Consider the following 115,343-nt stretch of genomic DNA (forward strand, 5'->3'; position numbering starts at 1 on the left):
GCCGAGTGCTCAGTTCAGTGCGATCGCTCAGGGCCAGCCGCAAGCTGCGGTTATCCAGCACCAGACGGCGCAGGGCCAGCGCGCGGCGGACGCTGTCTAGCAATGAGTCGCTGGCAAAGGGTTTTTCCAGAAAGTCATACGCCCCTGCGCGCATCGCCTGGACGGCCAGCGGCACATCGCCATGACCGGTAATCAACAGCACCGGCAGTTCCGGGTCTTGCGCATGCAGTTCGCTCAGCAGCTCAAGGCCATCCATGCCCGGCATGCGGATATCGCTAACCACCACCCCGGGCCAGTCGCGCTCGAGCTGCGCCGCCAGGCCCTTGGCCTCGGCGAGCGGCAGGATCTTCAACCCGGCCAGATCCAGCGTCTGGCTCAACGCCTGGCGCAGATGCGGATCATCGTCGATCAAAACGACCTGAATGCGGTTATCGATGGTCATGCACTTCGGTCCTCGGACGGTTGCAGGCTGACGCCCGGCGCGCCTGCGCGCAATTTCAGAGTGATCAGGGCGCCGCCGTCTTTATGATTGGCGAACGACAGTTCCCCGCCGAACGCGCGCATCAGGGTTTCGCAGATTGCCAACCCCAGGCCCAGGCCTTGCGTGCGGGTTTTAGTGGTGTAAAACGGCTCGCTGGCACGCCCCAACGCCTCCATGCAAAAGCCCGGGCCATTGTCGCGAATGTACAGCGTCACGCCGTCAACAGTGGACTGCGCGCTTAGCCAGAGTTTGCGGGGCGGGCCTTTTTCCGTCAGGGCGTCCAGCGCGTTCGCAAGCAAATTGCCAAGCACCTGCCGCAAACGGGTCTCTCCCGCTTCGACCCACAACGCTGCGGCCGGCAGGTCGCGGATCAGCTCGACTTCCATGCTCCGTCGGCGTTTGGCCAGCAACGCCAGGGCGTCGTCGAGCGCCGGTTGCAGGGCGACGCTTTCCGGAGCGTGACGATCGCGTCGGGCGAAGGCCCGCAGGTGCGCAATGATCGATGCCATGCGACCGGTCAGCTCGCTGATAAGTTTGAGGTTGCCCCGTGCATCGTCCGTGCGCTGGTGATCAAGCAGCACCTCGGCATTTTCCGCATAACTGCGAATCGCTGCCAGCGGCTGATTGAGTTCGTGGCTGATGCTCGCCGACATCGTGCCCAGCGCCGACAACTTGCCCGCCTGAACCAGGTCATCCTGAGCTCGGACGAGTTCCTGCTGGGCCTGTTCGCGCTCAAGCACTTCTTCCTTGAGGCGACGGTTGAGGCCTTCCAGGTCGCTGGTCCGCTCGGCGACCCTGCCTTCCAGTTCACGTCGGGCCTTGGCTTCGAAGGCGATACGTTCGAGGTAATGCCGGCGCCGCTGCATCATCAGGCCGAGCAAAAGCATCAGCACCAGCAAAGTCGCTCCGCCGATTGCCACGACCGTACGTACCGGCCGGTCGATCAAGGTGCGGGGCGCAAGGATGCTGACGCTCCAGCCTGTTTCGTCAATCTGCTGGGTCTGGGTCAGCCAGGCGTTTGAGTTGAGATCCAACGGTTTCGGGTCGCGGGTCGGATAAGGCTGGATGGCAATGATCGCTTTGCGCTCTGCATCGCTCAGCAGACGGGTTGCCCGGAATCGCCATTCCGGCCGGGAAGTGAGGATCACCACGCCGTTGTGGTCGGTCACCAGTAATTGTTCCGGGGTTTTGCCCCAGAGGCTTTCGGTGTGGTCGAGGTCAACCTTGACCACCAGCACGCCGACAATTTTTTCGCGGTCACGTACTGCCGCGGCAAAGAAGTAGCCGCGTTTGGCGGAGGTCGTTCCCAAGCCGAAGAAGCGCCCCAGGCGCCCGGCCATCGCTTCACTGAAATACGGGCGGAAAGCAAAGTTGCGCCCGACAAAACTGTCATGTTTGTCCCAGTTGGAAGCGGCCAGCGTCTTGCCCGTGGTGTCCATCAGGTACATGACTTCGGCGCCGGTCTGCGTACTGATGTTCTTCAGGAAACGGTTGGCGTTGCCTTGTGTCACGCCGTCGTCCGGCGCGGCCAGTGCAGCGCGCAGGGCGGGCAGATCGCCAACGATCTGCGGCAATACTTCATAACGGTGCAGGGTGCCCAACAGGTTGGCCACGTACAAGTCGAGCGTCTGGCGATTTTGCCCGGCCAGTTCGCTGCGATAATAACGCTCGGCCAAATGCTCCAGAGGCCACAGCAAAGGCGCCAGACACAGCGCGAGCAGGGCCAGGCTGCGCCAACGGGGTCTGCGGGGAAGGGTTGGAGTCATGAGCATCGAGCGCCTTTGGGTACAGGCGCATTATGCCTAGGCTTGCGAGCGCAGTCTGCGCATCGTGGCCCAGGCATGGGTCGAGGTGAACATTCGCACAACGGTTCAGGAAAAGACGTCTGCGTCCTTGAAGAGCGTAGCCACTTGATCCTTGCCCGAGAGTTGCGGCGCTGCATCCAGTTGCCAATCGATCGCCAGATCGGGATCGTCCCAGCGAATGCTTCGCTCGGCGGAAGGCGTGTAGTAATCGGTGGTCTTGTAGAGAAACTCGGCGAAATCGCTCAGCACCACAAACCCATGGGCGAAACCTTCCGGTACCCACATCTGCCGATGGTTCTCGGCGGACAACCGCACCGCGACCCACTGGCCGAAATGCGGCGAGCTGCGGCGAATATCCACCGCCACATCAAGTACTTCGCCAGCCGTCACTCGCACCAGCTTGCCTTGGGTGTTTTCCAATTGGTAATGCAGGCCGCGCAGCACGCCTTTCTGCGAGCGGGAATGGTTGTCCTGAACAAACTGCACGTCCAGTCCTGTCGCCTCTTTGAAAGACCGGGCATTGAAGCTTTCATAAAAGAAGCCGCGCTCGTCGCCAAATACCTTGGGTTCAATGATCAGAACGCCGGGCAGGTCGGTCGGGACAACATTCATTTGGTTCTCCAGCAATAGACGTCAATGGGCGACATTCTTGCGCAAGGCGGCGGCCGAAGCGAGTACCGATGTTCAAGGCGAAGCTGGCTGGCGTGACTCGCGCCTGAAAATCGCCAGTTCGTTTGAGGAAGGCAATCCGAGATTCATGTAGGAAAGTTCGGACGGTGCGCAGTTGACCGCACGCAATACTCCTGGGCTTGTCCGCAAACGGTATAAGGTACTTGCGCATCGTCCATAGCAGTGGCGATATAGGCGCCTAACAAAATTCAGGGGTCGTTGTATGCCGCTTGCCACGTTGATTCATCGCGCCAGTTTGCCCGCCCCTCAAGTCTCGGAGGATCAGGCTTCTGCGCTGCTTGTCGAGCATTACGGGTTGCGCGCAGGGTTGCAGGCGCTTGGCAGTCAGCAGGACCTCAACTTCCGGGTCGACAGTGAGCAAGGCCGGTTCGTCCTGAAAATTTGCCGCGGTGATTATTCGGCACTGGAGCTGCAGGCCCAGCATGCCGGGCTCAAGCATCTGGCGGAGCACTCCGGTGTGCCGGTGCCCAAGGTAATCCCCAGCAAAACCGGTGAGGATTTACTGACGCTGGTGGTCGCAGGCCAGGCCCTGCATGTGCGCCTGCTCGAATACATCGAGGGACAGTCACTGACGCATCTTGATCATCTACCCGCGTCGGTGGTGTCCGGTTTTGGACGGCTCTGCGGCGAGATGGATCTGGCGCTGGCCGATTTCGATCACGCCGGACTCGAACGCACTCTTCAGTGGGATGCTCGTCATGCCAATGCGTTGATCGCTCACCTGTTGCCGGTGATTGCTGATGACGAGCAGCGCGCAAAGATCGCCAACGTGGCGGATGAGACCAAGCGACACCTGCAACCGTTGATCGACAAGTTACCGGTGCAGGCCATTCACATGGACATCACTGATGACAACGTGGTTTGGCAGCGAGATGCGCAGCGCCATTGGCAACTGCAAGGTGTCATCGATTTTGGCGATCTGATCCGCACCTGGCGTATTACCGATTTGTCGGTGACCTGCGCGGCATTGCTGCATCACGCGGCGGGGGATCCTTTTTATATCCTGCCGGCTGTTCGGGCGTATCACTCGGTCAATCCTTTGCAACGTGAAGAGTTGCTCGCATTGTGGCCGTTGATTATTGCGCGGGCGGCGGTGCTGGTACTCAGTGGCGAACAGCAGGTCAGTATTGATCCGGGCAATGACTACAGCCGCGACAATCTGATTCACGAGTTGGAAATCTTCCGCGTTGCCACTTCGGTGCCGCTGGAGCTGATGCAGGCGGCTATTCTCAGCTCGGTTGGCCAGAGCCGGTCGAGCATTGATCTAGACGGTTTCGCGCCGATGCTGCCAAGCCTGGTGGGGCGCGAATTTGCCCTGATCGATCTTGGTGTCCTCAGCGCGCATTTTGAGGCAGGTAATTGGGAGGAGCCGGGGATCGATCAGCGTCTGCTGAGCGAGGCGGCGGCAGCTCATGGCTTGGCAGCGAGTCGTTACGGTCAATACCGGTTGTCGCGCACTCGCCCGGACAGTGCCGGGGAGCCGGACACCTTTGCATTGCATGTCGAGTTGCGGGTGCCCCTTGGCACCGAAGTAGCCTCGCCGTTCGCCGGCGAGCTTCATCAACCGGCGCCAGGTGTGCTGCAACTGGATGGCCCTCAACTGAGTGTGCGGATGTCGGGCGTGACGCCGTCGCTGCATGTGAACGCAACATTGGCTGCCGGCCAGGTATTGGGGACCGTCAGCGGACCTTTGACAGTGCAGCTGTGCCGCAGCCAGGTGCTGGATTCGCCGTTGTTCTGCACGCCATCGCGCGCGGCGGCGTGGCAAGTGTTGTGTCCATCGCCCGCGATGTTGCTTGGGCTGGCCTGCGATGCCGAGCCGGAGCTCGATTCACAGACATTGCTGGCGCGTCGCGACGCCAGTTTTGCGCGTACCCAGAAGCATTATTACGTCGACCCGCCGCGCATCGAACGCGGCTGGCGCAATCACCTGATCGACATGCACGGCCGTTCTTACCTCGACATGCTCAACAATGTCGCGGTGCTCGGTCATGGCCATCCGCGCATGGCCGCCGTGGCCAGCCGGCAGTGGTCGCTACTCAACACAAATTCGCGGTTCAACTATGCAGCCGTCGCCGAATTTTCCGAGCGCTTGTTGAAGTTGTCGCCGGACTCCATGGACCGGGTGTTTCTGGTCAACAGCGGCAGCGAAGCCAATGACCTGGCGATCCGCCTGGCCTGGGCTTACAGCGGCGGACGCGACGTGGTCAGTGTGCTGGAGGCCTATCACGGCTGGACCGTGGGTGCGGATGCTGTTTCGACTTCGATTGCCGACAATCCCAAGGCCTTGAGCAGCCGCCCCGACTGGGTGCATCCGGTGCCCGCGCCGAATACCTATCGCGGTGAGTTTCGAGGCGCCGACTGCGCTGCGGACTACGTGCGAAGTGTCGAACACAACCTGGAAAAAATCACATCGCAAGGGCGGCGGCTCGCGGGGTTCATCTGCGAGCCGGTGTACGGCAATGCTGGCGGTATCTCGCTGCCGCCGGGCTATCTGAAGCAGGCTTATGCGCTGGTTCGCGCACACGGTGGCGTGTGCATTGCCGACGAAGTCCAGGTCGGCTATGGCCGCATGGGCAATTTCTTCTGGGGATTTGAAGAGCAGGGGGTAGTGCCTGACATCATCACGATGGCCAAGGGCATGGGCAATGGCCAGCCCTTGGGCGCGGTGATCACTCGCCGGGAAATCGCCGAAGCGCTGGAGGCCGAGGGTTACTTTTTCTCTTCGGCAGGGGGTAGCCCGGTCAGTTGCCAGATCGGCATGGCGGTGCTCGATGTAATGGAGGAGGAAAAACTTTGGGAAAACGCCCAAGTGGTCGGCGGTTATTTCAAAGAGCGTCTTGAAGCGCTGATCGATATTCATCCGCTGGTGGGCGCAGTGCACGGCTCCGGTTTCTATCTGGGCGTCGAGTTGATCCGCAACCGCGAGACGCTGGAGCCGGCGACAGAAGAGACCACGGCGTTGTGTGACCGGCTTCGGGATCTGGGGATTTTCATGCAGCCGACGGGGGATTACCTGAACGTCCTGAAGATCAAGCCACCGATGGTGACCTCGCGTAGAAGTGTGGATTTCTTTGTCGATATGTTGGCGAAAGTGTTGGCCGAAGGTCTGTAGCACCAGTCAAAGGGCAATATTCGCAGATTTATATCGGCAAATATTGCCGCTGATTTGGTCTTAAAGTGGAGTAATCTCTTTTAAAGCCGATTTTTATCGGTTATAAAGTCGCCATTGCTCACTGGCGATTGACTGCTGGTGCGCCCTTCACCGGTCGACGACTATCGACCCATCAGCACTGCCCGGAGATGATTCATGAGCCGTATCGTAACCGTCGCCGCCACCCAGATGGCCTGTTCCTGGGACCTCGAAGCGAATATTGAAACTGCCGAGAGGCTGGTTCGCGAAGCCGCATCCAAAGGCGCGCAGATCATCCTGATTCAGGAGCTGTTCGAGGCGCCCTATTTCTGCCAGAAGCCCAATCCGGACTACTTGCAGCTGGCGACGACAGTGGACGACAACGTCGCCATCAAGCATTTCCAGAAGGTCGCGAAGGAACTGCAAGTGGTTCTGCCGATCAGCTTTTACGAGCTGGCGGGCCGCGCACGTTTCAACAGCATCGCGATCATTGATGCCGACGGTTCCAACCTCGGGATTTATCGTAAAAGCCACATTCCGGACGGTCCTGGCTATCACGAGAAGTACTACTTCAATCCAGGGGATACCGGCTTCAAAGTGTGGAACACCCGTTATGCAAAAATCGGCGTGGGCATCTGCTGGGATCAGTGGTTTCCGGAGTGCGCGCGGAGCATGGCGTTACTGGGCGCGGAGATTCTGTTGTACCCGACCGCCATCGGCAGCGAGCCCCACGACAAGACCATTTCTTCCCGTGACCATTGGCAACGTGTGCAACAGGGCCATGCCGGTGCCAACCTGATGCCATTGATCGCCAGCAATCGCATCGGTAACGAAGAGCAGGACGGCTACGACATCACGTTTTATGGCTCCTCGTTCATCGCCAATCAGTTCGGCGAGAAGGTTCAAGAGTTGAATGAGACCGAAGAAGGCGTATTGATTCACCGTTTTGATCTTGATGAATTGGAGCACATCCGCAGTGCATGGGGCTCGTTCCGTGACCGTCGCCCCAACCTGTATGGCACACTGAAGACCCTCGACGGTTCCCTGGAGTCCTGATCGCATGACCACTTTGAACAGCACCCCTCGCGCTGATGGCTTTTACATGCCGGCCGAGTGGGCGCCGCAAACCCAGACCTGGATGATCTGGCCGGAGCGCCCGGACAACTGGCGCCTGGGCGGCAAACCGGCGCAAGCCGCACATGTTGCGGTGGCAAAAGCCATCGCGCGTTTCGAACCTGTGACCGTGGCGGTGTCCGCCAGCCAGTACGAAAACGCCCGCGCTCGTCTCGACGTGCCGAATATCCGGGTGGTCGAAATGTCCAGCGACGACGCCTGGGTCCGCGACACGGGGCCGACGTTTGTGATCAACCACAATGGCGAAGTCCGCGGCGTGAACTGGGATTTCAACTCGTGGGGTGGTTTTGACGGCGGCCTGTATTCGCCCTGGAATCGAGATTCGCAAGTCGGCGGCAAGATCCTCGAGATCGAACGCAGCCAGCGCTATCGCACCGAGGGCTTCGTGCTCGAAGGCGGATCGATTCACGTCGATGGCGAAGGAACGCTGATTACCACCGAGGAATGCCTGCTTAATCGCAATCGTAATCCGCACATGAACCGCGCGGAAATCGAAGCAGTGCTCAGCGCGAATCTGGCTGTGGATAAAATCATCTGGCTGCCGGACGGTCTGTTCAACGACGAAACTGATGGTCATGTGGATAACTTCTGCTGCTACGTGCGTCCGGGCGAAGTGTTGCTGGCCTGGACCGATGATCCGCAAGATCCCAACTACCCGCGTTGCCAGGCGGCAATGAAAGTGCTGGAAGGCAGCACTGACGCCAAGGGTCGCCCATTCATAGTGCACAAGATGCCGATTCCGGGGCCGCTCTACGCGACCGAAGAGGAGTGCGCCGGTGTCGATCCGGTAGACGGCACGCAAGAGCGCAATCCAAGTGTGCGTCTGGCCGGGTCATACGTGAACTTCCTGATCGTCAACGGCGGAGTCATCGCGCCGAGTTTCAACGATCCATTAGACGCCTCGGCCAAGGAAATCCTGCAGAACCTGTTTCCACAGCATGAAGTAGTAATGGTGCCAGGGCGTGAGCTGTTACTGGGCGGCGGCAATATTCACTGTCTTACCCAACAACAACCTGCTCCGCACAAGGAATGAGTGCCGTCGTAACAGCTTGAGCGGATTAAGAAAATTCGCGATGCAGCAGGTTTCCTACGAAAGATGAATGAAACCCGCAGCCCGTCAGGACTGCGGGTTTTTTTGTACTCGCCAGCTGTCGCTGGCGCTGCTTTGGCACAGCTCTTGTATCGGTCATACCGTGAAACAGGTAAGGCAGAGAACTACGTTGTACTGTCATAAACCTTGGATAAGTTAGCCGCTCACAACCCAGGAGAGCGCGAAATGAACGCCGAAGTAAATGTGATGGGCGAGCGGGCGTTGCATCCCCTGGCAGTGAACAACGAATCGCTCCAGGTACTGGCGCACTGGTTGAAGTCCAATGGAACGCGACAGATCAGGAAACCTGATCCGCGCCGGATGATCATCGAGCGCTATCCCGCTGGTTTATTCAGCGAAGCTGAACTGGATGCGTTGCGGGATGTGATGGAAGGATAAGAACCACCAACGGATTGATAAAAGCGCTGCCTGGATGGCGGCGTTTTTTTTTGCGAAGTGGATATGCACGCAACATTCAGGCGAACCGGCAGCAGCATTTCTTAGACGATTTCGACCTATTCTCAGACGATTCATGAAATTGACATAGAGCAAAAGCCACAGCTACGATTCGCCCCAACGCCTGTGGCGAACCGCCATGTCTCAAAAAATAATAAAAAGGCCCGCCACGATTGCTCGTGCGCGGGCCTTTATTATTTCTGAATGAAAAAAGAGTGCGATAGCGCCGTTTCAGCCGTTCACCGCAGCGCGTATCAACCCGTAATAAGGAAAAGAATAAATGTTGACTAAGCGGATCAGCTTGATCGCTCTGGGGATGTTGAGCGCTACACAGGTCATGGCAAACGACCAGGCCGAATCCAAGGGATTCAAAGAAGACAGCAGTCTGAAAGTGCTGCTGCGCAATGCATACATGAATCGTGACTATAAAGACACGCGCGAAGACAAAGCCGAGTGGGGCCAAGCGGCTATTGGTACGTTCTCGTCCGGGTTCACCCAGGGCACCATTGGTGTTGGCGTCGACGCTTTTGGTCTTTACGCACTGCGTCTGGACGGCGGCAAAGGTCGCACCGGCGCTCAGGGCATCGACTTTTTCAAGAAGGGTGAAAGCGGCAACGCGGCCGACGATCTGTCCAAGGCAGGCGCGGCGGTCAAGTTCCGTTTTTCCAGCACGACGCTGACTTACGGCGACCAGATGCCGGCGCTGCCAGTGCTGAGCTACGACAACGTGCGCCTGCTGCCGGAAAGCTACACCGGTACTTTGATCACCTCCAAAGAGATCAAAGGCCTGGAACTGAACGCTGGTCGTTTTACTGCCGAGTCGCGTAAAAGCGCCGAAGGCCGTGACAGCGGTGGCTTGAAGTCGATCAACGTGTTGGGCGGCAGCTACCAGTTCACCGATCAGTTCAAGGCAGCCGTTTACGCCTCCGATGTTGAAGACGTGTTGAAGAAGCAATACGTAAACGCCAACTACATCTTCCCGATCGACAAGGATCAGTCGCTGACCCTGGACTTCAACGGCTACCGCACCAAGCTGGACAATTCCTACGTTCGGGAAAGCGGCGCCACCGGCGACGACAACAAGATCTGGAGCCTGGCCGCCGTCTTCGCCACCGGTCCGCACTCGTTCACGCTGGCGCACCAGCGCAGCACCGGCGACAGCAACCTCGGTTATGCCTACGGCGGTTATCAGCGGGATCAGGGCCGCGTGGGCGACGGCGGCAACACCATCTACCTGGCAAACTCCTACTGGTCCGACTTCAACGCCGAAGACGAACGCAGCTGGCAGTTGGGCTACGGCCTCGACTTCACCAACTTCGGTGTGCCAGGCCTGACCTACAACTTCGCTTACGTGCGTGGCGACAACATCACCACGTCCACCAGCGAAGGCGGCACCGAGCGCGAAATCTTCAACCAGTTCAAATACGTCGTACAAAACGGCCCGGCCAAAGACCTCAGTGTCCGCCTGCGCAGCTCGGTCCTGCGCGTGTCGCAGAAATCGAGTGAGTACAACGTCAGCGGTAACGAAGTGCGCGTGTTTGTGGATTACCCGATCAACGTTTTTTGATGAAGGGGTGAGTTTGTAAACTCGATAAAAACCCCGACTGGTTCGGGGTTTTTTCATGCGTGCGGTTTTTTGATGTACGTGACAGCGTTACTGATTGAGATTATTCATCGGCGCGTCCAGTACTTTCACCACATCATCAATGATCGCCTTACACATATCCTGCAAATAATGCGATGCCCAGGCGTGCCGGTCGGTGTCGCGGACTAAGGCTGCATCTGATGCGAGGAGTTTGGCGAGGTGGAGCAAGTCGGATGCGTGAGAGAGGGCTGCGATGACCGGGACGCCAGCGTTGATGCGAAAGAGCGGCTGGTTGGCGTGGTAGGAGAAAGGGGTAAGGCCAATGGTTTTCAGGTCTTGGGGGTTGGTCATTGGGCACCTCCGGTTCTTGGGCGGGGGTGGGTGGTGACCAGTGGAGCAGATACAGAAGTTGTGAACGGATCAATAGCGTGCATTTGCAATACTCCAAAATCAAAGTAGAGCTGCCGCGTTCGTTCTCAGGCGAATGGGTGGCAGCTGTGCGCAGGCTGAGAAACCGGTATGCACGACCCGGCAGACCCGGAGGTCTCCCACGCACAGCCGCCATTGCACGAAAATGCAGGCATAAAAAAACGCCGGCAATCGTGATATAGGGCGCTAGTGCGCGCGCATAGTACTCGGGTTCTCAGGCCCAGTCGCTGAATTGACAGCGACGGTTCGAAGGTATCTTGAGGGTAGCTAATGCGCAATCGTGGCTAGGTGGTGGCGGTGGCTGAAAGTTTTAGTGATTTTCATGCCTGGGCAATAATTGTTGCCCAGCATAAATCTGACAATCCATGCCGAGGCTCCGAACCCTGCGCCGCAGCTGAATTGAACGTCGCTCGATGATGGAGCGGTTTCGCGCAGCAACGAGCGTCGGGTACGATCAGACAAACGAACGTTGTCCACCTGTACGGCAAAGCCGTATAGTCATGGCCATGTTTACGATTATCGAAACCGAAATTTTCAAGCGTTATGCTGAATCCATCTGGGACGATGGCGAACGTCATGAATTCATTACTTGGCTGGCAGCTAACCCGCTGGGCGGCGATGTAGTTCCTGGTAGCGGCGGTCTGCGCAAGGTTCGTTGGTCCCGGAGCGGAATGGGCAAACGAGGTGGTACACGTATCATTTACTACAACACGCTTTCAGAAGGCTCTATTTGGTTGTTGATCGCCTACACCAAGGCGAAATTCGACAATTTACCCGCAGCCTTCCTCAAGCAACTGAAGGAGGAAATCAGCAATGGTCAATGAACTGGAGCAATTCCAGCAGGACTTGCTGGACTCTGTGCGGCAAATGAAAGCCCGGAAAGCCGCTCGCGTTACTGACGTGCCGCTGTCTGCGGCTGCCGAAGCGCGAGCCAAAGTGGGCGTATCTCAAAGTGCGTTTGCCAAGCTGATTGGTGTCAGTTTGCGAACGTTGCAGGATTGGGAGCAAGGGCGCCGACAGCCAACGGGTGCAGCGCAAACATTGCTGCGAGTTGCGAGTCAACACCCTGAAGCTTTGCGAGATCTGCACATCGCGTAACGCAACTGAAGCTCCGACCGGTCGGAGCTTTTCTCAATATGGAACTTGGATCGTGGCTTGGCGGCGTTTGGCTCACCCCCTGACCCATTACACGGCGTAACTAATGATGTTCCCGCCCCCATCTTTTTCCCGTCCCTCCAAACTCCTACATTGAGCTCCAACGCCTACCCATCATCTCGATGAGCAGGTCACTGGAGATCTTCCTCATGCCTTTCGTAAGCGTACGCATTACCCGCGATGGCGTTACCCGTGAGCAGAAAGCTCAGGTGATCGCTGAAATCACTGAAACCCTGCAACGGGTGCTCAAAAAGGATCCGCACCTGACCCACATCGTGATCGAAGAAGTCGACACCGATAACTGGGGCTACGCCGGCATCTCCACCACGCAGTACCGACAGCAGCTCGCTGAAGAGGGGGACAAGTCGTGACGACTTCGATCTCCATCGATTTCATCTCCGACGTGGTGTGCCCGTGGTGTGCGCTGGGCGCGACGGCGCTGGAGCAAGCGATCGAGAACGTGGCCGGGGACATTTCGGTCGAGCTGACTTACAAGCCTTTCGAGTTGAACCCGGACATGCCGGCGGAAGGTGAGAAAGCAGTCGAGCATTTGATGCGCAAGTATGGACGCACCGCTGAAGACGTAGCCGCCGGCAAAGCCATGCAGATCGCTCGAGGCGAAGCCATCGGTTTCAAGTTCGACCTGGAAAAGCGCAGCCACTTTTACAACACCTTTGACGCGCACCGGTTGCTGTTATGGGCGTTGCAGGAAGGACGGCAAGTAGCACTGAAAAAGATCCTGCTGCGCGCTTACTTCGCCGAAGGTCAGAACCCGAGTGATCGCAAGACGCTGGTTCGACTGGCTGCCGAAGCGGGATTGAATGCAGAGGCTGCGCAAGAAGTATTGGCCTCAGGAGCATTCGCCGAAGAAGTCCGTGAACTTGAAACGTTTTATCGGCAGCGCGGCATCAATTCGGTCCCGGCCCTGGTGTTAAACGGTCGTCACCTGGTGTCCGGCTCGCAGTCGATCGAGTACTACGAACAAATGTTGAGACAAATGGCCACGGCCTCCGCCGACGCCTGATTACTTATCTTTTTAAATCATCATTAATGAGTAGAGGTTCATCATGAGCAATTCGAAAAAAGTCATCGTTATCACTGGCGCTTCCCAAGGGCTCGGCGCAGGTATGGTCAAAGCATTCCGCGATCTGGACTACAAAGTGGTCGCCACTTCGCGCTCGATCAAACCGTCCACCGATCCGGACATTCACACCTTAGCCGGCGACATCGGTGACCCTGCAGTCGCACAGCGTGTGATTCATGAAGCCGTCGAACGTTTTGGTCGCATCGACACTTTGGTCAACAACGCCGGGATCTTCCTCGCCAAGCCATTCACCGATTACACCCCGGAAGATTACGCCGCCGTGCTGTCGGTGAACCTGAACGGGTTCTTCTACATCACGCAACTTGCGATCACCGAGATGGAAAAACAGGGCAGCGGCCATGTTGTGAGCATCACCACCAGTCTGGTCGACCACGCCATCGACGGAGTGCCTTCGGTACTGGCTTCGCTGACTAAAGGTGGCCTGAATTCCGCAACTAAGTCACTGGCCATCGAATACGCCAAGCGCGGAATTCGGGTGAACGCGGTGTCCCCTGGCATCATCAAAACGCCGATGCACGGCGAGGAAACGCACGCAGCGCTGGGCAGCTTGCACCCGGTCGGGCATATGGGTGAGATCAGTGATATTTCGCAGGCTGTTGTGTATCTGGACAGCGCGAACTTTGTAACTGGTGAGATTCTGCACGTGGATGGGGGGCAGAGCGCGGGGCACTAAAAACGTTTTTCCAAACGCCAGAAATAACAAAGCCCTCGTATGAGGGCTTTGTTTAGATCAACCCGATACCTTAATGCTCTTCAAAGCAAATTGTGTTCGATCCATTGCGCGACGTTGATGGTTTCGATCTTCCTTTTTGCGTAGTAAGTATCGGCTTTCACCCAAGCGACGCCTTTGCCTTCGGCGAACACTGCGCGGTACTTGCGCATCGAGTCATCGGGGGCTGCTGCCAGATCTGCCATTAGCGCCGGCACGGTCCATTCCATGCGTTCAACCTTGCGCTTGAGCACCCGCTCGACCGTGTCAGCCAGTTGTCGGTAAGTAAGGGTGTCGCCCGCAATGAAGACGACTTGGTCTTTCAGGTCGGGTTCGCACAAGATAGAAGCCGTCAGGCGGCCAATATCTTCCGGCGTGGTTACGGTTACCGCAGTGTCCCAGCTACCCAGCGCGCGTACGATATTATCGCTTAGGTCCACAACGCCGAACGCCGGTTCAAACAGGAAGCTGGTGAACATGCCAGTGGAGATGATCAGCCATTGCACCCGTGACTGAGCGCGCAGTGCTTGACGCACATCCAGCTGTTCATCAAACAGGTTTTGCGGGCTGCCGCGGCCAATCACGTCATAGTCCACGCCAAACTGCCATGGCACAAATCGCTTCACATCCGACCGCAGTGCCGCACGGGCCAGCTTAAGTTGTATTCCAGCCCCCGCGGCGAATCCAAGGCAACTGACCAGCGTGTCGTAACGGCTGAACAAGGCGGCGAGCTTTTCTTCGGAGTCGTTCGCAGCATCGGCGAAGACCACTTCAACGTCCAGGCTGCCCAGTTCGTCGAGCATCAGGCGTTTGCTTTCAGACGCGGCGTGGACAGGTAAGGGCCGTATCATTACGGTTACGCGGACTGTCGGCCGGGCTGCCAGTTCGCGGAGCACGGCCATGCCGAGTTCGCCAGCGCCCAGAACGAGAACGTTGTCGATTGGCTGCATCAGTTTCTCCCAATGAGTGTTAATGATGATCAGGTTTTATCCTGACACCCTTAACGAACATTCAGAAGAAGGCACACGAGTGATACCGCATGCACACAATGACTGAAGAAGAGGTGATCCGCTTCTCACAAGCCACCTGCGATGCACTCAGTGAAGAGGACGACGGCCTCAAGCGTGAAGTCCTGACTCATGCGGGCAATCGCTGGTCTCTGGGAGTGGTTCACACACTGGGGGTGGAGGGGAACCTGAGGCACGCTGAAATCGGTCGTCGACTGCAGGGTATTACCCAGCGAATGCTCACCCGGAGCTTGCGACAGCTTGAAAGGGACGGGTTGATCGCACGTTGCGATCACGGCGAGGTGCCACCGCGCGTGGATTACGAGCTGACACCTTTAGGTCGGAGTTTTCTGGCGCACATGGTGCCGCTATGGACCTGGTTGTTGGAACACGCCAAAGATTTTCGCGCAGCTCGCGCTAAATTTGATGAAGTCTGAGTGGATGGTCATTAGCCAGACGTGGATCTTAAGCAAATCGGCCTCAAACCCCAGAAACAAAAAAGGCCCACCTTTCGGTGAGCCTAAGTTGTTGATCTATATGGTGCGGCACCAGGAGTCGAATCAGAACATTTGTTATTGAAATTAAAGGTAAATTTTTAGTTAAGAAACTATCTCTACCTCCATTTGTATCCTCAGATACTCCCGAAGCTGACGGTTTTGGCCTGGTTGTCACGCTTTTATTCCGACTTTTCGCTAACAGAGTTTCGGCATTCTCCGCTAGATGAGCCTCGTTCGATAAGAAATGGTGCTATAAAGCCACTAGTACAGCTGCACTGCCGGATAGCGATGCGTCGAGGTATCACCATAGGAAGTGGGAAATGGAAGAAATAAATGTACTGAAAGAAATTCGCGAGCTTAAAAGCCAGCTGTCATACGCTAAAAACCTCGGATTTTTTATGGGGGCAGGTACTTCCTGTGCATTAGGACTGCCAAATATCTCGCAATTAACTGTTCAGGTCGAAAAATCTTTAAACGTCGAACTGTTAGAGTTTTTTAATATTATAAAAGCTGATTTGTCTAAACCTGCGGAGACAATCATTATTGAAGATATTCTTAATCAAATAAGACGTATACGTGAAATTACTGAAGAGCGAGCCGATAGAGATTTTCTTGGAGTTACAGGCGTAAATGCTCGCGATTTAGACGTGGAAATATGTAAGAGCATTTATAATCTAATTACAGAAAAAGAGGTGGGCGCGGACCTCACAATTACAAAGAAATTTTTTGCATGGATGAACATGCAAAGTCGAGACTTTTCAAAAGAGGTTTTTACTACAAATTACGACTTGGTTATAGAGAAATCGCTTGAAGCTATTAGAGCACCATATTTCGATGGTTTTGTTGGTTCTTATGAGCCATTTTTTTGGCAGGAAAGTGTTGAAAAACTCGTTCGAAGAAGCGATCTAACTCAAAATTGGATCCGTCTATGGAAAATTCATGGTTCTCTTAGTTGGTTTTGGAAAAAAACTGCAAATCTGAAGTCACACAAAATTGTGCGTCTCGGAAAAGTTGAAAAAATAGAAGAAGAAAAAAATGAGATAGTTATTTATCCTTCAAAAGAAAAATATGATTCATCTCGTAGACAGCCCTTTCTGGTTTATTTTGATCGGCTTAAAAATTATCTGTTGAGTGGTGAGCTTCTTTTTGTTTTTAGCGGGTACTCATTTTTAGATCAGCATATTAATGAGATTATTTTCAATTGTTTGCGCCAAAATAATCGGCTCAGTGTGGTGGTGTTTTTTTATGCTGATAGCGAAGTTGAAAAGCTACACGCTCTTTCAGCGGGGTATTTAAATCTATCGGTGTTTGGTCCGACCACCGCAATCATTAATGGAACGTTAGGGGTATGGCATTTCGATAAGGCAGAGCTCAAAAACAAAGAGAGTAGCGATAGTTTTTGGCACGAAGGTAATAAGAAGTTATTGCTAGGTGATTTCAATCACTTGGTGGAGTTTCTGGTAGGCAACTCAGGACGCCGTAGCGAAATTGAGGTGTCTATAGATGAAAACTGATTCGACATTTTTGGGTAAGGTCATTCGTGTTGACTCAAGCACTGTAGAAGTAGAGGTGTCATCCGAAATTCCCTCGGCTGCTCCAATAATAAACGGACGTTTGTATAAAATCGGGCAGATTGGTACGTTCATAAAAATGCCGATGGGGAATATCACTATTTACGCTATCGTTGCAGCAGTAAGTGATAGACCATTTGCAGACGATGGTGACGGCGAAAATCGTAATAGCTCGAAATTTCTTTCTGTTCAACTTATCGGCGAAAAAATTGGCGACGGAGAATTTGAGAAAGGGGTTGGTACCTACCCGACAATAGGGGATGAAGTACACCTAGTGATTGAGCAAGATTTGTTTGAGATTTACGGAGAAAAAGATGCTGGCTCCATTGAAATAGGAAAACACTCCTCGTCCGACAACTTAGGTGTCTACGTAGATGCGCATAATTTGGTTCTACGGCATTGCGGCATTTTGGGGTCCACAGGAAGCGGGAAATCAAACGCAACTGTAAGTATTCTAAAATCTATTTTGGATGGCTATGTTGGCTCAAGGGTCATGTTGGTAGATCCGCATGGAGAGTACGCTTCAGCTTTTCCTAACTCCAAAGTACTTAGAATTAATGAAGTCGTTGAGCCATTGGTTATCCCGTTTTGGCTCATGACATTTGAAGAGCTCGCTTATTTTTTGGTGGGGGCGGATTATCGTGATGAGCAAAAAATTGAATATCGTTTGCTTCGCGATCTCGTAACTGAGTTAAAACGGGAGAATGTTAATTTAAAAGCAGGTGTAGTCAATCGTGATCTTATAACTGCGGACTCCCCCATTCCCTTCAGTGCCCGACGTCTATGGTACGAAATGAATTGGAGTATAAATGCTTCTTTTTCGACGAGTGTAAAAGATGAACAGTTGAAAAATACTGCTCAACAACTTGCACCTGGTGATGCGGAACAATTGATTCCGGCATCATTCGAAGCGTATGCAATGAATAATGCGGCGCCTTATAAGTCGAAACATATGGAGTACTATTCATATGAGAAGAAACTACTTTCTCGCCTGAAAGACTCCCGATACGATTTTTTGTTTGATCCCGGGGATTATAAGACTGCTGACTCACCGAAAGACTTGCATGACTTACTAGCAGATTGGATAGGCTGCCCGCAGCGCTTAACAATTTTGGATCTCAGCGGTGTACCGTTTGAAGTTTTAGATATAACGATTGGGTTGATCACAAGATTTGTTTACGACAGCATGTTTTGGGGGCGTCGAGAGCCATATACGGGTAAGCAAAGACCCCTTCTATTAGCGTTTGAAGAGGCCCATACGTATTTAGGAAAAAATGACAAAAGTAGTTATTCGAAAGCGGCCGTTGAAAAAGTTTTCAAAGAAGGGAGGAAGTTTGGTGTAGGGGCACTTGTGATTTCACAGCGGCCATCTGAGTTATCTGAAACAATTCTTTCTCAGATCGGAACTTTGATAGCTCTTAGGCTCACCAACTCAAGTGATCAGTCCATAGTGAAATCGGCGGCCCCTGATAATCTTAATAGTTTAATGGATCTCCTGGCATCATTGCGCGTTGGCGAGGCTGTGATATCTGGAGAAGCTATAAAAATCCCATCCAGAGTTCGACTAAAACTAAATTACCCGCGTCCGACTAGTGAAGACCCAAAACTGATTGAATGCTGGACTCAAGAATTTCCTCCTGATGGAGAAAACTACAAGGCGGTAGTGACAAAAATACGTGAGCAAAAACTTTAAACAATGGAGATTCACATGGAACGTAGAAGCGTATCATCCAGCATGATTAGAAGTATTGGCTACGAGGATTCGATCTCTACTTTAGAGATTGAATTCAATAGCGGTGTGATTTGGAACTATTATGACTTTCCGCTTTCAAGTTGGTACGAGTTTGATGCAGCAGAGTCACATGGAAAATTTTTTCACAGCTCTATAAAAGGCCATTATCGAGAAGCTCAAGTTGGATGATTTGGCATTTCTATAAACATCTGCTAGGCATAAATTTTACCGAGAGCTGCCAGCTGTAATTGGCAGCTTTTCGCTGTTATTTACGGACATCTCATCACGATTAGTTATAGATGCTAAGTTCACGCTGGACTGCCAGGGTTTGTCTATTCGAAAAGCGAGCAAACGTACAGTTAATAGTTAGTAATAACGCATTGACGCAGCGTGTCGGTTCACATGTTGTTTGAAAAACCAGACGAGGTGCTTTTGCTGCCATCAGCAGTAATGGCAAACCAAAAAACTTCCTCATAAGCACACCTGTTTCTCTAATGAAAATTGAAATCTACAACTACAAACATGGGAATGCCACTCAACACCCCCCTTAAAAATTATCGAGAATCGATAAAAAGAGGTGATCTATTGGATAACAGGGACGCTCATTAGCTGGTCCTACGTCAAGATTCAAAGTCCTTTTTGAGACCGTAAGCATTGGTCAGTAAAAGCACCTCAGACCTTTCTGGCTTCTCGGCTCCCAGTGGAATTCAAATGATGGCTGATCGATGTCGCGCCGGTGTACATTCGACGTCAGTACATCACTAATCACAAAGGGACTTGTATGAAAAACGATGCCTTTGGAGCACGCGACTTGTCGCTGACATCATTCACCCAGCCGGGAGGTGCGTGCTTTGGATCGCATTGATTCGGAAATGAATGATGCGTTTGATTTCCAGGTGTTTCATGCGCTTATGGGAGAGCAACAACGCTGGGCCCAGCTGCGTATAAACCTTCAAGAAGCTTCCAAGGAAGCTGCGGTGCTTTGCCGCGATCTGGCTCGGTTCGACCCCGCGTCTGCTGTGCCGATGATATCGGGGTTGTTGACTATCCCGGAATACCAATCCAACTGCATCCGCCTTGAGCTTTTGGTTGCTTTGGCGCTGATTCATTGCAATGGACGCAAGACACCGAGCATTACCGATTTGCAGCGATGGTTTGCCGAGTTGGGGAAAACGCGCTGTGTCTTGGGTGAAGACCCTGCGGAAGACGTATTTGTCTCTCTGGTGCAGACAGATCTCGGCGATTACCGGCTGCTGGAGGGTGTATGGGAGTCGGCCGGATTCTATACGCAACGCGTGATCAACGTGGTGGCCACGATGCCAGATCGGGGATCTTTCAGTCGGTTGAAGCGGGCAGTGCGATCGCTTCTGGTCATATCTGATCTCGTATGCTCAGCAGGCAGACTGAGTCGCTACCAGTTGGGATCGGACGTTCGGCACGCGTCTCTATCGCCCAAGGGTATTGGGTCACGTACCTCCTTGATGTCGCGGGTCACGATTCCGTTTACTCAACTGACGGAGCATGGCGTAGCACTTGATGACCTTGAGCCATTTTTTCTGTCACCGAAGATGCGTTCCAGTTTGCTGTCGCAAGAAGTGGGGTTAAGTGTACTCGATCGAATGCCGTTGCTAGTTCAACGCGACATGTTGGTTGTCGCTCTACCTACGGCACTATCGACCGCACTACGCAGTTTTGTGATCGAATTCCTCCAAGATTCTGGACATGTCGATGTCTTCGATAAAGTAATTGCCGATGAGTTCGCGTTGCTGTTAGGCAACACACCGTTGTTTGGTGGCCCCTTACGCGCACCGGTCTCATGGCGTTCCATAGGTACCCATCGATGGGCAACGTTCGTTCACGAAGTTGATCTCGGACACATCCTGGCGTTCCATCTGTTCTTTCCTTCTGTACGAGGGCATGACGCAGGTGGCTTAAAGCACGATGGTGCACTGGATGTGGAACTCGTTGAGGTCCTACATCAATCGATGCGAGGCGCCGAACAGCATTTCGGAGCCAAGGAAAACTTCCGCAGAGGTCTGCACGTGGTCGTTGGATGCGGCTGGGGCAAAGGCTACTCGGCGGCTATTGTTCCACCGGAAAATGGGAAGTGGGCCTTTGAATCTATATCCGCGGCTGACTTGGTGCGCTTGAGCGCCATGAGCGATATGACACCGGCTCATTTCTGGCGCTTAGAGGAGGGGCTCAGCGCCATCAAGCGTGCAGGCGTCGAATTGGTTAATCTCAATGGTGTACTCAACCTTCTTGGATGGATGCGGCGGAACCACGGTCATTTGGTGCCGCACGATGAGCTTCCGCCAGGCCGCATTTCCCCCGAGCGTCCGGTGCTCCTCAACCCACCACTAAACCTCTTGCGCGATGTCCGAGCAGAGGCGGACCTCGCCTACGACCATCATAGTGTGCGTGATACCCTCGGAACGTGGCACGACGTGTGCCATATCAATCCAAACCCGCTATTTCAGAGTACGGCCGAGCGGCGACTTTACAGCTGCTTGGACTGCGCGGGGAAAGGCCTACTGATCGCGCTCTATGAAGGCCGCCTGCATTTGTGGGTAGAGTTAGATACGCCCGAAATGGGAGTTCGGGATATTCCGTATCGGCTGTGGGATATGGTATGCGCCTGGCTGCCCCGTATCGGGGCCGCACTCGATGTGCGGTTGTCAGAACAATTAGCGCAAGTATTAAAAGTCAAAGTTGTCTTTGAAGATGATCAAACATCTTTGGAAACACAGGTTGTAGATGACCTTCTGACACTGTGTTCTACAAGGTCGACCGAAGAGCCGCAGGCGCGCATGGTGGTGTTCGCTAAAGGGTTCATGAGTGGATTCAGGATTCCCACCAACGTCGCCGAACGAGCGGTTGTGCGTACGTTGACGCGGGCCTATTTGGAGTTAGTAGGTGAGCCGCAGGCCGACTCCGTCGCTCGTGAGCTAGAGTCCGCCATTGTTGAAAACGATGAGGCCCGGAGTTTTCATGTGCACCATGCGCATAGATTTTTGGACTACGTTCAGGATCAGCTACCTGAGGAGTTGATCGAAATCGACGACCTCGACATCGCAACAGTGCGGCTAGGCCTAGGCTGGCGGGTCGAACGAAATGATGACTCAGATACCATTAAGGGTAAGCACGCTTGCAACGCCTACCTCAATGGACTTGTTATGGTGCTCGTTGGCGACATCGTGGCAGGCCTAGGCCGCTTTAATCGAGGCGAGACTCTTCATAGGCTCCTGCTCAACTGCGAGAAAGCAGGATCAAAGGAGCGTCATTGGAAGCGTACGTCGGCGGCGGTAATAGGACTGCACGGTACGGCTCCTGATGCGATCCAGACTGTTGTAAGAGAGATGTCTAGATTCGCCGGAACGAATATCTCAAGTCGTGTTCTTGCAGAAATTGCGTTGTGCGCCTGCCCACTCGAAGGTGGCATCCTACCGGCTGATCTGGAGCTGAGTACCTTATTGGCTCGCGTATCATTGTTGATGCGGTTAGGGGGGTTGTCGGATGCAATCCACTACAACGCGCTGACGCCACAGTTGGTGATCTCGCCGCTTGGCGACATCTTATTCAAGGATGATTTTGGCAACAATGTTGTCGAGCCGATGCTTGCCCAAGCGATCGGGGACAACTATGTCGAAAGTGCTCCTCAACAGCGTAAGCATTACTTGCCACCGGAGATTATCCAGTCTACTCGTGGGCGATTAAGTGAGGAGTTCTGGAGCTCATGGACAGTGGAGATGGGCTTCGACTGCGATGAGGCGCGTACTATCATCGGCGCACTTGAAGATATGGCAATACGGGAAAATGTCCCGGTCCTGAAAATCCGTCGAAGTGCATATTACGCCCTCGCCGAGGAGCATGTTGGCGAGGGACAGGTACGTAGGTTTCTAGAGCAGTTCAGTCTGGTGTCCCGGCCTCGTTGGGACAAGCCGCCCAAAAAATTTGCTGGTAAGGACATCTATCCATGGCGCTTCGGACGGCGCCTATCTCTGGTCTCACGTCCGATTCTTCAAGTGGATACTAGCGACGATCCACTTTTGCTAATTGCTCCCGACCTGCTCAGGAGGGGCTTCGCTTACGTCGTTGATGGTGCCTTTCGTGGTGAGCTTGACCAGTCATTTTTCCAGAGCAATGAGATGAGGAACATCTGGTGGGGCAAGGCTAGTGAGGGGCACACGTTTAATCGAAAAGTCACACAAACCCTCATCGAGGCCGGCTGGGTGGCTCGAGAGGGTGTAGTGCTGCCTGAGCTTCTGCAACGCAAGCTAGAGCGCGATTTTGGTGACATCGATGTCCTCGCCTGGCGGCCCAATGATGGTGTCGTGCTTGTTATTGAATGTAAGGACCTGTCATTCGCCCGCAATTACTCGGAAGTTGCCGCTCTTCTGTCGGAATACCAGGGAAGTGTCGTCGATGGGATTCCTGACAAGTTGCGCCGCCATCTAGACCGCTTCGAATTTTTGGAGGCTAACCTGGAGTCGGTGCGACGTTTCACCAACCTGCCGTCTCCGAGGTTAGTATCGTGCCTCGTGGTCAGCGGCATCGTTCCTATGCAGTACGCCAGAATCGATGCATTGACACACACTTTTGTCGGGAGCGTCGAAGCATTGTTGGAGGTTCATTGATGCAGATTGATCAGGTGGAAGAGCGAGAGTAAATACAGATAGTCACTCTGTTTATTGGGTGATGTTCAGGCGGTGGCGCTTTGTTTTTTAGGGGCGCTTGGTCCCTGTTGGGCCAAAGTGTGTTTCTTGGATTCAGGATGTTGCGCAAGTTAGGTGGTCATCAGGCGGTGGCCGTCCATAATGAGCAAAGGTTGCTGGCGCCGCGCAGCATAGCGCAAAGCCTTGCGCAGGTTTGCGACGCTGGCCAGGTCGATTTCTGCCGGTCGCGGACCTACGCTTAACGGTTGAAATACCAGGATTCTCCTAAGCGAAGAGTGATCAAGCGTATGGTTAGTACATAGTAATAGCGCGTCGATTCAGCGTGCGGGTTCATGCGGTGAGTTAGAAACCAGACGAGATGCTTTTGCTGCCAGGTCCATGGATTGTCGCGTTGCCAGCGATCAGCTATTGCTGTTTGGATAGCTTTCGCCTGACGCAGGTGGCGTTGGCGTGTTGTATGAGATCCAGTCAGGACGCTCGCCAGGAACAGCTCCATATCGAATGCCTTACTCATGCTCGGCCCCCGATGTAAGCCGAAACTACGTCGATACGACCGTGCCCCAGCTCATAGCTGATTTGCACCCGGGCCTCCTGATCGAGGTGTCGGTCGAGCTGGTAGCAACGGCCACCGTTGATGGGCGCAGGATGCTGGGTGATTTGCTCATATCGTTCGCACGCATAGGCTGCCCGCAACTCGTGGAAGCCTTTGAGGTTGTGCTTATGGATGATGTCCCGTGCGGGTCGGACGATTCCCTGCAAAAAATCGAGGTAGCGTTCGTTCGGTGCAAGCAGGTTGCGGCTACCGTCGGGTGAGACCTTTTCGGCAAACCTCAATGCGTCACGAATATGATCATCTACCGTAATCCAACGAGGTGCTGACGCGCCTGAACGGCCACCTTTGGTACCGTCCTGGATGTTGATCTTGCCGAATTGCTTGGCTTCACGTTTTAGACGGGGAAGGTCGGCCAAGATCGTCTCGCGTAAGCGCATACCGGTGGCTCGGGCCAACAATGTGATAGCGGCTGCGCGCGACTGCTGATGTCCACAGAGCGCTTCTACGACCCGCTTCACGTGTTCGCGGTCTTGGCCTTGCGGCACCGAGCTGCGAACACTAGTGCGCTGCATGCCCAACGCCTCGCTCGGACTCGGGACGTTCGCGTATTGATCGCCGCGAAGTGCGGCCATGGTCCGATTCACGCTGGACAACCGGTTTTGCGCGGTGGCGATGGCGAGCTCACCTTGTTCAACTTGCTGGCGCAGATGTCCGGCGTAGTCGAGCAGCGTTTTCTGATCTATTTGACGCGCATCGTTGAGGCCTGGCCCATCCTCTGAGTGACACCACCGCACGAATGCCCGCCACCGATCACTATGCGCCTTGACCGTGCCGTAATGCCCGCCGCCAAACATGTCCCGCAACGCCCGTGGCCCGGCATAACTCAATTGCCGGCCATAGCCAAAATTTCGCCCGTTTCGTCTACCTACCAATGCCATGATCAAACTCCTCTCGAACCCAAAACCTTTGAAGCTTTCCCCACGTCATCCCGCCAAGGATGTTGAGTGTTATCAGGGATCAAGGCCCCTGCGACCTGTGAGGGTTGTCCACTAACGCGGGACTGGCGGCTCCTTACAACCGGGAGCTTGGGCATCTCATGATCTGGCCTCCTGAACACTTCCGAAGACGTGGGCGGGTGGAGGCTGCGCTGGCTGACGAGACCGACGCCGCGAGATCCTGAGTCGGGTGAAGGCAGCTATGCAATGACCGGGGCATGCCTGACTGTCAGTCAGGTGCAGTCCATTCCGTGGGCTGCGGCACCATCATCTGCATCGCTGTTGCTGGTGACTTTTCGGTGTTTGTCACGCCGATTGTCACGAAGGGGAATGCCGCAAAGCCTTGTACGAGTTGGGCTGCAGCAGCGGTAGGAGCGCCCGTCTTTCCGGAAGAAAGAGACGGGCGCAGGTTGGCGCAGTGAAATGGCCAAGCGGATAGGTTGCTGCAGAGCAGCTATGAAAGGGGATGAGTTGCCGCAGTGGGCACTGGTAAAAGTAGGCATCCATCACATTGCTGTGACCGTGCGAGCCGCCGGACGCTAATCGCACTTTGGGAGAACCACCACAGATGTGGCGTAGCCTTAAAGGTTCTGGCTACCTGGGTTGCTGTCAACGACAGCGCTTTGCCCAATCTTTTCTACGCCTGTGGATAATTCGGGTCAAGGCTCGAATTTTCGGGAGTTTTGCGGCTGTGGATGAAATTATCCACCGGTGGAAATCAGTGGTTTTCCACAGATAGTTGCGTGGGCTTTAGATTTTTTAAGTGAGGTCCATCCAAGCAGGGCGGCTTTGCAGCCCTGCTTGGATGGACCCGCGTGGACAAGCGGATCACTGAGATATGAAGACCGAGCGCTTACTCGGTTGCGCCACGTTTTGCTTTTAGGCGAGTGACGTTTGCTCCGGTCTGGTTCGCGAATTCGTGTGGAGTGACATGCTCCTGCTGGTTGGCCTCCAGATACCGGCTCCACCAGTTCATGATCAGCCTGCGCTCCTCGATGAACTCGGCCTTGTGGATGTAAGCGGCGCGGACGTTGTTGCGCTCCTTGTGGCTCATCTGCCGTTCAATAGCTGTCTCCGACCACAATCCCGACTCGATCAGTGCGCTGCAGGCCATCGAACGAAACCCATGCCCGCAGATATCGGTTTGGGTGTCGTATCCCATGGTCCGTAGCGCGTTGTTCACGGTATTTTCGGACATGGGCTTCCAGGGTTTGGCATCACCTGCGAAGACCAATGCGAATTTGCCTGTGAGTGCATGGATTTTTTCGAGTAGCGCCACTGCTTGCGGCGATAAGGGTACTAAATGGATATCCCCTGCCATCTTCGTACCCCTTGTGGAAAAGGGTACTCCCTCCAACGCGGGTCGAGTGTCCGGTATCTCCCAGGTGCCGCGCTTGAGGTCGAACTCGCTCCAGCGGGCGAAACGCAGTTCGCTGGATCGTACAAACACATGCAGCGATAGCATCACCGTCAGGCGGGTAAGTGCGCGGCCTTTATAGGTGTCGATCCGCTCCTGTAGTTCCGGCAGTCGCGATAAGGGTAAAGCGGGGCGATGTACCACCCGCGGGGCTTTGATCAAGCCTTCGAGGTCGTAAGCAGGGTTTGCGGTGATAAGCCGGAGGCGTTTTGCCTCGCGCATGATGCTCTGCAGGTAGTTTTGTACCCTTAAAGCTACGTCTATCGTTCCGCGCTTCTTGATCGCTTCCAAGGGCTGCATGAGGTCATGGGTGTCGAGGTCGACAATGGCGCGGGCGCCGATCAGCGGGAACACGTGGGTTTTGAGGCGGCTCATCACAGTCTTGGAATGGCCTGGTGCCCACTTGGCCGACATTTCCGTATGCCAGTCGAGCGCAACGCTTTCAAAGGTTCTGCCTTTGATTACGGCTTCCGCCTTGGCTTGGTGCTTGGTCTCTATAGGATCAACGCCATCCGCCAGCATTCGCTTAACTTCCAAGCGCTTGCGGCGCGCATCGGCGAGGCCAATGACGGGGTAGTTGCCGAACGAGGTCAGTCCTTCGCGTCCGTCAGGTTTGACGTAACGGAGCCGCCAGCCTTTGCGGCCATTGGGCTGGACTAGGAGGTAGAGGCCATCGCCGTCGAAAAGCTTGTAGGCGCGGTCTGTAGGTTTTGCCAAGCGGCAAGCTGCGTCGGAGAGCGGAGCTGTGGTGCGCGACATAAGGGTACTCCCTTTTATCGAAGTGACCTGTATCCCAAACTCTACCCTTAAAACGGTTGGAATCCACCAGTTTCTGACGGAAACCGATGGAACGCCAAAACGAAAAAACCCGCCAGAAGGCGGGTTTTTCGGGGGTTCCAGAGATTTTGAAAGCCTTCTCTGGAACCTTGTATGGTGCCGGCACCAGGAGTCGAACCCGGGACCTACTGATTACAAGCGGCTTGTCCCGGTGTTTTTTCAAGATTCAGTAAGTAACGAAAATCCATAATACCCTTATGTATAAAGGGATTTTGCCTTGTTTCGTTGTTTCGTCTCGTTGCACGTTGTAGTCTTCAGTTACCTGAGAAGCTGTGACCAAAGCTGTGACCAAGACTGAGGCGCGACCAATGGCGAGTAATGCATCGAAGACTGTGAATGACCAGAAAGTGCGGGGTATGACTCCCGGCTGCTCACCTTTGGTCGAAAGCCTGCCGGGACGTGGCACCGGGGCACTGGTATTCAAGCGTGCGAACGAAAGCTCGCCCGCTTGCTACTACCGCTATCACCTGGCGGGCAAGCAAGTGCTGATCAAGCTAGGAGTGTATCGACGCACTGCTCGGGAGGTCGGCTTTACCTTGCCGGAACTGCGCGACCACGCCGCGGCAATGGCGCAGATAGCTAAAGCTCACGGCGACGTTAAGGCGTACTTGGCACAGCAGGAAGAAAGCGCTGAAGCGGCACGTATCCAAAATGAGCGCGCTGTCGAGTCTGCTCGCCTGAAGGCGGAGGAGGAAGCCCGAGAGCGCCATCACCTAGCCGAAGTCGAAGCGTCACGCGGCACCTTCGGAGAGCTATTCCTCGACTACATCGAATCGCGCCGGGAGAAGGCCACTGCCGGCGTCGTCAAGGAGCTGGAGCGGTTGTATCAGACCAATATGCTGGCCCCTCACGCCAGCATCATGGCAATGAAGGCGCGAGACATTCGCCCCGACCACATTCTCGCCATACTTAATCCGATCTGGGATCGCGGTGCGAAGGTACAGGCCGACCGGATGCGTTCGTTCTTGGCTGCGGCATTCAATCATGGTCTGCGGGCCGAGAACGCGGTCGGCAGGTCGAGCGCCAAGAGCTACAAACTAGAGAACAATCCGGCCATGTTGGTAGCAGTCGAGAAGGTATCGGCCCCCGCAACCCGTGCGCTTTCTGATGCGGAGTTGAGAAAGTTCTGGGGAACAGTCGAAACCACCGAAGGCGTCGGGCCGGTCATGGCGCTGTTGTTCCAGTTCGTCATTGCCACAGGAGGGCAACGCATTCTCAACATCTGCCAGACCACTTGGGATGATTACGATCTGGAGGCCCAAACCGTAAGCTTGATCCATCGCAAGGGGCGCGGAGGACAAACGATGAGCAGGCCGCACCTAGTCCCGTTGACTGGACGGGCTATCGCCATTCTGAAGCATGTGAGGGAGATCAACGGCTGTCACCCCTGGCCGTGGACCACCACCGGAAAGCAGCACATCGTCGTCAGCAGCCCGCGCCATGCCGTTGCTGATTGGCTGAAGTCAGAGCACGCGGTTATAGGTGGGAAGCAGACCTCCAGCTTCTCGCCGCGCGACTTGCGCCGCACCTGCGCCCAACTGATGCAGAGACACGGAATCAGCGATCAACTGTCCGACCTGCTGCAAGCGCATGGTCAGACTGGCGTAGCGAATATTCACTATCGAAATAACCCCGAGGCGGCATTACCGGAAAAGCGGCGTGCCATCGAGCTTTTCGAGCGTGCGCTTGCGAAGGTATTGGGGGAGCAGCAGACCGCTAATGTGGTGCCGCTGTCGAGAAAAAGGAATAAAACTGAAAAAAACAAAAATAATTTCTAGCGCATTTGGTGAGATATGGCGAGATATGGTCAGATATGGTGCTTTAATACATTATTACAAATGATTATCATTCGCTAAAGTGTACTTGAACGTTCCGCAGGCCTCGCTACTATGCGGCTACTGGCTAGACGTACAAGACCCAGATGAAACGCCCTGCACGCTGTTGCCGGGGGTTGCTGGTAACGTAGTTGCTGCTGGAATGCAGACAAAGAAAAGCCCTCGACACCTTAAATGCCGAGGGCTGATCTGGGGGGACGCGTCAACGTCCCTCTGCATACCGGCAAGGCCAGTACACCCCCAAGGTAGAAGCTTTTGATCCGGCTTCAATATCTACAGGCGATGCTTGTAGACGCTAGGAGTTTAAGTCACCTGAATTTGGCGTCAATGCAAATTCGTACCGTCCGACCGACGTAGATCCTACGACCCGTCGTGCGGACTAGTGACTTTCTATCCTGCACTGAGGGGAATCCCATTCAGTTCGAAATGGATGCCCAAAATGAGTCAACAAACCAATCGCGCCAGTCCTTACACTGCAACACCCAATCTGCCGATTCCCGGCACCTTCGGCACCACCGCACAGCTCTGCACTCGCTACCAAGTCAGCCGCACGACCTGGTGGCGCTGGTCGCAGATGCCTGGCTTCCCACGTGCCGTACGCTTCGGTCGTTCGGTTCGCTGGCCGGTTGAGTCCATTGAAGCCTTCCTGACTCCGCAGGAGGCGTAACCCATGCGTATCCAACAACCCGCAAATAGTCGCGGGCCGGCAGCGTTCGGCTTGAAGAAACTCGGAGCTGGTGAGCTTGCACCGACGCCGATCCATCTTGAGATTCAGCGCATTGCCGATGCGGCTCTGTCCGTCGCGGACAATCTGCTGGCCGACTGGCTGCCGGACGGCAATCGCAAGGGCAAAGAGTACTGGGCGATCAATCCGGTGCGCGGTGACCGTAAGCAAGGGTCGTTCAGCATTAACCTCCACACCGGCAAGTGGCACGACTTCGCCAGCGGCGACAAAGGTGGAGACCTTGTGTCGTTGCTCGCCTATCTGCGCGGCTGCCGACAGGTCGATGCCACTCGCATCATCGCCAAGCAACTGGGGCTGCCGTTCGGAGGTGACCTCAAGCGTGACCTGCTCGCCGAGGAAATCGAGCGCCAGCGTATCGTCCGCCAGCGCGAACAGCGCCAGCAGCAAGACGATGAAGCAACGCGGGCCAAGTGGGAGAATGCCGCCGTTCGTGCTCGTCGCGTCTGGGCGCTTGCTGGCCCGGCTAACCCCAACCATCGGTACATGGTCCGCAAGCGCATTAAACCCCATCATCTACTTCAGCTCGGCAGCGAGTTGCTGGTTCCCATCTACTGGCGCGGCGAATTGGTGAGCCTCCAACGCATCAAGTCCGATGGCACCAAGCTTTTCCTTTCGGGTGGCCGGATCAGCGGTTGCTACTGCCTGTTCGGGCGTATCGAGCCCGGCATCGAGCTGTTCATCGTCGAGGGCATTGCAACGGCTGCCACCCTTCACGAGCAGACGGGCAAGCCGATCGCCGCTGCAATGAGCGCCGCTAACTTGCTGCCGGCTGGTTTAGAGTTGAAGCGCCTCCATCCCAATCTCGTGCTGGTCGTCGGCGGCGATGATGACCGTGCCAAGGAAGCTGAGGGCAAGCCCAACTCCGGCAAGCTGGCTGCCATCCATGCGGCTGCGATGCTCGACCAGAAGTACGTGCTGCCGGCCTGGCCGGAGGATGCGCCGCTGCATCTGTCCGACTTCAATGATTTGGCTGTATTGCTGGAGGACCGGGAATGAACGCGCTCCTGATGACCGAAATTCAGACCCCGACAGGGCTGGCACCTAAGCCGCTGCTACCGGATACCGCGCCGCCGACGCCTTATCCCTTGGACGCGCTGCCCTACGTGATGCGCGGCGCAGTCGAAGCCATTGTCGAGCATGCAATGGTGCCTGCCGCTATCGCCGGGCAATGCGTTATCGGTGCGGCCACCCATCTGGCGCAGACCCGGGTCAACGCTTGGCACCCCAAGGGCAAACCTGAAGGGGCGCCCTGCTCGCTGTTCATGCTGTCGCTGTTCGATTCGGGGGAGGGCAAGTCGAGCGCGCGTGATTTGGCCTTCAAGACGATTGACGAAGCGGAAAAGGATGCGCGCGCTCGCCACCGCCAAGCCTGCGCCGAGATTGAGACAATGGCTGCTGGCCTGAAGGGCAAGGCGCGTGAAGAGTTCTTGGCTGCACACCCGTTGCCGCCCGATCCGAAAACCCAATACAGCGATGCGACTTTCGAGCCGCTGGTTGGTGATTTCATCCGGGGCAAGGCGGCTGCAAGCTGGGACACGGACGAAGGCGGACAAATGCTCGGCGGTCACTCGATCAAGGCTGACACTGTGGCTTCGACCCTTGGCGGCCTGACTACAGCCTTCAGTTCGGGGAAGTTCGAGCGCACCCGCTCGCGCGGCAACGTGGAAGGCTCCGGCGTAGCCTATAACCGCCGCCTGAGCATTCACTTGATGGCGCAAGCGGTAACCGTGGCGGAGGCATTGAGCAATCCGTTGTTGGTCGGGCAGGGCTTCCTTGCTCGCTTCCTGCTCGCGGCGCCGAATAGTCTGGCCGGCACCTGCTTCATCACTATTGAGTCACTGCAGCGCAAGGCCTACGCAGACCCGCGTCTGCAAGCGTACTGGTCGCGCTGCGATGAGATCGCCGCCAGCCCGGAACATATTGACCCGGAAACCGGTGAGGTCGCCCCACCCGTTCTGGAGCCTGACGCAGAGGCTAAACAGGTATGGGTGGACTTTCGCAACGAGATCGAAAGCGAGCGCGGGCCACTCGGGAAGTTCGCTGGCCTGAAGCCGTTCGCCGCCCGAGGCGCCGAGCATGCGTTGCGTTTGGCTGCCGTGCTCGGCTTTGTTGAGGGTGTCGAGCTGATTGATGCCGACTGCATGCGTCGCGCGTGCATGCTAGCGCGCTATTCCCTAGATGAGTGGCTGCGCTACATCGCCGCAGGCGCAGTTGATCCAGAGCTGAAACTCGCCGCCGAATTGATGTGCTGGTTTCGCGACCACAAGAATCCGGCAAAGTGGCAAGAGTTTCATGTCAATGAACTGGGCAAGTCGGGACCGTTTGCGGTTCGTTCGGCCCAGAAGCGTGACAAGGTGCTGGCCGTTTTGCTGAGGCATCACCACCTGCTGAGCAGCGACGGCAAGCAGTTCAGGATCAACCTCCTTGCGGAAGTTGCGGATTCTGCGGAAACCCACCAGCCATGTAGCTATGCGATTGCGGAAGAGCTGCGGAAGGTTGCGGAAGTTGCACCGTTTCCCCGCGCGTCACGTTCAGCATCCGCAGGGCTTCCGCAAAATTCCGCAAAGCTTCCGCACGAAGAAGCCCCGCAATATCACGGCCTTCCGCAGAATCCGCAGAATCCGCAGCACCCTGCATTCGTAAGCGCGAAAAGCGAACAGATGTGGGAGTTGAAGCTTTGAGTGCCGCCGAGCTGATCCACCGCGCAAGCGTGGCCGGCCTTGAGATGACGGTCAGTCAGGATGGCTGCCTGCAACTGCGTGCTGACCATCCGCCGTCTGACAACCTGCTCGTCGAATTGGCCGCGCACAAGATCGAGATCATCCACGCTCTGAATGCTGCCAACGACCCGATGCTTTCGAGCGCCTGGCTCTCCCGTGTCGCGCGCCTGCTTGAAACCTGTCCTGACGTACTGCTGGAAGAAGGGCATTTGGAGCCGCACGACCTTGCCGAGTTGGGCAGGGCGGACGTCGTGCTGGTAGCTGACATCATCCGTGCTAGCCCGGCGTGGAACCACCGGCCGCAGCGGATCGAGCAAGCGGCCGAGATCCACGCCGTGGTGGAAGTTAAGCCGAAACACATCATCCTCACCGCGGCTTCGGCGTCACAGGCTTGGCGAGTGGCTGATGCGGCACAGACCAACCACGTGATGAGCTGCGACGAATGTCATGCGGCAACGCGCCGTTACTGCGCGGCCGGCATTGACTTGCGCCAGCGTTATAACAACACCCCGATGGAGGCAAGTGAATGAACGATGCTCCAGCAGTTGAGTTTGTCATCGAGGAGAATGAGGAAAAGGCCAATGCCCGCAATTACCTGACTCCGGAGTGCGTGAACGCCGCATTGCTTGTCAGTAGTAACCTGCTCGGCAAGACGCCGTTCCCCGAGGCTGTCCTCGAACTGGCTCGGCAGACGACTGCAATTAACCGCGGTGACATGACCCGAGCAGAAGACATGTTGGTATCCCAAGCGCATTCTCTAGATGCTCTATTCGTGCATCTTGCGGGTCGGGCACTGTCGTCTAAAAACATGGACGGGCTGGAGTCCTACATGCGTCTCGCACTTAAGGCCCAGAACCAGGCCAGGGCCACCTTGCAGACCTTGGGCGAACTCAAAACTCCCAAGCAGGTCGCTTTCGTGAAGCAGGCGAACATCGGCAATCAGGTCCAAGTCAACAACGGTATCCATGAGAAGCCCGCGCGCACGCGGAAATCCAAAAAAGCGCAGAACGAACTATTGGAGGTTGAGCATGGCGAACGGCTGGACACCCGAGCGACGGGCGCGGCAGGCGGAGCTGATCCGGCAATGGCGACCATGGGACCGAAGCACCGGACCACGCAGCACCGAGGGTAAAGCGGCTTCATCGCGCAATGCCTGGACGGGCGGGATGAGGCCGCTGCTGCGAGAACTGGCCGAAGAGCTGCGCGAGCAGGATAAGATTCGTCGCGAGATCCTGGATTGAGCGAAACGCCACGGATGGCGAATTACTAAGTGATTACCCGCCCGAATTTATTGGCACGTATCACTTTGAGTTATCCCGAGAAAGTGCAACGAAAATCACCTTTCCTAGGCCTAGAAATAAAGACTCGTCAGCTCCGTTTTTGTCCGATTATTTGTTTCACTTGAGGTGCACCTTAAAAATACGGTCTGGACTCGATTGGGCGACAACCTGCAGCGGGTGAGTAGGCTGAGGCGTGCGCCGCTCCGCGATAGGTTCAACCTTTTCGTCAGGCGTCTGGATTCCTCACTTGGTGCCGCTCATACTGCCATCCCACAAAAATGCGCAGGCGCAGCCAACGAAAACAGTTCCAGGGATGGCACTGATAGTAGTTGGGCGCGGCGATCTTTACGGCGCTCGGCCTCGCCAAAAAAACTAAATGCCGGGCTTTTGCACCAATTCGAGGACAGGTACCCAGTGAAACGCTAGGTCAACTACTGGCCGTTTTCTGCATTTCACGAAGGGCAGTGATCGGCCAATAGCTGCAGCTGGTCACCGGCTGAAAACGGTCAGAAGCTGTCCCTCAGTAAAGTGACTCCGAACGCAGGTTGCTTACAATGCTTCCGTTCTAGTTGCTACTGATCAACGTCAGGATATGGCCAGATCTGAATCGCAGACTTCGCCAGCGCCGCTCCCCTGGCGAGAATCTCCTGCTCCGACCATTCTTCATGGTCATGCAAGTCACGGCTGAGATTCAGCTTGCTCCATTTCAAGAGTTCCGGTTTCTTGGCTGCCCAAGCGGAGTTGGACAATGCAGGGTTCAGGCTTCTGGTCACCAGTGTCAGATTGCCTAGCGTGTGCTTCATTCGATCACGACGCTGGCTGAACTCCACCTTAGTCTGGGGATCATTCTGCACCTCCGCGGGCAGCGGCCAGTGCTCCTGCCACTTCACAGGCAGAATATGCTCTATGGTCAACCCCGTCGGCAGGCTGACAGCCTCGCTTTTAGCATGCGCCAGCGCCCGCTCCAGGGCCTCGAGCACCGCCCGCACACGGTACTGCGGCCACCACTGGTACAGCGGGTAGTCGAGTAGCGCATTGCTCAGCTCGCCGTCTTTCGGGAAGCGCACACTTTCCCCTTCGCTGGAGAGCAGGAATGCACCGACAACCTGGGCCGTAATCTGCTTTTCCCGCTCGAGATGACGAATCAGATCGAGGAATAGTCGGTTGTAGTTCTTGGTGGTCAGGCCACAGATCATCCGACGGAACAGATAGGACTCAAGCACCGTTAGGATCGCCTCGAACTCGGTTTGCTGCTGCGGACGCAGTCGCTGGCTGCATAACAGCAGCAACGGATAAACCGTCGAAGTATCGATCACCACGAGGCGCGCCAGAAAACGCGACAGACGAGATCCTGCCGTGGGCGAAGAGAACTGGCGAAAATGCTCGGCGTAGGTCTTGAGCAGCGCCATATGGTCACTGGCAGATTTGGCCGGTTCGACGAAACAAGAGCCCCAGTCGGCGGTGTGCTGCACGTAGTTCTTGTATTCGTTAAAGATGTGGCCGACACGAATATCGCGGCGCATCGCCAGGGTCAGAAAATGGCGGATGAAGATGTCAATGCGTGGACGGTTTTCCCGCCCCTGCTTCACCTCTTTACGCCAGAACTCGCCATCGAACTCCGCCCAATGCTCTTCGTACAGCGTATCGATATCACCGCCTTCGCTTTGAGCGCGCCGGAACAGAAAGTTCTTGATTAGGTCCGCCGGCAGCAACTGCGTACCACGTGCATTGAGCGTCTCAAAGATCACTTGCGATTCGTCGTCTTCGCCGAGATCAATCACCACTAATTGCAAGCCATTGCGAACCACGGCCCAAAGCGCATCCAGCTGTTTCTCGGGCGACTCTTCGGCTTCTACAGCCTCCGGCCGCAACCACTCCTCGAACTGCCCATAAAAGTACAGGTAGGCGCCGACGATGCCCTGATCGTAGCTGAAGTCCACGCCCTTTTTGCTCGCCTGCTGCAACAACGCATCCGGGCTGCCCGCGCCATGTACCAAGGCAAATGCAAGGCGGTCGGCATTGGTTGGCAACAATTTGGGCACCTCTGACGGGTCATCGACCATCGTGTCACTGTTGGAGACCATCGACTCGAAGCGCCCGGCGAAGCGCTCGCTACCCCGGCTGCGGCACAGGTCGCGGGCGGCGATCAGCAGCAGTTGCAAGGTGGTGAAGCGCTGCTGGCCATCAATGACCTGACGGCCCTGCACCGAACCCGTGTCATTTCGCAGTTGCTCAAGCACCACGGCACCGAGGAAATGCGGGCGCAGCTTCTCACCAGCCAGCATCACATCGAGCAGGCGCTCGAAGTCCTCCCAGAGCGGCTGCCAATTATCCTCACGCTTCCATACATAAGGCCGCTGGAACAGCGGAATCTGGTAGCACACCGTGGGTTCGAAGATTCGCAGCAGAGGACGGCTGTTGGCTTCCATCGTTCATTCAATCCTTAGTTATCTACTAGCGCAGCCGACTCATCAGCAACTGCTGTCTCGCTCGCGTACAACCTACATACAACCGGTTGCGGAATACCGGCTGACCAAGGTCGTAAAGGTCGATCATTGGCAACATCACGACATCGAACTCCAGCCCCTTCACATGCAGCACCGACGTGAAGTGCACAAGGTACTTTTTCGACAGATCGATTTGTTCCGATACGCTCATCTTGCGGAAGCTGCCCTCCAGCTCCTGCGCACATAAAGCATGCAGAGACCGGGCGGTTTCCTGGTCAGGCAAGACCACAGCAACCGACTGATTTTCAGGGATAGCGGCGATCGTCTCGCATAGATACCTGAACTCTTCTTCACGCCGAGCAAAGCCATGCAGCGTGTAAGCGCCTTGCTCGCTGACCTGATCATGCAGAAGGGCAGCGTCCAGCTGCTGTACATCCGTATCGGCTCCGCGCTCGAACAACTGCCGCAGTACCGCACTTAGCGCAGCGAGATCCGGCTGCCCTTTCTGCCGCAGGTTCTCATCCAGCGCCACAAACTCTGGACGCTTGCCAATAGGGAAGCAATCCGCGATGTGAATTTCCTCGTTGCGGAGCAACTGCTGCGAACGGTCTCCGACCACAGTGATTGCGCTGTAACGCGGGTCAGCCTGGGAGGTCATCAAGTAGATCTGCTGCTCGCTGAAGTCCTGCACTTCATCGACAAACACGCTCTGATAGAAAGGGGCCTCGCGCAGGCTAGCGGGGAGCTTGGCTGTTACTCCGGCACTGAGGTCGTGAGCCAGGCACAGCAGCAAGTCGATATCCGAATCGCACAGGCGTTGCTCTTCAAGACGCTCCAGTACCTGCCATGCAATGGCCGCATCAGGGAAGCTGTCGGCGTATTCATACAGCGCCTTTGCATACAGCCCGGCGAAGTTCTTCAGCGGCTTGGCCAGATGATCCAACGCTGTCTGCAGGAATATCTTACGTACCGAAGGTCGCGCCTGTTCGTCCTCGCCAGGTAGCACCTGACTACCGATCCCACTGCTGACCTTCAACCACTTCAGCCCCTCACCATCCAGATAGAGCAAGGACCTGGGCGTACCAAGCACAATGAACAGCTCATTGACTGGCATAAATTTGGTCTCATACCCGTCACCACTCACTAACGATGGCAGCAGAGCGCGGACGCTAGTGCCCGAGAGTGAGGCCTGCACAGCATCATTGAAGGACAAGGGCTGGTTATCCGCCGAGAGGAACTGGTAACGACTGCTCGATACACAGGGCAATGCCTCGACCCCCTCAGCAACACTCGCCCTGTACAGCACCAATACCTGATTGGGTTGCTGGAACAAATCGACAGGTAACTCTGCCAGCCTTTGCGCCAACTCCGGAATGCCCTCGCCATAGGCCATGTATTCCCCTACATGAATACTCAGGGTTGCCGGGCCCAGGATTCGCTGAGCCAGCGCCTGAATCCTCTCCAACAATTTGGCCCCCAACCGATACAAGGTTCGCTCCGCAGCCAAAGGCGAGAGCAGCTCTTGCACCAGTTCATTAACGCTGGCTGCAAGCGCTTGGCGGGCAGCGGCAAACTGACTGCGCTGCTGGGCCGTAAACCGTTGCAGCTGCTCACTTTCGACCTCAACCAGCAGCTTCTGCAAATCGGCGGCAATCACCCGCGCCAGCGCAAGCCGGGCGGCATTGAGCCAAGCCAGCGTGGTGATCAGAGAATGCCCCTCGTCGCTGCTGTGTTTGAAGCGTTTGCCAAAGCCGCCCGAAGACTCCAGATGGCGATAGCTGCGCAGCTTGGAGCGCAACTCGTGATACTCAAGCACCGGCAAACCGGGCATACCTAGACGGCTGCAGGTTTGCTTGAGGTACTGGATCAGCTCGGCAGTGCGCACAAAGCCGACGCTGCCGTCCTGGGAGAATTTGCCGGCAAACTCCCCTTCCCAGTAGTCGAAGTCGTCGCCGAGAATGGACCGGAACGTCTCACGATCCGTAACTTCATTCGAGTTGAAGTCACAGAGCATCTTGGTTCGCCCGAGCGCCGCCGAGGTCTTGCCTGAGCCCGCAACGCCCTCGACCCACATCGGCCCAACCGGCTCCCGGGAAATGATCTTGTCCTGATTCGGGGTTCGATTCAGAAAAAAGTGCTCATCCAGGCTCATCCGCTCAATTAGCTCGCCGCCAACTTCATCGTCCACATCATCGAGATCGGCAATCGCCAGTACCGAATCTTCTTCCTCGTCATCGAGAATCTGCAGCCGCGGTGCGGCAGGCACGGACAGTGTCAGCTCTAATGGCACGCCTGCCGGCTGCCCATCTTCTGGTGGGTGTGTAACAACAAGAACCTCTGTCACCGGTGTGTTTGTCAGCCCGGCTTCGTTGGTTGTTCGCTTGGCAGGTTCGAGCAGCTCCTTGCCAATGGGGAGCACAACGGCGACAGGCTTCTCCACACTTTTGGTCTTTGCAGGCTTTTTACTCGGCACGGTCGTTTGCTTGCCTGCTAAATTAGCCGTTGTCAAAAAGGCTCGCAGATCCATGACCTTTCCCTGGCCGTTAGCATTCTCCACGCCCACCGCCAGAAAGTTGCGTGCATGACGCTCCAGTTCTTCCAAATCATGGCGACGAAACTGGCGGGCCTCAGTGACCCGGTAATCACCCCAGGCTTTGGAAAAGCTCTCAAAACCGACTCCTGCCACGGCGCATAGACGGCCCACCGGTGAGTGCGGAGTGGCATAGCCCGAGCTGACTTTGGGGTACACCAGCGAGTCCATAGCCAGCCGGAATGTAGCAACCCCCTCGTTCTCACGCTCGATCACCAGTGCCTTGCCGTAGGCGTTGCGCTTAAGATTCCAGTAAGCCAAATCGCCTTCACGGATCATATGCTCGGCGTAATCAATAATCCCCTCAAGCACCTCCAGCTCTTCACGGGCAACCTTGCGCAGGGATGCTTCACTAAGCTGCTTTGCCATACCTGTCACTCCTCATCCTTGGCAGAAAACGCCCACGCTCCGACGTAACCCGTTAATCAGGGTAAATCATTTATCTCAGCATTGGCATTAGGCCAGTACGGCTGCGTCGAAAATATCTTGAGCCTATAGCGGTAACCCACGCACGGCATCTAACGGGCAGTAGCGGTCAATTGCTAGTCTACAAAGGTTGGAGCTATTCCCTCCTCATATTTCATCTGACGTTGATCAATCTGCTTCAAAGATTTGGTTCAGGCTGAACGCTACTTCATACTCAAAAAGCGAGACATTAGGCACTGCCACAATAGCGTGACGTAGGTTTGAGCTGATGGATTTCGCAACGATGACGCCCTTCACCATCTTCCCGTGCGCAAGGTTCTTCTTGATCCAGCCCATGTAGCGGCTGATCTGACCAATGGCACGATCTGCCACACGTCCACGTTTCAGTTCAAAAATCACGAACGCGTCATCTGAATCAAGTGCGAGTATGTCGATTGGCCCAACATCGGTAGGGTATTCAACTCCATCACGACCTACAGGGTCGACATAGAGGCGAAGGGATTTATCTTCCAGTTTCAGTGATTCGATGTTGTGAGATATGAAGTCGCGTAGCTGCCATTCCAGTTCAAAAACTGTCTCTCGATCTGAATCTGGCGTGTCTTCGTTTCCAAGAGTCAGGTCTTCGTCTTCGATGGCTTGAATAGCTGTTTTAGGTGTGCCGGGATGCAGAACCAGAACCTGTGTTTCAGTGTCTTCAGTGACCCATCCCATTCGAGTGAATGCACGACGAAGCTGCTGAGAATTCGTGTTTGGATCGATAGGTGGTGCTTCATTAGGATTCTGACGGCACCATTCCTTCATCGGATATAGCGTGTGCCCCCCATCTAATTCGACCAAAACAACAAAGTATTTCTTGGGTGGCTGCATCTGGGGGCGTCCATGACTGATGTCCTAAGGCTGGCAGGTTAGCTGGTGGGTAGTAGGAATACTACTTTGGCAACATTGCTCGCCTATCGCCACCGGTGGCAACGCGCAGCTGTCAGCTGATTATGGTTACTACTCATGCTGTTCTAGGGACAGAAGTCGGTCGGCTAAGCGTCCGCTTTTGGCGGATTTCTGCCTGTCGCGACAGGCCGAAATCGACCCAAAGCAGACTGTGGCGACTGGCAGAAATCGGCCAAAACCGGCCTGAGGGGTTGGGTGTGGCACCGACGTTCGATGACGTACGGATGTGGCTAAGATGATGAAGTCGATTAAGGCTGTAAGGGGCAGTTCGCAGACTTGGTCTTCGGTGTCTGTACTGGGGCGTTAGCCAGCCGCTACCCGAGCACACTCGCTGTATTGCTTGTCCAGGTTGCTGACGCGGTAGTTAGGAGAGGTGAAATATAGCAGTACGCGGTCGTCCTTCCCCGCGAATTGCTCCTTTCCAGGGAGGCGATCGAAGCGCCTGGAGGCAACGCTGCCGGTGATGTCGTACTTACCGGAATTGTAGGCTTCGCGGCTTTCCATCACGAAACGATTTGTATCCCCATAAATCTCGGTCCAGTGCTTCTGACCACCGTAGTCTTGGCAATCCCATTTTCCGGGCAACAGTTTTTTTGGACTTTCTCCTATGTATTTCGGAGCATTCCCAAGGGCGATATTCCCATCCTGATCGAGCGACGGGGAGCCGTCAGCAATCGGCTGGGGCGGTTTAGGTGGCGATTTAGGAATCAAAACGACGTTATTGTCGGTCAGGCATTGACGATAGGCCATAACCGAAATCTGGTTCGAGTTATACGCTGAATACACCTCATACGCGGCCACGACAGCAGCCTTCATGGGGTTCCTGTCGTCGACATTTTTGAGCCGTTCCATGTATAAAAAGGCATCGGTCTCAGTCACCCCTTCTTCACGTAACATCGCTGCAGCTTGGTACTGCTTAGAGATTTTCATGCAATGGGCCTGTATTTCGGGGGATGCCCCATCAGCCAGCACAGCCCCCGAGGCAGCAAAAAAGAGGGTTCCAAGCAATCCTGCTGTCTTTGAAGCCATAGGCCGTCTCCTTGAGCCAAATAGTGGCAAATTGATTTCTCAAAATACTTCAAGGCCCACGGCCAGGCAAGCTCACACAGCCTGACCGTTATATGCCTGTCGCCTCTTTAGACTGCATTGGCCAGCCGGATTCCAACATGCTTCTTGGCTCTGGACGGCAGAGAATGCCCCATAACATCTGGTGGCGAATGGAAAACAAAGCACCATATGCGCTTCTTGCTGAAGCAGTCATCTACTGCATCTTGGAAGGAGGGGCGACTCACACAATGACTAAGTCTTGATTGAATCGCCTAGAATTTCATGATGGAGACTACTAGCTCTTCTCAAGAAACAATTTTTGAAGTGCAGATATTTGCGATGCAAAAGCTTCATCGCGAGAGCGTATGACTTCATTTAGAGAAATTATATCCTCGCGATACTGCTTGCGGAGATCGTCAGAATAGCTCCTTGTTAGGTTTTTCGACGCATCACTCAATGCGCTTTGTAGAGGCTCCATATCTTTTATATGCATCTCTTGCAATGACTTTACCTGTTCCATGACGGTCGCAATCGTACTTTTCTTAGCATTCGCGGCCTCAAGCTCCTTTGATGCCCACAAGTAACCTACGCCCCCGCCACCAACGGAAATGATGACAAATATCAATATAAGAATAATCACCTGCGAAAATGGTCGCGCACTATCCTTTACGACAATTCGATAACCAAGATAAATAACAAGCCCTAAGAGGCCAAGATAACCAAACTGTAGAAAGCTAGACATCCAATTAATTCCTTTTTGAGCGGTGTTAGAAAGCAGAGATAGACTTGGCTCGCGGGACCGAGATTTTAAGCCGCGCAACATTAGCAGAGAAACCATGGTGGCGTCTTAATATCATGCAGGATTAAAAACGACGGTGTATTCGTTCTATAGGCTTGGGGCTCCGACTGGCAGTTCTCTGCCCTTAGTGATAGGCAGAAATCGACCCATACCGGCCGGTCATAGCCGGCAGATTTCATCCAGCGAACAGCTAAGGGATTTATATCCCATCGATTCGATCTCTCAGTCGGCAGCTATCTAGCTGCGAAGCCGAGTCAAGGTAGGCGAACGAGGCTGCGCATAACGACATCTTCTTTAAATTGCGCACAAAAAGCCACTGGGAAGGGCTTTTTTGTAGTCGAGAGTTTTTGGGGCTATTAAAAGGTCGAGCGGGGCTTTATCAAAGCATCCAAGAATGAGCCGTCCTCTAACGACGCGGTAGTCAGAGGTTGAAACACCTTAGTGCTTATTTCTATTTTGTTCTTTGTTCCATTCCTAGGCGAATACACAACAAAGACGCTAATGGTGTTGGTGTGCATAGGGTGCTTAACCATGCCCGAAAAAAATGTGAGCCTATGGCTGGTTTCTTCTTCGTATTTTGCGGAAAGCATAGTGAATGCTCTCCTGATGGCTGCTTTGTTGATGTGGTAAAGCTCTTGGCTCTCCTGGGTTTTGACGCTTCTGGAAATCACGTTGAGAATGTGATTTGCCGCTTTAGTATCGAACCAGTTTTTTACTAGAAAAAAAACTAAGAGCGATGCGCCATATGTAGGGATAGCAAGAGCGATCGCCGCGAATACCGACAGAAGAAAATACATAAGAATCCTTGCCTTTCTTTAATGAGCAGTCAAAATCAATGCCAGATTTTTAGCCGTGAGTGTGCGCAAAGCAATGCCAAAAAGTCGCTGCGTCTACGAATAATAGCCGCTTTGTTAAAACGGCTCATCCGTTTCCAGGAGATTGCTGTAAAAATCCAACCCCTTACGCTGAGCAACCGTTGCAGCACCGCGCATCATTAGGGTAAAACGAGGATCGTTGGTAAACCTGGCTTGATCAACGTCATAAACGCAAAAACCTGCTGCCGAGAGCAGTACAGCCGCATATTTCCTGTCTGTGTCCACCAACGCTACCGCCCAAAATACCAAGGCGTTAGCAGCCAAAGCCTTTTCATCGTGCTCCATGATCCAGCCGGGGAATGAAGGAAAAAACTGTTCGGCATGGGCCCACATTGCGTCGATTTCGCCAATTATTTTGGGGGGAATTGGCGCCTGCATGGCTGCAAAGGCACTGATCAGACCACCATGCATTTGTCCTTTGGCCAGCTTGATTGTGGCTTTGTAAGGCCATGAACTTAAAACCTTGATTAAAGCCCCGAGCATGTCGCGCGTCCTTACTATCGTGAAAACCTGAGTATGCCAGCCGCATGGCCAAAAGCCATCGAAGAACGAACCAAGAAATCACTTTGGAGCTCGCGAGGGGTGCATGATCTGCGAATAACGACATATGGTGACTCCGGTCACGACTGAGCCCCGGCCCTAGCTCGAACGCATTGGGAGTCCCACCTAAAATCGTTACGGAGCCCTCTTCAGATCAGTCAAAGTTTAGTTTGTCACGACTGACCGAAAATGGCTGATCGCTGCCGGTCATGTTTGCGAAGGGGGCGGGGCAAATCCGGCACACACAGCGGGTTAGGTCAAATGTAAATGGGTGGTCAATCACGAGGTGTCAGCGGTTCCGGAGAAGTGGCTCGAGCGAGCGTAGCGTTCAGCTAGTGTTCCCGCACCAGTTACTCAAAGACGATACCCATGTCAGATAACTTTGAAGCCAACAGTTACAGCAGATGCACTCACACTGTTCTTCACAACCAGCACGCCATATCCGCGGCCATCGAGGAGGTAACCAAGTGTCTTTCTAAGAATGGAGTGCGCAGCGTTGCCGCTAACGCAATTGTTGCTATGGAAACGCTGGACCGGAATGCTGAAGACATCACAGGCGCTATCATGCGGCTACGGCAGCTATAGGTATGCCTGAGCTGATACGCGCTAATTCGAATTTATTTGTGCTTTCTGCTTGATAAGTAACACCCATAGTGCAACAGTGTTAGTAGGACACCCTAACTGATACAGGCACTCATCATGTTCATCCGCGCATACCTCCGAGCATCCACCGAAGAACAAGACGCCAGCCGCGCCCAAGCCTCGCTTGAACAGTTCGCCAGCGACCATAACAAGGTCATCGCGAGCGTGTATCTGGAGAATGCCAGCGGCGCCTCCGCAGACCGGCCGGAGTTGCTGCGTCTGCTCAAAGATGCGCGCAAGGGTGATGTGCTGCTGGTGGAATCGATAGACCGGCTCTCCCGCTTGCCGGTGGAGGACTGGCAGAAGCTCAAGGCCACGATTGATTCCAAGGGGCTGCGCATCGTCGCGCTCGATCTGCCGACCAGTCACCAGGGAATGCAGGACACGAAGGGCGACGAGTTCACCGGTCGAATGTTGAGCGCTATCAACTCGATGCTGGTGGAAATGATGGCCGCCATCGCGCGCAAGGATTACGAGCAACGCCGCGAGCGTCAGGCCCAGGGTATCGAGAAGGCGAAAGCTGCCGGTAAGTATCAGGGCCGGCCGGTCGATGAAGATCTGCACAAGCGCGTTACGGAGCTGCTCGGCGCCGGCCTTGGCATCCGCGCAACAGCCAGGCACGCCAACTGCTCAACCACCACAGTCCTCAGGATCAGGGACTTGGCCAGCGTCTGAAAGCACCAATAAAAAGGCTTTGTGGCCAAGGTCATACCTGCGCCATGACCACACTGTCTGCATTGCAGTTTCTCGGAAACATGCACGGCGAAGGCCGCCTGGTCGGTGGCAGAGGCATCAAGTTATCGGGGGGGGGGCGGCATCCGGCATATGAAGCGCTGTTCCAGCTAGGTTGTTGTCGGTGAGTTCGACGTCGACCAGTTGTTCGATACTCTCTACGCTTGGCTCAAAGACCCTCAACCTCGATTCCATGCTCAGCCAGCCAGTCCTTGCGTTGAGCGTAGTCGGGCATGGCGCGCTCTAGGCGCAACCAGAACTCTGGGGTGTGGTGCGGCTCGTGCAAGTGCACCATCTCATGCACCACCACATATTCAGCGATGTGCTTGGGCAGCAGGACGGTCTTCCAGTGGAAGTACAGCAGCGCGCCCTTGCCACAAGAGCCCCAGCGGTAACCCAGGTCCTGCACGCGCACACCGCCGGGCAAAACTTCCATGCGCGCCTGATAGTCCTTCACGCGCACGGCCAGCCAGCTGCGGGCATGCTCGCTGTACCAACGAACGAAATGCTCACGCGCGCGTCCCAGCTCGCAGCGCAGCAGGCGAAAGCGCCCGGCCGACAACTTCAGCGGCACATCCTGCTCATCCACAAGTTTCAAACGATAGCTGCGCCCAAGGTAGAGAAAGCCTTCGCCATCTACATACTCCTTGGTAGGGATGGCACGCTGCAGGCGCTCTTTCTCGGCAAGCCGCGAGTAAATCCAGAAGCTCTTCTCCTGCACGAACTGCCGCAGCACCTGCTCCTCCACCCCGGGCGGGGCCGATAAGATCAGCTCGCCATCGCGCTCGACGGTGATCTGCAGCGTCTTGCGCCGCGCACTGCAGCGCAGTACCAGGTGCAGATCATCCACCGTCAATATCGTCACGCTCACAGCCGCATCAGCCTGTCATGGCTGGCCTGCGCCTGTTTCATCAGGCGGTCGGCCAAGACTTCGGCCGTATCCATGTCGACCAGTGGCGGTCGCAGGCGCATCAGGCGTTCGAACAGCTGGCCAGACAGCTCCTCCTGGGCGGCGCGCTTGCGTGGGCTCCAGATATCGCGATGGCTCAGCAACTCATCCACCAGCATATCGACCAACTCCACCGTCACATCCTTCAGACGCAGCAGTTCGTTGGGCTGCGGGATTGCATCGGTGCATACCACGTCCAGCAGGGTGCGCAGGAAGGGTGTGTAGTGTTCGGGCAAGTCCATGGACGTACTGTCGTCACTAACCTGCCCAGTGCGTAGCTCGTCGATGATCTTCTGCATCTGGATGACTAACTGCTCCCATTGCTCGCCAAGGGACTTGAGCAATTCGCTCAGGCGCTCCGACAGCTTTCGGAACAGCACCGGGTCCTCGTCGGCGTGCTTGCGGATATGCGAGCGAATGGCATGCTCCATCTCCGATGCCTTGGCCCGGTCGTTGACGCTACGCGACAACTGCTTCTCGAAGTCTGCATCGGTAAGTTGGATGGGCGGAATCTTCGGGTCGATGCCCAGCGAGATGACGTGATCATCAATCAGCTTGCGAACCTTGGCCCCGACATCCTTGCCCAACTGCGGCAGATCCTTGTAACGCCCGCGCGCGCGCGCGTGGATATAGGCCAGACGCTTGGCATCCTTGACGAAGGGCAGTCCCTCAGGGCGCGGCAACACTGTATCAAGCGAGGCCAGAAAAGCCTTCAGCTTGACCGCGAACTCGGCGCGTACTTTCTCCTGCTCCAGGGCCGCAAGGCAGGCCTCGGTGTCCTCCAGCGACTCGATACCCTGACGCCGCAACACATCCGCCACCCGCAGGTGACGATCGCGTAGCACCGGCACTTCGTCCTTGATGCTGCTCAGCGCGCCCTCGATATCTTCATCGGCATAGGCCGCCAGGGCCTCCTGCAAATGGTTGGCCACTCCGTAATAATCGACCACTATTCCGCAGCGCTTGCCGAAGCCAGTACGGTTTACCCGGGCGATAGCCTGCAGCAGTTCCGCCTCCTTGATCGGCCTATCGAGGTACATCACGCCTTCGATGGGCGCATCGAAACCGGTCAGCAGCATGGATTTGACGATCAGAAAAGCCAGCGGGTCAGCTTTGCCCGGCTGCTCATGGTGCAGAGCCTTTTTGAAGCGCTTGATCAGTAGCTCTTGTTTGGCCCCGTCCGTCCAACCCTTCCACTCCGCCGGATCGTTGTTGCTACCGGAAATTATCGGCGCGAATTCCAAGCTGCGTAGCATGTCGCGATAGCGCCATGCCTGAATGCGCGCCTGCACCTTTGGCGGTCGCTGGCACAGCGCTTCGTCGTCGAGGCCCTTGTCGGTTGCCGGCAAAGCTTCGGCCTCGGCAAGCAACTCGTCGCGGGCGCTCTGCAAGGCATTGAAATATCGAATCGCCGCAATCCGGCTGTAGGCCACCACCTGGGCTTTGTAGCCGTTGGGCAGGATGTTGGTGACGTAATGACGGAGGATATCGCGGGCCTTATCGGCGATCAGCGCCGGAGCGTCGAAGATATGCCCCTTGGTTGCGTATTTTTTCTTGATCAGCTCCAGCTCTTCCTGGCTGTAGTCGCGGAACAGGTCCTCGAACAGCTCGTCCAGGCTGGCACCGTCTTTCACTGCGCCTTGTGCCGTGCGTCCTTCGTAGAGCACCGGTACCGTTGCGCCGTCAGCCTCGGCTTCCTTGATGGTGTATTTGTCGATAAAGGCACCGAAAATCTCGTGGGTGCGCTTCTTGTCACCCATGATGATCGGCGTGCCAGTGAAGCCGATTCGTGCGCAGTTGGGTAGGCCGGCCAGCAGGTTGGCGTGCAGGTCACCGGCCTGGGTACGGTGCGCCTCATCCACCAGCACCAGAATATTCTCATCGCCGTTGAGCACCTCGAAGGGCTTACTCGCCTGGTAGGGCGCGGATTTTTTCGCCGCGTTGGCCATTGCCGATGCAGTTTGTGCCGCATCCTGCTCAACCGTGGCCTCTACCTCCTGCTCCAGGTTGCGGTACTTCTGGATGGTGGCGAATACCAGCCCCGGCCCCTGGCGACGGGCCAGAGCTTTTACGCCCTCGATATTGGATGCCACCTCCGGCAGCTCGCCGCTCAGGGTGGCCGTGGCAGCCAACTGGTGCTGAAGATCCTTGCGGTCGGTGACCACTATCACCTTGAAGCGGCGCAGCTGCGCATCGGTGCGCATCTTGCGTACCAGGAACACCATGGTTAGGCTTTTCCCAGAACCCTGGGTGTGCCAGACAATGCCGCCACGCTGGTCTGACTCGCCGTGTTCGCGGCGGGTTGACCCGGTCTTCAGTCGGGTGATCGCGCGGTTCACCGCACGGTATTGCTGGTATCGGCAAACGGTCTTGATGGTCTGCCCGCCCACCTGCATAAACAGCATGAAATGACGAATCAGGTCGAGCAACTGCGCCGGAGCCAGCAGGCCGGCCACTAGGCGCTCCTGTTCGGACAGCTTGGGCTTGCCTAGGGCCTCGGCAACGGCCTGCTCGCTTCCGCTGCCATCCGGGCCGACCACCGTTTTCCACTGGGCAAAATGGGCGAAGCCGGCGCCAATGCAGCCGACCCGCGCCTCGTCGAAGCTGCTGGCGATCAGCAGCTGTACGCTGGCGAACAGCGCCTCGTTGCCCTCGTTTTCCTCGACCTCGAAGGCCACCTTGCGTTGGTTGCTGTAGCGGCGCAGCTGGTCTACCGCCTCGACCAGCGGTTCGGGGATGGAGGGGCTCTTGCACTCCACCACCACCAGCGGGATGCCATTAACCAGCAGCACCAAATCCGGGATGATGAATTTCTTGCCGCTGTCGTAACCGGGCGGGCAATCTACACGGAATTGATTGATAACGCTGAAGTGGTTATTGCCGGGCGTGCCCCAGTCAATGAACTGAATGGTTTGCCCGCGACCACCCTCCCAGCCAGGCAGGCCATCTACGGTGACGCCTTTTAGCAACAGCTCGGTGGCCTTTTGGTTGGCCTCCATAAGCTTGCCGGCACCCAAGCGGGTGATGGCCGCCAGCGCTTCTGCGATACGCTGATCATCCAGCCAGGGCTGACCATCGCGCAGGTTGATGGCCCGCAACCGTTCGCGCAGCATAGCGTCCTGAATGACCTCGGCGAAGCTGCTTCGCCCGGATACGGAGGGGGTGTCGAGGCTCCCCTCGACATGGCGCCAGCCCTGCCCTTGCAGCTGCGCAACAAAGGGTTTCTCGACGTCTTCCAGTTCCCAGCCCACAGGCCTACTCCCTTTATCTCTATTGGATGAGCTGCATCCGATTCAATCCATAACGGCCCATAACGACCCATAACGACCCATAAGTTATCCCTGCGGGCCCCTCGTGTAGTAGCTGCCTCGCCGCTCTCCATGCTGGATGAGACGCTGTTCATCACGAAGGCGGCCAAGCAGCTTCTTGGCTTGCCCTTCGGCTAAGCGGCAAAGCTCCATCACTTCGGCCCGTTTGATCTGCCCATGCTGACGCACATAACTCAGCACCATCTGCTCGTGTTGAATTGGTGTGAAACCGGCTTGCCGGGTATAGGCGGCCTTGTCACCCGAGGCCTGATACAGTCTGGCCGACAAGGTGTAACTGCGCGCTCGCGTAGCGCCGTGGGCTTCCACCAATCCCGCTTCGGTCAGGGCTTCCAGGGTTCGCTTGGCGCTCGCGGGGTCGCGCTGAATGTGCTCCGCAAGCTCGTCCGCTGTAACACGTTTGGCCGAGCGCAGCGCAGCCAGGGCAATCAGGCTGTCGATGGGTAGCTCAGCGTTGGTGCGCCGCTCCTCCTCCACGACTAGACGGCGGAAGTCGAGGTCGGCCTCGGAGGTGGGCAGGCGCAGCACCACGCTCTGGGCCGTGGTATAGCCATAGTCCGGCGCCGGGCGGCCGAACTTGAGCATGCCGCGAAAGATCTTGTCCACGCCGCGACCGGAGCGCTCGACCACGCCGATGCGTTTCATGGCGTCGGCCAGGGCTGGGTTGCGCGGGCGCGGCTCGGTAACCAACAGGTTGGCCAGGGTGACGCCATCGACCAGACCGCCGGGGTTGCTGACCACCAGGGCCTCGTCTTCCAGGCGTACATGCACGGCACCTCGGCCATGATAGTCGCGGTGGACCAAGGCGTTGGCCACGGCCTCACGGAAAGCCCCCATGTCGACCTTGGGCACCGGCACGCGGAACAGCCCGACCTGCATCTCTTCCTCGGGGTTGTAGGGTCGGAAGTTGGTTTCCAGCCAGTCCAGCCCCTTGAGCAGCGGGAAGCGGCGAAATTCGTTGAAGCGAACAGCCTGCTGGGCCAGCACCTGGAACGCGAACTCGTGGGTTGGCACTAACTGGCGCAGCGAGGTTTCCCGGCCCACCAACAGCAGACCGGTAAGCGTGGGCACGCGGGAGCCATCCGGTTGGCGCGCGGTGAGCAGCAGTGCGCCGTCGAGAGCCTCATCGTCCAACTCCTGCAGCACCCGGTCGCCACCGTACAGCTGCACTGCCTGGCGCAGGCGTTCGCGCTCCAGTGGGTCGAGGTCGGCCAGGGTGGCGCCGGCCACTGGCTGGGCCGATACGTCAATCAGGCCGAAGCTGGAGGCACGGCTGCTGCGCTCATGGGGCAGCATGGGTGCACACTCAGGTGTGCCATCGTGCTTGAGGCGGCGGCGCAGATAGACGCCGCCGGCGGTGGACACCTCACTCTGGACCTTGGGTACGAGGATACGCGCCACGGTCACGCCATCCACCTCGACTGCCTCAGCCTGTACCGCCAACGAGGGCGAGGTACGCGCCGCCACCATGCCGGCCAGACCGTCCAACAGGCGATGCTCGGCATGCAGGCCGGTAGGCGTGCCGGCGTCCTCCACACCCAGCCATAGCTCGCCGCCTTCGGCATTGGCCAGGCAGATCAGGGACTCAATCAGTTCGCGGTCGGAGAGCTTCTTCAGGTCACTCTTGAACTCGACGGTGAGGGTTTCGCGGGGCGGCAGGCTATTTCTCATGGGGTAGCGGCTCCTTGCAGCAGCGGGGTAACGCGGATGCGGCCGGTGAGGATGTCGTCCATCAGGCCAATCTTCTGCTGGCTTAGTTTTTCCAGCTCAGCAGCGTGCGCCGCTAGATCCTGCTCGGTCTTCATCAAGATAGCGGCAACTCGGTCCTGCTCTCGGCGCGGGGGTACCACGACCTCATAGCTCTTGAAGAATGGAAGCCCGATTGTCTTGATCGTACTTCCCATCGCTATCGCTTCGAACTTGGGCTTTTCTCGTTGCAGGTAGAAGTATAGGAAAAGGTTGTTCAGCTTTTCTCGGCAACACCATCCTATAAAGTGCTGGCTCACCGCCATGTCGCATCCGAGGATGGCACTTTTCCCGACTCCCGCATCACGGGACAGAATGACAGTGCCTTCGGGGTGAACAACTGCTGATGAGTTGGCTATGCCAAGCTCGCTGATTTCCTTGTCCGTCTCGTAGATATAAATTTTGTCGAGACGATGCGAGTCGGCCAGAGAAACCCACTTGATGCCGCCATTCCAGTAGGACGGGACGCTCTTGCTCGGAGTATGGCCGCTGCCGCGAGCCGCAACAGCATCAAGCCGTTGCACCTCCCACTCTTGAGGAATCCACCCCAGCGGCGACTCTTTGTAGAGCTGCGGTGCTTCGCTCTGCGCCGGGCGCAGCTCGCCGTTGGTGTCGATGCCTCGGGTCAGCAGGTCGTACAACAGGCCCTGCTTGACGGCCTTAAGCTTGTCGATTAGTGCCCCGGTTTCACGGATGGTTGTGTCGAGGGTGTCGAGGATTTGGGTGATGGCAACCTGCTCATCCGAGGAAAAGTCTCTAACTAGGAACTCATCAAAAAACTGGCGCTGTACACGCTGTTGGCCGGCGGAGCCAACCATTTGCCGTTCTGCCGCCTGCCTAAAGCGGCGACTCTGCGTAATGTGAAAGACAAAGCGGGGATGAATGCCTGGCTTGGCTCGGAGGACATGAAACTCTGTACTCCCAAAGCCAATACCGTTGCACAGTCCTATAGCATGGGCGCCCTTGCCGTTCTCGAGGCAAGGTGTAATTTTGGCGACCAGCACATCGCCATCCTTGAAAAAGGTAAATCCAGTGGCTACCGAACGCAGTGAGCGCCTTTGTTGCGTGATCCAATCACCTGACTCCGATACGTCGCTCATCGGGATGAACGACACGTCTTCACTGCCAGTTATTCCTTGTGGAATGCAAACGCTGGGGTTGATCTCGGCAATTGCCGAAAGTGCGGTCTCAGACATACCCCAACCCCTTTAGAAAACCCTGCAACGCCTGCGCTGCCGCATCGCGCTTGCCCTCGATTTCCGCCAGCGTAACCCGGTATTTGTCCCACCAGTTTTCGAAGGCGGCGACCACGCCCTTGCGCTGGGCGGCGATATAGCGCAGAAGGATGGCCTGCATATCGTGATGGAGGATGGTCAGCAGTAGTTCGGCGGCCTGTGCCTCGCTGAGTACATCCACGGCCTGGTTAAGCTGGGCGGCCAAGCTTTCCTGGCGGGCCTTGAGCTGCTTTTTCACCTTGGTCAGCTCGGCCTTCCAGGCCTTGAGCTGGGCCTCGCCAACGGTATTGTCCTCGTCGCCTTCGGCCTCCGCTTCGCCGGCTTCTTCACCATCCCCGCCCTTGCTCGGCGTTGCGACCTTGAGCTGGCTGTCCAGCTCGGCCTTCTTCGCCTCCAACTCGGCAAGGTCGCTGACGAACGCGTCAAGTAGGAAGCGCACCAGCTTGTGCTCCAACGGGTTGTCCTTGCTGGCCTTGTCGTCCAGAGCGGTGACGATGCTGGTGCGCCAGGCATCAATCACACCTTTGCAATCACGGGACATCAGGGTGAGGAAGTCGTATTTGCTCTGGTACCAGAAACCGGCGACGATGCCACGCACCTGGAAGGGGGCCAGCAGGCCTACGGGTTCCAGCGCCTGGCTAAAGCTCGCCAGCAGCTCGCTGCGCAATCGCACCAGGGCGCCGCTATTACCCTGCTGGCCGGCCAGGGCAGTGATGCTAGAGCCATGCGCCTGCCACCAGCCATCGAAGGCCCCGTTCAGGGTGGCTTCCTTGGCCTGCAGGCCGGAATTGCCCTCGATGGCTGGCTTGACTACCTGGCGGCTGGCCAGCTCGGGGCGAAAGTCGTAGTAGCGCGCGTCGCGCTCGATGAACAGATCCAGCGGGTTTAGCCCTTGGGCGGCAAACAGCTCGGCCTTGGCCGTTACCTCGGCCTTGGACACTCCGCCCAGCAGGTGGGCACGCACGTCATGCGGCTCTGGTGCCGGGGCATTGTCCACATAGCGGCGGATATTCAGGTTGTAGTCGTTGGCGCGCAGGGTGGCGATATCCAACACCACGGCCAAGCCGTCGATCTGGCGGAAGTCGTCGAAGGCGGTGGTGATCTTCTCGATATGCTCGGGCAGCAGGAAGTTCTGCGCACGGCCCTCGAAGTATTCTCGGTCGGCGTTGATGAACAGCACCTGGCCCTGGCGCTCGGCCGGTTTGCCACTGACCCGGTTGGCACCCTCCTGCTTCTGCTGGCGCAACACCAAGATGCAGGCGGGGATGCCGGTGCCGTAGAACAGGTTGGCCGGCAGGCCGATCACCGCTTCGAGCAGGTCGTGTTCGATGATGCCGGCGCGGATGGCCTTCTCCTCACCGCCACGGAACAGCACGCCATGGGGTAGTACGGTGGCGATCATGCCCTCGTCCTTGGTCACCGCCAGCATGTGCTGGAGGAACATCAAGTCGGCCTTCTTCGCCCCCAGCGGCACTTCGCCGAAGCGGAAGCGCTCCTCGCGAAAGCTCGGGTTCCAGGCCAAGCTGCCATCGGGGTTCTTTTCGGTGTGCCCCCAGTTGATGGAGAACGGCGGGTTGGTGAGGATTCGATCGAAACGGCGCAGCTCGCCGCCCTCAATATGCCGGGGGGCAGCCAGGGTGTCTTCGTTCTCCAGCCAAGCGCTGCTGATGCCGTGCAGCAGCATGTTCATCTGCGCAATGGACCAGACGGTGCCGTTGAACTCCTGGCCGAACAGGTTGGCCTTGCGCGCGTCCTCGCCGTGCTCCTCGATGTACTCCTTGGCGGCGATCAGCATGCCGCCCGAGCCACAGCAGGGGTCATAGATGTCGTGGTCCAGGGTCGGCTTGAGCAGTTGAACCATCAGCCGCACCACCGAGCGTGGTGTGTAGAACTCGCCGCCCTTCTTGCCAGCGGAGTCGGCGAACTCGGCAATCAGGTACTCGTAGGCGGCGCCGAGCAGGTCGGGGAACTCGAAGTCGCTATTGCTCAGGCGCACTTCGCCGAAGTGGGTGATCAGCTGGCGCAACTTTTGATCGGGGATCTTGCTCTGGCCGACCTTGCGGGTGAAGTCGATGTGCTCCAGTACCCCTTCCAGGGAGGAGTTGCTCTCCTCGATACCGGCCAGGGCCTTGTTCAGCAGGTCGCCGACGTTGATGTGGGCTTCGTTGACCAAGTGCTTGAAGCGCGACTGGTTGGGCACCCAGAAACTGCCATCACGCCTGTACCAGCGCGGGTTCTCGGCCGCGACGTAGGCGTCAGCTTGGCTCTTGCCCGCCTGCAGCTCCTGCGCAATGACTTGTTCGTAGCGCTCCTCGAACACGTCTGAGCAGCGCTTTAGGAACAGCATGCCGAAGATGTATTCCTTGAACTCGGAGGCATCCATCTTGCCGCGCAGAATGTCGGCGGCCTTGAACAGGTGACGTTCCAGTTGCTGAAGCGTGAGGGGCATTGCGGTGATCCTTATCGTCGCCGTGCTGGCGATGCGGTCCCTGGAGATGGGTGGGTGCCCGGGATTCTAACGCAAGGTGCAGTAGGGGCGGTGGGGGACTATTAGAGGTTGGGGCGAGTTGTTGGCTTTTTTGGGAGGAACTGGTGGCGTGATTACAGCGCTCGCTGTGCGCGAATTTCGCCGGAACAGAGGCGCATTCAGTTTAATCAAGCGGGAAGCTGTGACCAAAGCTGTGACCAAATGGCGTTGAATTGCTCTGAAACAAAAAAGGCCCACCGTGAGGTGAGCCTAAGTTGTTGTTTTGTATGGTGCCGGCACCAGGAGTCGAACCCGGGACCTACTGATTACAAGTCAGTTGCTCTACCAACTGAGCTATACCGGCGTGTTAGGGCGACGATTATAGCGATTGGAATGGTTCTGTAAACCCCTGAATTCAGACTATTTTTACGAAGGCGTCAGGTGAGGTCCTCGAGCCTTGAAAATGCTGACGAGAATCTGCAAAAACGAAGGTCTTCAGCTCCATAACCCCCTAATCCATCGCCTATAAATGCAGCACTTGGGAAAAATGTTCGAGCACAGGCAACCTGTTTATGTTGTTTCGGCTTAACGCTTATGCACAACGCGACATCTGCATCACGCCTCAGCGAGCATTTTTGTGGATCCTTTCTCACTTAGCACGCAAATGCCTGTTTTTGCGGTTTTTTATGCAATGGTACAAAAAGTGAACAGTGCAGTTTCACCGCTGAAACACTTGTATATATTGGATCCACTATAATTTCATCAACAGAGTTATCCACAGGTTGAGGGCCGTCAGGGCTTCTCTGCGAGCAACATGAAATTACGCGGTGTAAGCGGGGTTTCGCAGAAGGTGCCGAGTCTGACGTCGTAGCCTCGATCACACAGGTAAAGCGCTCGATCCAGCACCAACCAGAGTTCAAGCGGGCGTCGGAAAAGTCCGCGCAGCAGCTCAAGATTGCGCACCTCGGCTAATCGCTGCCATCCAGCGGCTTCAAGCGCCGACCAGTCCTGCACGCCCGTTGTGGATAACTCATTCAGCGCGGCCAAATGATGGCAGTAATCAGCGAAGGATTTATCCAGCCATGAGCTCGGCAGGGAAGGCGTAGGCAGATATTCATCAACACCGCGCAACTCCCGTTGCAACAGGTCGAAAGCCAGGCGACGGGCCATCGAGGTATCGCGCTGACGTCTGACGCGGGCGCCGGCGGTGACGGTTTCACTCGCGGGTAGCGACAGATCGTCGAGGGAAAGCTGTAAGTGGGAGCTTAAGCCAGCGCGGGAAATTGGCTGGTAGGCGGCAGAACTGATCCGGTTGTAACAGCACGGTGCGATCGCCAGTTGTTTGCAACCGGCCGCGCTGGCGAGCTGGATCAGGCGCACGTGCAGATCACCGCAAGCGTGCAAAGCGACCGGCGTATGTGAAGCGTTCAATAAAGAGGCAACGCCTGGCGCCAGTACATCCTGTTCGACATGCAGCGCGTGCAGCTGATGACGCTGACTGAGGGCTTGCCCACTTGTGACCAGCGCCGGATCGTATTCCAGGCAGGTGAGCTGCTGAGAAGGCTGCAACAACCGTCGACCCAAGTGGCCTTTGCCTGAACACCAGTCCAGCCAATGGGTTGCCGTGGCGGTAAACATCAACCGACTGGCGAACGCCTCGATCTGCTGCCATTTACGCCCCGGCACATCGACGTTTAAGCGATGCACAACTGTTTCAAGTTGGAACGAAGGCAACTCACCCGCTGCACTCAGCTCAAGCGACATGGCTGCCAGTGATGCGAAGGGTTCTGGTGCATCGAGAAGTGCGGGTTGGTTATGCGCGCTTTCCGCATCCTCCAGCGTCCGTGCCCGTAGCCATGCAGACAATGGCGGGTAGGACGCTTCCCAGGGAAGATGCAGGTGTGTGAACGGCCGAGGCTTCCACAGCGCCTGATGCTCAATCAGAAACGCATCCAGCGCCGTGAAGCGGGCGAGCAGGTCCTCGCCCGTCAGCACGCAGGCATCAGCGGCCTTGGCAGGCATCAACGCGCAGCCAGCGCTCCAGCAGCTTGAAGCCGCGGACCAGTACAAACGCCATCAGCAGATAGAACATGCCTGCCGCGAAGAAGATCTCCACCGGGAGGTAAGTCCGGGCAATGATGGTGCGGGCCATGCCGGTCAGCTCCAGCAACGTCACGGTACTGGCCAGGGCACTGGCCTTGAGCATCAGGATCACTTCGTTGCTGTATGCCGGTAACCCGATGCGCGTGGCGCGAGGCAGGATGATGTAGAACATCGCTTTGGCGCGGGACATGCCCAGCGCCCGGGCGGCTTCGATCTCGCCTTTAGGGATGGCCTGAATCGAACCGCGCAGGATCTCGGCGATGTACGCGGCAGTGTGCAGCGTCATGGTGGCGGTTGCGCACCAGAACGGGTTGCGCAGGTATGGCCACATCGAGCTGTTACGCACGGCGTCAAACTGGGCCAGGCCGTAGTAGACCAGGAACAGCTGAACCAATAACGGCGTACCGCGGAAAAAGAAGATGTAGGCGTAGGGAAACGCGCGCACGTACCAAAGACGCGATGAACGGGCGATGCCCAGCGGGATCGCCAGCAGCAACCCGGCGATCACTGCAATGGCCACCAGCTCCAGGGTCAGCGTGGCGCCCTGGGCCAGTTTCGGCAGCCATTTGATGATGACTTCCCAGTTCATTGGGTGCTCCTCGCGAAGCCGCGAGCGGCGCGTTTTTCCATGAAGTGCATGCCGGTCATGGCCAGAATCGTCAGGCCCAGGTACATGAACGCGGCAACCATATAGAAGGTGAACGGTTGCTTGGACACGGTCACGCCGATTTGCGCGTGGCGCATGATTTCTTCCAGGCCGATGACCGACACCAGCGCGGTGTCCTTCATCAGGATCATGAACAGATTACCCAGGCCGGGCAGGGCGATGCGCCACATCTGCGGCATGATCAGCTTGGTGAAGATGCGAAACTTCGACAGGCCCAACGCGACGCCAGCTTCACGGTGTCCTTTGGGGATCGCCAGGATCGCACCTCGGAAAACTTCCGTGGCATACGCGCCGAAGCACAGGCCCAGGGCGATAACGCCAGCGGAGAACGCGTTGAGTTCGAGGTCGGGTTTGCCGAAAAATTCGCCCAGGGCACGCATCAGATTGACCGTGCCGAAGTAGATCAGCAGCACCCAGAGCAATTCCGGAATGCCGCGAACCAGCGTTGAATACGTGCCGCCAAGCCATTGCAGCGGCTTGTACGGGGAAGTCTTGGCCAAAGCGCCAAGCAGGCCGAGCACCAGCCCGAGACACAGGGCCGAGAGTGCCAGTTTCACAGTCATCAGCGCGCCAGCGGCGAGCGCAGGGCCGAATCCGTAGAGATCGATAGTCATGGAATTCTTTTCAATCGCGGCAGGCAATGCCGGGGACCGGCGCCGTCAGCGAACGGCGTCGGTCCGGCAGGTCAGAATCAATAGATGCTGAACGGGAAGTACTTGTCGTTGATTTTCTTGTAGGTGCCGTCGGCAACGATTTCTTTCAGCGCGGTATTCAGCCTGGTGCGGATCTCATCGCCTTTGCGCACTGCGATACCGATCTTGTCGCTTTCTTCCACCGGGTCGCCTTTGAATTCGTAGGACTTGCCGGCTTCGCTTTTCAGCCACTCGTAGTTGACGTATTTGTCGGCGAGGATACCGTCGAGACGGCCGGAGGTCAGGTCGAGGTAGGCGTTTTCCTGGGTGTCGTAGAGTTTGACTTCAACGCCTTCCATGTTGTCTTCCATCCAGGTGCCAGCGAGGGTCGCACGTTGTGCGCCGATCACTTTGCCTTGCAGGGAATCCTTGTCGGTTTTGAAGTCCGCGTCTTTCTTTGCGATGAATTGCAGTTTGTTGGAGTAGTACGGGTCAGTGAAGTCGACCGCTTGCTTGCGCTCGTCGGTGATCGACATCGATGAAATCAGGAAGTCGAACTTCTTCGCATTCAGAGCCGGGATGATGCCGTCCCAGTCAGACGTGACCACGGTGCATTCAACTTTCATCTTGGCGCACAGCGCGTCGCCGATTTCCTTGTCGAAGCCGACAACGTTGCCGCTGGCATCTTTGTTATTGAACGGCGGGTACGCCGCTTCGATGCCCATCTTCAAGGTTTCGGCGGCGGCACCGGCGCTGAACGCCAGGGTGACGGCGGCTGCCAGGAAGATCTTTTTGAAGTTCTGCATGTGGATAGCTCCGTTAGCGGTTGCTGGACATGAATTGTTTGCAGCGCGCCGAAAGCGGGTTGTCGAACACCTGCTGTGGCGATCCTTGCTCTTCTACCAGGCCCTGGTGGAGGAACACCACTTCGCTGGAGACCTGACGGGCAAAGCCCATCTCATGGGTCACGAGCAACATGGTGCGGCCTTCTTCGGCCAATGCACGGATGACATTAAGTACTTCCTGGACCATTTCCGGGTCAAGCGCGGAAGTGGGCTCATCGAACAGAATCACCTTGGGCTGCATCGCCAGCGTGCGGGCGATCGCTGCGCGCTGCTGCTGGCCGCCGGACAGTTCGGCAGGGTAGGCGTGGCGCTTGTCGGCGATGCCGACCTTGGCCAGCAAGGCTTCGGCCACTTCGGTGGCTTCGGCTTTGCTCTGACCGAGCACGCGACGCGGGGCTTCGATGATGTTGTCGAGCACGCTCATGTGCGGCCACAAATTGAAGTTTTGAAACACAAAACCGATTTGACTGCGCAGGCGATTGATCTGCTTGCCATCGGCAGCGACCAGTTCGCCGTTCTTCGCAGCTTTGAGCTTGAGTTCTTCGCCAGCCACCAGGATCTGGCCCTGATGCGGGTTTTCCAGCAGGTTGATGCAGCGCAGGAACGTGGACTTGCCGGAACCGGAGGAACCCAGGATCGAGATCACATCGCCGTCGCGGGCGGTCAGCGAGATGCCTTTGAGCACTTCGAGCTGGCCGTAGCGTTTGTGCAAGTTGCGGATTTCAAGCGCGGGCGTGGCCTCAGCCATGTGCGTTCCTCATAGTGTTTCGCTCCTGCTGTTAGCGGCCTTCCTGGCGAGGCGGCCAAGCTAGCATAGCGTCTGAATGGCAGCCAACAGCGGTTGGCGCGGTAAACGGGTGGCGTGCGGCCGGTTGTCGCATCGGCGCAGCAGACTGTCGCGCTGCTATCAACCGAACAGCCGTTTGAAGCCTTCTTTCAGCTATGGCGTTGTGGGTGTCGCGTAAAAAAAGGCGCGATGTTGCCAGCTTTGGCGGGGTACTGGAAGCGCTATCCGGACAAACGTAGCTGATCTGCCCTTTTATTGGGCGACCGGCATTTTGATGCTGTGTTTCTGATGCACAAATTCGTCATCAAGGTGAGTCACAGGGTAACGCTCTGGCGAATTGCCATTAATCTCAATGACTTGCGATGACCGTCCGGTCAGTCCGCAGTCCTCGTCTTTACAGACTTTGTTACATTTTGGCTCAATTATTGCGTGCAGAATATGAAACGCCCCGTTGGTTTCTTTTTACGAGAGAGAATTATCGGCGGGATGGACGTACACCGCTTTCCCTTACAAAGGTAGTTTTATGAGCAGTAACCCAAGCTCCAACGGCCTCGAACAGGGGCTTAAACCGCGTCATGTGACCATGCTGTCGATTGCCGGAGTTATCGGTGCCGGCCTGTTTGTCGGCTCGGGCCACGCCATTGCTGCGGCGGGGCCCGCCGTGCTGTTGGCCTATGCGGCTGCCGGTACGCTGGTGGTGCTGGTCATGCGCATGCTCGGTGAAATGGCTGTCGCTTCGCCGGATACTGGCTCGTTCTCGACCTACGCAGACCGTGCGATCGGACACTGGGCCGGTTTTACCATCGGCTGGTTGTACTGGTGGTTCTGGGTATTGGTGATTCCGCTGGAAGCCAACGCCGCAGCGACCATTCTGCATGCGTGGTTCCCGAACATCGCGATCTGGGCGTTCACGCTGGTGATCACACTGTTGCTGACCGCGACCAACCTGTTCAGCGTGAAGAATTATGGCGAGTTCGAATTCTGGTTCGCTTTGATCAAGGTCATTGCGATTGTCGGCTTCATTGCTTTGGGTGTTCTGGCCATTTTCGGCTTCCTGCCGACCAGCCAGGTCAGCGGCGTTTCGCACCTGTTTGACACTCAGGGTTTCCTGCCGAACGGCATGGGCGCGGTACTCGCTGCCATGCTGACTACCATGTTCTCGTTCATGGGCACGGAGATCGTGACCATCGCGGCGGCGGAATCCAAAGATCCGGGCAAGCAAATCTCCAAGGCCACCAACTCGGTGATCTGGCGGATCGGCTTGTTTTATCTCGTGTCGATTTTCATCGTTGTGGCGTTGGTGCCGTGGAACGACCCGGTACTGGCCAGCGTCGGCTCTTATCAGACTGTACTTGAGCGGATGGGCATCCCGAACGCCAAGCTGATCGTCGACATCGTGGTGCTGGTCGCCGTTACCAGTTGCCTGAACTCGGCGCTTTATACCGCGTCGCGGATGATGTTTTCGCTGGGCAAGCGCGGCGATGCACCGGTCGTCTCCACCCGCACCAATCGCAGCGGCACGCCGTATTGGGCGGTCATGCTGTCGACCGGCGCTGCATTCCTGGCGGTATTTGCCAACTACGTAGCACCGGCTGCCGTGTTTGAATTCCTGCTGGCCAGCTCGGGCGCCATCGCGTTGCTGGTTTACCTGGTGATCGCAGTTTCACAGCTGCGCATGCGCCAGAAACGTAAAGCGGCCGGGGAGAAAGTCGAGTTCCAGATGTGGCTGTTCCCGGGCCTGACCTACGCCGTTATTGTGTTCATTGTCGGCGTGCTGACGATCATGCTGTTCCAGGAAGCCCATCGCGTGGAAATCCTCGCAACCGGGTTGCTGAGCGTGCTTGTGGTCGCTGCCGGGTTGATCGTGTCCCGGCGTCGCAAGCAGCAAAGAGTCGGGGCAGCTGCGTTGAACTGATGGTTTGTGGGTGACGCAAAACGGCCGCTGTCAGGGATGACAGGCGCCCGTTTTTTGTTTAAAGATGCGTACCTACTCGACCTTTGCTTCCTGCGCATCCAGCGTCTGGCGATAGCTGTCCAGCGCGGTGCCGAAATCCGTGATGAATTGTGGATCAGTCAGCCAAGCCTGTGCGGCCTCGCGGTCCATTCCGTCGGCCCACATGCGGTAGTCGATCAGCATGTCGGCGGCCAAGTGCGTGGCGGCCATGGCTTCGTTGTCAGCGTTTTCCATGTCCAGCAGTTTGGGCTGGTCACTGATGATTACAGCGAGTTCCGCCAGCAGGATCTGCAACATGTCGCTACGACTGGTGGCTTCCGCGTCGCGCATTTTGCTGAACATCGCCAAGGTGTATTCCGGGATCGGTTCGCCGATCTCACCGAGGTCATCATCCAGGGTGGCAGGCTTTCTGCCGTGAATATTAATTTGCTTCGCTTTAATCTTGGCGCGCTTTGCGCGTTTCTGTTGCTTGTTGAGGGAGGCCATGGGAACTCAGTCTGGTTTCTGTGGATTTTGGGCCGCGATGGCTTCGGAGGCCGCTACGTAATCAACCTGGAAGGCTGGGGATTCGATCCAGGCCATCGCGCCGGCTTCGTCTGTTTCGGTGGACCATTGGCGATACTCGATCAAGGCGCCGATGATGAAGTCCGTCGCGGTTTCTTCACCTTCCTGCTGCAGCACGAGAGCGAGCAGTGGGTGTTCGAGAAAGGCTGTGCACATGGCTTTCTGGCTGATTTTTTCCGCCTCGATCATCTCCTTGAACAGGTCGGTCAGATCGACCGATTCAAAGTCGATGCGATCATCATTCGGGTCCAGTTCCACCGGCGCGGCAGCCCGCTGGCTGCGGTTCTGCTTGGCCTTGGCTTTGGCGCGTGTGGCGCGTTTTTGCTGTTTACTGGCGGAAGCCATGTGTTCTGATCCATTGTTCGTTAAAAGGACTGATTGCGTGGCACTGTCCGCCCGGGTGTATCGGGGGCCAGTTCGCCGTGTTGCAGCCAGGACAATGCAATGGGCCATAGTGTGGCTTGGTATGCGCTGCGAAAAAAGGCGAAATGACCAACTTCTTGTTCGCCGATGTCCTGCGGGGCGATTCGCAGATGGGTCTTTGTGCCGTAGGTGAAATAACAGAGCAGGCGTTCGATGGCCGCAATGGTGCCGTACGGATCGTCGGTAATGCTGATGGCGAGCAGTTTGGCCGTGACATTGGCGAAGGGCAGCCGACGGTTCTGGCTTAAGATCAGTTTTCCGCTCGGACGCGTTTCATAGCGTGCCGTGGGCGTGCTCCAGTCGCGAACTACGCCTGCTGGCGTGTCTTCCAGCCAGCCAAGGCGTTTGCCGGGGAAGTAACCGCAGACCGTTGTCAGCAACGGCATTGCCACGTGCCACTTGCCGAACATTCGCCAACGGTGCACCGGTGCATAGTCGCGCCAATAGGCGAATTGCGCCCCAACCGTGACCATGTGTCGAATCACACCGCCAGATGCAGCCAGGCCCGCAGCGCAGCCGCCGAAGCTGTGACCGATCACGTCGATTGGCTGGCGGGGAAATTCGCGCTGTGCGCGCTTGAGCATCGCTTCGAAATCCAGCGCACCCCAATCGGTCCACGACGCCTCGAGCCCTTTGAGTGATGGCGGCCGCGATTCACCGATCCCGCGGTAATCGTAAGTGATGACGTCGAAGCCGTTGGCAAACAGGTAATCGGCGAAGCGCGAGTAGTGGCGGCAGCGAACGGAGGTGGCAGCGTTGATAATGACGACCGGGCGGGAGCTGTCATGGATGGCATGTCGCCAAGTGAAGCCACCGAGGAGATGGCCATCTGGAGCGGGCTCCTTGAAGGGGGTGCCAGCGGTGGTGAGCTTCGACTCGATTTGCGCTGCGGCCAACGGCGTGTCCTGCATATTCATACGCTTCAAGCCTTTGCGGGTAACGGGTGACGATTGTCTTCATCGGCTGCCTGATCGAGGCGCCGCTCTTCGATCGCCGCGCGTTCGCGATCCAGTTCCGCACGTAATTCTTCTTCGCTAGGCAGAACCAACTTGTACTTGCTGGCGAACAATTGCTCATGACCTTCCAGCATCGAGTAATGCACTACCGACTCGTCTTTTTGTGCGCAAAGAATAATCCCTACGGTCGGACCGTCCTCCGCACCACGTTTGAGGTCGTCGTACATGCGCACGTACATGTCCATCTGCCCTACGTCCTGATGGGTCAGCTCGCCGCGTTTGAGATCAAAAATGACAAAGCACTTCAGCGGGTAATTGTAGAACACCAGGTCAATATAGAAGTCTTTGCTCTCTGTGCTGATCCGTTGCTGCCGGGCGATGAAAGCGAAGCCTTTGCCTAGCTCAAGCAAGAAAGCCTGAAGTTGATTGATCAATGCCTGTTCGAGACTGGTTTCCTGCGTCAGCCCTGCATTGGGCAGGCCCAGAAATTCAAGCATCACCGGGTCTCTGATGAAATCTCTGGGTTGTGCGTTCATTTGCTGAAGGGGCTCAAGGAGTAGGTCCTGTAGTCCGTGTCAGCGGGCAGGATTCTGCCAAGCCGGATGCTTTTCCGAACCCGTGATCAAATCCCGGGCATAAAAAAACCCTGAATCTTGCGATTCAGGGTTTTCGGTATTTGGTGCCCAGAGACGGAATCGAACCGCCGACACGGGGATTTTCAATCCCCTGCTCTACCGACTGAGCTATCTGGGCAACGGGGCGCATTAAACGGGTTTTTCAGGGGGTCGTCAAGCAAGTTTTCAAAAAATATTTAATTATTACCGTCGCTTACGATCCGACCCCAGAGAAATCGGGATTATTCAGCGGGTGGAACGTAGCCGTCGGCCTTGGCGTATTCCTCGCCGGAAAAGAACTTGTCCATCTCGCCCTGCAGATATTTGCGGTCTTCGGCGTTCATCATGTTCAAGCGTTTTTCGTTGATCAGCAGGGTCTGGTGTTTCTGCCAGTCGGCCCAGGCCTTGGCCGAGACGTGGTCAAAAATGTCCTGACCTTTTGCGCCCGGGAATGGAGCGCGCTCAAGGGCGGGCAGTTCTTCTTTGTACTTGCGGCACATGATGGTGCGGGTCATGACGACTCTCCTGCGTTCAATACGGCGGCCGCGCGTTCGAGCAATGTTTTGACCGGGGCGGCTAGGCCCAGGCGCGGCGGGGTGGCGAGGTTATACCAGAGCCAGTCGGCCTCGGCCACGTGATGGCCGGCCTCCTGAACCTGAACCAGCCAGGGTTCGATGGATAACTGGAAATGGCTGAAAGTGTGCACCAGGCTCGGCAGCGCCTGCTGTGTGCCCAATGCCAGCGAATGTTGTGAGGCCAGATGTTGCAGGTCATCGAGGTCGTCGAGTTCCGGCAAGCTCCAAAGCCCGCCCCACAAGCCCGTGGAAGGACGACGGTAGAGCAGAATCGCGCCGTCATCGTTGGCGAGCATCGGCATCAGCGTGCGTTTTTGTGGCACGGCCTTGCGCGGCTTGGGGATTGGATAGCGCGTTTCCAGGCCGAGCATGTGCGCTTCACAGCCTTTCTGCAGCGGACATAACAAGCAACTGGGTTTGCTGCGCGTGCACAGCGTCGCACCCAGATCCATCATTGCCTGCGTATAGGCGTTGACCCGATCATGCGGCGTGAAGCGCTCTGCGTTGGCCCATAGCTGTTTGGCCACCTTTGGCTCGCCGGGATAGCCCTCTTGCGCGGTAAAGCGCGCCAGGACCCGTTTGACGTTGCCATCCAGAATCGGCGCGCGCAGGCCCATGCTCAGGCTGGCGATAGCGCCGGCGGTGGACAGGCCGATGCCCGGCAGCTCGACCAGTTTTTCGACATCGCGCGGAAACTCTCCACCGTGTTCAGCGACGACGATTTTTGCGGTTTTCTGCAAATTGCGCGCGCGGGTGTAGTAACCCAGGCCAGTCCACAGGTGCAAGACCTCGTCTTCCGGCGCGGCGGCCAGGTCTTCGACCGTCGGCAATGACGCCATGAACCGGTCGAAGTAATTCAACACCGTGCTGACCTGGGTCTGCTGCAACATGATTTCCGAGACCCACACCCGATACGGCGTGATGCCTTGTTGCCAGGGTAAATCGTGGCGGCCATGGCGATCGTACCAATGCAGCACGGCCGCTGAAAACTGCTCCGCTCTCATCGCTTGAACAGCCCCTTCAACGCGTCTTTCAGCTCAGGGCTGACCTTGTCACCCAGCTTCTCGTCAATTTTGTCGCTTAGTTTGTCTTTGACGGTATCGCCCGCCAGTTTGGCGGCGACCTGGCCCATGCGTTCGTTGTCGAGACGGCACGCCTTGGCGCCGAGTTCCAGCGGGCCACGGCAGCGCAATGGCCATTCGATGCCGACGAATTTCTCGCCAACCTGGCAGGCTGGATCGGGCATATCGCTCTTATCGCCCTCGACGATAATTCCCACGCGATAGTCCATGCCCAGCACCCGCAGATCGACATCGCCGTCACCCTTGACGGTCATGCCGGGAATGCGAACCCGCAAATCCGGGTTGCTGGCGACGCCGTTACGGAAGGTAAGGTTGCCGTTGAGTTCCTGGAACGGAGTGTCCTTGCCGCGTGGTTCGCCGCTCAAGGTCTTGCGATTGAGCGTGGCGATGCCTTTGCACAGTTGCTGCTCGAGGTTGGCATTGAGCAGCACGCCATTGGTGATGACGAAACCGGCATTGCCGTTGAGGCTTTCGATGAGCGCCTTCTGGCTATTACCACTGGCGGTCAGGTTGCTGTTAAGTGTGATCAGGCCTTTGACCGGCGGATTTTTACCCTGGCTTTCGAGGATTTTTTCCACCGGGACTTTGCTGATTGCGGTCTGCATGCTCAACGCAGGTACTTGTTGACGAACGTCGAGAGTGCCCTTGGCTTCGAAGTTGCCGTTGTACAGGTCGCCGCGCAGATTCTCGAGCGTCAGCAGGCCGCCCTGGCCGGTGGCCTTGAGCGCAGCATTCTGAATCGGCAGTTTGTCGAGGGTCAGCAGGCCGAAGGTCAGGTCGGCGTCGACTTCGAGTTTGCTCAGGCGCTCCACCGGCAACAGACGCTCGGTGCTCCAGGCGCCCTTGGTAGGTTTGTCCGGCAGCGGTGTGCTGCCCGCGCCTGCCATGGCACCGGCTTCGGTACTCGCCACTTCGGCCTGCCGCACTTGCGCCGCGCTGCTGGCTTCAGCGGACTTCGGCGGCAGGTAGCGATCAACATTGAACGTATCGGCTTTGAGAATGGCGCGCAGCGACTGCTTGGCGAAATCCTCGAACGCTACGCGCCCACTGAAGCTGCTGTCGTCGACTTTGAGATTGATGTTGTCCAGCGACAGGCTGTTCGGGGTGCCTGCAATGCGGCTGACCAGTTCGACCTTGCTCAGGCTGCCCTCGGCCATGGCCGGCAGTTTCTGGCCGATGCTGTCGACGAATTTCGCCAGATCGAACTGGGCGATCGAAATGCCGCCGGTGATCTGCGGCGTTTTGTCGAGGTCGTTGACCTTGAGTTCACCGAGTGCGCGCATCTGGTTGGCAGAGATCTTGATGCCGGTCCATTCCGCGACGTTCGCGGCTTTATCCAGTAAAAGCTGACCCTGCGCAGCAAACGTCATGGTCTTGCCTTGCAACGGCTCGCCGGCCACTTCACCGGACAATTTCATGTCTTCAAATTTGTAGCGTTGCAATGCGCGCTCGAAGCGCAGCTCGCCACTAAGCTCGGTGCGCACGCGCAGGACGGGCTGGTTGCTGCCCAGAAACGCCGTGAGTTTGACCGGGATATTGGTCGAATCGTGAACCGGGCCGGTGCTTAGCTGGATGCTTTCAGCGCTGTACAGCTTGCCGGTTTTTTCGTCGGTGTATTCCACGCGAGCGTTGTTGACGGTCAGGCTGTCGATGTCGAGCCGGATCGGCTGCGCCGGTTTTTCTGTCTTGGCGGTCGTTTCAGTTGCGGGCTCGCCGGTCGTCGGCGCGGTGGCGGGATCCGCTGGCGCCTTGCCGATGTCTTCCCAGTTGCCATGCCCATCCTTGTCGCGGTTCAGGCGCAGGTTCAGGCCTTCGACGCGCACATCGCTCATCTGCACTTCACGGCGCAACAGCGGCAGGACCCGAACCGACAAGCCGAGCATCTGCAGATCGGCGAAGGGTTCGGTAGGTTTGTTCAGGGTGGCGACACTGGCTTCATGCAGCTCCAGGCCCAGCCATGGGAACAAGCTCCAGCCGATGTCGCCATTGAGCGTCAGCTCGATGTGAGCTTTATCGCGGGCAATCTGGCGAATCTCGTCTTTATAGTCGTTGGGATCAAACAGGTGGGTCAGGGCAAAGCCCAGCGCCACAATGATCAGCAACAGCCCGAGAAGTACCAGACCCAGGATTTTGCCGAACGCTTTCATGGGCGAGTCCTTGTAGTTAGTCGAATTCGAAATTTAGCCGGGGAGTATAGCGCTCCAAAGCACATGTCCGGGCAGCGATCAGCCCGGCATTCTATCGAGTGGCAGGTTCGGTTTGGCGGCGACCGCAGAATCGAGCGACTTGCAAATAGTGATATCAGATTGGTTTTTCTGTCACGTTCAGATGGTAACCTCTGCAGGTTCGTCCGTCCTTCTGCGGCAAGCTGCCGCACCAAATGGAGCTTCAATCAAACAAAACAGTCATGCGTGCGCATAAGGCTGGGGTTGAGCAGTGGCTGACGAACCCTACTAATAATTGGGGGATACACAATGACAACGAGTACTACGGCGGACGGCTACAGCGCCGGCCAGCCAGCGTTCCTGTCCAAGGAGCGTATTATCGCCAAGCCCGGTTTCAACCGTTGGCTGGTGCCACCGGCCGCGCTGGCCATTCACCTGTGCATCGGCATGGCGTACGGCTTTTCGGTGTTCTGGCTGCCACTGTCCAAAGCTTTGGGTGTAACCAAGGCAGTTGCTTGCGCTCCGGAAATGGGTTTCATCGAACAGGTATTTTCGTCGCAATGCGACTGGCCGATCTCCATGCTCGGCTGGATCTACACCCTGTTCTTCATCTTCCTCGGCTGCTCGGCAGCGATCTGGGGCGGCTGGCTGGAACACGCCGGACCGCGCAAGGCCGGTGTTGTCTCGGCGCTGTGCTGGTGTGGCGGGCTGCTGATTTCAGCGCTTGGCGTTTACACGCATCAGATCTGGCTGATGTGGATCGGCTCCGGGGTCATTGGCGGTATCGGCCTGGGCCTGGGGTACATCTCACCGGTCTCGACCCTGATCAAGTGGTTCCCGGACAAGCGCGGCATGGCGACGGGCATGGCGATCATGGGTTTCGGTGGTGGCGCGATGGTCGGTGCTCCGCTGGCTGCAGCCTTGATGAGCCACTTCGCTTCGCCAACCAGCGTCGGCGTCTGGCAGAGTTTTCTGGTGATGGCCGCGATCTACTTCGTGTTCATGATCGGCGGTGCACTGTCCTACCGCGTGCCGCCAACCGGCTGGAAACCTGAAGGCTGGACCGCTCCGGCGAAAAAAGCCGCGAACGCGATGATCACCCATCGTCACGTGCACGTGAATGTGGCGTGGAAAACTCCACAATTCCGTCTGGTCTGGCTGGTGTTGTGCCTGAACGTATCCGCCGGTATCGGCATCCTGGGCATGGCATCGCCACTGTTGCAGGAAGTGTTCGGCGGAAAGCTGATTGGTGTTGACCTGCCATTTGGTCAACTGGACGCCGGGCAACTGGCCTCGATCGCAGCGATTGCTGCGGGCTTCACCGGTTTGTTGAGTCTGTTCAACATCGGCGGTCGGTTCTTCTGGGCTTCGTTCTCGGATTACCTGGGCCGCAAGAACACCTACTTCGTGTTCTTTGCTCTCGGGTTCGCGCTGTACGCGTTGATTCCTAACCTCGGTCACCTGGGCAACGTTGCGCTGTTCGTCGCCGCGTTCTGCATCATCCTGTCGATGTACGGCGGCGGTTTTGCGACCGTACCAGCCTATCTGGCCGATCTGTTCGGTACGCAGATGGTCGGCGCGATTCACGGTCGTCTGCTGACGGCGTGGGCGGCGGCGGGCGTGTTGGGCCCGGTGCTGGTTAACTACCTGCGTGAATATCAGTTGAGCATCGGCGTTGAACGCGCAGCCGCTTACGACATTACGTTGTACATCCTCGCGGGCCTGCTTGTGCTGGGATTCATCTGCAACCTGCTGGTGCGCCCGGTGGCTGACAAGTACTTCATGACCGACGCTGAACTGGCTGCCGAACAGGCGCTGGGCCACGACAAAGGTGCTGATGCCAGCACCGTGCTGGAGTGGAAAGCAGCGCCTGGTACCAAACCGTTGGCGATCGCCGCGTGGCTGGTGGTGGGTATTCCATTGGCGTGGGGTGTCTGGGTGACCCTGCAGAAGACTGCGGTGCTGTTCAACTAAAGATGTCTGCTTGACGCATAAACTGTGGGAGCGAGCCTGCTCGCGAATGCGGTCTGACAATCGACAGAAATGTTGAATGTGCTGGCCCGTTCGCGAGCAGGCTCGCTCCCACAGTTGTGTTGTGTTCCACTGAACCGCTTGTATGGACATGTCTACCCGCCACACCCCGGAATTCCCTCCGTCAGCGATATCACCTCTCATGTTTCTGTTTCCCGCCCGCGCGCCTATAATGGCTGCCTTTTTCGCCCAATGATTTGCGGAGCTGGTGATGGCCGAACGTATGGCGTCAGTCGAGCGCGACACTCTGGAAACCCAGATTAAAGCCTCGATCAACCTGGATGGCACCGGAAAGGCCCGATTTGATATCGGTGTTCCTTTCCTTGAGCACATGCTGGACCAGATCGCCCGTCACGGGCTGATCGACCTGGATATCGTCAGTAAGGGCGACCTGCATATCGACGACCATCACACCGTGGAAGATGTCGGTATCACGCTCGGCCAAGCGTTCACCAAAGCCATCGGCGACAAAAAAGGCATCCGTCGTTACGGTCACGCCTACGTGCCGCTCGATGAAGCGCTGTCGCGCGTGGTAATCGATTTCTCCGGCCGTCCTGGCCTGCAGATGCATGTTCCCTACACCCGCGCCACCGTCGGCGGTTTCGATGTTGACCTGTTCCAGGAATTCTTCCAGGGCTTCGTCAACCACGCCAACGTCACGCTGCACATCGACAATCTGCGAGGGCACAACACCCACCACCAGATCGAAACCGTGTTCAAGGCTTTCGGCCGCGCGCTGCGCATGGCCGTGGAGCTGGACGACCGCATGGCCGGTCAGATGCCGTCGACCAAAGGCGTTCTGTAATGCAGACGGTCGCGGTTATCGATTACGGCATGGGTAACCTGCACTCGGTGGCCAAGGCCCTCGAGCACGTCGGTGCCGGCAAGGTGCTGATCACCAGCGATGCCGATGTGATTCGCGAAGCCGACCGGGTGGTTTTCCCCGGCGTCGGCGCGATTCGCGATTGCATGGCGGAGATCCGTCGCCTGGGCTTCGACTCGCTGGTGCGGGAAGTGAGCCAGGATCGTCCGTTTCTCGGTATCTGCGTCGGCATGCAAGCCTTGCTCGATAGCAGTGAAGAGAATGACGGCGTCGACTGCATCGGCCTGTTCCCGGGCGCTGTGAAGTTCTTCGGCAAAGATCTGCATGAAGACGGCGAGCATCTGAAGGTCCCGCACATGGGCTGGAACGAGGTGAAGCAGACGGTGAGTCATCCGCTGTGGCACGACATTCCGGACCTGGCGCGTTTCTACTTCGTGCACAGCTACTACATCGCCGCCGGTAACGCGCGGCAGGTGGTGGGTGGCGGTCACTATGGTGTCGATTTCGCTGCAGCGCTGGCCGAAGGGTCGCGTTTTGCCGTGCAGTTCCACCCGGAGAAAAGCCATACCCATGGCCTGCAATTGCTGCAGAATTTCGCCGCGTGGGATGGTCGCTGGTAAATGGCTGCCAAAAAGAAGCCGCCGATCCTGACCCTCACTCCCGAACAAGAGAATGAGGCCAATCACAAGATCAAGCGCTTCATGGAGGATCGCTTCGAACTGGACCTGGGTTCGTTCGAGGCGGCCGAAATCCTAGAGCTGTTTACCCGTGAAATTGCTCCGCACTATTACAACAGGGCGATTTTCGATGTGCAGACACACCTCAAAGAGAGGTTCGAAAGCATCGAAAGCGACCTGTGGGCGCTCGAAAAGAGCAGCTGAAAGCTTCAAGCTTCAAGCTGCAAGAATTGATATGCGTGCCTGCTTGCAGCTTATGGCTTGCAGCTAGCAGCTCTTTTGACGAAGGAAACAGCATGCTCATTATCCCCGCTATCGATCTCAAGGACGGTGCCTGTGTCCGTCTGCGCCAAGGCCGCATGGAAGATTCCACGGTGTTCTCCGATGACCCGGTGAGCATGGCGGCCAAGTGGGTAGACGGCGGTTGCCGTCGATTGCACCTGGTCGACCTCAATGGCGCCTTCGAAGGCCAGCCGGTCAACGGCGAAGTGGTGACCGCCATCGCCAAGCGCTACCCGAACCTGCCGATCCAGATCGGTGGAGGCATCCGTTCGCTGGAAACCATCGAACACTACGTCAAGGCTGGCGTGAGTTACGTGATCATCGGTACCAAAGCCGTGAAAGATCCGGCGTTCGTCGCCGAAGCCTGCCGAGCGTTCCCGGGCAAGGTGATTGTTGGCCTGGACGCCAAAGACGGTTTCGTCGCGACTGACGGCTGGGCTGAAATCAGCACCGTTCAGGTGATTGATCTGGCGAAACAATTCGAAGCCGATGGGGTGTCCGCGATTGTTTATACCGACATCGCCAAAGACGGCATGATGCAGGGCTGCAACGTACCATTCACCGCAGCGCTGGCCGCTGCCACGCGCATCCCGGTGATCGCGTCCGGTGGCATCCACAACCTCGGTGACATCAAGTCGCTGCTCGACGCCAGAGCGCCGGGCATCATCGGCGCCATCACCGGCCGCGCGATTTATGAGGGCACCCTCGACGTCGCCGAAGCGCAAGCGTTTTGCGACAGCTACAAGCCATAAGCCGCAAGCTGCAAGTCAAGGCGCGACCGCGGTCCGTTGTACTTGCAGCTTGTAGCTCGTAGCTTGCAACTCTTAACCGGAGATCAAGTATGGCATTAGCCAAGCGCATCATCCCTTGCCTGGACGTGGACAACGGCCGGGTTGTCAAAGGTGTGAAGTTCGAGAACATCCGCGACGCCGGTGACCCCGTGGAAATCGCCCGTCGCTACGACGAGCAGGGTGCCGACGAAATTACCTTTCTCGACATCACCGCCAGCGTTGACGGCCGCGATACCACGCTGCACACGGTAGAACGCATGGCCAGCCAGGTGTTCATACCGCTGACTGTGGGCGGCGGCGTGCGTACTGTGCAGGACATTCGCAATTTGCTGAATGCCGGTGCAGACAAGGTGTCCATCAACACCGCAGCGGTGTTCAATCCGGAATTCGTCGGCGAAGCGGCGCAGCATTTCGGCTCGCAATGCATCGTAGTCGCCATTGATGCGAAGAAGGTTTCCGGCCCAGGCGAAACCCCGCGCTGGGAAATCTTCACGCACGGCGGGCGCAAACCCACCGGCCTCGACGCTGTCGAATGGGCGAAGAAGATGGAAGCCTTGGGCGCTGGCGAAATCCTTCTGACCAGCATGGATCAGGACGGCATGAAAAACGGCTTTGACCTGGGCGTCACCCGTGCCATCAGTGATGCGCTGGGCATTCCGGTGATTGCTTCCGGGGGCGTCGGCAATTTGCAGCATTTGGCCGACGGCATCATCGAAGGTCACGCCAGCGCGGTACTGGCGGCGAGTATTTTCCATTTCGGCGAATACACCGTGCAGGAAGCCAAGGCCTACATGGCCCATCGCGGCATCGTGATGCGCTAAACATTCCGTACAGGCCAGTGGACATCATGGCGGGCTCAAGGCACTCTTGGGTACGCCATGGATCTCGGTAGCCAGACATGCTCAAACGCCTTCTTCTCGCCCTCACCAGTACTGCGTTGTTGCTCACCAGTGGAGTACGCGCTGCAGAAAATCCACTCACCGACCTGGTGTTGCTGACCGAAAACTTCCCGCCTTACAACATGGCGAAAAACGGCAAGAACTTTGCTCAGGACGAGAATATCAACGGAATTGCCGTGGATATCGTTCGTGAAATGTTCAAGCGCGCCGACATGACCTACAGCCTGACACTGCGTTTCCCCTGGGAGCGAATCTACAAGCTGGCTCTGGAGAAACCGGGTTATGGCGTGTTCGTAATGGCGCGCTTGCCCGACCGCGAGAAGTTGTTCAAATGGGTCGGCCCGATCGGTCCGGACGACTGGATCATGCTGGCCAAGGAAGACAGCAAGATTCGCCTGGAAACGCTGGATGATGCGCGCAAGTTCAAGGTCGGCGCGTACAAGGGTGACGCGATTGCCGAGACGCTGACCAAGCAGGGGCTCAAACCTATCGTAGTACTGCGCGATCAGGACAATGCGAAAAAACTCATCAACGGCCAGATAGACTTGTGGGCCACCGGTGATCCCGCCGGGCGCTACCTTGCGCGTCAGGAGGGGGTGGTCGGGCTCAAGACCGTGCTGCGATTTAACAGCGCCGAACTCTACCTGGCGCTGAACAAGGAAGTGCCCGACGCGACTGTCGCCAAGCTGCAGGCCGCCCTGGACCAGTTGCGCAAAGAAGGCGTGGTCGATCAGATCATGGCGCGGTATCTATAAGTTCTGTGAACCCATTCATTCGGCATCAGCGTTAATAGGCGCTGCGGGTGTTATCAGGTCGAAACGCGTCGCTGAGGGCTGCAGGTCCGATTCGTTGCTGGCATAGCTGCAAACTTTTAACGGTTTATCTGTCATGAACGAGCCAACTTCCGTGACTTGTTTATAGCGTTTGTCCTGAAAATCACCGCAGGTTTCGGCAATCGGAGCAGTGTAAAAGTAGTGCGATTTGAAATCGGGGTAAGCGTCGGTCCACAGAATGAAAGTCATGTTTTTGTGTTGCGCAAATGACGGCTGCGGTGCTGGGGCTGCCAAATGAACCGCATGAGTAAAGGCATTTTTCAGCAGCGCGTTTGTGAGTTTATGATTTTTTGAGCGTACGCCAATTATGCACAAGACGTGCATGCCCGTTTCAGGCCCTACGTTATCGTCGATACGCGCGTCTGGATCGCTGATGACGGCGGCGCCATAGTGCTCGGGCTTTTCACAACTGGCGGCGTCACGCACGGCTTTGTATCGGTAATACGGAGTGTCAATCGTGAACTTGAAATTCCAACTTGGAAGTTCCTGAACCTGGCCGTTCCACGTAGGCCGGATCCTTGTGTTTGCGAACAAAGTCTCCAGGCGAACGGTCAGGTTAATCTGTTGCAGGTCACAGGTTTCAGACTTGTTATTGAATTTGCCATCCGTAAAGCAGTTTGAAAGAAAAGCAGGCGCGAAGCCGTAGTTGTTCTCGGACACGATGGCCGTAATTTCGTTGCTTATTCGATCAAGCATTGGGCTGCCGGAACTCCCTTCCTGCAGATCCTTGCATTGATTTACCAGACCTCCGGGAAATGCCGGGGAAATACCCGAGAGCGTTCTCGTTACTTCCTGGGTGCAAGCAGTCAGTCGAAGGCTTCGCGCGCCGGGTGCACCTATATTGAGTACATCGTGCGATGCCTGGGGAGGTTCAGGTGAAAGTTTGAGAGGCTTGATGTGGTTCTTCAGCAAAGCGGACAGTGGTTCTTCAAGTTCGAGTATTGCGAGGTCCGTACCGGACATACTGCTCCATATGGCTGTTCGAACCGGGTATTTCTTATGATCGTCTTTATTATCAAAATAGTTGAAAGTTACACTCGCGTTGAACGGGGCATTCAACGTAGACGTGCCCAGTTCTGCTGATACGCAGTGGCCGGCCGTGATCACATAGGCAGGTGATACGCTGGTCCATTGGCCGTCTCGCGTATCCAGCAAGGTGGCAGTGCAGGTATGTTCGGGAGTATCCAGCAGGCCAACACCGCTCCAGTGTGAATATTTGTTTGCGATGTTATTCAGTGGTTTTGATGGCGAGCTATTCCTGAGCCCTTCCCCTAAATCTTTTGGAGCTGCCTGGGCGCCCGTAAAGATGTTGCAGAGTAAAAAGCCAGCTAATGTACAGTGTTTTAAATTCATGACCGCTCCTTGGTGATATGCCATTCGGCAAACAGGCGTTCATGGAGTATTGATATTTGACCGGGCAAATGGCGGTATATATATAGGGCTTCACGGGCATGCGTATTTCTTTCCAACTGGACGCGTTTCCTATCGCCCTGATCCGGATTCAGTTCACATTCGAGTTGGCGTAACGACCATTCTTGCCATGCGCGGCCATGGCGCGATTGCCGCGCACGCTGACCATCATTTTGATGTCGATCCAGTCGATTCCCTGCGCCTTCAGCTTTGGCAGTTCACGTTCAAGAACGGCCAATGTTTGCGGATACGGGTGCCCGATCATCACCGCTGAACCTTGCCGCCGCGCCAGGCTGATCGCGGTCTGCAATTGCGTGAGAATCGCCTCTTCGGTGCGTTCATCATCCAGAAACACATCCCTCGACACGCTCGCCAAGCCAATTTTCTGCGCCTCTGCGGCGGCGACGGTCTGCGCACTGGTGCGGCTGTCGACAAAAATTTTCTGTCGACGCTGCAAGTCAGCCATCAGCCACGCCATGGCGGCGGGCTGTGCGGTCATGCGACTGCCCATATGATTGTTGATGCCCGCGGTGTAAGGCACCACGTTAAGCGCCGCGTTCAAGCGTTTCTCAAGTTCGTCGATGGGCAAATGCGGGTGCCACGCAAACGGTCCGGTGGCCGGGTCCATCGGCATGTGCAGGATGACGATTTTGCCGGCGCGATGGGCCTCGCGGGCGATTTCCGTGGCGTGAGGGGTGTCCGGCATGATCGCTGCCGTTACCGGGCCGGGCAGCGCAAGCACCCGACGATCCCGGGGCAAATTCTGCCCCAGGTCATCAATGATCACGCTGATATAAGCTTTCTGAGGCTCGGGCGCTGCATGCGCAACACTCGTCAGGCAAAACAACAGACCGAGGACCAACTGCAAGCGCATCTTAGCGGCCGGATGTGATGCTCAGCCCTTTGAGCAGGCTAAGGGCCTGGGCCAATTGGTAATCGTCGTCCTGCGGCATGGCCTTGGCTTTGCCACCGGAACCACTTGGTTTGTCGGCACCGCCGTTGCCATTGCCCAGGTGACCTTGCAGATCGGCTTCCTTGAAGTAGTCGCCGTCCTGCTCGGTGGTGATCCTGGCCTTGCGCACCTCGATGTCCGGGACGATGCCCTGCGCCTGGATCGAACGCCCGTTCGGCGTGTAATACAGCGCCGTAGTGATCTTCAGTGCGCGTTCGTTGTTCAGCGGCAGCACGGTTTGTACCGAACCTTTGCCGAAACTGGTCGTGCCCATGACCACTGCGCGTTTCTGGTCTTGCAAGGCGCCGGCGACGATTTCCGAAGCCGAGGCGCTGCCGCCATTGATAAGCGCGACCATCGGCACCGCTTCGCTTTCGTCCTTGCCGGTGGCGGAGAAGCGCAGCTCGGAGTTGGCGATTCGGCCCTTGGTGTAAACGATCAGGCCTTTGGTGATGAAGTGGTCAACCACTTCCACCGCTGCTTGCAGCACGCCGCCCGGGTTGTTGCGCAGGTCGAGAATGATGCCGTTGAGTTTCTTGCCGTTGTCCTTGCGCAGTTTTGCCAAGGCTTTGGAAACTTCGTCGCCAGTCTTGACCTGGAATTGGGTGATACGGATGTAGCCGTAGCCCGATTCCAGCAACTGTGCCTTGACACTTTTCACCTGGATGATCGCACGGGCCAGGGTCACGTCGAACGGGTTGCCGCCGTCACGAACCAGCGTCAGGGTGATTTTCTCGCCGATTTTGCCGCGCATTTTGTCTACGGCTTCAGTCATGCTCTGGCCGCGGGTTGGCTGGCCGTTGATCTTGACGATGAAGTCACCGGCCTGGATGCCAGCCTTGGAAGCGGGGGTGTCATCGATAGGCGACACCACTTTGATGAAGCCGTCTTCGGCGCCGACTTCGATACCGAGGCCGCCAAATTCACCGCTGGTGCTTTCCTGCAACTCGGCGAAATCTTCCGGGCCCAGGTAAGCGGAGTGCGGATCAAGGTTGCTGAGCATGCCTTTGATCGCATTCTCCAGCAGTGTCTTGTCGTCGACAGGTTCCACATACGCCGCCTTGATCCGATCCATGACCTCGGCAAAAGTGCGCAACTCTTCCAGCGGCAAAGGCGCTTTGGTGGTTGCAGCGGTGCCCGCAGGCGCTACCGCTGGCGCCGGTTGGGCAGCGAACGCCAGAGGCGCGCCGATCACCAGGGCGATCGTCAGGGCCAGCGAGGTAAGGCGGGACAAATGCAGCATGTCGAACGAACTCCTGAATTAGGTAACGTGCTTATCCTTGCGCACGACACCATTGCGCCGGATCACTGGGGTGACCCTGCTGACGAATAGCGAAATACAGCGCTGGCGTGTCCTGGCCGCCACTGCTACCCACAGTGGAGATGGACTCGCCGGCTTTAACCACATCACCTGCAGACTTGAGCAGCGTCTGGTTGTGACCGTAAAGACTCAAAAAACCATTGCCGTGGTCGAGAATCACCAGTAACCCGGCACCGCGCAACCAGTCGGCAAACACCACACGACCGCCGTGCACCGCGTGAACCTGGCTACCTGCGGAGGCGCTGATCATCACGCCGTCCCATTTGGTGCGGGTATCGTCGCCACGGGATTCACCGAAACGTGCAAGCAATCGACCATCAACCGGCCACGGAAGTTTGCCCCGGCTCGAAGCAAATGGGCCACCGAAGGTTTCGCCAGAGCTGGAAACCAAAGTGCCAGGAGTCGACTTGACGGGTTTGCGTGGGGCATCAGTGGCGCCAGCATCTGCTGCGGCCTGAGCCTCACGTAAACGCTTTTTTTCGGCTTCCTGCTGGGCGATCAACGCTTTTTGCCGCGCCTCTTCTGCCTCACGAGCCTGACGGGCCAAGGTTTCTTCGATGGTTTTGAGGACTTTAGACAGGTCCGCCTGGTCTTGCTCGCGAGCGGCGAGCTTCTGATCGCGAGCCTTTACATCGACATTGAGTTTGGCCAGCACTTGCTGGCGTTCCTTGCGAACTTTGTCGAGTTCGTCGCGCTGGCTGTCGAGGCTGCTTTTCTGCACCAGCAGTTGCGCCTGTTGAAGGGCGATGTCTTTTTCGACATTGGCCAGCTGGCGCAGGGTTTCGTTGAAGTTCTTCAGCTGCTCCAGACGGGCCTGGCTCAGGTAGTCGTAATAGGTGAGAGTGCGGGCGAATTTTTCCGGGTTTTGCTGGTTGAGCAGCAACTTCAGATACTCCTGCCGACCGTTCTGATAGGCCGCCCGTGCCTGAATCGCGATCAGTCGCTGCTGTTCAATGCGCGCGCTCTGGAGTTTTTTTTTCTCGGTATCGAGTCGGTTCAGCTCGGATTCGCTTTTTTTCAGCTCTTTCTGCAGGGCTTCGACCTGCTTTTCGAGCTTGCCCATCTCGGTTTCAGTACCCTTGAGCTCCTTTTGCACGCCGGATTTTTCTTCCTGCAGCTTGCCCAGCAGTTTTTTCAGCTCGGCAATGTCCTGACGCGTGGCGTCCAACTGTTGTTGGGTTTGCGCGCGCTCGTCGGCGAAGGCCGGTTGGAGCAGGCAGGTCAGGGCAAAGGCAATCAGGACGCGGAGCATAGAGCGGGCGACACCAGGGAAAGGGACGGCCTAGTATGCCCGCCAAGCGCTGCAAAAAAAACGCCCAATTGGGGCTGTGTGATAACTGGAGCAGAGTTGCATTCGAAAACGCCCTGAAACCATTGTGGGAGTGAGCCTGCTCGCGATGGCATCAGTCTATTTGACAAGGATGTTGAATGTCAGATTGCTATCGCGAGCAGGCTCACTCCCACAGGGTTTTGCGGTGCTTTAAGAGCTGGTTACACCAGTATCGAAGTCCCGGTCATTTCCGCCGGTTTCTCCAGCCCCAGCAGCATCAGCATGGTCGGCGCCACATCTGCCAGCACTCCGCCGTCACGCACTTTGAGGTCACGCTTGCCGACATAAATGAACGGCACCGGCTCGGTGGTGTGCGCGGTGTGGGCCTGACCGGTGGACTCGTCGGACATCTGCTCGACGTTGCCGTGGTCGGCAGTGATCAACGCTTCGCCGCCAACCTTTTCCAGCGCATCGACAATGCGGCCTACGCACAGGTCCAGGCATTCCACCGCTTTGACGGCAGCGTCGAACACACCGCTGTGACCGACCATATCGCCGTTGGCGTAATTGACCACGATCACGTCATAGCGCTGGTTTTCAATGGCATCGACGATGCGATCCGTGACTTCCGGCGCGCTCATCTCCGGCTGCAAGTCATAGGTGGCGACTTTTGGCGAAGGGATCAGGATCCGCTCTTCGCCGGGGAACGGTTCTTCGCGGCCGCCGGAGAAGAAAAAGGTCACGTGCGCGTATTTTTCGGTTTCGGCGATGCGCAGTTGCGTCTTGCCCTTTTGCGCCAGGTAATCGCCGAGTACGTTGTCCAGGCTGCCGGCAGCGAAGGCCGACGGCGCGGGAATGCTGGCGGCGTATTGAGTCAACATGACGAAGCCGGCCAGTTTCGGCTGACGCGCGCGCGCGAATTCCTTGAAATCGGTTTCCACGAACACGCGGGTTAGCTCGCGAGCGCGGTCGGCGCGGAAATTCATGAACACCACCGCGTCGCCGTCTTCGACCTTGACCGGTTCACCAATGGAGGTGGCTTTGACGAACTCGTCGCTCTCGCCCCGGGCGTAGGCGGCTTCAAGGCCGTCCTGCGCAGTGGCGGCATTGAATTGGCCATTACCGTCGACGATCAGGTTGTAAGCCTGGGACACGCGGTCCCAGCGGTTATCGCGGTCCATGGCGAAATAGCGGCCGATGATGCTGGCGATGCGGCCTTTGCCTAGCGCCTCGAAGGTTGCGTCTAGCAATTCGATGGATGATTGCGCGCTTTTCGGCGGCGTATCGCGGCCATCGAGGAAGGCATGCAGATAGATTTTTTCGGCGCCGCGCTTGTAGGCCAGTTCGGCCATGGCGACCAGGTGATCCTGGTGGCTGTGAACGCCGCCGTCGGACAACAGGCCCATGAAGTGCACCGCTTTGCCGGCGGCAACGGCCTTATCGACCGCAGCGACAATGGTCGGGTTTTCAAAAAATTCGCCGTCGCGGATCGATTTGGTTACCCGCGTAAAGTCCTGATACACAACACGGCCCGCACCGAGGTTCATATGGCCCACCTCGGAATTGCCCATCTGACCGTCCGGCAGTCCAACGTCCATGCCGCTGCCCGAGATCAGGCCGTTCGGCACAGTGGCGCACAGGCGGTCCAGCACGGGCTTCTTCGCGGCAAAGACAGCGTTGGATTCCGGACTTTCACTGTGACCGAAGCCGTCGAGAATAATCAGGACCAAAGGTTTAGGCGTGGTAGTCATGGATTCCACTCGTGGCTGAATTAAGAGGGCGATGGAAAAAGTGAGTCGCAGTTTAAAGCTAAGTTCCGGCGCCGTCACCGCCGGACGGGGTTTGGCCCACCATAGTGGCTGTGTATACTGGCCGACATTTTAACGCCCTGGAACCTCCTTCGATGGTTGCTCACCTGATTGAATTTGCCACTAACCACTATTTGCTCGTCGGTATCTTCGTCGTGCTGCTGGCGCTGCTGATCGCTTACCAGATGCAGGGCGGCGGTCGTAGCCTGAGCACCGGTGAACTGACCGGGCTGGTCAACAAGGACGCCGGCGTAGTGATCGACATTCGTCCAGTCAAGGATTTCGCCGCCGGTCACATTGTTGGTGCGTTGAACATTCCGCACGACAAACTGACTGCTCGCGTTGGCGAACTGGAAAAGCACAAGTCCAAAACCATTATTTTGGTCGACGCCATGGGCCAGACCGCTGGTACCCACGCTCGCGAACTGATGAAGTCCGGCTTCACCGCCGCCAAGCTGTCCGGCGGAATTTCCAGCTGGAAAGGCGACAACCTGCCCTTGGTGAAGTGACATGAGCAACGTCGTCGTGTACTCCAGCGATTACTGCCCCTACTGCTCGCGGGCCAAGTACCTGCTTGAGAACAAAGGCGTGGCCTTCGAAGAGATCAAGGTCGATGGCAAGCCGCAGGTGCGCGCCGCCATGGCCCAGAAAGCAGGACGCACGTCCGTGCCGCAGATCTGGATCGGTGAGCGCCACATCGGCGGCTGTGATGATTTGTTTGCCCTTGAGCGCGCCGGCAAGCTCGACGCATTGCTCAAGGCCTGAACGCCTTCCCTATAAGACCCCTAGATCAGAAAGGATCTGAGATGACTGACCAACAGAACACTGCAGCCAGCGAAGAAGAAACCGCACCGCAATTTTCCTTGCAGCGCATCTACGTTCGTGACTTGTCCTTCGAAGCCCCGAAAAGCCCGGCGATCTTTCGCCAGCAATGGGAACCGAGCGTCGGTCTGGATCTGAATACCCGTCAAAAGGCTCTGGAAGGCGACTTCCATGAAGTCGTGCTGACTTTGTCGGTTACCGTGAAAAACGGGGAAAACGGCGAAGTAGCCTTCATTGCTGAAGTGCAACAAGCCGGGATCTTCCTGATCAAGAACCTGGACGACGCTTCGATGAGCCACACTCTCGGTGCGTTCTGCCCGAACATCCTGTTCCCGTATGCTCGCGAGACCCTGGACAGCCTGGTCACGCGCGGTTCGTTCCCGGCCCTCATGCTGGCCCCGGTGAACTTCGACGCGCTGTACGCGCAAGAGCTGCAACGCATGCAGGCTGAAGGCGAGACGCCGACTGTTCAGTAAGCGGTCGATGCAGTCATGAAAAAAGCGCCTCGAAGGCGCTTTTTTCATGGCACTGCATCAGCCCTGTAGCAGCTGCCGAAGGCTGCGTTCGGCCGCGAAGCGGTCGTTCCATGAAATCGCGCGACCCTTCGGGTCGAACGCAGCCTGCGGCAGCTGCTACAAGGACTATGGCTACTTGAAACCGAGTTGGCGCCAGCCTTCGTAGACGGCGACCGCCACGGTGTTCGACAGGTTCAGGCTGCGGCAGCCTTCGCGCATCGGCAGGCGCAAACGTTGCTCGCCGGGCAGGGCGTCGAGCACTTCGGCGGGCAGGCCGCGGCTTTCCGGGCCGAACAGGAACGCGTCGCCTTCGGCGAAGCTGGCATCATGAAACGGCCGCGAGCCCTTGGTGGTAAAAGCGAACAGCCGTGGATGACCGAGGCTGTCCAGGCAACTGGCAAGGTCTGCGTGACGTTGCAGGGTGGCATACTCGTGGTAGTCGAGGCCGGCCCGGCGCAGGCGCTTGTCGTCCATCTCGAAGCCCAGCGGCTCGATCAAATGCAGGTGGCAGCCACTGTTGGCGCACAGCCTGATAACGTTGCCGGTATTCGGCGGGATTTCTGGTTGGAAAAGGATGACGTGAAACATGCACGGCTCCGAAGGTAAAGATGACGGGCATTCTACGCCGCCTGCGGTTGATCGATCGAAACTATTGCCACGGGTAATGGGTTCTTTAGTGATCGTCGGCGTAATGGTGGGGCTGATGATCGGTCGCCTGACCACGCCCGACCCCACTGAACTGCAGCAAGTCGAAGTGACCAACGATGGCTTGGTGGTCTGGTTCAACAATGAACCCAAGTCCCATGGCGAGTTTGTCGATGGCAGCCTGGCGCTGCTATTCGAGGCCACCGGCAAGGCGCAGAACGGCCAGCTCAAGCTCAACGAGAAGAACGTGAACTGGCGAGTACGTTTGAGTGATGGGGGATTATTGCTGTCGGTGGTGGCGGCCCGGCCGCTGCAGGGCGAGTGGTCCGGTAGTGGGGTCGATGACCGTTGGCGGTTGGAGATCCATCTCCGGGAGCAATAAAAGAGGGAATCCCCGGCCTGCCTGTACCAAGGTTCCCGAAAGGGTCGGGCTCGCGCATTGCGTCGTGAGCCCGGTGTAAAGAAGGAACCCCTGACCTGCCTGTATCAAGGGCCCCAAAACGGCAGGACTCGTCGCTGGGTGCGGTGTGAGTCCGATGTAAAGAGGGGAATCCCCGGCCTGCCTTTACCAAGGTCCCCGAAACCGGGTAGTGAATCGAATCACTGAATGGACTATTGCAGGCGGCGTGCCAGGTTTTAACATTTTGAAACAGGGCAGCGCTGCATAACGGCGAAAGCCCCGTAATACGGGGCTTTCGTGTTTTTTCGTGGCTTCGATAGTGGATGCAAGCAGGTTGTTGGATCAGTTGGCGTGCGCGATTGCGGTTCACGGTGCATTCAGTCGGTGCACGGTGCTTCCAAAAGCTTCGCGAGCAAGCCCGCTCCCACAGGGTTTAACGGTGTTCGCACAATCGTGGAAGCATCCAGGTCTACTGTGGGAGCGGGCTTGCCCGCGAATGGATTTACGCAGCACCGAAGATTTAGAGGCTGATTAACCCTCTTCCGATTCATCCTCATCCGCGCCATCAACCTTCATCCCCAATTCCTTGATCTTGCGCGTCAGGGTATTACGCCCCCAACCCAACAAAACCGCGGCATCACGACGGCGCCCGGCGGTGTGTTTCAGCGCCGTCTCGATCATGATCCGCTCGAACGTCGGCACCGCGCTGTCGAGCAGGCTCGACTGGCCACGCGCCAGTGCCTGATCTGCCCACTGACGCAACGCCTGCTCCCAGTTGGTCACGGGGGCCGAGTCTTGCGGAAGGTTCAGCAGTTCCGGCGGCAGGTCGCTGATGTGCACTTCGCGGCCCGAAGCCATTACCGTAATCCAGCGGCAGGTGTTCTCCAGCTGACGCACGTTGCCGCCCCACGGCAGGTTTTTCAGATATTCCTCGGTCTCGCTTTTCAACAATTTCGGCTCAACGGCCAATTCTTGCGCTGCGCGGCTGAGGAAATGCCTGGCCAGGGTCGGAATGTCTTCACGACGGTCCGACAACCGTGGAATATGAATACGGATAACGTTGAGACGATGGAACAAATCCTCACGGAATTTGCCGGCCTGCACCAGCGTTTCCAGATTCTGGTGCGTCGCGGCAATGATGCGCACATCGACCTTGACCGGCACATGACCGCCGACGCGGTAGAACTCGCCGTCGGCCAGTACGCGTAGCAAGCGCGTCTGCGTATCCGCCGGCATGTCGCCGATTTCATCAAGAAACAGGGTGCCGCCGTCAGCCTGCTCGAAACGACCGCGACGCAGGTTGGCCGCGCCGGTGAACGCGCCTTTCTCGTGGCCGAACAGCTCGGATTCCATCAAGTCTTTTGGAATCGCCGCCATGTTCAGCGCGATAAACGGTGAAGCTGCGCGCGGGCTGTGACGGTGCAGGGCGTGGGCGACCAGTTCTTTGCCGGTACCGGATTCGCCGTTGATCAGCACAGTGATGTTGGAATGACTCAAGCGGCCGATGGCGCGAAACACTTCCTGCATCGCCGGCGCTTCGCCGATGATTTCCGGTGTACGGGTCAAGGCGACCGGTACTTCCAGGCCTTGTTGTTCCTGGGCGTGCTGATTGGCCCGTTTGACCAGAGATACGGCTTCATCGACGTCAAAGGGTTTGGGCAGGTACTCAAATGCGCCTCCCTGATAGGACGCGACAGCGCTGTCCAGGTCCGAGTGCGCAGTCATGATGATCACCGGCAGCCGTGGGTGTTGCTCGCGAATCCGCGCTAAAAGGTCAAGACCACTGGCGCCAGGCATGCGAATGTCGGAAATGATCACATCCGGCTGTTGGCGCGCCAGGCGGCTCATCACACCATCGGCGCTGTCGAAGCTTTGCGTGGTCATGCCTTCCTGTTGCAAGGCTTTTTCCAGAACCCAACGGATTGATCGGTCGTCATCGACGATCCATACGGTTTCACTACGGCTCATGTCGATGTGGCTCCTTGTTCCAGTGGCAGAAAGATCGAGAACGTGGTGTGGCCTGGGTGGCTGTCACACTCGATCAGGCCCTGGTGCTGGCTGATGATGTTCTGGGTAATGGCCAGGCCTAGCCCGGTACCGTCCGGGCGACCGCTGACCATTGGGAAAAAAATGGTTTCCTGCAGTTCGGCAGGGATGCCGGGACCGTTGTCGATGATCTCGATCTTGGTCACCAGGCGATGGCGTACGTGGCCGATGGTGAACTGGCGCATGGCTCGGGTACGCAACGTGATGCGGCCCAGGCGCAATTCGTTCTGGCTGCTGATGGCCTGCATGGCGTTGCGCACGATGTTCAATACCGCCTGAATCATTTGCTCACGATCAATCAAGACATCAGGGATGCTTGGGTCGTAGTCGCGCGCCAGCGTGATGCACCCTTGGCTCTCGGCCTCGACCAGGTGCGAAACCCGTTCCAGTACCTCGTGGATGTTGCACATGGCCAGCGACGGCAATTTGTTCGAGCCAAGCATGCGGTCGACCAGATTCCTCAGGCGATCGGCTTCCTCGATAATCACGTTGGTGTAATCGCGCAGGCTTTCCTCTGGCAGCTCGCGTGCCAGCAGTTGCGCCGCGCCGCGAATACCGCCCAGCGGGTTTTTGATCTCGTGCGCCAACCCGCGGACCAGCATTTTGCTGGTTTCCTGCTTTGACAGCTGTGCTTCTTCCTTGGTGATACGTAACAGTCGATCGCGCGGATGCACTTCCAGCAGCAGCATGGTGGCGCCGTTGGCAAGGATCGGCGTAACCGCATAATCGACCGTCAATGTCTGGCCGGTCAGGGCAGTAAGCATCGCTTCGCGCTTGGTAAAAGGATGCGCATGTTCGACGGCCTGACGCAGTGAATTGAGTGCCTCGGGAGATTCGGTGAACAGTTCGCTGATGAATTGACCATGACTTCGCTGGCCGCTTATGGCCAAAAGCATTTCCGCCGCCGGGTTCATATATTCCAGACGCAGCTCGGCATCGAGCAGGATGGTGGCGGTGGTCAGATTGTCGAGCAGCAATCGATGCAGTGCGTCGCTTATGGTCATCAGGACCTCTTTTGGAGCAGGGGCATGCGCGGGAGTAACGCGCCGATGCAGGGAATCTGCAAAAATTAAACCAAGGCTCCGAAAAGAAGCGCTTAACCCCTGAAATAATCGTTTGACGCTCGTTTGCGTGGCGTTATGCCAGCTGCTGCGGGTACTTTCGAACCAAAATGGGTTGTATTGAGGTTACGTCGCAGCCCGTCGCACCAACATAGTGCGAAAATGCAGATGGCGCTAAAAGAAACGCAGAAAGGGATTTTTTTCTTCTACGGGTTTGTCCTTGAGCGGACATTCCGGCCTTTGGCCATAATCGGCGAGTGCGCAGGGTTTGATCTGGCGTTTCTGCGCGAGGGAAATGCGCTGCATGTGGAAGGGTTGATTGGCGGTGCGCTCGACGGTGCGTCCCTGTTCGTCAATGATCTCGACGGACAGGTTATGTGTACCGCGATCGACATCGGTCAGTGCGAAAACCGGGCTGGGGCCGGGCTCTCCGGTGGCCTGGCCGTCCAACAGCAAACGATAGCGATGGCCGCGTTGCAGGCCGGGCTCACTGGTAGCGGTGACGATCAGTTCACCGGCAGTACTGCGGACAGTGGCGTCGGGTTCGGGAATCAACAACCGCAGCATGTTGTAGTGGAGCGCGGGCTTGGGCGAGGAGTTTTTTTCTGCAGCTGGCGGCGCCGCGCCGGTCGGGTTGGCGGACATGCGATTGCTCGGCGCCAGCGGTACACGTTTGGCATTGCCCGTCCCGGGCTGGTCGGTGAAAACCCGATTACCCTGGGCGTCGATATAGGTGAACACCTCCGCCGAAACCGGCAGGGCACTCAGGTAAGTGATCAGGAGCCACCACCTCACGGTGTATGCACCCGTTGAACGGTGAAGGTGACGGATGGACTTTGTTGAACAATCTCTTCGCCGCTGATGACTTGCACCGCCAGGCTGTGAGTGCCGCGATCTATGTTGACCAGTTGCAGGATCGGCACGTTGCTCGGCTGGCCGTATGGCTGGTCGTCCAGAAACAGCCGGAAAAGATGAGGGCCTTGCAGGCGCGGCTTGATCAGTACGTTTACGGTAAACGTACCGTTGTTGGCGCGCAGGGCTTCGGTGGTTGGCAGGTTGGTCAGCTCCAGCACCTCGTAGGCGCTTTGCGGTTGCTCGCGGCTATTGGCTTCGGTGGGCTGCGCAGTTGCGGTCGGCGTTGGTGATTCAACACTGTTGAGTGGCGGCAGCTCAACCGCTTCGGCCTTGACGCCGTCGGGTGGCTGATTGCTGTAGGCGGTGTTGCCGGCGGCGTCGGTGTACTTGTAAATCTGCGCTGCCGCAGGCAGGGCGATCAACAGCAGGACAAATAGAAAACCACGACCCATAACATCGACCCGATCTCAAAGCGTTGGCTTGCAGCATAGGCCAAGGGTGGCGGTAGACCCAAGCGGTTAACATTTGCGCATGATTTCCACTCTCCCACAGGGGTTCTTCGTCAGGCCTGAATCCCGCGCATAAAAAAGGCCTCCCGAAGGAGGCCTCTTATTGTCACGCTGCGTGCCGCAGCGCTACCGGATCAGCAGCTGTAGTACAGCTCATATTCCAGTGGGTGCACGAAGGTGCGGACCTTGATTTCCTCTTCGCTTTTCAGCGCGATGTAAGCATCGATGAAGTCATCGGAGAACACGCCGCCTTTGGTCAGGAACGCACGACCCTTGTCCAGCTCTTCCAGGGCTTCTTTCAGGCTGCCGCAAACTTGTGGGATCTCTTTCGCCTCTTCAGGCGGCAGGTCGTACAGGTTTTTGTCAGCCGCATCGCCAGGGTGGATCTTGTTCTGGATGCCGTCCAGGCCAGCCATCATCAACGCCGCGAAAGCCAGGTAAGGGTTGGCCGCCGGGTCTGGGAAGCGCGCTTCGATACGGCGGCCTTTAGGGCTGTTCACGTAAGGAATGCGGATCGAGGCGGAGCGGTTGCGTGCCGAGTAGGCCAGCATGACCGGTGCTTCAAAACCTGGGACCAGACGCTTGTAGGAGTTGGTTGACGGGTTGGTGAAGCCGTTCAGGGCTTTACCGTGCTTGATGATACCGCCGATGAAGTACAGGGCAGTGTCGGACAGGCCGGCATAGCCTTCGCCGGCGAAGGTGTTCTTGCCGTCTTTGGAAATCGAAACGTGAACGTGCATGCCCGAGCCGTTATCGCCGTACAGCGGCTTAGGCATGAAGGTCGCGGTGCGGCCATAGGCGTCTGCAACGTTGTGCACGCAGTATTTCAAGGTCTGAACTTCGTCAGCCTTGGCCACCAGGGTGTTGAACTTCACACCGATTTCGTTCTGGCCGGCAGTCGCCACTTCGTGGTGGTGAACTTCGACGGTCTGGCCCATTTCTTCCAGCGCGTTGCACATGGAGGTGCGAATTTCATGGTCGAAGTCGAACGGTGGGACCGGGAAGTAGCCGCCTTTCACGCCTGGACGGTGGCCTTTGTTGCCGCCTTCCACGTCCTGGTCGGACATCCACGAGCCTTGCTCGGAGAAAATTTTGAACATGGAGCCGGAGATGTCGGATTTGAACTTTACCGAGTCGAAAATGAAGAACTCGGGTTCAGGACCGAAGAAAGCGGTGTCGCCGATGCCGGTGGACTTGAGGTATTCCTCGGCGCGGTGGGCGATGGCGCGTGGGTCGCGGTCATAGCCTTGCATGGTCGAAGGCTCGATGATGTCGCACACCAGAATCAGGGTCGGTTCTTCAGTGAACGGATCGAGTACGGCAGTGCTGTCGTCGGGCAGCAGGATCATGTCGGACGCTTCGATGCCTTTCCAGCCAGCGATGGAGGAGCCGTCGAACATCTTGCCAACTTCGAAGAAGTCGTCTTCCAGCGCGTCGCGAGCCGGCATGGTCACGTGGTGCTGAGTGCCTTTGGTGTCTGTGAAGCGCAGATCAATCCACTTGACGTCATGATCTTTGATGAGTTGAACCGACTTCGACATAGTGTCCTCCGGGTGGCTTCGGGCCTGGTAGTGGAATAGCCCTTGGAATGTGGGTGATGCCGGCGCGAATACTCTGCCAAGGCAACCTGCCTCACAAGGGAGCAAATTGCATGCCAGTGCCCCAGCATGGGTTTTCTGCACCGATATCACGCTTATAAAGGCCTGAATGGCATTTCTTTAGATTTTATCGCCCCGTAATGTAGCGCTTTAAACTGTAAATGACCTGTTTTGGTGCGCGCAAACCTTCTGCACATTAACTGGTTAAACCTTGAGCAATTTCCGCTATAATCCGCGCCCCCCTTTTTCGGCTGGCCCAGCGCGCGCTGTTTTCATGAAACTAATCGTAAAAGTCTTCCCCGAGATCACCATCAAGAGCCGCCCGGTACGGATGCGTTTCATCCGCCAGTTGGCCAAAAACATCCGCACCGTGCTCCGTGACCTGGACCCGGCCGTGGTGGTGAACGGTGTGTGGGACAATCTCGAGCTGGAGACCCGCGTAGCTGAGCCCAAAGTACTGAAGGAGATGACCGAGCGCCTGAGTTGCATGCCGGGTATCGCGCATTTCCTGCAGGTCGACGAATACCCGCTGGGTGACTTCGACGACATCGTGGCCAAGTGCAAATTGCACTTCGGTGACGCCCTGGCCGGGAAGATTTTTTCGGTGCGCTGCAAGCGTGCCGGCAAGCACGAATTCACTTCGATGGACGTCGAAAAATACGTCGGCAGCCAGCTGCGTCGCCAGTGCGGTGCTGCCGGAATTTCGCTGAAAGAGCCGCAAATCGAGGTTCGGATCGAAATTCGCGACAAACGGTTGTTCGTGATTCACAACCAGCACGACAGCATCGGTGGTTATCCGCTGGGTGCGCTGGAACAGACGCTTGTGCTGATGTCGGGCGGGTTCGATTCCACCGTTGCCGCCTACCAGATCATGCGCCGTGGCCTGATGAGCCATTTCTGCTTCTTCAATCTGGGCGGACGGGCCCATGAACTGGGCGTTATGGAAGTCGCGCACTTCATCTGGAAGAAGTACGGCAGCTCCCAACGCGTGTTATTTGTCAGTGTGCCGTTCGAGGAAGTTCTGGGAGAAATTCTCGGGAAAGTCGATAACAGTCATATGGGTGTAGTTTTGAAGCGTATGATGTTGCGCGCTGCTTCCCGTATTGCCGATCGGCTGGACATCGAAGCGCTGGTCACCGGCGAAGCGATTTCCCAGGTGTCGAGCCAGACATTGCCGAACCTGTCCGTGATCGACTGCGTGACCGACAAGCTGGTCTTGCGTCCGCTGATCGCCAGTCACAAGCAGGACATCATCGACCTGGCCAACGAAATCGGCACTGCCGATTTCGCCAAGCACATGCCGGAGTATTGTGGGGTCATCTCGGTGAACCCCAAGACCCACGCCAAGCGTCCGCGCGTGGAGCATGAAGAGAAAGAATTCGACATGGCAGTCCTTGAGCGTGCGCTCGAGAACGCCAAACTGGTGCCGATCGATCGCGTGATCGACGAATTGGGCCAGGACTTGCAGATCGAAGAAGTCAGCGAAGCACTGGCGGGCCAGATCATCATCGACATCCGTCATCAGGATGCCGCTGAAGACGAGCCGCTGGAACTCGCTGGCATTGAGGTACAAGCGATGCCGTTTTATGCATTGAACGCTCGTTTCAAGGAACTGGACCCTACTCGCCAGTACCTGCTGTATTGCGACAAAGGCGTGATGAGTCGCCTGCATGCCCACCATTTGCTCAGTGAGGGGCATGCCAATGTGCGCGTTTATCGACCGAGCTAAGAGCCCGGGGCTGTTTGCCTGTGGCCTGCGTCACCGGCCCCCCGACTCTGCCGTCAAGCTGTAACGGCAAGGCCTGACTCTACTGTTAATCGCTGCCAAGACTTGTCAGCACACCGAATCCTCTGATCGAGATACACAAGTGATCGAAAATCTACGCAACATCGCCATCATTGCTCACGTTGACCATGGTAAAACCACCCTGGTAGACAAGCTCTTGCGTCAATCCGGCACCCTGGAGCGCAACGAGCTCAACGACGAACGCGTGATGGACTCCAACGACCAGGAGAAAGAGCGCGGTATTACCATTCTGGCGAAAAACACCGCCATCAACTGGAACGGCTTCCACATCAACATCGTGGACACCCCGGGCCACGCCGACTTCGGCGGCGAAGTTGAACGCGTAATGTCGATGGTTGACTCCGTTCTGCTGCTGGTTGACGCTCAAGACGGCCCTATGCCGCAAACCCGTTTCGTGACCAAGAAGGCTTTCGAAGCCGGCCTGCGTCCAATCGTGGTGATCAACAAGGTTGACCGTCCAGGCGCGCGTCCGGACTGGGTTCTCGACCAGATCTTCGACCTGTTCGACAACCTCGGTGCTACCGAAGAACAACTGGACTTCAAAGTCGTCTACGCCTCGGCCCTGAACGGCATTGCCGGTCTGGAACACACCGACATGGCTGAAGACATGACCCCGCTGTACCAGTCGATCGTCGACAACGTACCAGCGCCTAAAGTCGACCGCGATGGTCCGTTCCAGATGCAAATCTCGGCACTGGACTACAACAGCTTCCTGGGTGTTATCGGCGTTGGCCGTATCGCTCGTGGCCGCATCAAGCCGAACACTCCGGTTGTCGCTATCGACGCCGACGGCAAGAAGCGTAACGGTCGTATCCTGAAGTTGATGGGTCACCACGGTCTGCACCGTATCGACGTTGACGAAGCAGCTGCCGGCGACATCGTCTGCATCAGCGGTTTCGATCAGCTGTTCATCTCGGACACATTGTGCGACCCGTTGAACGTTGAAGCGATGAAGCCGCTGACCGTTGACGAGCCAACCGTTTCCATGACCTTCCAGGTAAACGACTCGCCTTTCTGCGGTAAAGAAGGCAAGTTCGTGACGTCCCGTAACATCAAGGAACGTCTGGACAAGGAACTGCTCTACAACGTTGCTCTGCGCGTAGAAGAAGGCGACACCGCCGACAAGTTCAAAGTCTCCGGTCGTGGCGAGCTGCACTTGTCCGTACTGATCGAAACCATGCGTCGCGAAGGCTTCGAAATGGGTGTTGGTCGTCCGGAAGTGATCATCCGTATGGTTGACGGCGTCAAGCACGAACCGTACGAAAACGTGACCATCGACCTGCCTGAAGAATCGCAAGGTTCGATCATGGAACAGATCGGTATCCGTAAAGGCGACCTGACCAACATGGTTCCGGATGGCAAGGGCCGTGTGCGCCTTGAGTACAACATCCCGGCTCGTGGCTTGATCGGTTTCCGTAACGAGTTCCTGACCCTGACCTCCGGTGCAGGCATCCTGACCTCGATCTTCGACCGTTACGACGTGATGAAGTCCGGCGACATGTCCGGCCGTCAGAACGGCGTGCTGGTTTCGGTTGCTACCGGTAAGGCTCTGACTTACTCGCTGGAAACCCTGCAAGCGCGCGGCAAACTGTTCCTGGGTCACGGTGAAGACGTGTACGAAGGTCAAATCGTCGGCATCAACAGCCGCGACAACGATCTGGGCGTCAACCCAACCAAAGGCAAGAAGCTCGACAACATGCGTGCCTCGGGTAAAGACGAAACCATCGCTCTGGTTCCGCCTATCCGTTTCACCCTGGAACAAGCTCTGGAATTCGTTCAAGAAGACGAATTGTGCGAAGTCACTCCTAAGTCCATCCGTCTTCGTAAGAAGATCCTGGGCGAAAGCGAGCGTACCCGCGCTGCCAAGAAGTCCGGTAACTAAGTCATTTAGTTAGCAGACAAAAAAACGCCCCCGATCGCGAGATCGGGGGCGTTTTTGTTTGTCTGGGGTTTGCGCGGTGTTTGTGCTGGCCTCATCGCGAGCAGGCTCGCTCCCACAGCGAATTGTGGTGTTCACAGGCTCTTTGTTCGGCGCCGAACCCTGTGGGAGCGAGCCTGCTCGCGATGAGGCCCGGTCAGATAGCGAGAGTCTGGATCAGAACTTCTCGAGGGTACGCCGCGAGCTGCTGGTCTCGCGCACCACTTCCTTGGGCTTGTAAGCGCAATACCCTGGCCGCGGCCCGATCTTGGGGTGATTGCGGCAAGTGTCCGGGCGCTTGTCATAAATAGTGCACAAACGGCTCTTACGATCCAGGTACAGGCAATCGTTATTGCTCATGCGCTGCAGGGTAAAAATTTCCGATTTCTGGTTGTAGCGCTCGACGATCCCTTCCTTCTGCAAACGCTTGGCGATGTTTTTCGCCGGTTCGCCACGCTCGAATTCATCGACGATGCCGATGCGGATCAGATCCTTGATCTTGACCTCGACCGGCAGCGTGCAGCAGCTGGATACGCAGGAGCCGCACATAGGTGCAGAATACTTGGCCCAGGTATCCAGGCGATCGATCTCAGCGGCAGCGATCAGGTTGGACTTCATCATCAGTTGTTACCAGCGTGTGCATCAGGGCGCGCGATCATACCGGGACTGGTGGATTTTTGAACAACCTTTCGCCAGATTTTTTGTCGTGCCGTGCCAAATCCCTGGTTTTACGGCACGCCCCCTGCATTGAATCAGGCACATGCCAATGTAATGGCGACGGATTTCGCACTATCAGGGAAAACTCCCGAACAAGAGCCTCGGCTGCCTGTCAGAGCGTCTAGGCTCAGAAACTTTACGCTCGCTCGAGGTCCTATCGATGACTCAAGAACCACTTGTTCGCGAAGCAGAGGTGGCCGCATTTCGCGACGCCGTCTTGACCAAACTCACCTATGCAGTGGGCAAAGACCCGGATCATGCCTTCGACCACGACTGGTTCGAAGCCATCGCGCTCGCCGCGCGCGATCATATGGTCGAGCACTGGATGGACCACACCCGGCAGATCTACCGCAAAGGCCAGAAACGGGTTTACTACCTCTCCCTTGAATTTCTCATCGGCCGGCTGCTCTACGACAGCCTGAGCAACCTCGGCCTGCTCGACGTCGCCCGTGAAGCCATGACCGAACTGGGCGTGGACATCGAGCGCATCCGCTTGCTCGAACCCGATGCTGCACTGGGCAACGGCGGCCTCGGCCGTCTGGCCGCGTGCTTCATGGAAAGCATGTCGACCCTCGGCATTGCCGGCCACGGCTATGGCATCCGTTACGAACACGGCTTGTTCCGCCAGGCCATCGTCGATGGCTGGCAGCAGGAGCAGACGGAACACTGGCTGGATTTCGGCAACCCGTGGGAGTTCGAGCGACCAGAAGTGGTGTATCCGATCGGTTTCGGCGGCAGTGTCGAAACGGTCACCGACGAGTCGGGTAAAACCAAACAAGTCTGGACCCCGGCAGAAACCGTGCGCGCCATTGCGTACGACACGCCGGTGGTTGGCTGGCGCGGAGCGAGCGTCAACACCTTGCGTCTGTGGCGCGCCCGCGCTGTGGAAGACCTGCACCTGGAGCGCTTCAACGCGGGTGACCACTTGGGCGCCGTCGCCGAAGTTGCCCGTGCGGAAAGTATTTCCCGCGTGCTTTACCCTGCCGACAGCACCGAGGCCGGTCAGGAACTGCGCCTGCGTCAGGAATATTTCTTCGTTGCAGCATCGTTGCAAGACTTGCTGCGACGCCATCGCAACACGCACACCTCCGTGCTGACCTTGGGCGACCACGCGGCCATCCAGCTCAACGACACTCACCCCTCGATCGCAGTGGCGGAGCTGATGCGCCAGCTGGTCGACGTCTATGACGTGGCGTGGGATGCAGCGTGGCAGGTTACAGTGGACACGCTGTCGTACACCAACCACACGCTGCTGCCCGAAGCGCTGGAAACCTGGCCGGTCGGCTTGATGGAGCGCATGCTGCCGCGGCACATGCAGATCATTTACCTGATCAACGCTCAACACATCGATTCTCTGCGCGCCAAAGGCGTTCACGACTTTGAAGTGCTGCGCGCTGTATCGCTGATCGAAGAAGACAACGGTCGCCGCGTGCGCATGGGTAACCTGGCGTTTCTCGGCTCACATAGCGTCAACGGCGTATCAGGGCTGCACACGCAACTGATGCGCAAAACCGTGTTCTCCGAGCTGCACAAGCTTTACCCGGAGCGAATCAACAACAAGACCAACGGCATCACCTTCCGCCGCTGGTTGTATCAGGCCAACTCTGAATTGACCTCGATGCTGGTCGATGCGCTCGGCCCCGATCTGCTGGATAACCCGGAAGAACGTTTGCTCGATCTGGAACCGTTCGCCGAGCAACCGGCGTTCCGCAAAGCCTTCGCCGAGCAGCGTCTGCATAGCAAGAAAGCCCTGGCCTACATCATTCACGAGCGACTCGGCGTGGCGGTCAATCCGGCGGCGATGTTCGACGTTCAGGTCAAACGGATCCACGAATACAAACGCCAGTTGCTCAACTTGCTGCACACCGTCGCACTGTATCAGGCGATTCGCGCCGAGCCGGAAGTCGACTGGGTGCCGCGTGTGAAGATTTTCGCCGGTAAAGCGGCAGCGAGTTATCACCAGGCCAAGTTGATCATCAAGCTGACCAACGACATCGCTCGCGTCGTGAACAACGATCCGACGGTGCGCGGTTTGCTCAAGGTGGTGTTCCTGCCCAACTACAACGTCAGTCTGGCGGAGAGCATCATTCCGGCAGCGGATCTGTCCGAGCAGATTTCCACCGCCGGTTTCGAAGCGTCGGGCACCAGCAACATGAAATTCGGCCTCAATGGCGCCCTGACCATCGGCACGCTGGACGGTGCCAACGTGGAAATGTGCGAGCGCATCGGCGCCGAGCACATGTTCATTTTCGGCCTGAGCGCGCAGCAGGTGGAAGCGCGCAAGCAGAACCACGAGTTTAATGCGACGCCGGACATTGCTGCCTCGCATCGCCTCAATGATGTATTACAAGCGATCCGCGGCGGGGTGTTCTCGCCGGATGATCCATCGCGTTATACCGGCCTCATCGATTCGTTGATCGACTATGATCGATTCCTGGTGTGTGCCGATTTCGATTCCTACTGGGATGCGCAAATGCGCGTCGAAGCGCACTGGCATGATTCGCAGCAATGGTGGCGTTCGGCAGTGTTGAACACCTCGCGCATGGGCTGGTTCTCCTCGGACCGAACCATTCGTGAGTACGCGACGGAGATCTGGAAAGCGTTGGAGTAAATCCACGATAGGCTCGATATACTGGCGCGTCGGACAAGATCGCAGCCTTCGGCAGCTCCTACAGTCAGCGTTCACTTAACGCAGGGTGTTGGAGCTGCCGAGGGCTGCGATCTTTCTGTTCGGGCTGCGCTAATCTTCTCGGATTGGCCTCTGCGCTTAGGGATATCGACCATGCAATGGATGTTCATGCTGATTGGGCTGGTGCTGGGCTGGGTACTCGACGAGTCGTTCAGCGATGCGCTGCTGGGCGCGTTGCTCGGCGCGGGTGTTGGCCAGGCCATTCGCATTGGCCGTCTCGATGCACAGGCAGCCGAGCAGCGTCGACTGCTTGAACAAACGCAGATCGCCCTCAATGGTCTGCAGCAACGACTGGCGCTGCTGGAACCGTCCAGTGTTCAAGCGCCAGCAATGCCAGAGGCTTCAGCGAGCGGCGAGCCGGTACTGACCCCCCATTTCACCCTCGACGAAATTCCTGAAGCTTCCCCGGAGTTGAACTGGGACCTGCCGCCCGAGCTCGAACCCGTAGCCGCGACTTCTACGCTGTCCAGCCATGCGCTACCTGACGATGTGTGGAATTCGGCACCTGTTACCCGAGCGGCCCGCCAACCGCTTGAGCCTCACGGTCAGAACATGATCGATCGCGCGATCACTGCGGCACGCAACTGGCTGTTTGGCGGCAATACCGTGCTGCGCGTCGGTGTGGTGCTGTTGTTCCTCGGGCTGGCGTTTCTGTTGCGCTACGCCACCGAGGGTGTCGTGGTGCCGATTGAATTGCGTTACGCAGGCGTCGCGGCAGCGGCGTTGGGGCTGCTGGCGCTGGGCTGGTGGTTGCGGCGGCGCAATAGCCATTTCGCGCTGATGTTGCAGGGGGCCGGCATTGCGGTGTTGTACCTGACAGTATTTGCCGCGATGCGTTTGCATCCGTTGCTCGACCCGTCCGCAGCGCTCGGTCTGCTGGTGGTAGTCACCGTGTTCTCGGCCATTCTCGCGATCAGGCAGGATGCCATGGCGCTGGCTGCCGTAGCGGCGCTGGGCGGGTTTGCCGCACCGATCCTCACGTCCACGGGGGCCGGCAACCACGTTGCACTGTTCAGCTATTTCGCATTACTCAACGCCGGCATCCTTGCCATCGCGTGGTTCAAGGCCTGGCGGCTGCTCAACGTGATCGGTTTTGTCGGCACCTTCGGCATCGGTGTCGCCTGGGGTTTGCGTGCCTACACGCCGGACATGCTGTGGAGCACCGAACCATTCCTGATCCTGTTTTTCCTGATGTACCTGGCCATCGGTCTGTTGTTCGCCCGGCGTAAGTTGCGGGAAATGAGCGATGCGCCCGAGGACGACAGCCGTGATGCGCTGTTGCGCTGGTCGGCCCGCAAAGGCGATTACGTCGACGGCACGATGTTGTTCGGTCCGCCGCTGGTAGGTTTCGGTTTGCAGTTCGCGCTGGTTCAACATCTGGAGTTTGCTGCGGCGTTCAGCGCCCTTGCCTTGGGCATGATTTACATGGGACTCGCCCGTTGGCTGATGGGTGGACGCGCGCTGTTATTAGCTGAAACCTGCCTGGCCCTCGGAGTGATTTTCACCAGCCTGGCGATTCCGTTGGGCCTCGATGCACGCTGGACCACCGCTGCATGGGCCGTGGAGGGCGCGGGAATCTTCTGGCTCGGCCTGCGTCAGCAGCGACCCTTTGCCAGAGCCTTTGCACTGTTGCTGCAACTGGGTGCGGCGCTGGCCTTTCTCAGTGAGCTGCGATTCGGCGAAAGCAGCCTGCTGCAAGGCACGCCGCTGGGCGCCTTGATGCTTGGCGTGGCATTGTTGTTCAGCTTCCGGCAGCTACGCAAAGCTTCTCCCGAGCAGACCTCGGCGTGGGAGCGCAAAGGGATGCCGGTGCTGGCGTGCCTTGGGCTGAGCTTTCTCTATCTGTTGGCGCCGCTGTTTTTCCTCATTCACGGTACGGTGATGAGCTGGGCGCTGGCCGGGTTGGCGACATTGCTTGTCGGCCTGCGCCTGCCCTCGCGCACGTTCGTCTTCACTGCGTTAGCCGTGCAACTGCTTGCAGGATCGGCTTATCTGGTCGCGGGAGCGGGCGGGTTTTGGCCATCCGCCGACGGTCTGACTGCGCTGACGAACAGCGGGTTCTGGCCGCCGTTGGTGCTCGGCGTGGTCGCGTTGGTCGGAGCATGGCGCTTGCAATTGGGCACGCACATCAGCGGGCTCAGCCTGCAGCGTGTGTCCGATGTGTTGCTGGTGTGGGGCGCGGGATGGTGGGCGCTGGCGTGGGGCGCTGAAATACTGCGATTCGCTCCGGCGAATCTGCAAGCGACCCTGCTGCTCACGGCCATCGCAATCAGCATTGCGCTGTGGACGTTGCTGGCGTTACGCCTGAAATGGACGTCGCTGGGTTTGCTTTGTCTGTCGCTGATACCTGCCGCTGCTCTGGTGCTGCTCGGCGTGTTGCACAGCCGTTATCACCCGGCCGCAGACTTCGGCTGGCTGGTCTGGACGGCAGTGTTCGCGGTGCATTTCCTCTCGCTGCGGCGACTGGCACCGATGCTGCCGGCGCAGGCTGTCAGCGTCGCCCATGTCCTCGGCTGCTGGCTGTTGATGGGTGTGCTGGCGCTCGAGATGCGTTACGCCATGCTGCTGTTATCCGAGCACTACAATGCCTGGCGTTGGTTGGGTTGGGCAATTATCCCGAGTCTGTATCTGCTGCTGATGGCCGCGCCGCGTGCGTGGCCATGGCCCGTATCGGCGTATTCACGCGAGTACCGGGTGTATGCCGCCGCACCGTTGGCGTTGCTGATGCTCGGCTGGTTCTGGCTGGCGAACATTGTCAGCAGCGGCGCCGCCGAGCCGCTGCCTTATGTGCCGCTGATGAACCCTCTGGAGCTGGGCCTGTTGTTCGCGCTGTTCGGTGTCTACGTCTGGTCGCGCAGTGCGATGGCGCAACTGACGATTCGTCAGGATTACGCCGGCCACGCGACGCAGCTGATCCTTGGCGTCTCGTTGTTTGCCTTCTTTACCGCACTGGTGAATCGCACCGCGCACCATTGGGGCGGCGTACCGTTCGAGCTGGATTTGCTGCTTGCGTCGATGCAGGTGCAGGCCGGTCTTTCCATCGTCTGGACCTTGATGGCGTTGAGCCTGATGATTGGCGGCCATCTGCGCCATCGTCGCGAAGTCTGGTTGATCGGCGCTGCGTTGATTGGTGTGGTGGTGGCCAAACTGTTCTTTGTCGAGTTGAGTAACCGTGGCGGGCTGGCGCGGATCGTTTCGTTTATCGGCGTTGGTATTTTGCTGCTGGTGGTGGGTTATTTCGCACCGTTGCCGCCCAGGCGCGCCGAGGCTGCTGCGGATGCCGAGCGTCCGCAATCCGAAGGAGTGTCGTCTTGAGTCTGAAGCTGAGTCTGGGCTGGTGGGGTGTTGTTGCAATGGGCGTGGCGCTGGCAGTCAATGCACAGGACAAGCCTGCGGATTTTGCCACCCAGTTGCCGTTGACCGTGAGCGGGCAGGGGCCGTGGTATCGCCTTGAGTTGCCACTGGCCGCGCAATTGAATGCGCACCAGACAGACCTCGGCGATGTGCGCGTGTTCAACGCCGCCGGCGAGGTTCAAGGCTACGCCCTGGCCAGGACAATTCCCGCAAGCAGTGAAGCGCGAATCCTGACCGACGTGAAGTGGTTCCCGTTGTACAGCGCGGCGGACGACACCGAGCGGGCGCCGATCGTGCGTGTGCAATCAAACCCCAACGGCACGTTGGTGCAGGTGCAACCGTCCAGCCAGTTGGAGGCGGGGGAAGAAGTGCTGCGCGGCTGGTTGCTCGACGCCAGCGCGATCAAGGCGCCACTGCAGCAGTTGGTTCTGGACTGGACCAGCGAGCGAGACGGTTTCCAGGTTTTCAGCATCGAAGCCAGCGATGATTTGCAGCATTGGCAGTCGTGGGGCGACGGTCAGGTTGCGCGCCTGACCTTCGCCGACGAGCGCGTCGAGCAGCATGAAGTCGACCTGCCGGGACAATCGGCGCGTTATTTGCGCTTGCTGTGGAAGACGCCGCAATCGGCGCCGACGTTGACTTCGGCGCGACTGCAAAGCGCCCGTAGTGTGCCGTTGCCGTTGTCCTGGTCGCAATCGTTGGCCGGCAGCACCGCGAAGCCCGGTGAATATACCTGGCAGTTACCGACCGGGCTGAACGTCGAACGTGTGCAGATTGAATTGAACCAGCCCAACAGTCTGGCGCCGGTGACGTTGTCCGGTCGTCGCGACAGTAGCCTGCCCTGGCAACCGCTGAGTAGCGGCGTGCTCTATCGCCTGACCCGGGATGGTCAAGAGGTGGTGCAGAATGAATTGCAACTGTCGGGTCAAACCCTGCAGCAGCTGAAACTGACAGTCGATGAGCGCGGCGGTGGGCTGGGTGCTGAAGCTCCGTCGGTGAAATTCGCTGTGCGCTCGACGCAACTGGTGTTCCTCGCGCGAGGGGCCGGGCCTTATACGCTGGCGCTGGGCAACGCGACGGTAAAAGCGGCGAACCTGCCGTTGGCGACGTTGATCCCGGATTACACCGCAGCGAAGCTGGCGTCGCTGGGAAGGGCTGCGGTAGATGAAGCGGCGATGGTCGAGCCGACATCAACGGCGACCTCGACCTTGCAGGCCGACACTGACTGGAAGAAGTTCGGCTTGTGGGCCGTGTTGCTATTGAGTGTTTTGTTCCTCGCGGCGATGGCGTTCAGTCTGCTGCGCAAGCCGCCAGCCAGCTCCTGAAGGCTGGCTTTCGGGCGAAGAGCGATTCGTAATGGCCGTTCATTTTCAGCGCTCAACTGAGCTGTTTCCAACTACGCTAAACCCGACGCATGAACTCTCTTGGGCGGATCACGTCTGATAGGAGGAAATGCGTGCTGACTCGCGCTAAACTGCGCGGGTTTTTAGCCCCCCCCATTCCACCGGAGCCTTCCATGTCCCGCGTTACCCTGAGTCGCTATCTGATTGAGCAGACCCGTAGCAACAACACGCCTGCCGATCTGCGTTTCCTGATCGAAGTGGTGGCGCGCGCCTGTAAAGAAATCAGCCACGCCGTGTCTAAAGGCGCCCTGGGTGGTGTTCTGGGCAGCATGGGCACTGAAAACGTCCAGGGCGAAGTGCAGAAGAAACTCGACGTGATTTCCAACGAGATTCTGCTCGAAGCCAACGAATGGGGCGGTCACCTGGCCGGCATGGCGTCCGAAGAAATGGACAACGCTTACCAGATCCCGGGCAAATACCCGAAAGGTGCCTACCTGCTGGTATTCGACCCACTGGACGGTTCGTCGAACATCGACATCAACGCCCCGGTCGGCACCATTTTCTCGGTACTGCGTTGCCCGAGCGAATACCTCAGCCAGAACGAAGCCCTGAATGAAAAGGCGTTCTTGCAGCCAGGCACCGAGCAGGTAGCGGCCGGTTATGCCATCTACGGCCCGCAAACCATGCTCGTGCTGACCTTGGGCGACGGCGTGAAAGGCTTCACCCTGGACCGTGAAATGGGCAGCTTCGTGCTCACTCATGAAGACATCACCATTCCTGAGTCCACCCAGGAATTTGCCATCAACTCGTCCAACCAGCGTCACTGGGAAGCACCGGTGCAGCGTTACGTCAGCGAATTGCTGGCCGGTGAGGAAGGCCCGCTGAAGAAGAACTACAACATGCGCTGGGTGGCCGCGATGGTTGCCGACGTGCACCGCATCCTGACCCGTGGCGGCCTGTTCATGTACCCACGCGACAGTCGCGAGCCATCGAAGCCGGGCAAACTGCGCCTGATGTACGAAGCCAACCCGATGTCGTTCCTGGTTGAGCAAGCGGGCGGTGCGTCCACCGACGGCCATCAGCGCATCCTCGACATTCAGCCTGAAGGCCTGCATCAGCGCGTAGCGGTGTACCTCGGTTCGAAAGAAGAAGTTGCACGCGTCACGGCTTACCACAAGGAATAAACCATGACTGCGCCTTGGCAGCCATTGCTCGAATGGTGGTTCGGTTCTTCCGGATCAGCGCAAGAGACAGTGGCTGCCAAGGGCAGGTTATGGTTCGGCAAGCGCGACAGCCAGGACCTCGAAGCGCGCACGCGTTTCGGGGGCTGGGTCGAGCAGGCACTGGCCGGCAATTTGACCGAGTGGGCGCAACGTCCCGAAGGTTGGCTGGCACTGGTGCTGTTGCTTGATCAGTTACCGCGCATGATCTATCGCGATTCGCCCAAATCCTTCTCAGGTGACCTTAGAGCTCAGGCGCTGGTGGCCCAAGGCATTGCGGCGGATTTCGATCGTCAGTTGCGGCCGATTCAGCGGGTGTTCATCTATCTGGTGTTCGAGCATTGCGAAAACCTGGCGGTGCAGAACGAGGGCGTTTCGCGCTACATCGACCTGCTCGCGCAGCTGCCCGAGGCTGATCGGGCACTGTTCGCCGACTACCTGGACTTTGCCGAGAAGCATCAGAAGGTCATTGCGCGGTTTGGACGCTTTCCGCACCGGAACGCGGTGCTTGGGCGGGAGTCGACGGTCGAGGAGTTGGCGTTCCTTTCGGAGCCTGGGTCCAGATTCTGATTCTTCATTGTTGCTGATGCCGCCATCACCAGCAGGCTGTCTCCCACATTTGGTTTGCGTGGTTCACAAATCCCCTGTGGGAGTCAGCCTGCTGGCGATGAGGCCAGTGAGAGCGCCTTAAATCCTGAAACTACCCACCAGCTGCTTCAACCGCGCCGCCTGCTGCTCAAGGTCCGAGCACGCGCGCAAGGTTGATTGCAGATTCTCCACCCCTTCCTGGTTGAGCATGTTGATCTCGGTAATGTCGACGTTGATCGACTCCACCACCGCCGTCTGCTCTTCAGTCGCGGTCGCCACCGACTGGTTCATTCCGTCGATTTCGCCGATGCGCTGAGTCACGCTGCCCAGACGCTCGCCCGCCTGGTTGGCGATGCCGACGCTGCTTTCGCTCTGGCGCTGGCTGTCGGTCATGGTGCTGACTGCTTCGCGGGCGCCGACTTGCAACTCCTCGATCATTTTTTGCACTTGCTGTGCCGAATCCTGGGTGCGGTGGGCGAGGTTGCGGACTTCGTCGGCGACCACGGCAAAACCACGCCCGGCTTCACCGGCACGGGCCGCTTCAATGGCGGCATTAAGTGCCAGCAGGTTGGTTTGCTGCGAAATGCTGGTAATCACTTCCAGAATCTGCCCGATGTTCACTGTGTTGCTGTTGAGCGTTTCGATATTGCCGCACGAATCGCTGATCTTCGCCGACAGCTGCTGCATTGCAGTAATGGTCTTATCCACCACTTGCTGGCCCTCTTCGGCCATCGCGCGCGCGTCGCTGGAATGCTGAGAGGCGAGGGCGGCGTTCTGGGCGATTTCCTGGGCGGCTGCGCCCAGTTGATTGATTGCGGCGGCGACACTGCTGGTGCGCGAGGCTTGCTGGTCGGAGTTGAGCATCGACGAGTTTGACGCAGCAACTACGCGCAGGGCGACTTCGTTTACCTGGCCGGTGGCCGAAGACACTTCACGGATCGAGGTATGAATGCGCTCCACGAAACGGTTGAACGAGGTGCCCAGTGCACCGAATTCATCCTGGCCGTGAATCGTCAGGCGTTTGGTCAGGTCGCCTTCGCCTTCGGCGATGTCATGCATGGCGCGGCCCATGGTCAGCAACGGCTGCATCAGGAAACTGATCAGCATGCCCAGCAGCGCAATGATGATCACTACGGCGATGACCATGGCAATGATCGCCGAAGTGCGGAATTCGCCGAGCATGGCGAACGCGGTGTCTTGATCCAGCACCAGTGCGACATACCAGTCCGCCGACGGCACGCCGTTGACGTGGGTGAAGGAAATGAACTGGCGCTTGCCGTCGATCTCGACCTCTTTCATGCCGGGGCTGACCTGCGGTGCGCCGCTTGGGTACGCCTCGGTCAGGTTCTTCAGCACCAGTTTGCTGTCCGGGTGGATCAGGATCTTGCCGTCGGCGCCGACGATGAACGCATGACCGTGGCCACCGAAATTCAACGAATTGATGATCGCGCTGACACTGGACAGGTCGATGTCAGCACCGGCGACGCCGATCATCTGACCTTCACGTTTCACGGGTGTGGCAACGGTGATCACCAGTTTGCCCGAAGAGGCCGCGATGTACGGTTCTGTTACGACAGTTTGCTGCGCACTGTTGGCCGCTTTGTACCAGCCGCGGGCGCGAGGGTCGTAGTCGGCGGCGCGATTGCCGGCCGGGATCGAGAACATCACCCCGTCAGTGCCGCCGAAATAGCTCAGCTGAAAATTGCTGGTGTAAGCGGGCAGGTCAATGGCGCGCTTGAGACTGGCCGGCGCACTGCCGTCCACGGCGATCTGCTGGGACAGCGATTGCAGCAAGTGGATGCGACTTTCCAGCCAGGTCTGAATGTTGCTGGTGGTCAGGCTGCCGAGTTCCTGCATCGACGTTTCAGTGCTGCTGCGCAACGTCTGGCGCTGGCGATAGTCGTTGAACATTATGAAACAAGCGAATGCAACGGCCACCACGAGGGCGGCAGCCAACAGGATCTTGTGGCTGAATTTCATGTTTCTGGTCATTGGTGAGCTACCGCGAAGGGGGGCTGTTGTAGGCGCAAATTTCTTCCTGATGAATATGTCGACAGCTCAGCGTCAAAGATTAGGCGCTTTTTGCTGGAAGCGACGAAATGCTCAATAGCGAGCGAAAGTTCCTGAAATGTAAAAAAAGCCAGACGAGCGGTGCCAGAAATAGCCAGACTATCGGGGAACCAGATAGGGGTTTGCTCTTCTAAGGTTCAGCTTGGCAGCCTATGCCAACCCCCTTTGCTCCAGGAGTTTCAACATGTCGCTGCGATCCATCGCCTTGCTGTCGTTCTGCGTGCTGCTGGCCGCATGCAGCAAGGTCAATCAGGAAAATTATTCCAAGTTGGAGGCAGGCATGCCCAAGGCCGAAGTTGAAGCCTTGCTCGGCAAAGCAACCGATTGTTCAGGTGCGCTCGGCATGTCCAGCTGCACCTGGGGCGACAAGAACAGCTTTATCAGCGTGCAGTATGCCGGTGACAAAGTGCTGATGTTTTCCGGCCAAGGCCTGAAGTAAACCGGGGCAATTGCCCGCGGGAGAAAAACAATGAAGCGGTTATTGATCCTCCTTTTTGCTGGCCTGGTACTGGCTGGTTGCGCCACTTCTGGCGAAGATCCTTTGGCGCCGAAAACCGTCGACAGTGTCAATCTGAAGAAGTACCAAGGGACCTGGTACGAACTGGCTCGATTGCCGATGTATTTTCAGCGCAACTGCGCGCAATCCGAAGCTCATTACACACTCAAGCCTGATGGCAACGTACTGGTATTGAACCGCTGCCTGACTGAAAACTGGCAATGGGAAGAGGCTAAAGGCACGGCTTATCCGCAAGTGCCGGCCAAGACCGACAAGTTGTGGGTCGAGTTTGATACCTGGTTCTCGCGTTTGCTGCCCGGGGTCGCCAAGGGTCAATACTGGGTGTTGTATGTCAGCGATGACTACAAGACCGCCATCGTTGGCGATCCAAGTCGCAAGTACTTGTGGCTGCTGTCGCGGTCCCCTTCAGTCAATGGCGTAGTGCGTGAAGAGCTGCTGAGCAAAGCACGTCAGCAAGGTTACGACACCACGCGACTGATCTGGCGAGCGTCGGATACGCAGATGGCGAAGACGTCGCATTGACGACCGGCAAAGATCCATTGTGGGAGTGAGCCTGCTCGCGATAGCGGACTGTCCGTCAGCATTGATATTGAGGCTGATGGCGCTATAGCGAGCAGGCTCACTCCCACAATTGTTTTGATGTCAGCCCAGGAGTTCGCGCAGAACCTGGGTGAACGCGCGGCTGCTCTCTTCTTCAGCCGCATGACGCCCGTCCCGCACCACCCACTGGCCATTGACCAGCACGTCACGCACCTGGCGATCGCCACCGGCGAACAACCAGCGATTCAAAATACCGTCGCCCTTGGCCGTCGCCAGGTACGGATCGTTGCCATCGAGCACCAGCCAGTCCGCCCGTTTGCCAACTTCCAACGCACCAATCGGTTGCCCCAGCGCCTGCGCGCCGCCATCCAGTGCTGCGTCATACAGCGTGCGGCCGACCATCGGCTGGTCCGCACCATACAAACGATTACGGCGCTGATCACGCAAACGCTGGCCGTATTCCAGCCAGCGCAATTCTTCCACCACACTCAATGACACATGACTGTCGGAGCCGATGCCCATCCGCCCACCTTGAGCCAGAAAGTCCACTGCCGGGAAAATTCCGTCGCCGAGATTAGCCTCGGTGGTCAGGCACAAGCCGGCAATGGCGCGACTCTTGGCCATCAGCGTGACTTCTTCCGGGTTGGCGTGGGTGGCGTGGACCAGGCACCAACGCTCATCGACGTCGGCGTTTTCATAAAGCCATTGCAGCGGACGACGACCACTCCAGCTCAGGCAGTCATCGACTTCCTTCTGCTGCTCGGCGATGTGAGTGTGCACCGGGCACGACTTGTCGCTGGCCGCGAGTACTTCGCTGATCTGCTGCGGCGTGACCGCGCGCAATGAGTGGAAACACAAACCCAGGGATTGCGCGGGCTGTTTCGCGAGGATCGGCTCCAGATGCGCTTGAAGCTTCAGATAGTTCTCGGTGCTGTTGATAAACCGGCGCTGACCGTCGTTCGGCATCTGGCCGCCGAAACCGGAGTGACTGTAGAGCACTGGTAGCAGGGTCAGGCCAATGCCGGCAGACCGCGCCGCCTGACTGATTTGCACCGCCAGTTCGGCCGGGTCGGCGTATGGCTGGCCGCTGGCGTCGTGATGAACGTAGTGGAATTCTGCGACCGAGGTGTAACCGGCCTTGAGCATTTCGATGTACAGCTGCCGGGCGATGATTCCGAGCTGATCCGGGCTGATTTTTCCGACGAGGCGGTACATCAGGTCGCGCCAGGTCCAGAAACTGTCGTTTGGATTACCGGCCACTTCCGCCAAACCGGCCATCGCTCGCTGGAACGCGTGGGAGTGCAGGTTGGGCATTCCCGGCAGCACCGGACCCCTTAACCGCTCGGCGCCAGCTGCGTGGGAATTGGCCTGGATATCGGTCAAAACGCCGTCGGCGTTGACTTCAAGGCGTACATCGTTGGCCCATCCGTTAGGCAGCAGCGCGCGATCGGCAAAGAAAGCGGACATGGTTCGGCACCCCATCGTGTGTTATTTGTATATACATATACAGACGTTTGCCTGCCCGGTAAACTGCGGCAAGCTAGCGACCACTATCAGACGATCAAGGATTAACCGTGCCGACTCCGCCCCCAGTGTCACCGTTGGCCGCACAGATGGGCGACAGTCCGGCGCCCTTGTACGCCCGCGTCAAACAGATGATCACCCAGCAGATCGACAGTGGTAACTGGCCGCCGCATTACCGCGTTCCGTCGGAAAGCGAGTTGGTCAACCAGCTCGGCTTCAGCCGCATGACCATCAACCGTGCCCTGCGCGAGATGACGGCCGACGGTCTGCTGGTGCGCATGCAAGGTGTCGGTACGTTCGTCGCCGAGCCAAAAAGCCAGTCGGCGCTGTTTGAAGTGCACAACATCGCTGATGAAATCGCCTCGCGCGGCCATCGCCATACCTGCAAGGTGATCACCCTCGAAGAAGAGGCGGCGGGCTCCGAACGTGCGCTGGCGCTGGACATGCGCGAGGGGCAGAAAGTCTTCCACTCGCTGATCGTGCATTTCGAAAACGATATTCCGGTGCAAATCGAAGACCGTTTCGTTAACGCGTTGGTGGCACCGGACTACCTCAAACAGGATTTCACCCTGCAGACGCCTTACGCCTATCTGAACCAGGTCGCGCCGTTGACTGAAGGTGAACACGTGGTTGAAGCGATCCTCGCTGAATCGTCCGAGTGCAAGTTGTTACAGATCGAGAAGGGCGAGCCGTGCCTGCTGATTCGTCGCCGCACCTGGTCGGGCCGTCAGCCAGTGACCGCCGCCCGTTTGATTCACCCGGGTTCCCGTCATCGTCTGGAAGGACGGTTTCATAAATGAGTGAGCTTCAACTACGCGTTCTACGCGCCAGAGACTATCCGCGCATGCCGTGGAAAAACGGCGGCGGCAGCACCGAAGAAATCACCCGCGACGCGGGGACGGGTCTTGATGGTTTTGGCTGGCGTCTGTCGATTGCCGACATTGGCGAGTCGGGCGGCTTTTCCACCTTCGCCGGCTACCAGCGCGTGATCACTGTTCTGCAAGGCAAGGGCATGACCTTGCGCGTCGACGGCCAGGATACCCGCGCGCTGTTACCGCTGGACCCCTATGCATTCAGCGGGGAAAGCCGGGTTTCCTGCTCCCTGCTCGGCGGACCGATCCGCGATTTTAATCTGATCTACGCGCCGCAACGTTACAGCGCAAGGCTGCAGTGGCTGGAAGGCGAGCAACGGTTTCTCACTTCGGCGGAAACGGTGCTGGTGTTCAGTGTCAGCGATGCGCTGGTAGTCAACGTCGGTAACAGCGCCTCACAACTGGATCGCCATGATTGCCTGCAACTGGACGCAAACAGTGGCTTGCAGGAAGTCTCCATTATCGGCGCCTGCTGCGTAATCGAACTGACCGCACGCTGATCAACTGCTGACCGGATCCACTGTGGGGGGGGCTTGCCCCCGTGGGGTCGCGAAGCGGCCCCAAAAAAACAACAGGACTGCTGCGCAGCCCACGGGGCGGTGCGACGTTTCGCCAAGCCCCCTCACCACAAGAGCCTCTTTACCTGTTTCCCATCGCGCACCATCTTGTTACCGAACGCCCCAGCGTGGCGCAAAGCTACGCTTAAAAACAGCAGCCACCCCTCCGCAAAATCCCCTGCAAAAATTTCATCTTCGCCAGAACCCACGGTTCAGGCGCTCTCCAGCCCTGCGCTGGTTCTCTCAAAAGATTTGATTCAAAAAGTTGGCCGCTCGATTGCATATGCTTGTACATACAAGTAAAGACGTATGCGTATGAGTTGATCGAGACTCTCTGCAGCGTCCACTGATTCGCTTGCGCCGCAACGAAGCGCGCAGGCTGCTTGCCCACTGCCAGGGTTGGTTTGAATTGATCGCTGAGGAGTCTTTTTCGTGACTGACAATAAATCTACGACTGCTTCTTTCACCAGGCGCCGTGACGTTGAAATCCGCGCTGCCCGCGGTAACACGCTGACCGCCAAAAGCTGGCTGACCGAAGCGCCGTTGCGCATGCTGATGAACAACCTCGACCCGGAAGTTGCCGAGAACCCTAAGGAATTGGTGGTTTACGGTGGTATCGGGCGCGCGGCACGTAACTGGGAGTGCTATGACAAGATCGTCGAAAGTCTGACTAACTTGAACGACGATGAGACGCTGCTGGTGCAGTCCGGCAAACCGGTCGGGGTGTTCAAGACGCACAGCAATGCACCGCGCGTTCTGATCGCCAACTCCAACCTGGTACCGCACTGGGCGAGCTGGGAGCATTTCAATGAGCTCGACGCCAAGGGCCTGGCCATGTACGGCCAGATGACTGCCGGCAGCTGGATTTACATCGGCAGCCAAGGCATCGTCCAGGGCACCTATGAAACCTTCGTTGAAGCCGGTCGCCAACATTACAATGATGACCTCACTGGCAAGTGGGTCCTCACCGCCGGTCTGGGCGGGATGGGTGGTGCACAACCTCTGGCTGCAACCTTGGCTGGCGCGTGCTCGCTGAACATCGAATGCCAGCAGATCAGTATCGATTTCCGCCTGAAAAGCCGCTACGTCGACGAGCAAGCCAAAGACCTCGACGATGCCCTCGCGCGTATCGATAAATACACCAAGGAAGGTAAAGCGATCTCCATCGCCCTGCTGGGTAACGCCGCAGAAATTCTGCCGGAACTGGTCAAGCGCGGCGTACGTCCGGACATGGTCACCGACCAGACCAGCGCCCACGACCCGCTCAACGGCTACCTTCCGGCCGGTTGGACCTGGGACGAATACCGCGCCCGCGCAAAGACCGAACCGGCCGCTGTGATCAAAGCCGCCAAGCAGTCGATGGCCGTGCACGTCAAAGCGATGCTGGAATTCCAGAAGCAAGGCATCCCGACCTTCGACTACGGCAACAACATCCGTCAGATGGCACAGGAAGAAGGCGTGGCAAACGCATTCGACTTCCCGGGCTTCGTGCCGGCTTACATCCGTCCGCTGTTCTGCCGTGGCATCGGTCCGTTCCGTTGGGCTGCACTGTCGGGCAACGCTGAAGACATCTACAAGACCGACGCCAAAGTCAAAGAACTGATTCCTGACGACGCGCACCTGCACAACTGGCTGGACATGGCCCGTGAGCGCATCAGCTTCCAGGGTCTGCCGGCACGTATCTGCTGGGTCGGGCTGGGCCTGCGCGCCAAGCTCGGTCTGGCGTTCAACGAAATGGTGCGTAGCGGTGAGTTGTCAGCGCCGATCGTGATCGGTCGTGACCACCTGGATTCCGGTTCGGTGGCCAGCCCGAACCGTGAAACCGAATCGATGCAGGACGGTTCCGACGCCGTGTCCGACTGGCCACTGCTCAATGCGCTGCTCAACACCGCCAGCGGCGCGACCTGGGTCAGCCTGCATCACGGCGGCGGCGTCGGCATGGGCTTCTCGCAGCATTCGGGGATGGTGATCGTCTGCGACGGTACCGATGAAGCGGCCGAACGAATCGCCCGCGTGCTGCATAACGACCCGGCCACCGGGGTCATGCGTCACGCCGATGCCGGTTACCAGATCGCCATCGACTGCGCGAAGGAGCAGGGCCTGAACCTGCCGATGATTACCGGTAAATAAACCCGCGCTGTAGCAGCTGCCGCAGGCTGCGTTAAGGGCCGAAGGACCTTCGTTCCATTTGGAATGCCGGGGTCGCTTCGCAACCCGACGCAGCCTTCGGCAGCTGCTACAGGGGCTGAGTAACCCAGAAATAACAATCCACAGAGGTTGAATCATGGCTGTTAACACCGATCGTGCAGGCAACAAACCGTTGATCGAAAAGCGTTCGATCGACTACATCCCGGAAGCGGAGAGACACGGTCGTCTGTTGAGCCAGTTCACCCTGTGGCTGGGTGCCAACCTGCAAATCACCGCGATTGTCACCGGGGCCCTGGCCGTGGTGCTGGGCGGTGATGTGTTCTGGTCGTTGATCGGTTTGCTGATCGGCCAACTGATCGGGGGCGGGGTGATGGCGTTACATGCGGCGCAAGGGCCGAAGCTGGGTCTGCCGCAGATGATTTCCAGCCGGGTACAGTTCGGCGTTTATGGCGCGGCGATCCCGATCGTACTGGTTTGCTTGATGTACCTTGGTTTCACCGCCACGGGAACGGTGCTTTCCGGGCAGGCGCTGGGTCAGTTGTTTGGCGTCAGCGACAGCGTCGGTATCCTGATATTCGCCAGTGTCATCGTGCTGGTCACAGTGCTCGGTTATCGGGTGATCCACTGGATCGGCCGTGTCGCCAGCGTTATCGGTGTGATTGCGTTTGTTTACCTGTTCTACCGTTTGATGAGCCAAACGGACGTGGGCGCCCTACTGCAAATCCGCCATTTCAGCTGGAGCAGTTTTCTGCTGGCGGTGTCGCTCGCGGCTTCCTGGCAGATCGCGTTCGGCCCGTACGTGGCTGACTATTCACGCTATCTGCCAAGCAGCACATCTTCGGTGAAAACCTTCTTCGCCGCCGGCGCCGGTTCGGTGATTGGCGCACAAGTGGCGATGATTCTGGGCGTGTTTGCCGCCGCTTCGGCCGATGGGCAGTTCGCCGGCCATGAAGTGGCCTACATTGTGGGCCTGGGCGGTACCGGTGCCACCGCTGCGTTGCTGTACTTCAGCATCGCATTCGGCAAGGTCACCATTTCTACGCTGAACTCCTATGGCAGCTTCATGTGCATCGCGACCATCATCAGCGGTTTTCGTGGTCACCTGCAGGTGTCGCGCTTGCAACGGTTGGTGTTCGTGCTGGTCATAGTGGGTGCTGCGACCTTGATCGCGCTGCTCGGCCAGCATTCGTTCCTGGGTGCGTTCAAGTCCTTCATCCTGTTCCTGCTGGCGTTCTTTACGCCATGGAGCGCGATCAACCTGGTGGACTACTACTGCATCACCCGCGAACGTTACGACGTGCCGGCGCTGGCCGATCCGAATGGCCGCTACGGCCGCTGGAACGCCCTGGGTATCAGCATCTATGTGTTCGGTGTACTGGTGCAGCTGCCGTTCATCGCCACCAAGTTCTATACCGGTCCGCTGGTGGAAGCCATGGGCGGGGTGGATATTTCCTGGATCATCGGTCTGGTGCTTCCCGCCGCCCTGTATTACCTGTGCGCAAAAAAATGGCACGGTTCGGTGCCCGATCATCTGATTCTGCCGGTCGAGCAGGACAGCGTTGCACAACCTGAAACAAGAGTGGCCGGTGGCGCTGCGGCGCAGGCCTGATTGGGACGTGGACAGGGCTGGATGCCTCTTGACTGCCGTAAGCCAATTCATGATTAGGAGCGTCACGACAATGAAATCCAACAAGACCCTGCTGACCGCATTGCTTGCCGTGGGCGTGCTGACCGGTGCCGGCGCGACTCAGGCGGCTGGCTGGTGCGAATCGGGCAAACCGGTGAAGTTCGCCGGCCTGAACTGGGAAAGCGGCATGCTGCTGACCGACGTGCTGCAAATCGTTCTGGAGAAAGGCTACGACTGCAAGACCGACAGCCTGCCGGGCAACTCCATCACCATGGAAAACGCCCTGAGCAGCAACGACATTCAGGTGTTCGCCGAAGAATGGGTTGGACGCAGCGAGGTCTGGAACAAGGCCGAGAAGGCCGGCAAGGTCGTGGGTGTCGGCGCGCCCGTCACTGGCGCGATCGAAGGCTGGTATGTGCCGCGCTACGTCATCGAAGGTGATGCCAGCCGCAAGCTGGAAGCCAAGGCCCCCGACCTGAAAAACATTGCTGACCTGGGCAAATACGCAGCAGTCTTCAAGGATCAGGAAGAGCCGTCCAAAGGCCGTTTCTACAACTGCCCTGCCGGCTGGACCTGTGAGCTGGACAACAGCGAAATGCTCAAGAGCTACGGTCTGGAAAGCACCTACACCAACTTCCGTCCAGGCACCGGCCCGGCGCTGGATGCGGCGGTGCTGTCGAGCTACAAACGTGGCGAGCCGATCCTGTTTTACTACTGGTCGCCGACGCCGCTGATGGGCCAGGTCGACCTGGTCAAACTCGAAGAAAAGCCGGGCGTGGACAAGAGCGTGACCATCAAGGTCGGCCTGTCCAAAACGTTCCACGACGAAGCCCCGGAACTGGTCGCCGTGCTTGAGAAAGTCAACCTGCCGATCGACTTGCTCAACCAGAATCTCGGGCGCATGGCCAAGGAGCGGATCGCTTCGCCGAAACTGGCGAAAATCTTCCTCAAGGAACATCCTGAAGTCTGGCATGCATGGGTGAGTGAAGACGCAGCCAAAAAGATCGACGCTGCGCTTTGATAACTACTGCGTGCTGGGAGCCTACGGCTCTACGCGAGGCAATACTGCGTTGAAAGCTGACTCGAAATGCTCATTGACTAAAGTCAACTCCGCTTTCTCGCCTGCTTTCGCCCTGTCTTGCCTTCGCTCGCAACGTTTTCAAACAGCTTGTTTATAAGGGCAAAAGCTTTCCAGCATCTTTGCGGTGCTGAAAGCCCTGGATTGAGAGTCTCCTATGTTTCCCGAAAGCTTTACCTTTTCCATCGCCGACTGGGTCAACAGTTGGGTCGATTCGCTGGTCACCAATTACGGCGATGTGTTTCGCAGCATCTCCGACACGTTGCTCTGGGCCATCGTCAATCTCGAAGGTCTGCTACGTGCAGCACCGTGGTGGCTGATGCTGGCGATCGTGGCCGGCGTGGCCTGGCACGCGACCCGCAAGGTAGTGACCACGGCTGTCATCGTCGGTCTGTTGTTTCTGGTGGGTGCGGTCGGCCTCTGGGACAAACTGATGCAGACGCTGGCGCTGATGATGGTGGCGACGGTCATTTCGGTGCTGATCGGCATCCCGTTGGGCATCCTGTCCGCACGCAGCAATCGCCTGCGTTCGGTGCTGATGCCGTTGCTCGACATCATGCAGACCATGCCGAGTTTCGTGTACCTGATCCCGGTGCTGATGCTGTTTGGCCTGGGCAAGGTGCCGGCGATTTTCGCCACGGTCATTTACGCTGCGCCACCGTTGATCCGTCTGACCGATCTGGGCATTCGTCAGGTCGACGGCGAGGTGATGGAAGCGATCAACGCGTTCGGAGCCAATCGCTGGCAACAGCTGTTCGGCGTGCAACTGCCGCTAGCCCTGCCGAGCATTATGGCCGGGATCAACCAGACCACCATGATGGCCCTGTCGATGGTCGTCATCGCTTCGATGATCGGTGCCCGTGGTCTGGGCGAAGATGTGTTGGTGGGCATTCAGACGTTGAACGTCGGGCGTGGCCTCGAGGCCGGTCTGGCGATCGTGATTCTGGCCGTGGTGATCGACCGCATCACTCAAGCTTATGGTCGGCCGCGGCATGAGGTGAGCAAATGAGCAACGAAGCCATCAGCAAGATCGAAGTCAAAAACGTCTTCAAGATTTTCGGCAACCGTTACAAGGAGGCGCTGGCCATGGTCGGCCAGGGCAAAACCAAGGACCAGGTGCTTGCTGAAACCGGCTGCGTGGTCGGCGTTAACGACTTGTCGTTGAGCATCGGCACTGGCGAAATCTTCGTGATCATGGGGCTGTCCGGCTCGGGCAAATCCACCTTGGTGCGCCACTTCAATCGCCTGATCGATCCTACCAGCGGCGCGATCCTTGTGGATGGCGTGGATATCCTGCAGTACGACATGGAAGCCCTGCGTGAATTTCGCCGGCACAAGATCAGCATGGTGTTTCAGAGCTTCGGTTTGCTGCCGCACAAGACTGTGCTGGACAACGTCGCCTACGGCTTGAAAGTGCGCGGCGAGAGCAAGCAGATGTGCAGCGAACGCGCTTCGC

Annotated in this window: 95 protein-coding genes, 2 tRNA genes and 3 pseudogenes (1 of these 100 running past the window's edge); 51 read left to right on the plus strand and 49 right to left on the minus strand. The window is 57.4% G+C overall.

Translation table 11 applies throughout. From position 1 onward, the window contains the following. The 3 genes from F8N12_RS05295 to rfbC form a co-directional block, all read right to left on the minus strand. Nucleotides 1-442: sigma-54-dependent Fis family transcriptional regulator (locus F8N12_RS05295; RefSeq protein WP_150579509.1), on the minus strand; the 442-nt coding region annotated here is incomplete at its 3' end. Further along, a complete protein-coding gene (locus F8N12_RS05300) occupies nucleotides 439-2,247 on the minus strand; it encodes a sensor histidine kinase (protein WP_150579510.1) in 1,809 nt (602 codons plus the stop codon). The genes F8N12_RS05295 and F8N12_RS05300, both read right to left, overlap by 4 nt. Before the next feature lie 105 nt (nucleotides 2,248-2,352). Beyond that, nucleotides 2,353-2,898, minus strand: a complete 546-nt coding sequence (rfbC, locus tag F8N12_RS05305) for a dTDP-4-dehydrorhamnose 3,5-epimerase (RefSeq protein ID WP_150579511.1) — start codon at nucleotides 2,896-2,898, stop codon at nucleotides 2,353-2,355. Between the two features lie 280 nt (nucleotides 2,899-3,178). Between rfbC and F8N12_RS05310 the strand changes: the two genes are divergently transcribed. The 5 genes from F8N12_RS05310 to F8N12_RS05330 all read left to right on the plus strand — a co-directional run bounded on the left by F8N12_RS05310 (nucleotide 3,179) and on the right by F8N12_RS05330 (nucleotide 10,356). Continuing rightward, a complete protein-coding gene (locus F8N12_RS05310) occupies nucleotides 3,179-6,091 on the plus strand; it encodes an aminotransferase (RefSeq protein WP_150579512.1) in 2,913 nt (970 codons plus the stop codon). 195 nt (nucleotides 6,092-6,286) lie between these two features. Further along, the gene (gene aguB, locus F8N12_RS05315) at nucleotides 6,287-7,165 is read left to right on the plus strand and encodes an N-carbamoylputrescine amidase (protein ID WP_150579513.1); all 879 of its coding nucleotides are present in this window, start codon (nucleotides 6,287-6,289) and stop codon (nucleotides 7,163-7,165) included. 4 nt (nucleotides 7,166-7,169) lie between these two features. Beyond that, the gene (gene aguA, locus F8N12_RS05320) at nucleotides 7,170-8,276 is read left to right on the plus strand and encodes an agmatine deiminase (RefSeq protein WP_150579514.1); all 1,107 of its coding nucleotides are present in this window, start codon (nucleotides 7,170-7,172) and stop codon (nucleotides 8,274-8,276) included. A gap of 243 nt (nucleotides 8,277-8,519) precedes the next feature. Continuing rightward, nucleotides 8,520-8,732: a hypothetical protein gene (locus F8N12_RS05325; protein ID WP_150579515.1), complete on the plus strand. Its 213-nt coding sequence runs from the start codon at nucleotides 8,520-8,522 to the stop codon at nucleotides 8,730-8,732. A gap of 337 nt (nucleotides 8,733-9,069) precedes the next feature. Beyond that, a complete protein-coding gene (locus F8N12_RS05330; RefSeq protein WP_150579516.1) occupies nucleotides 9,070-10,356 on the plus strand; it encodes an OprD family porin in 1,287 nt (428 codons plus the stop codon). 87 nt (nucleotides 10,357-10,443) lie between these two features. Here F8N12_RS05330 and F8N12_RS05335 read toward each other — a convergent pair whose 3' ends face one another. After that, nucleotides 10,444-10,725 (minus strand): DUF3077 domain-containing protein, encoded by a 282-nt coding sequence (locus F8N12_RS05335; protein ID WP_150579517.1) that lies wholly within the window; start codon nucleotides 10,723-10,725, stop codon nucleotides 10,444-10,446. Nucleotides 10,726-11,309: 584 nt separating this feature from the next. Here F8N12_RS05335 and F8N12_RS05340 point away from each other — a divergent pair. The 5 genes from F8N12_RS05340 to F8N12_RS05360 all read left to right on the plus strand — a co-directional run bounded on the left by F8N12_RS05340 (nucleotide 11,310) and on the right by F8N12_RS05360 (nucleotide 13,736). Further along, nucleotides 11,310-11,627: a transcriptional regulator gene (locus tag F8N12_RS05340; RefSeq protein ID WP_150579635.1), complete on the plus strand. Its 318-nt coding sequence runs from the start codon at nucleotides 11,310-11,312 to the stop codon at nucleotides 11,625-11,627. Beyond that, on the plus strand, nucleotides 11,617-11,901 hold the full coding sequence (locus tag F8N12_RS05345) for a helix-turn-helix domain-containing protein (RefSeq protein ID WP_191623115.1): 285 nt from the start codon (nucleotides 11,617-11,619) through the stop codon (nucleotides 11,899-11,901). The genes F8N12_RS05340 and F8N12_RS05345 overlap by 11 nt, the downstream gene beginning before the upstream one ends. A 206-nt stretch (nucleotides 11,902-12,107) precedes the next feature. Then, on the plus strand, nucleotides 12,108-12,329 hold the full coding sequence (locus F8N12_RS05350; RefSeq protein ID WP_150579518.1) for a tautomerase family protein: 222 nt from the start codon (nucleotides 12,108-12,110) through the stop codon (nucleotides 12,327-12,329). Continuing rightward, nucleotides 12,326-12,982 (plus strand): DsbA family oxidoreductase, encoded by a 657-nt coding sequence (locus F8N12_RS05355; RefSeq protein WP_150579519.1) that lies wholly within the window; start codon nucleotides 12,326-12,328, stop codon nucleotides 12,980-12,982. Before F8N12_RS05350 ends, F8N12_RS05355 begins: the two co-directional genes overlap by 4 nt. A gap of 43 nt (nucleotides 12,983-13,025) precedes the next feature. Further along, entirely contained in the window at nucleotides 13,026-13,736 is a 711-nt protein-coding gene (locus tag F8N12_RS05360; RefSeq protein ID WP_150579520.1) for an SDR family NAD(P)-dependent oxidoreductase, read from the plus strand. An 80-nt stretch (nucleotides 13,737-13,816) separates the two neighbouring features. On the opposite strand, the gene F8N12_RS05365 is transcribed toward F8N12_RS05360, so the two are convergent. Continuing rightward, complete coding sequence (locus F8N12_RS05365) at nucleotides 13,817-14,722, minus strand: aromatic alcohol reductase (protein ID WP_150579521.1); 906 nt, start codon at nucleotides 14,720-14,722, stop codon at nucleotides 13,817-13,819. A 98-nt stretch (nucleotides 14,723-14,820) separates the two neighbouring features. Here F8N12_RS05365 and F8N12_RS05370 point away from each other — a divergent pair, with 98 nt between their 5' ends. The 5 genes from F8N12_RS05370 to F8N12_RS05390 all read left to right on the plus strand — a co-directional run bounded on the left by F8N12_RS05370 (nucleotide 14,821) and on the right by F8N12_RS05390 (nucleotide 23,216). Then, a complete protein-coding gene (locus F8N12_RS05370; protein WP_150579522.1) occupies nucleotides 14,821-15,216 on the plus strand; it encodes a winged helix-turn-helix transcriptional regulator in 396 nt (131 codons plus the stop codon). Between the two features lie 380 nt (nucleotides 15,217-15,596). Beyond that, nucleotides 15,597-16,790, plus strand: coding sequence for an SIR2 family protein (locus tag F8N12_RS05375; RefSeq protein ID WP_150579523.1), 1,194 nt, complete (start codon nucleotides 15,597-15,599; stop codon nucleotides 16,788-16,790). Next, nucleotides 16,780-18,540 (plus strand): ATP-binding protein, encoded by a 1,761-nt coding sequence (locus F8N12_RS05380; RefSeq protein ID WP_120731275.1) that lies wholly within the window; start codon nucleotides 16,780-16,782, stop codon nucleotides 18,538-18,540. Before F8N12_RS05375 ends, F8N12_RS05380 begins: the two co-directional genes overlap by 11 nt. A 15-nt stretch (nucleotides 18,541-18,555) precedes the next feature. Continuing rightward, nucleotides 18,556-18,768: a KTSC domain-containing protein gene (locus tag F8N12_RS05385; protein ID WP_120731278.1), complete on the plus strand. Its 213-nt coding sequence runs from the start codon at nucleotides 18,556-18,558 to the stop codon at nucleotides 18,766-18,768. A 662-nt stretch (nucleotides 18,769-19,430) separates the two neighbouring features. Beyond that, nucleotides 19,431-23,216: a hypothetical protein gene (locus F8N12_RS05390; RefSeq protein WP_224787667.1), complete on the plus strand. Its 3,786-nt coding sequence runs from the start codon at nucleotides 19,431-19,433 to the stop codon at nucleotides 23,214-23,216. A 277-nt stretch (nucleotides 23,217-23,493) separates the two neighbouring features. Here F8N12_RS05390 and F8N12_RS05395 read toward each other — a convergent pair whose 3' ends face one another. The 3 genes from F8N12_RS05395 to F8N12_RS05410 form a co-directional block, all read right to left on the minus strand. Beyond that, entirely contained in the window at nucleotides 23,494-23,769 is a 276-nt protein-coding gene (locus F8N12_RS05395) for a hypothetical protein (protein WP_150579524.1), read from the minus strand. Beyond that, on the minus strand, nucleotides 23,766-24,746 hold the full coding sequence (locus F8N12_RS05400) for an integrase domain-containing protein (protein ID WP_150579525.1): 981 nt from the start codon (nucleotides 24,744-24,746) through the stop codon (nucleotides 23,766-23,768). The genes F8N12_RS05395 and F8N12_RS05400 overlap by 4 nt, the downstream gene beginning before the upstream one ends. Before the next feature lie 910 nt (nucleotides 24,747-25,656). After that, entirely contained in the window at nucleotides 25,657-26,979 is a 1,323-nt protein-coding gene (locus F8N12_RS05410) for a tyrosine-type recombinase/integrase (protein ID WP_150579526.1), read from the minus strand. Nucleotides 26,980-27,365: 386 nt separating this feature from the next. Between F8N12_RS05410 and F8N12_RS05415 the strand changes: the two genes are divergently transcribed. From F8N12_RS05415 to F8N12_RS27765, 6 genes are all read left to right on the plus strand, one after another. After that, the gene (locus tag F8N12_RS05415; RefSeq protein WP_150579527.1) at nucleotides 27,366-28,835 is read left to right on the plus strand and encodes a tyrosine-type recombinase/integrase; all 1,470 of its coding nucleotides are present in this window, start codon (nucleotides 27,366-27,368) and stop codon (nucleotides 28,833-28,835) included. Nucleotides 28,836-29,331: 496 nt separating this feature from the next. Further along, nucleotides 29,332-29,559, plus strand: a complete 228-nt coding sequence (locus F8N12_RS05420) for a helix-turn-helix transcriptional regulator (protein ID WP_150579528.1) — start codon at nucleotides 29,332-29,334, stop codon at nucleotides 29,557-29,559. Between the two features lie 3 nt (nucleotides 29,560-29,562). After that, nucleotides 29,563-30,633 carry a toprim domain-containing protein gene (locus F8N12_RS05425; RefSeq protein ID WP_150579529.1) on the plus strand — a complete coding sequence of 357 codons (1,071 nt, stop codon included), beginning with the start codon at nucleotides 29,563-29,565 and terminating at the stop codon, nucleotides 30,631-30,633. Nucleotides 30,634-30,644: 11 nt separating this feature from the next. Continuing rightward, nucleotides 30,645-32,318 carry a DUF3987 domain-containing protein gene (locus F8N12_RS05430; RefSeq protein ID WP_224787671.1) on the plus strand — a complete coding sequence of 558 codons (1,674 nt, stop codon included), beginning with the start codon at nucleotides 30,645-30,647 and terminating at the stop codon, nucleotides 32,316-32,318. Then, complete coding sequence (locus F8N12_RS05435) at nucleotides 32,315-32,887, plus strand: hypothetical protein (protein ID WP_150579531.1); 573 nt, start codon at nucleotides 32,315-32,317, stop codon at nucleotides 32,885-32,887. Before F8N12_RS05430 ends, F8N12_RS05435 begins: the two co-directional genes overlap by 4 nt. Then, nucleotides 32,884-33,489, plus strand: coding sequence for a hypothetical protein (locus tag F8N12_RS27765; protein WP_224787668.1), 606 nt, complete (start codon nucleotides 32,884-32,886; stop codon nucleotides 33,487-33,489). The genes F8N12_RS05435 and F8N12_RS27765 overlap by 4 nt, the downstream gene beginning before the upstream one ends. Before the next feature lie 720 nt (nucleotides 33,490-34,209). On the opposite strand, the gene F8N12_RS05445 is transcribed toward F8N12_RS27765, so the two are convergent. From F8N12_RS05445 to F8N12_RS05475, 7 genes are all read right to left on the minus strand, one after another. Next, nucleotides 34,210-36,066: a DUF262 domain-containing protein gene (locus F8N12_RS05445; RefSeq protein WP_150579532.1), complete on the minus strand. Its 1,857-nt coding sequence runs from the start codon at nucleotides 36,064-36,066 to the stop codon at nucleotides 34,210-34,212. Nucleotides 36,067-36,091: 25 nt separating this feature from the next. Continuing rightward, entirely contained in the window at nucleotides 36,092-39,043 is a 2,952-nt protein-coding gene (locus F8N12_RS05450; RefSeq protein ID WP_150579533.1) for an ATP-binding domain-containing protein, read from the minus strand. A gap of 225 nt (nucleotides 39,044-39,268) precedes the next feature. Then, nucleotides 39,269-39,967: an endonuclease NucS domain-containing protein gene (locus tag F8N12_RS05455; RefSeq protein WP_191623116.1), complete on the minus strand. Its 699-nt coding sequence runs from the start codon at nucleotides 39,965-39,967 to the stop codon at nucleotides 39,269-39,271. Nucleotides 39,968-40,348: 381 nt separating this feature from the next. Continuing rightward, nucleotides 40,349-41,074, minus strand: coding sequence for a hypothetical protein (locus F8N12_RS05460; protein WP_150579534.1), 726 nt, complete (start codon nucleotides 41,072-41,074; stop codon nucleotides 40,349-40,351). A gap of 313 nt (nucleotides 41,075-41,387) precedes the next feature. Further along, nucleotides 41,388-41,834 carry a hypothetical protein gene (locus tag F8N12_RS05465; protein ID WP_150579535.1) on the minus strand — a complete coding sequence of 149 codons (447 nt, stop codon included), beginning with the start codon at nucleotides 41,832-41,834 and terminating at the stop codon, nucleotides 41,388-41,390. A 413-nt stretch (nucleotides 41,835-42,247) separates the two neighbouring features. Continuing rightward, nucleotides 42,248-42,688: a hypothetical protein gene (locus tag F8N12_RS05470; RefSeq protein ID WP_150579536.1), complete on the minus strand. Its 441-nt coding sequence runs from the start codon at nucleotides 42,686-42,688 to the stop codon at nucleotides 42,248-42,250. Between the two features lie 114 nt (nucleotides 42,689-42,802). Further along, nucleotides 42,803-43,249 (minus strand): hypothetical protein, encoded by a 447-nt coding sequence (locus F8N12_RS05475; protein WP_150579537.1) that lies wholly within the window; start codon nucleotides 43,247-43,249, stop codon nucleotides 42,803-42,805. A gap of 426 nt (nucleotides 43,250-43,675) precedes the next feature. Between F8N12_RS05475 and F8N12_RS27770 the strand changes: the two are divergent. Continuing rightward, nucleotides 43,676-43,891 (plus strand): annotated as a pseudogene (locus tag F8N12_RS27770) (hypothetical protein). Nucleotides 43,892-44,005: 114 nt separating this feature from the next. Continuing rightward, nucleotides 44,006-44,623 (plus strand): recombinase family protein, encoded by a 618-nt coding sequence (locus tag F8N12_RS05485; RefSeq protein ID WP_150579539.1) that lies wholly within the window; start codon nucleotides 44,006-44,008, stop codon nucleotides 44,621-44,623. Nucleotides 44,624-44,849: 226 nt separating this feature from the next. On the opposite strand, the gene F8N12_RS05490 is transcribed toward F8N12_RS05485, so the two are convergent. From F8N12_RS05490 to F8N12_RS05540, 11 genes are all read right to left on the minus strand, one after another. Next, complete coding sequence (locus F8N12_RS05490) at nucleotides 44,850-45,551, minus strand: M48 family metallopeptidase (RefSeq protein WP_150579540.1); 702 nt, start codon at nucleotides 45,549-45,551, stop codon at nucleotides 44,850-44,852. After that, nucleotides 45,548-48,880: a type I restriction endonuclease subunit R gene (locus F8N12_RS05495; protein WP_150579541.1), complete on the minus strand. Its 3,333-nt coding sequence runs from the start codon at nucleotides 48,878-48,880 to the stop codon at nucleotides 45,548-45,550. The genes F8N12_RS05490 and F8N12_RS05495 overlap by 4 nt, the downstream gene beginning before the upstream one ends. Before the next feature lie 84 nt (nucleotides 48,881-48,964). Continuing rightward, nucleotides 48,965-50,626 carry an ATP-binding protein gene (locus F8N12_RS05500; protein ID WP_150579542.1) on the minus strand — a complete coding sequence of 554 codons (1,662 nt, stop codon included), beginning with the start codon at nucleotides 50,624-50,626 and terminating at the stop codon, nucleotides 48,965-48,967. Then, entirely contained in the window at nucleotides 50,623-51,897 is a 1,275-nt protein-coding gene (locus F8N12_RS05505) for a restriction endonuclease subunit S (protein WP_150579543.1), read from the minus strand. Before F8N12_RS05505 ends, F8N12_RS05500 begins: the two co-directional genes overlap by 4 nt. Then, nucleotides 51,890-54,385 carry a type I restriction-modification system subunit M gene (locus F8N12_RS05510; protein WP_150579544.1) on the minus strand — a complete coding sequence of 832 codons (2,496 nt, stop codon included), beginning with the start codon at nucleotides 54,383-54,385 and terminating at the stop codon, nucleotides 51,890-51,892. Before F8N12_RS05510 ends, F8N12_RS05505 begins: the two co-directional genes overlap by 8 nt. 306 nt (nucleotides 54,386-54,691) lie before the next feature. After that, nucleotides 54,692-54,767, minus strand: a tRNA-Thr gene (locus tag F8N12_RS05515). A gap of 428 nt (nucleotides 54,768-55,195) precedes the next feature. Continuing rightward, entirely contained in the window at nucleotides 55,196-56,425 is a 1,230-nt protein-coding gene (locus F8N12_RS05520; protein ID WP_150579545.1) for a methyltransferase, read from the minus strand. Then, nucleotides 56,406-57,095 carry an ABC transporter permease gene (locus F8N12_RS05525; RefSeq protein WP_150579546.1) on the minus strand — a complete coding sequence of 230 codons (690 nt, stop codon included), beginning with the start codon at nucleotides 57,093-57,095 and terminating at the stop codon, nucleotides 56,406-56,408. The genes F8N12_RS05520 and F8N12_RS05525 overlap by 20 nt, the downstream gene beginning before the upstream one ends. Next, complete coding sequence (locus tag F8N12_RS05530) at nucleotides 57,092-57,787, minus strand: ABC transporter permease (RefSeq protein ID WP_028620966.1); 696 nt, start codon at nucleotides 57,785-57,787, stop codon at nucleotides 57,092-57,094. Before F8N12_RS05530 ends, F8N12_RS05525 begins: the two co-directional genes overlap by 4 nt. 77 nt (nucleotides 57,788-57,864) lie before the next feature. Then, nucleotides 57,865-58,611: an ABC transporter substrate-binding protein gene (locus tag F8N12_RS05535; RefSeq protein ID WP_150579547.1), complete on the minus strand. Its 747-nt coding sequence runs from the start codon at nucleotides 58,609-58,611 to the stop codon at nucleotides 57,865-57,867. Between the two features lie 13 nt (nucleotides 58,612-58,624). Continuing rightward, complete coding sequence (locus tag F8N12_RS05540) at nucleotides 58,625-59,398, minus strand: ABC transporter ATP-binding protein (RefSeq protein WP_150579548.1); 774 nt, start codon at nucleotides 59,396-59,398, stop codon at nucleotides 58,625-58,627. 562 nt (nucleotides 59,399-59,960) lie between these two features. On the opposite strand from F8N12_RS05540, the gene gabP reads away from it, so the two are divergent. Further along, the gene (gabP, locus tag F8N12_RS05545) at nucleotides 59,961-61,352 is read left to right on the plus strand and encodes a GABA permease (protein WP_150579549.1); all 1,392 of its coding nucleotides are present in this window, start codon (nucleotides 59,961-59,963) and stop codon (nucleotides 61,350-61,352) included. A gap of 72 nt (nucleotides 61,353-61,424) precedes the next feature. On the opposite strand, the gene F8N12_RS05550 is transcribed toward gabP, so the two are convergent. The 8 genes and pseudogenes from F8N12_RS05550 to F8N12_RS05585 form a co-directional block, all read right to left on the minus strand. Continuing rightward, nucleotides 61,425-61,877 carry a hypothetical protein gene (locus tag F8N12_RS05550; RefSeq protein ID WP_150579550.1) on the minus strand — a complete coding sequence of 151 codons (453 nt, stop codon included), beginning with the start codon at nucleotides 61,875-61,877 and terminating at the stop codon, nucleotides 61,425-61,427. 6 nt (nucleotides 61,878-61,883) lie between these two features. After that, entirely contained in the window at nucleotides 61,884-62,300 is a 417-nt protein-coding gene (locus F8N12_RS05555) for a hypothetical protein (protein WP_150579551.1), read from the minus strand. A gap of 20 nt (nucleotides 62,301-62,320) precedes the next feature. Beyond that, entirely contained in the window at nucleotides 62,321-63,295 is a 975-nt protein-coding gene (locus F8N12_RS05560) for an alpha/beta fold hydrolase (protein ID WP_150579552.1), read from the minus strand. Nucleotides 63,296-63,300: 5 nt separating this feature from the next. Beyond that, a pseudogene (locus tag F8N12_RS05565) lies at nucleotides 63,301-63,879 on the minus strand (PDDEXK nuclease domain-containing protein); the annotation flags it as partial. A gap of 132 nt (nucleotides 63,880-64,011) precedes the next feature. Continuing rightward, a tRNA-Phe gene (locus F8N12_RS05570) sits at nucleotides 64,012-64,087 on the minus strand. A gap of 103 nt (nucleotides 64,088-64,190) precedes the next feature. After that, nucleotides 64,191-64,463 (minus strand): oxidative damage protection protein, encoded by a 273-nt coding sequence (locus tag F8N12_RS05575; protein ID WP_008149405.1) that lies wholly within the window; start codon nucleotides 64,461-64,463, stop codon nucleotides 64,191-64,193. Next, nucleotides 64,460-65,527, minus strand: coding sequence for an A/G-specific adenine glycosylase (mutY, locus tag F8N12_RS05580; RefSeq protein WP_150579553.1), 1,068 nt, complete (start codon nucleotides 65,525-65,527; stop codon nucleotides 64,460-64,462). Before mutY ends, F8N12_RS05575 begins: the two co-directional genes overlap by 4 nt. After that, nucleotides 65,524-67,752: an AsmA family protein gene (locus tag F8N12_RS05585; protein ID WP_150579554.1), complete on the minus strand. Its 2,229-nt coding sequence runs from the start codon at nucleotides 67,750-67,752 to the stop codon at nucleotides 65,524-65,526. Before F8N12_RS05585 ends, mutY begins: the two co-directional genes overlap by 4 nt. 327 nt (nucleotides 67,753-68,079) lie before the next feature. On the opposite strand from F8N12_RS05585, the gene F8N12_RS05590 reads away from it, so the two are divergent. From F8N12_RS05590 to F8N12_RS05620, 7 genes are all read left to right on the plus strand, one after another. Further along, complete coding sequence (locus F8N12_RS05590; protein ID WP_150579555.1) at nucleotides 68,080-69,744, plus strand: OFA family MFS transporter; 1,665 nt, start codon at nucleotides 68,080-68,082, stop codon at nucleotides 69,742-69,744. Between the two features lie 268 nt (nucleotides 69,745-70,012). Beyond that, nucleotides 70,013-70,606: an imidazoleglycerol-phosphate dehydratase HisB gene (gene hisB / locus F8N12_RS05595; protein ID WP_007939452.1), complete on the plus strand. Its 594-nt coding sequence runs from the start codon at nucleotides 70,013-70,015 to the stop codon at nucleotides 70,604-70,606. After that, the gene (gene hisH / locus F8N12_RS05600) at nucleotides 70,606-71,244 is read left to right on the plus strand and encodes an imidazole glycerol phosphate synthase subunit HisH (protein WP_150579556.1); all 639 of its coding nucleotides are present in this window, start codon (nucleotides 70,606-70,608) and stop codon (nucleotides 71,242-71,244) included. Before hisB ends, hisH begins: the two co-directional genes overlap by 1 nt. After that, a complete protein-coding gene (locus F8N12_RS05605) occupies nucleotides 71,245-71,505 on the plus strand; it encodes a DUF2164 domain-containing protein (protein WP_150579557.1) in 261 nt (86 codons plus the stop codon). Between the two features lie 92 nt (nucleotides 71,506-71,597). Continuing rightward, entirely contained in the window at nucleotides 71,598-72,335 is a 738-nt protein-coding gene (hisA, locus tag F8N12_RS05610) for a 1-(5-phosphoribosyl)-5-[(5-phosphoribosylamino)methylideneamino]imidazole-4-carboxamide isomerase (protein ID WP_150579558.1), read from the plus strand. An 89-nt stretch (nucleotides 72,336-72,424) separates the two neighbouring features. After that, complete coding sequence (hisF, locus tag F8N12_RS05615) at nucleotides 72,425-73,195, plus strand: imidazole glycerol phosphate synthase subunit HisF (RefSeq protein WP_150579559.1); 771 nt, start codon at nucleotides 72,425-72,427, stop codon at nucleotides 73,193-73,195. 77 nt (nucleotides 73,196-73,272) lie between these two features. Beyond that, complete coding sequence (locus F8N12_RS05620) at nucleotides 73,273-74,028, plus strand: substrate-binding periplasmic protein (protein ID WP_150579560.1); 756 nt, start codon at nucleotides 73,273-73,275, stop codon at nucleotides 74,026-74,028. Between the two features lie 15 nt (nucleotides 74,029-74,043). Here the strand turns inward: F8N12_RS05620 and F8N12_RS05625 are convergent, their stop codons facing one another. From F8N12_RS05625 to gpmI, 5 genes are all read right to left on the minus strand, one after another. Next, nucleotides 74,044-75,459, minus strand: coding sequence for a trypsin-like serine peptidase (locus F8N12_RS05625; protein WP_191623117.1), 1,416 nt, complete (start codon nucleotides 75,457-75,459; stop codon nucleotides 74,044-74,046). A gap of 148 nt (nucleotides 75,460-75,607) precedes the next feature. Further along, a complete protein-coding gene (locus F8N12_RS05630) occupies nucleotides 75,608-76,390 on the minus strand; it encodes a divergent polysaccharide deacetylase family protein (protein WP_150579562.1) in 783 nt (260 codons plus the stop codon). Between the two features lies 1 nt (nucleotide 76,391). Beyond that, nucleotides 76,392-77,711, minus strand: a complete 1,320-nt coding sequence (locus F8N12_RS05635) for a S41 family peptidase (protein ID WP_150579563.1) — start codon at nucleotides 77,709-77,711, stop codon at nucleotides 76,392-76,394. Between the two features lie 31 nt (nucleotides 77,712-77,742). Beyond that, nucleotides 77,743-79,041, minus strand: a complete 1,299-nt coding sequence (locus tag F8N12_RS05640) for a murein hydrolase activator EnvC family protein (protein ID WP_150579564.1) — start codon at nucleotides 79,039-79,041, stop codon at nucleotides 77,743-77,745. 239 nt (nucleotides 79,042-79,280) lie between these two features. After that, nucleotides 79,281-80,810, minus strand: a complete 1,530-nt coding sequence (gpmI, locus tag F8N12_RS05645) for a 2,3-bisphosphoglycerate-independent phosphoglycerate mutase (protein ID WP_150579565.1) — start codon at nucleotides 80,808-80,810, stop codon at nucleotides 79,281-79,283. A 152-nt stretch (nucleotides 80,811-80,962) separates the two neighbouring features. Here gpmI and F8N12_RS05650 point away from each other — a divergent pair, with 152 nt between their 5' ends. Genes F8N12_RS05650 through secB form a run of 3 tightly spaced genes read left to right on the plus strand, consistent with a single transcriptional unit; the run spans nucleotide 80,963 to nucleotide 82,165 of the window. Next, entirely contained in the window at nucleotides 80,963-81,376 is a 414-nt protein-coding gene (locus F8N12_RS05650; RefSeq protein WP_150579566.1) for a rhodanese-like domain-containing protein, read from the plus strand. Nucleotide 81,377: 1 nt separating this feature from the next. Next, entirely contained in the window at nucleotides 81,378-81,632 is a 255-nt protein-coding gene (gene grxC / locus F8N12_RS05655) for a glutaredoxin 3 (RefSeq protein ID WP_045061998.1), read from the plus strand. Nucleotides 81,633-81,673: 41 nt separating this feature from the next. Continuing rightward, complete coding sequence (gene secB, locus F8N12_RS05660) at nucleotides 81,674-82,165, plus strand: protein-export chaperone SecB (RefSeq protein ID WP_150579567.1); 492 nt, start codon at nucleotides 81,674-81,676, stop codon at nucleotides 82,163-82,165. Nucleotides 82,166-82,336: 171 nt separating this feature from the next. Here secB and F8N12_RS05665 read toward each other — a convergent pair whose 3' ends face one another. After that, nucleotides 82,337-82,792, minus strand: a complete 456-nt coding sequence (locus F8N12_RS05665) for a tRNA (cytidine(34)-2'-O)-methyltransferase (RefSeq protein WP_150579568.1) — start codon at nucleotides 82,790-82,792, stop codon at nucleotides 82,337-82,339. Here F8N12_RS05665 and F8N12_RS05670 point away from each other — a divergent pair. Then, entirely contained in the window at nucleotides 82,791-83,231 is a 441-nt protein-coding gene (locus F8N12_RS05670) for a hypothetical protein (RefSeq protein WP_150579569.1), read from the plus strand. The genes F8N12_RS05665 and F8N12_RS05670 overlap by 2 nt on opposite strands. A 549-nt stretch (nucleotides 83,232-83,780) precedes the next feature. Here F8N12_RS05670 and ntrC read toward each other — a convergent pair. The 5 genes from ntrC to glnA all read right to left on the minus strand — a co-directional run bounded on the left by ntrC (nucleotide 83,781) and on the right by glnA (nucleotide 89,261). Next, a complete protein-coding gene (gene ntrC / locus F8N12_RS05675) occupies nucleotides 83,781-85,217 on the minus strand; it encodes a nitrogen regulation protein NR(I) (protein ID WP_150579570.1) in 1,437 nt (478 codons plus the stop codon). Then, complete coding sequence (gene glnL, locus F8N12_RS05680; protein ID WP_150579571.1) at nucleotides 85,214-86,299, minus strand: nitrogen regulation protein NR(II); 1,086 nt, start codon at nucleotides 86,297-86,299, stop codon at nucleotides 85,214-85,216. Before glnL ends, ntrC begins: the two co-directional genes overlap by 4 nt. Before the next feature lie 231 nt (nucleotides 86,300-86,530). Beyond that, the gene (locus tag F8N12_RS05685) at nucleotides 86,531-87,151 is read right to left on the minus strand and encodes a DUF4124 domain-containing protein (protein ID WP_150579572.1); all 621 of its coding nucleotides are present in this window, start codon (nucleotides 87,149-87,151) and stop codon (nucleotides 86,531-86,533) included. Next, nucleotides 87,148-87,663, minus strand: a complete 516-nt coding sequence (locus F8N12_RS05690; protein ID WP_150579573.1) for a DUF4124 domain-containing protein — start codon at nucleotides 87,661-87,663, stop codon at nucleotides 87,148-87,150. The genes F8N12_RS05685 and F8N12_RS05690 overlap by 4 nt, the downstream gene beginning before the upstream one ends. 191 nt (nucleotides 87,664-87,854) lie before the next feature. Then, complete coding sequence (gene glnA, locus F8N12_RS05695) at nucleotides 87,855-89,261, minus strand: type I glutamate--ammonia ligase (RefSeq protein ID WP_150579574.1); 1,407 nt, start codon at nucleotides 89,259-89,261, stop codon at nucleotides 87,855-87,857. Between the two features lie 331 nt (nucleotides 89,262-89,592). Here glnA and thiI point away from each other — a divergent pair, with 331 nt between their 5' ends. After that, complete coding sequence (thiI, locus tag F8N12_RS05705) at nucleotides 89,593-91,047, plus strand: tRNA uracil 4-sulfurtransferase ThiI (protein ID WP_150579575.1); 1,455 nt, start codon at nucleotides 89,593-89,595, stop codon at nucleotides 91,045-91,047. A gap of 139 nt (nucleotides 91,048-91,186) precedes the next feature. Beyond that, complete coding sequence (gene typA, locus F8N12_RS05710) at nucleotides 91,187-93,007, plus strand: translational GTPase TypA (protein WP_150579576.1); 1,821 nt, start codon at nucleotides 91,187-91,189, stop codon at nucleotides 93,005-93,007. Between the two features lie 213 nt (nucleotides 93,008-93,220). Here typA and F8N12_RS05715 read toward each other — a convergent pair whose 3' ends face one another. Beyond that, nucleotides 93,221-93,661 (minus strand): YkgJ family cysteine cluster protein, encoded by a 441-nt coding sequence (locus F8N12_RS05715; protein WP_150579639.1) that lies wholly within the window; start codon nucleotides 93,659-93,661, stop codon nucleotides 93,221-93,223. Between the two features lie 259 nt (nucleotides 93,662-93,920). On the opposite strand from F8N12_RS05715, the gene F8N12_RS05720 reads away from it, so the two are divergent. The 5 genes from F8N12_RS05720 (at nucleotide 93,921) to F8N12_RS05740 (ending at nucleotide 102,936) form a co-directional block, all read left to right on the plus strand. After that, entirely contained in the window at nucleotides 93,921-96,371 is a 2,451-nt protein-coding gene (locus F8N12_RS05720) for a glycogen/starch/alpha-glucan phosphorylase (RefSeq protein WP_150579577.1), read from the plus strand. A 171-nt stretch (nucleotides 96,372-96,542) separates the two neighbouring features. Next, complete coding sequence (locus F8N12_RS05725) at nucleotides 96,543-99,764, plus strand: DUF2339 domain-containing protein (protein WP_150579578.1); 3,222 nt, start codon at nucleotides 96,543-96,545, stop codon at nucleotides 99,762-99,764. Next, a complete protein-coding gene (locus F8N12_RS05730; RefSeq protein WP_150579579.1) occupies nucleotides 99,761-101,128 on the plus strand; it encodes a DUF3999 domain-containing protein in 1,368 nt (455 codons plus the stop codon). Before F8N12_RS05725 ends, F8N12_RS05730 begins: the two co-directional genes overlap by 4 nt. A gap of 191 nt (nucleotides 101,129-101,319) precedes the next feature. Then, nucleotides 101,320-102,330 carry a class 1 fructose-bisphosphatase gene (locus F8N12_RS05735; RefSeq protein WP_028620929.1) on the plus strand — a complete coding sequence of 337 codons (1,011 nt, stop codon included), beginning with the start codon at nucleotides 101,320-101,322 and terminating at the stop codon, nucleotides 102,328-102,330. A gap of 3 nt (nucleotides 102,331-102,333) precedes the next feature. Continuing rightward, the gene (locus tag F8N12_RS05740; protein WP_150579580.1) at nucleotides 102,334-102,936 is read left to right on the plus strand and encodes a DUF924 family protein; all 603 of its coding nucleotides are present in this window, start codon (nucleotides 102,334-102,336) and stop codon (nucleotides 102,934-102,936) included. 117 nt (nucleotides 102,937-103,053) lie between these two features. On the opposite strand, the gene F8N12_RS28170 is transcribed toward F8N12_RS05740, so the two are convergent. Together F8N12_RS28170 and F8N12_RS28175 are read right to left on the minus strand one after the other, a co-directional pair. Next, nucleotides 103,054-103,818 carry a methyl-accepting chemotaxis protein gene (locus F8N12_RS28170; RefSeq protein ID WP_412072130.1) on the minus strand — a complete coding sequence of 255 codons (765 nt, stop codon included), beginning with the start codon at nucleotides 103,816-103,818 and terminating at the stop codon, nucleotides 103,054-103,056. A gap of 93 nt (nucleotides 103,819-103,911) precedes the next feature. Next, nucleotides 103,912-104,946, minus strand: a pseudogene (locus tag F8N12_RS28175) (cache domain-containing protein); the annotation flags it as partial. A 262-nt stretch (nucleotides 104,947-105,208) separates the two neighbouring features. Between F8N12_RS28175 and F8N12_RS05750 the strand changes: the two are divergent. Then, a complete protein-coding gene (locus F8N12_RS05750; RefSeq protein ID WP_028620925.1) occupies nucleotides 105,209-105,463 on the plus strand; it encodes a hypothetical protein in 255 nt (84 codons plus the stop codon). A gap of 30 nt (nucleotides 105,464-105,493) precedes the next feature. Beyond that, complete coding sequence (locus tag F8N12_RS05755) at nucleotides 105,494-106,063, plus strand: lipocalin family protein (RefSeq protein WP_150579582.1); 570 nt, start codon at nucleotides 105,494-105,496, stop codon at nucleotides 106,061-106,063. Nucleotides 106,064-106,183: 120 nt separating this feature from the next. Here the strand turns inward: F8N12_RS05755 and F8N12_RS05765 are convergent, their stop codons facing one another. Beyond that, complete coding sequence (locus F8N12_RS05765) at nucleotides 106,184-107,548, minus strand: formimidoylglutamate deiminase (RefSeq protein WP_150579583.1); 1,365 nt, start codon at nucleotides 107,546-107,548, stop codon at nucleotides 106,184-106,186. Between the two features lie 146 nt (nucleotides 107,549-107,694). On the opposite strand from F8N12_RS05765, the gene hutC reads away from it, so the two are divergent. The 7 genes from hutC to F8N12_RS05805 all read left to right on the plus strand — a co-directional run. After that, complete coding sequence (hutC, locus tag F8N12_RS05770; RefSeq protein WP_162493950.1) at nucleotides 107,695-108,405, plus strand: histidine utilization repressor; 711 nt, start codon at nucleotides 107,695-107,697, stop codon at nucleotides 108,403-108,405. After that, nucleotides 108,402-108,977 (plus strand): HutD family protein, encoded by a 576-nt coding sequence (locus tag F8N12_RS05775; protein WP_150579585.1) that lies wholly within the window; start codon nucleotides 108,402-108,404, stop codon nucleotides 108,975-108,977. The genes hutC and F8N12_RS05775 overlap by 4 nt, the downstream gene beginning before the upstream one ends. Before the next feature lie 489 nt (nucleotides 108,978-109,466). Beyond that, nucleotides 109,467-111,164 (plus strand): urocanate hydratase, encoded by a 1,698-nt coding sequence (gene hutU, locus F8N12_RS05780; protein ID WP_150579586.1) that lies wholly within the window; start codon nucleotides 109,467-109,469, stop codon nucleotides 111,162-111,164. A gap of 154 nt (nucleotides 111,165-111,318) precedes the next feature. Next, complete coding sequence (locus tag F8N12_RS05785; protein WP_150579587.1) at nucleotides 111,319-112,791, plus strand: purine-cytosine permease family protein; 1,473 nt, start codon at nucleotides 111,319-111,321, stop codon at nucleotides 112,789-112,791. A gap of 70 nt (nucleotides 112,792-112,861) precedes the next feature. Next, the gene (locus F8N12_RS05790) at nucleotides 112,862-113,830 is read left to right on the plus strand and encodes an ABC transporter substrate-binding protein (RefSeq protein WP_150579588.1); all 969 of its coding nucleotides are present in this window, start codon (nucleotides 112,862-112,864) and stop codon (nucleotides 113,828-113,830) included. A gap of 214 nt (nucleotides 113,831-114,044) precedes the next feature. Then, entirely contained in the window at nucleotides 114,045-114,896 is an 852-nt protein-coding gene (locus F8N12_RS05800; protein ID WP_074872803.1) for an ABC transporter permease, read from the plus strand. Next, on the plus strand, nucleotides 114,893-115,343 hold the 5' portion of the coding sequence (locus tag F8N12_RS05805) for a quaternary amine ABC transporter ATP-binding protein (RefSeq protein ID WP_150579590.1). It continues 380 nt past the right edge of the window; 451 of the gene's 831 nt are visible here — the first part of the coding sequence; its start codon is at nucleotides 114,893-114,895; its stop codon lies off the right edge, out of view. Before F8N12_RS05800 ends, F8N12_RS05805 begins: the two co-directional genes overlap by 4 nt.

This window comes from Pseudomonas fluorescens, assembly GCF_902497625.1.
GTDB lineage: Bacteria > Pseudomonadota > Gammaproteobacteria > Pseudomonadales > Pseudomonadaceae > Aquipseudomonas > Aquipseudomonas fluorescens_BQ.

Bases quoted from the DNA above. Each gene is read 5' to 3' on its own strand.
- F8N12_RS05300 (WP_150579510.1), bottom strand. From the start codon at position 2,247: ATGACTCCAACCCTTCCCCGCAGACCCCGTTGGCGCAGCCTGGCCCTG.
- rfbC (WP_150579511.1), bottom strand. From the start codon at position 2,898: ATGAATGTTGTCCCGACCGACCTGCCCGGCGTTCTGATCATTGAACCC.
- F8N12_RS05310 (WP_150579512.1), top strand. From the start codon at position 3,179: ATGCCGCTTGCCACGTTGATTCATCGCGCCAGTTTGCCCGCCCCTCAA.
- aguB (WP_150579513.1), top strand. From the start codon at position 6,287: ATGAGCCGTATCGTAACCGTCGCCGCCACCCAGATGGCCTGTTCCTGG.
- aguA (WP_150579514.1), top strand. From the start codon at position 7,170: ATGACCACTTTGAACAGCACCCCTCGCGCTGATGGCTTTTACATGCCG.
- F8N12_RS05325 (WP_150579515.1), top strand. From the start codon at position 8,520: ATGAACGCCGAAGTAAATGTGATGGGCGAGCGGGCGTTGCATCCCCTG.
- F8N12_RS05330 (WP_150579516.1), top strand. From the start codon at position 9,070: ATGTTGACTAAGCGGATCAGCTTGATCGCTCTGGGGATGTTGAGCGCT.
- F8N12_RS05335 (WP_150579517.1), bottom strand. From the start codon at position 10,725: ATGACCAACCCCCAAGACCTGAAAACCATTGGCCTTACCCCTTTCTCC.
- F8N12_RS05340 (WP_150579635.1), top strand. From the start codon at position 11,310: ATGTTTACGATTATCGAAACCGAAATTTTCAAGCGTTATGCTGAATCC.
- F8N12_RS05345 (WP_191623115.1), top strand. From the start codon at position 11,617: ATGGTCAATGAACTGGAGCAATTCCAGCAGGACTTGCTGGACTCTGTG.
- F8N12_RS05350 (WP_150579518.1), top strand. From the start codon at position 12,108: ATGCCTTTCGTAAGCGTACGCATTACCCGCGATGGCGTTACCCGTGAG.
- F8N12_RS05360 (WP_150579520.1), top strand. From the start codon at position 13,026: ATGAGCAATTCGAAAAAAGTCATCGTTATCACTGGCGCTTCCCAAGGG.
- F8N12_RS05365 (WP_150579521.1), bottom strand. From the start codon at position 14,722: ATGCAGCCAATCGACAACGTTCTCGTTCTGGGCGCTGGCGAACTCGGC.
- F8N12_RS05370 (WP_150579522.1), top strand. From the start codon at position 14,821: ATGACTGAAGAAGAGGTGATCCGCTTCTCACAAGCCACCTGCGATGCA.
- F8N12_RS05375 (WP_150579523.1), top strand. From the start codon at position 15,597: ATGGAAGAAATAAATGTACTGAAAGAAATTCGCGAGCTTAAAAGCCAG.
- F8N12_RS05380 (WP_120731275.1), top strand. From the start codon at position 16,780: ATGAAAACTGATTCGACATTTTTGGGTAAGGTCATTCGTGTTGACTCA.
- F8N12_RS05385 (WP_120731278.1), top strand. From the start codon at position 18,556: ATGGAACGTAGAAGCGTATCATCCAGCATGATTAGAAGTATTGGCTAC.
- F8N12_RS05395 (WP_150579524.1), bottom strand. From the start codon at position 23,769: ATGAGTAAGGCATTCGATATGGAGCTGTTCCTGGCGAGCGTCCTGACT.
- F8N12_RS05400 (WP_150579525.1), bottom strand. From the start codon at position 24,746: ATGGCATTGGTAGGTAGACGAAACGGGCGAAATTTTGGCTATGGCCGG.
- F8N12_RS05410 (WP_150579526.1), bottom strand. From the start codon at position 26,979: ATGTCGCGCACCACAGCTCCGCTCTCCGACGCAGCTTGCCGCTTGGCA.
- F8N12_RS05415 (WP_150579527.1), top strand. From the start codon at position 27,366: ATGGCGAGTAATGCATCGAAGACTGTGAATGACCAGAAAGTGCGGGGT.
- F8N12_RS05420 (WP_150579528.1), top strand. From the start codon at position 29,332: ATGAGTCAACAAACCAATCGCGCCAGTCCTTACACTGCAACACCCAAT.
- F8N12_RS05425 (WP_150579529.1), top strand. From the start codon at position 29,563: ATGCGTATCCAACAACCCGCAAATAGTCGCGGGCCGGCAGCGTTCGGC.
- F8N12_RS05430 (WP_224787671.1), top strand. From the start codon at position 30,645: ATGACCGAAATTCAGACCCCGACAGGGCTGGCACCTAAGCCGCTGCTA.
- F8N12_RS27765 (WP_224787668.1), top strand. From the start codon at position 32,884: ATGAACGATGCTCCAGCAGTTGAGTTTGTCATCGAGGAGAATGAGGAA.
- F8N12_RS05445 (WP_150579532.1), bottom strand. From the start codon at position 36,066: ATGGAAGCCAACAGCCGTCCTCTGCTGCGAATCTTCGAACCCACGGTG.
- F8N12_RS05450 (WP_150579533.1), bottom strand. From the start codon at position 39,043: ATGGCAAAGCAGCTTAGTGAAGCATCCCTGCGCAAGGTTGCCCGTGAA.
- F8N12_RS05455 (WP_191623116.1), bottom strand. From the start codon at position 39,967: ATGCAGCCACCCAAGAAATACTTTGTTGTTTTGGTCGAATTAGATGGG.
- F8N12_RS05460 (WP_150579534.1), bottom strand. From the start codon at position 41,074: ATGGCTTCAAAGACAGCAGGATTGCTTGGAACCCTCTTTTTTGCTGCC.
- F8N12_RS05465 (WP_150579535.1), bottom strand. From the start codon at position 41,834: ATGTCTAGCTTTCTACAGTTTGGTTATCTTGGCCTCTTAGGGCTTGTT.
- F8N12_RS05470 (WP_150579536.1), bottom strand. From the start codon at position 42,688: ATGTATTTTCTTCTGTCGGTATTCGCGGCGATCGCTCTTGCTATCCCT.
- F8N12_RS05475 (WP_150579537.1), bottom strand. From the start codon at position 43,249: ATGCTCGGGGCTTTAATCAAGGTTTTAAGTTCATGGCCTTACAAAGCC.
- F8N12_RS05485 (WP_150579539.1), top strand. From the start codon at position 44,006: ATGTTCATCCGCGCATACCTCCGAGCATCCACCGAAGAACAAGACGCC.
- F8N12_RS05500 (WP_150579542.1), bottom strand. From the start codon at position 50,626: ATGAGAAATAGCCTGCCGCCCCGCGAAACCCTCACCGTCGAGTTCAAG.
- F8N12_RS05505 (WP_150579543.1), bottom strand. From the start codon at position 51,897: ATGTCTGAGACCGCACTTTCGGCAATTGCCGAGATCAACCCCAGCGTT.
- F8N12_RS05510 (WP_150579544.1), bottom strand. From the start codon at position 54,385: ATGCCCCTCACGCTTCAGCAACTGGAACGTCACCTGTTCAAGGCCGCC.
- F8N12_RS05520 (WP_150579545.1), bottom strand. From the start codon at position 56,425: ATGCCTGCCAAGGCCGCTGATGCCTGCGTGCTGACGGGCGAGGACCTG.
- F8N12_RS05525 (WP_150579546.1), bottom strand. From the start codon at position 57,095: ATGAACTGGGAAGTCATCATCAAATGGCTGCCGAAACTGGCCCAGGGC.
- F8N12_RS05530 (WP_028620966.1), bottom strand. From the start codon at position 57,787: ATGACTATCGATCTCTACGGATTCGGCCCTGCGCTCGCCGCTGGCGCG.
- F8N12_RS05535 (WP_150579547.1), bottom strand. From the start codon at position 58,611: ATGCAGAACTTCAAAAAGATCTTCCTGGCAGCCGCCGTCACCCTGGCG.
- F8N12_RS05540 (WP_150579548.1), bottom strand. From the start codon at position 59,398: ATGGCTGAGGCCACGCCCGCGCTTGAAATCCGCAACTTGCACAAACGC.
- gabP (WP_150579549.1), top strand. From the start codon at position 59,961: ATGAGCAGTAACCCAAGCTCCAACGGCCTCGAACAGGGGCTTAAACCG.
- F8N12_RS05550 (WP_150579550.1), bottom strand. From the start codon at position 61,877: ATGGCCTCCCTCAACAAGCAACAGAAACGCGCAAAGCGCGCCAAGATT.
- F8N12_RS05555 (WP_150579551.1), bottom strand. From the start codon at position 62,300: ATGGCTTCCGCCAGTAAACAGCAAAAACGCGCCACACGCGCCAAAGCC.
- F8N12_RS05560 (WP_150579552.1), bottom strand. From the start codon at position 63,295: ATGAATATGCAGGACACGCCGTTGGCCGCAGCGCAAATCGAGTCGAAG.
- F8N12_RS05575 (WP_008149405.1), bottom strand. From the start codon at position 64,463: ATGACCCGCACCATCATGTGCCGCAAGTACAAAGAAGAACTGCCCGCC.
- mutY (WP_150579553.1), bottom strand. From the start codon at position 65,527: ATGAGAGCGGAGCAGTTTTCAGCGGCCGTGCTGCATTGGTACGATCGC.
- F8N12_RS05585 (WP_150579554.1), bottom strand. From the start codon at position 67,752: ATGAAAGCGTTCGGCAAAATCCTGGGTCTGGTACTTCTCGGGCTGTTG.
- F8N12_RS05590 (WP_150579555.1), top strand. From the start codon at position 68,080: ATGACAACGAGTACTACGGCGGACGGCTACAGCGCCGGCCAGCCAGCG.
- hisB (WP_007939452.1), top strand. From the start codon at position 70,013: ATGGCCGAACGTATGGCGTCAGTCGAGCGCGACACTCTGGAAACCCAG.
- hisH (WP_150579556.1), top strand. From the start codon at position 70,606: ATGCAGACGGTCGCGGTTATCGATTACGGCATGGGTAACCTGCACTCG.
- F8N12_RS05605 (WP_150579557.1), top strand. From the start codon at position 71,245: ATGGCTGCCAAAAAGAAGCCGCCGATCCTGACCCTCACTCCCGAACAA.
- hisA (WP_150579558.1), top strand. From the start codon at position 71,598: ATGCTCATTATCCCCGCTATCGATCTCAAGGACGGTGCCTGTGTCCGT.
- hisF (WP_150579559.1), top strand. From the start codon at position 72,425: ATGGCATTAGCCAAGCGCATCATCCCTTGCCTGGACGTGGACAACGGC.
- F8N12_RS05620 (WP_150579560.1), top strand. From the start codon at position 73,273: ATGCTCAAACGCCTTCTTCTCGCCCTCACCAGTACTGCGTTGTTGCTC.
- F8N12_RS05625 (WP_191623117.1), bottom strand. From the start codon at position 75,459: ATGAATTTAAAACACTGTACATTAGCTGGCTTTTTACTCTGCAACATC.
- F8N12_RS05630 (WP_150579562.1), bottom strand. From the start codon at position 76,390: ATGCGCTTGCAGTTGGTCCTCGGTCTGTTGTTTTGCCTGACGAGTGTT.
- F8N12_RS05635 (WP_150579563.1), bottom strand. From the start codon at position 77,711: ATGCTGCATTTGTCCCGCCTTACCTCGCTGGCCCTGACGATCGCCCTG.
- F8N12_RS05640 (WP_150579564.1), bottom strand. From the start codon at position 79,041: ATGCTCCGCGTCCTGATTGCCTTTGCCCTGACCTGCCTGCTCCAACCG.
- gpmI (WP_150579565.1), bottom strand. From the start codon at position 80,810: ATGACTACCACGCCTAAACCTTTGGTCCTGATTATTCTCGACGGCTTC.
- F8N12_RS05650 (WP_150579566.1), top strand. From the start codon at position 80,963: ATGGTTGCTCACCTGATTGAATTTGCCACTAACCACTATTTGCTCGTC.
- grxC (WP_045061998.1), top strand. From the start codon at position 81,378: ATGAGCAACGTCGTCGTGTACTCCAGCGATTACTGCCCCTACTGCTCG.
- secB (WP_150579567.1), top strand. From the start codon at position 81,674: ATGACTGACCAACAGAACACTGCAGCCAGCGAAGAAGAAACCGCACCG.
- F8N12_RS05670 (WP_150579569.1), top strand. From the start codon at position 82,791: ATGCACGGCTCCGAAGGTAAAGATGACGGGCATTCTACGCCGCCTGCG.
- F8N12_RS05665 (WP_150579568.1), bottom strand. From the start codon at position 82,792: ATGTTTCACGTCATCCTTTTCCAACCAGAAATCCCGCCGAATACCGGC.
- ntrC (WP_150579570.1), bottom strand. From the start codon at position 85,217: ATGAGCCGTAGTGAAACCGTATGGATCGTCGATGACGACCGATCAATC.
- glnL (WP_150579571.1), bottom strand. From the start codon at position 86,299: ATGACCATAAGCGACGCACTGCATCGATTGCTGCTCGACAATCTGACC.
- F8N12_RS05690 (WP_150579573.1), bottom strand. From the start codon at position 87,663: ATGGGTCGTGGTTTTCTATTTGTCCTGCTGTTGATCGCCCTGCCTGCG.
- glnA (WP_150579574.1), bottom strand. From the start codon at position 89,261: ATGTCGAAGTCGGTTCAACTCATCAAAGATCATGACGTCAAGTGGATT.
- thiI (WP_150579575.1), top strand. From the start codon at position 89,593: ATGAAACTAATCGTAAAAGTCTTCCCCGAGATCACCATCAAGAGCCGC.
- F8N12_RS05715 (WP_150579639.1), bottom strand. From the start codon at position 93,661: ATGAAGTCCAACCTGATCGCTGCCGCTGAGATCGATCGCCTGGATACC.
- F8N12_RS05720 (WP_150579577.1), top strand. From the start codon at position 93,921: ATGACTCAAGAACCACTTGTTCGCGAAGCAGAGGTGGCCGCATTTCGC.
- F8N12_RS05725 (WP_150579578.1), top strand. From the start codon at position 96,543: ATGCAATGGATGTTCATGCTGATTGGGCTGGTGCTGGGCTGGGTACTC.
- F8N12_RS05735 (WP_028620929.1), top strand. From the start codon at position 101,320: ATGTCCCGCGTTACCCTGAGTCGCTATCTGATTGAGCAGACCCGTAGC.
- F8N12_RS05740 (WP_150579580.1), top strand. From the start codon at position 102,334: ATGACTGCGCCTTGGCAGCCATTGCTCGAATGGTGGTTCGGTTCTTCC.
- F8N12_RS28170 (WP_412072130.1), bottom strand. From the start codon at position 103,818: ATGCTCAACTCCGACCAGCAAGCCTCGCGCACCAGCAGTGTCGCCGCC.
- F8N12_RS05750 (WP_028620925.1), top strand. From the start codon at position 105,209: ATGTCGCTGCGATCCATCGCCTTGCTGTCGTTCTGCGTGCTGCTGGCC.
- F8N12_RS05755 (WP_150579582.1), top strand. From the start codon at position 105,494: ATGAAGCGGTTATTGATCCTCCTTTTTGCTGGCCTGGTACTGGCTGGT.
- F8N12_RS05765 (WP_150579583.1), bottom strand. From the start codon at position 107,548: ATGTCCGCTTTCTTTGCCGATCGCGCGCTGCTGCCTAACGGATGGGCC.
- hutC (WP_162493950.1), top strand. From the start codon at position 107,695: ATGGGCGACAGTCCGGCGCCCTTGTACGCCCGCGTCAAACAGATGATC.
- F8N12_RS05775 (WP_150579585.1), top strand. From the start codon at position 108,402: ATGAGTGAGCTTCAACTACGCGTTCTACGCGCCAGAGACTATCCGCGC.
- F8N12_RS05785 (WP_150579587.1), top strand. From the start codon at position 111,319: ATGGCTGTTAACACCGATCGTGCAGGCAACAAACCGTTGATCGAAAAG.
- F8N12_RS05790 (WP_150579588.1), top strand. From the start codon at position 112,862: ATGAAATCCAACAAGACCCTGCTGACCGCATTGCTTGCCGTGGGCGTG.
- F8N12_RS05800 (WP_074872803.1), top strand. From the start codon at position 114,045: ATGTTTCCCGAAAGCTTTACCTTTTCCATCGCCGACTGGGTCAACAGT.